At 62.4% G+C, this 110,757-nt stretch carries 116 protein-coding genes, 1 tRNA gene and 2 pseudogenes (1 of these 119 cut by a window edge); 48 read left to right on the top strand and 71 right to left on the bottom strand.

Annotated elements, in window-relative coordinates:
* Both CKW40_RS12870 and mgtE read left to right on the top strand, forming a co-directional pair.
* On the top strand, positions 1–469 hold the 3' end of the coding sequence (locus CKW40_RS12870; RefSeq protein ID WP_179297935.1) for an ABC transporter ATP-binding protein/permease. Its footprint begins 1,424 nt before the window's first position; 469 of the gene's 1,893 nt are visible here — the last part of the coding sequence; its start codon lies off the left edge, out of view; its stop codon occupies positions 467–469.
* 271 nt (positions 470–740) lie between these two features.
* Entirely contained in the window at positions 741–2,105 is a 1,365-nt protein-coding gene (gene mgtE / locus CKW40_RS12865) for a magnesium transporter (RefSeq protein ID WP_095200224.1), read from the top strand.
* A 61-nt stretch (positions 2,106–2,166) separates the two neighbouring features.
* Here the strand turns inward: mgtE and CKW40_RS12860 are convergent, their stop codons facing one another.
* The 4 genes from CKW40_RS12860 to rpiA all read right to left on the bottom strand — a co-directional run bounded on the left by CKW40_RS12860 (position 2,167) and on the right by rpiA (position 6,227).
* Positions 2,167–3,330 (bottom strand): serine hydrolase domain-containing protein, encoded by a 1,164-nt coding sequence (locus CKW40_RS12860; RefSeq protein ID WP_095200223.1) that lies wholly within the window; start codon positions 3,328–3,330, stop codon positions 2,167–2,169.
* A gap of 42 nt (positions 3,331–3,372) precedes the next feature.
* The gene (gene gor, locus CKW40_RS12855) at positions 3,373–4,761 is read right to left on the bottom strand and encodes a glutathione-disulfide reductase (RefSeq protein WP_095200222.1); all 1,389 of its coding nucleotides are present in this window, start codon (positions 4,759–4,761) and stop codon (positions 3,373–3,375) included.
* A gap of 121 nt (positions 4,762–4,882) precedes the next feature.
* On the bottom strand, positions 4,883–5,509 hold the full coding sequence (locus CKW40_RS12850) for a DUF2059 domain-containing protein (protein ID WP_095200221.1): 627 nt from the start codon (positions 5,507–5,509) through the stop codon (positions 4,883–4,885).
* A complete protein-coding gene (gene rpiA / locus CKW40_RS12845) occupies positions 5,496–6,227 on the bottom strand; it encodes a ribose-5-phosphate isomerase RpiA (RefSeq protein WP_095200220.1) in 732 nt (243 codons plus the stop codon). The genes CKW40_RS12850 and rpiA overlap by 14 nt, the downstream gene beginning before the upstream one ends.
* A 240-nt stretch (positions 6,228–6,467) precedes the next feature.
* Here rpiA and CKW40_RS12840 point away from each other — a divergent pair, with 240 nt between their 5' ends.
* The gene (locus CKW40_RS12840) at positions 6,468–7,151 is read left to right on the top strand and encodes a phosphoglycolate phosphatase (protein WP_095200219.1); all 684 of its coding nucleotides are present in this window, start codon (positions 6,468–6,470) and stop codon (positions 7,149–7,151) included.
* Positions 7,152–7,291: 140 nt separating this feature from the next.
* Positions 7,292–7,366: transfer RNA gene (locus CKW40_RS12835), tRNA-Val, on the top strand.
* Between the two features lie 247 nt (positions 7,367–7,613).
* On the opposite strand, the gene CKW40_RS42870 is transcribed toward CKW40_RS12835, so the two are convergent.
* From CKW40_RS42870 to CKW40_RS12820, 4 genes are all read right to left on the bottom strand, one after another.
* Positions 7,614–7,886 carry a hypothetical protein gene (locus CKW40_RS42870; protein WP_179297934.1) on the bottom strand — a complete coding sequence of 91 codons (273 nt, stop codon included), beginning with the start codon at positions 7,884–7,886 and terminating at the stop codon, positions 7,614–7,616.
* 152 nt (positions 7,887–8,038) lie between these two features.
* Positions 8,039–8,710, bottom strand: a complete 672-nt coding sequence (locus tag CKW40_RS12830; RefSeq protein WP_095200218.1) for a hypothetical protein — start codon at positions 8,708–8,710, stop codon at positions 8,039–8,041.
* Positions 8,711–8,765: 55 nt separating this feature from the next.
* Positions 8,766–9,515: a DUF5677 domain-containing protein gene (locus CKW40_RS12825; RefSeq protein WP_095200217.1), complete on the bottom strand. Its 750-nt coding sequence runs from the start codon at positions 9,513–9,515 to the stop codon at positions 8,766–8,768.
* A 178-nt stretch (positions 9,516–9,693) separates the two neighbouring features.
* Positions 9,694–10,152: a hypothetical protein gene (locus CKW40_RS12820; RefSeq protein WP_095200216.1), complete on the bottom strand. Its 459-nt coding sequence runs from the start codon at positions 10,150–10,152 to the stop codon at positions 9,694–9,696.
* Between CKW40_RS12820 and CKW40_RS12815 the strand changes: the two genes are divergently transcribed.
* From CKW40_RS12815 to CKW40_RS12805, 3 genes are all read left to right on the top strand, one after another.
* Entirely contained in the window at positions 10,151–10,408 is a 258-nt protein-coding gene (locus tag CKW40_RS12815) for a PepSY domain-containing protein (protein WP_095200215.1), read from the top strand. The genes CKW40_RS12820 and CKW40_RS12815 overlap by 2 nt on opposite strands.
* 155 nt (positions 10,409–10,563) lie before the next feature.
* Complete coding sequence (locus CKW40_RS12810; RefSeq protein WP_244571169.1) at positions 10,564–11,298, top strand: lysozyme inhibitor LprI family protein; 735 nt, start codon at positions 10,564–10,566, stop codon at positions 11,296–11,298.
* 114 nt (positions 11,299–11,412) lie between these two features.
* Positions 11,413–11,898 (top strand): hypothetical protein, encoded by a 486-nt coding sequence (locus tag CKW40_RS12805; RefSeq protein ID WP_179297946.1) that lies wholly within the window; start codon positions 11,413–11,415, stop codon positions 11,896–11,898.
* Between the two features lie 4 nt (positions 11,899–11,902).
* Here CKW40_RS12805 and CKW40_RS12800 read toward each other — a convergent pair whose 3' ends face one another.
* Both CKW40_RS12800 and CKW40_RS12795 read right to left on the bottom strand, forming a co-directional pair.
* Positions 11,903–13,789, bottom strand: coding sequence for a L,D-transpeptidase family protein (locus CKW40_RS12800; protein ID WP_095200213.1), 1,887 nt, complete (start codon positions 13,787–13,789; stop codon positions 11,903–11,905).
* 209 nt (positions 13,790–13,998) lie between these two features.
* Positions 13,999–14,745 carry a 3-oxoacyl-ACP reductase family protein gene (locus CKW40_RS12795; RefSeq protein ID WP_095200326.1) on the bottom strand — a complete coding sequence of 249 codons (747 nt, stop codon included), beginning with the start codon at positions 14,743–14,745 and terminating at the stop codon, positions 13,999–14,001.
* Between the two features lie 115 nt (positions 14,746–14,860).
* On the opposite strand from CKW40_RS12795, the gene CKW40_RS12790 reads away from it, so the two are divergent.
* Complete coding sequence (locus CKW40_RS12790) at positions 14,861–15,475, top strand: TetR/AcrR family transcriptional regulator (RefSeq protein ID WP_095200212.1); 615 nt, start codon at positions 14,861–14,863, stop codon at positions 15,473–15,475.
* A gap of 58 nt (positions 15,476–15,533) precedes the next feature.
* On the top strand, positions 15,534–15,932 hold the full coding sequence (locus CKW40_RS12785) for a rhodanese-like domain-containing protein (protein ID WP_095200211.1): 399 nt from the start codon (positions 15,534–15,536) through the stop codon (positions 15,930–15,932).
* 7 nt (positions 15,933–15,939) lie between these two features.
* Here CKW40_RS12785 and CKW40_RS12780 read toward each other — a convergent pair whose 3' ends face one another.
* Positions 15,940–16,851 (bottom strand): alpha/beta hydrolase, encoded by a 912-nt coding sequence (locus tag CKW40_RS12780; RefSeq protein ID WP_095200210.1) that lies wholly within the window; start codon positions 16,849–16,851, stop codon positions 15,940–15,942.
* A gap of 47 nt (positions 16,852–16,898) precedes the next feature.
* Between CKW40_RS12780 and CKW40_RS12775 the strand changes: the two genes are divergently transcribed.
* Positions 16,899–17,351, top strand: a complete 453-nt coding sequence (locus CKW40_RS12775; RefSeq protein ID WP_056587725.1) for a MarR family winged helix-turn-helix transcriptional regulator — start codon at positions 16,899–16,901, stop codon at positions 17,349–17,351.
* Between the two features lie 12 nt (positions 17,352–17,363).
* On the opposite strand, the gene CKW40_RS12770 is transcribed toward CKW40_RS12775, so the two are convergent.
* Both CKW40_RS12770 and CKW40_RS12765 read right to left on the bottom strand, forming a co-directional pair.
* Positions 17,364–17,975: a pyridoxamine 5'-phosphate oxidase family protein gene (locus tag CKW40_RS12770; protein WP_095200209.1), complete on the bottom strand. Its 612-nt coding sequence runs from the start codon at positions 17,973–17,975 to the stop codon at positions 17,364–17,366.
* Between the two features lie 66 nt (positions 17,976–18,041).
* The gene (locus tag CKW40_RS12765; RefSeq protein ID WP_095200208.1) at positions 18,042–18,395 is read right to left on the bottom strand and encodes a gamma-butyrobetaine hydroxylase family protein; all 354 of its coding nucleotides are present in this window, start codon (positions 18,393–18,395) and stop codon (positions 18,042–18,044) included.
* Positions 18,396–18,591: 196 nt separating this feature from the next.
* On the opposite strand from CKW40_RS12765, the gene moaA reads away from it, so the two are divergent.
* From moaA to CKW40_RS12700, 13 genes are all read left to right on the top strand, one after another.
* Entirely contained in the window at positions 18,592–19,587 is a 996-nt protein-coding gene (gene moaA / locus CKW40_RS12760) for a GTP 3',8-cyclase MoaA (protein ID WP_095200207.1), read from the top strand.
* A gap of 55 nt (positions 19,588–19,642) precedes the next feature.
* A complete protein-coding gene (locus CKW40_RS12755; RefSeq protein WP_095200206.1) occupies positions 19,643–20,116 on the top strand; it encodes a hypothetical protein in 474 nt (157 codons plus the stop codon).
* Positions 20,117–20,235: 119 nt separating this feature from the next.
* Positions 20,236–20,595: a hypothetical protein gene (locus CKW40_RS12750; protein ID WP_095200205.1), complete on the top strand. Its 360-nt coding sequence runs from the start codon at positions 20,236–20,238 to the stop codon at positions 20,593–20,595.
* A 182-nt stretch (positions 20,596–20,777) separates the two neighbouring features.
* Positions 20,778–21,698, top strand: a complete 921-nt coding sequence (locus tag CKW40_RS12745; RefSeq protein ID WP_095200325.1) for a DMT family transporter — start codon at positions 20,778–20,780, stop codon at positions 21,696–21,698.
* A gap of 43 nt (positions 21,699–21,741) precedes the next feature.
* Positions 21,742–22,368, top strand: coding sequence for a molybdenum cofactor guanylyltransferase MobA (gene mobA / locus CKW40_RS12740; protein ID WP_095200204.1), 627 nt, complete (start codon positions 21,742–21,744; stop codon positions 22,366–22,368).
* Positions 22,365–22,868 carry a molybdopterin-guanine dinucleotide biosynthesis protein B gene (mobB, locus tag CKW40_RS12735; RefSeq protein WP_095200203.1) on the top strand — a complete coding sequence of 168 codons (504 nt, stop codon included), beginning with the start codon at positions 22,365–22,367 and terminating at the stop codon, positions 22,866–22,868. Before mobA ends, mobB begins: the two co-directional genes overlap by 4 nt.
* A 158-nt stretch (positions 22,869–23,026) precedes the next feature.
* On the top strand, positions 23,027–23,812 hold the full coding sequence (locus CKW40_RS12730) for an ABC transporter substrate-binding protein (protein ID WP_095200202.1): 786 nt from the start codon (positions 23,027–23,029) through the stop codon (positions 23,810–23,812).
* 78 nt (positions 23,813–23,890) lie between these two features.
* Entirely contained in the window at positions 23,891–24,610 is a 720-nt protein-coding gene (locus CKW40_RS12725) for an ABC transporter permease (protein ID WP_095200201.1), read from the top strand.
* Positions 24,607–25,428: an ABC transporter permease gene (locus CKW40_RS12720; protein WP_095200200.1), complete on the top strand. Its 822-nt coding sequence runs from the start codon at positions 24,607–24,609 to the stop codon at positions 25,426–25,428. Before CKW40_RS12725 ends, CKW40_RS12720 begins: the two co-directional genes overlap by 4 nt.
* A 107-nt stretch (positions 25,429–25,535) precedes the next feature.
* Positions 25,536–26,405, top strand: a complete 870-nt coding sequence (locus CKW40_RS12715) for an NAD(P)-dependent oxidoreductase (protein WP_095200199.1) — start codon at positions 25,536–25,538, stop codon at positions 26,403–26,405.
* Between the two features lie 6 nt (positions 26,406–26,411).
* Entirely contained in the window at positions 26,412–27,116 is a 705-nt protein-coding gene (locus tag CKW40_RS12710) for a DNA alkylation repair protein (protein ID WP_095200198.1), read from the top strand.
* Complete coding sequence (locus CKW40_RS12705; RefSeq protein ID WP_095200197.1) at positions 27,076–27,654, top strand: GNAT family N-acetyltransferase; 579 nt, start codon at positions 27,076–27,078, stop codon at positions 27,652–27,654. The genes CKW40_RS12710 and CKW40_RS12705 overlap by 41 nt, the downstream gene beginning before the upstream one ends.
* 45 nt (positions 27,655–27,699) lie before the next feature.
* Positions 27,700–28,263, top strand: a complete 564-nt coding sequence (locus CKW40_RS12700; protein WP_095200196.1) for a DUF3299 domain-containing protein — start codon at positions 27,700–27,702, stop codon at positions 28,261–28,263.
* A gap of 15 nt (positions 28,264–28,278) precedes the next feature.
* Here the strand turns inward: CKW40_RS12700 and CKW40_RS12695 are convergent, their stop codons facing one another.
* The 4 genes from CKW40_RS12695 to CKW40_RS12680 all read right to left on the bottom strand — a co-directional run bounded on the left by CKW40_RS12695 (position 28,279) and on the right by CKW40_RS12680 (position 30,761).
* The gene (locus CKW40_RS12695; protein WP_006205209.1) at positions 28,279–28,770 is read right to left on the bottom strand and encodes an Lrp/AsnC family transcriptional regulator; all 492 of its coding nucleotides are present in this window, start codon (positions 28,768–28,770) and stop codon (positions 28,279–28,281) included.
* A 108-nt stretch (positions 28,771–28,878) separates the two neighbouring features.
* Positions 28,879–29,553, bottom strand: a complete 675-nt coding sequence (locus CKW40_RS12690; protein ID WP_095200195.1) for a uracil-DNA glycosylase family protein — start codon at positions 29,551–29,553, stop codon at positions 28,879–28,881.
* Positions 29,493–30,104 (bottom strand): glutathione S-transferase, encoded by a 612-nt coding sequence (locus CKW40_RS12685; protein ID WP_095200194.1) that lies wholly within the window; start codon positions 30,102–30,104, stop codon positions 29,493–29,495. The genes CKW40_RS12690 and CKW40_RS12685 overlap by 61 nt, the downstream gene beginning before the upstream one ends.
* Before the next feature lie 33 nt (positions 30,105–30,137).
* Entirely contained in the window at positions 30,138–30,761 is a 624-nt protein-coding gene (locus tag CKW40_RS12680) for a thermonuclease family protein (protein ID WP_095200193.1), read from the bottom strand.
* A gap of 76 nt (positions 30,762–30,837) precedes the next feature.
* Here CKW40_RS12680 and CKW40_RS12675 point away from each other — a divergent pair, with 76 nt between their 5' ends.
* Entirely contained in the window at positions 30,838–32,358 is a 1,521-nt protein-coding gene (locus CKW40_RS12675) for a sensor histidine kinase (RefSeq protein ID WP_095200192.1), read from the top strand.
* 25 nt (positions 32,359–32,383) lie between these two features.
* Here the strand turns inward: CKW40_RS12675 and CKW40_RS12670 are convergent, their stop codons facing one another.
* A complete protein-coding gene (locus CKW40_RS12670) occupies positions 32,384–33,382 on the bottom strand; it encodes a nicotinate-nucleotide--dimethylbenzimidazole phosphoribosyltransferase (protein WP_095200191.1) in 999 nt (332 codons plus the stop codon).
* A 197-nt stretch (positions 33,383–33,579) separates the two neighbouring features.
* On the opposite strand from CKW40_RS12670, the gene CKW40_RS12665 reads away from it, so the two are divergent.
* Both CKW40_RS12665 and CKW40_RS12660 read left to right on the top strand, forming a co-directional pair.
* On the top strand, positions 33,580–33,810 hold the full coding sequence (locus CKW40_RS12665; protein WP_010909481.1) for a DUF1289 domain-containing protein: 231 nt from the start codon (positions 33,580–33,582) through the stop codon (positions 33,808–33,810).
* 8 nt (positions 33,811–33,818) lie between these two features.
* Positions 33,819–34,526, top strand: coding sequence for a TIGR02281 family clan AA aspartic protease (locus CKW40_RS12660; RefSeq protein ID WP_095200190.1), 708 nt, complete (start codon positions 33,819–33,821; stop codon positions 34,524–34,526).
* 2 nt (positions 34,527–34,528) lie between these two features.
* Here the strand turns inward: CKW40_RS12660 and dusA are convergent, their stop codons facing one another.
* The 3 genes and pseudogenes from dusA to CKW40_RS12640 form a co-directional block, all read right to left on the bottom strand.
* On the bottom strand, positions 34,529–35,527 hold the full coding sequence (dusA, locus tag CKW40_RS12655; RefSeq protein ID WP_095200189.1) for a tRNA dihydrouridine(20/20a) synthase DusA: 999 nt from the start codon (positions 35,525–35,527) through the stop codon (positions 34,529–34,531).
* 248 nt (positions 35,528–35,775) lie between these two features.
* Positions 35,776–37,821 carry an SPFH domain-containing protein gene (locus CKW40_RS12645; RefSeq protein ID WP_095200188.1) on the bottom strand — a complete coding sequence of 682 codons (2,046 nt, stop codon included), beginning with the start codon at positions 37,819–37,821 and terminating at the stop codon, positions 35,776–35,778.
* Between the two features lie 350 nt (positions 37,822–38,171).
* Positions 38,172–38,756, bottom strand: a pseudogene (locus CKW40_RS12640) (HlyD family type I secretion periplasmic adaptor subunit); the annotation flags it as partial.
* A 163-nt stretch (positions 38,757–38,919) separates the two neighbouring features.
* Here CKW40_RS12640 and CKW40_RS12635 point away from each other — a divergent pair.
* Positions 38,920–39,285 carry a YybH family protein gene (locus tag CKW40_RS12635; RefSeq protein WP_095200187.1) on the top strand — a complete coding sequence of 122 codons (366 nt, stop codon included), beginning with the start codon at positions 38,920–38,922 and terminating at the stop codon, positions 39,283–39,285.
* Positions 39,286–39,409: 124 nt separating this feature from the next.
* On the opposite strand, the gene CKW40_RS12630 is transcribed toward CKW40_RS12635, so the two are convergent.
* The 8 genes and pseudogenes from CKW40_RS12630 to CKW40_RS12595 form a co-directional block, all read right to left on the bottom strand.
* Positions 39,410–39,712, bottom strand: coding sequence for a DUF982 domain-containing protein (locus CKW40_RS12630; RefSeq protein WP_095200186.1), 303 nt, complete (start codon positions 39,710–39,712; stop codon positions 39,410–39,412).
* A gap of 112 nt (positions 39,713–39,824) precedes the next feature.
* On the bottom strand, positions 39,825–40,805 hold the full coding sequence (locus CKW40_RS12625) for an ABC transporter ATP-binding protein (RefSeq protein WP_095200324.1): 981 nt from the start codon (positions 40,803–40,805) through the stop codon (positions 39,825–39,827).
* 8 nt (positions 40,806–40,813) lie between these two features.
* Positions 40,814–41,773 carry an ABC transporter ATP-binding protein gene (locus CKW40_RS12620; RefSeq protein WP_095200185.1) on the bottom strand — a complete coding sequence of 320 codons (960 nt, stop codon included), beginning with the start codon at positions 41,771–41,773 and terminating at the stop codon, positions 40,814–40,816.
* On the bottom strand, positions 41,770–42,741 hold the full coding sequence (locus CKW40_RS12615; RefSeq protein WP_010909510.1) for an ABC transporter permease: 972 nt from the start codon (positions 42,739–42,741) through the stop codon (positions 41,770–41,772). Before CKW40_RS12615 ends, CKW40_RS12620 begins: the two co-directional genes overlap by 4 nt.
* Positions 42,741–43,757 (bottom strand): ABC transporter permease, encoded by a 1,017-nt coding sequence (locus CKW40_RS12610; protein ID WP_095200184.1) that lies wholly within the window; start codon positions 43,755–43,757, stop codon positions 42,741–42,743. Before CKW40_RS12610 ends, CKW40_RS12615 begins: the two co-directional genes overlap by 1 nt.
* Positions 43,758–43,779: 22 nt before the next feature.
* Positions 43,780–45,441, bottom strand: coding sequence for an ABC transporter substrate-binding protein (locus CKW40_RS12605; protein WP_095200183.1), 1,662 nt, complete (start codon positions 45,439–45,441; stop codon positions 43,780–43,782).
* Between the two features lie 18 nt (positions 45,442–45,459).
* Positions 45,460–46,362, bottom strand: coding sequence for a proline iminopeptidase-family hydrolase (locus tag CKW40_RS12600; RefSeq protein WP_095200182.1), 903 nt, complete (start codon positions 46,360–46,362; stop codon positions 45,460–45,462).
* Positions 46,363–46,416: 54 nt separating this feature from the next.
* A pseudogene (locus CKW40_RS12595) lies at positions 46,417–47,931 on the bottom strand (leucyl aminopeptidase).
* 262 nt (positions 47,932–48,193) lie between these two features.
* On the opposite strand from CKW40_RS12595, the gene CKW40_RS12590 reads away from it, so the two are divergent.
* Both CKW40_RS12590 and CKW40_RS12585 read left to right on the top strand, forming a co-directional pair.
* Entirely contained in the window at positions 48,194–49,096 is a 903-nt protein-coding gene (locus tag CKW40_RS12590; RefSeq protein WP_095200181.1) for a LysR substrate-binding domain-containing protein, read from the top strand.
* Positions 49,097–49,290: 194 nt separating this feature from the next.
* Positions 49,291–50,748, top strand: coding sequence for an NCS1 family nucleobase:cation symporter-1 (locus tag CKW40_RS12585; protein WP_095200180.1), 1,458 nt, complete (start codon positions 49,291–49,293; stop codon positions 50,746–50,748).
* Positions 50,749–50,837: 89 nt separating this feature from the next.
* Here CKW40_RS12585 and CKW40_RS12580 read toward each other — a convergent pair whose 3' ends face one another.
* The 5 genes from CKW40_RS12580 to tpiA all read right to left on the bottom strand — a co-directional run bounded on the left by CKW40_RS12580 (position 50,838) and on the right by tpiA (position 56,013).
* A complete protein-coding gene (locus CKW40_RS12580; protein WP_095200179.1) occupies positions 50,838–51,377 on the bottom strand; it encodes a DUF1697 domain-containing protein in 540 nt (179 codons plus the stop codon).
* Between the two features lie 27 nt (positions 51,378–51,404).
* A complete protein-coding gene (gene pyrG / locus CKW40_RS12575; RefSeq protein WP_095200178.1) occupies positions 51,405–53,042 on the bottom strand; it encodes a CTP synthase in 1,638 nt (545 codons plus the stop codon).
* Between the two features lie 216 nt (positions 53,043–53,258).
* Complete coding sequence (locus CKW40_RS12570) at positions 53,259–54,386, bottom strand: L,D-transpeptidase (RefSeq protein ID WP_095200323.1); 1,128 nt, start codon at positions 54,384–54,386, stop codon at positions 53,259–53,261.
* 212 nt (positions 54,387–54,598) lie between these two features.
* Positions 54,599–55,075, bottom strand: coding sequence for a preprotein translocase subunit SecG (gene secG / locus CKW40_RS12565; RefSeq protein WP_095200177.1), 477 nt, complete (start codon positions 55,073–55,075; stop codon positions 54,599–54,601).
* A gap of 167 nt (positions 55,076–55,242) precedes the next feature.
* Positions 55,243–56,013: a triose-phosphate isomerase gene (gene tpiA / locus CKW40_RS12560; protein ID WP_095200176.1), complete on the bottom strand. Its 771-nt coding sequence runs from the start codon at positions 56,011–56,013 to the stop codon at positions 55,243–55,245.
* Between the two features lie 143 nt (positions 56,014–56,156).
* Here tpiA and CKW40_RS12555 point away from each other — a divergent pair, with 143 nt between their 5' ends.
* From CKW40_RS12555 to CKW40_RS12535, 5 genes are read left to right on the top strand one after another with little or no spacing between them, the layout of a single operon-like run.
* Positions 56,157–58,049, top strand: coding sequence for a SurA N-terminal domain-containing protein (locus CKW40_RS12555; RefSeq protein ID WP_095200175.1), 1,893 nt, complete (start codon positions 56,157–56,159; stop codon positions 58,047–58,049).
* Positions 58,046–59,056: an anthranilate phosphoribosyltransferase gene (gene trpD / locus CKW40_RS12550; RefSeq protein WP_095200174.1), complete on the top strand. Its 1,011-nt coding sequence runs from the start codon at positions 58,046–58,048 to the stop codon at positions 59,054–59,056. The genes CKW40_RS12555 and trpD overlap by 4 nt, the downstream gene beginning before the upstream one ends.
* Before the next feature lie 3 nt (positions 59,057–59,059).
* The gene (gene trpC, locus CKW40_RS12545; protein ID WP_095200173.1) at positions 59,060–59,872 is read left to right on the top strand and encodes an indole-3-glycerol phosphate synthase TrpC; all 813 of its coding nucleotides are present in this window, start codon (positions 59,060–59,062) and stop codon (positions 59,870–59,872) included.
* A 2-nt stretch (positions 59,873–59,874) separates the two neighbouring features.
* Positions 59,875–60,357: a cyclic pyranopterin monophosphate synthase MoaC gene (gene moaC / locus CKW40_RS12540; protein ID WP_095200172.1), complete on the top strand. Its 483-nt coding sequence runs from the start codon at positions 59,875–59,877 to the stop codon at positions 60,355–60,357.
* Positions 60,357–61,562: a molybdopterin molybdotransferase MoeA gene (locus CKW40_RS12535; RefSeq protein ID WP_095200171.1), complete on the top strand. Its 1,206-nt coding sequence runs from the start codon at positions 60,357–60,359 to the stop codon at positions 61,560–61,562. The genes moaC and CKW40_RS12535 overlap by 1 nt, the downstream gene beginning before the upstream one ends.
* Positions 61,563–61,609: 47 nt before the next feature.
* Here the strand turns inward: CKW40_RS12535 and CKW40_RS12530 are convergent, their stop codons facing one another.
* Positions 61,610–62,440 (bottom strand): hormone-sensitive lipase, encoded by an 831-nt coding sequence (locus CKW40_RS12530; RefSeq protein ID WP_095200322.1) that lies wholly within the window; start codon positions 62,438–62,440, stop codon positions 61,610–61,612.
* Positions 62,441–62,748: 308 nt separating this feature from the next.
* Between CKW40_RS12530 and CKW40_RS12525 the strand changes: the two genes are divergently transcribed.
* Complete coding sequence (locus CKW40_RS12525; protein WP_095200321.1) at positions 62,749–64,374, top strand: AMP-binding protein; 1,626 nt, start codon at positions 62,749–62,751, stop codon at positions 64,372–64,374.
* The gene (gene kynA / locus CKW40_RS12520) at positions 64,371–65,207 is read left to right on the top strand and encodes a tryptophan 2,3-dioxygenase (protein ID WP_095200170.1); all 837 of its coding nucleotides are present in this window, start codon (positions 64,371–64,373) and stop codon (positions 65,205–65,207) included. Before CKW40_RS12525 ends, kynA begins: the two co-directional genes overlap by 4 nt.
* Positions 65,208–65,211: 4 nt before the next feature.
* On the opposite strand, the gene kynU is transcribed toward kynA, so the two are convergent.
* Positions 65,212–66,459, bottom strand: a complete 1,248-nt coding sequence (gene kynU / locus CKW40_RS12515; RefSeq protein ID WP_095200169.1) for a kynureninase — start codon at positions 66,457–66,459, stop codon at positions 65,212–65,214.
* 168 nt (positions 66,460–66,627) lie between these two features.
* On the opposite strand from kynU, the gene CKW40_RS12510 reads away from it, so the two are divergent.
* Complete coding sequence (locus CKW40_RS12510; protein WP_095200168.1) at positions 66,628–67,362, top strand: GntR family transcriptional regulator; 735 nt, start codon at positions 66,628–66,630, stop codon at positions 67,360–67,362.
* A gap of 381 nt (positions 67,363–67,743) precedes the next feature.
* Positions 67,744–68,481: a transcriptional repressor LexA gene (gene lexA, locus CKW40_RS12505; protein WP_095200320.1), complete on the top strand. Its 738-nt coding sequence runs from the start codon at positions 67,744–67,746 to the stop codon at positions 68,479–68,481.
* Here the strand turns inward: lexA and CKW40_RS12500 are convergent.
* Positions 68,475–70,931, bottom strand: coding sequence for a ComEC/Rec2 family competence protein (locus CKW40_RS12500; protein ID WP_095200167.1), 2,457 nt, complete (start codon positions 70,929–70,931; stop codon positions 68,475–68,477). The two genes, lexA and CKW40_RS12500, sit on opposite strands and share 7 nt — an antisense overlap.
* A 102-nt stretch (positions 70,932–71,033) precedes the next feature.
* Between CKW40_RS12500 and gltX the strand changes: the two genes are divergently transcribed.
* Positions 71,034–72,458 carry a glutamate--tRNA ligase gene (gltX, locus tag CKW40_RS12495; RefSeq protein WP_095200319.1) on the top strand — a complete coding sequence of 475 codons (1,425 nt, stop codon included), beginning with the start codon at positions 71,034–71,036 and terminating at the stop codon, positions 72,456–72,458.
* A gap of 183 nt (positions 72,459–72,641) precedes the next feature.
* Positions 72,642–73,970, top strand: coding sequence for a citrate synthase (gene gltA / locus CKW40_RS12490; RefSeq protein WP_095200166.1), 1,329 nt, complete (start codon positions 72,642–72,644; stop codon positions 73,968–73,970).
* Between the two features lie 31 nt (positions 73,971–74,001).
* Here gltA and lpxB read toward each other — a convergent pair whose 3' ends face one another.
* The 15 genes from lpxB to CKW40_RS12420 all read right to left on the bottom strand — a co-directional run bounded on the left by lpxB (position 74,002) and on the right by CKW40_RS12420 (position 87,606).
* Complete coding sequence (lpxB, locus tag CKW40_RS12485) at positions 74,002–75,174, bottom strand: lipid-A-disaccharide synthase (protein WP_095200165.1); 1,173 nt, start codon at positions 75,172–75,174, stop codon at positions 74,002–74,004.
* Positions 75,167–76,081: an LpxI family protein gene (locus CKW40_RS12480; RefSeq protein ID WP_095200318.1), complete on the bottom strand. Its 915-nt coding sequence runs from the start codon at positions 76,079–76,081 to the stop codon at positions 75,167–75,169. The genes lpxB and CKW40_RS12480 overlap by 8 nt, the downstream gene beginning before the upstream one ends.
* Positions 76,053–76,886, bottom strand: coding sequence for an acyl-ACP--UDP-N-acetylglucosamine O-acyltransferase (gene lpxA / locus CKW40_RS12475; protein WP_095200164.1), 834 nt, complete (start codon positions 76,884–76,886; stop codon positions 76,053–76,055). Before lpxA ends, CKW40_RS12480 begins: the two co-directional genes overlap by 29 nt.
* Positions 76,887–76,899: 13 nt before the next feature.
* Entirely contained in the window at positions 76,900–77,367 is a 468-nt protein-coding gene (gene fabZ, locus CKW40_RS12470; protein WP_095200163.1) for a 3-hydroxyacyl-ACP dehydratase FabZ, read from the bottom strand.
* A complete protein-coding gene (gene lpxD / locus CKW40_RS12465) occupies positions 77,360–78,415 on the bottom strand; it encodes a UDP-3-O-(3-hydroxymyristoyl)glucosamine N-acyltransferase (RefSeq protein ID WP_095200162.1) in 1,056 nt (351 codons plus the stop codon). Before lpxD ends, fabZ begins: the two co-directional genes overlap by 8 nt.
* Positions 78,416–78,490: 75 nt before the next feature.
* Positions 78,491–80,869 (bottom strand): outer membrane protein assembly factor BamA, encoded by a 2,379-nt coding sequence (bamA, locus tag CKW40_RS12460; RefSeq protein WP_095200161.1) that lies wholly within the window; start codon positions 80,867–80,869, stop codon positions 78,491–78,493.
* 217 nt (positions 80,870–81,086) lie between these two features.
* Positions 81,087–82,229 carry an RIP metalloprotease RseP gene (gene rseP / locus CKW40_RS12455; RefSeq protein ID WP_095200160.1) on the bottom strand — a complete coding sequence of 381 codons (1,143 nt, stop codon included), beginning with the start codon at positions 82,227–82,229 and terminating at the stop codon, positions 81,087–81,089.
* Positions 82,230–82,326: 97 nt separating this feature from the next.
* Positions 82,327–83,142 carry a phosphatidate cytidylyltransferase gene (locus CKW40_RS12450; RefSeq protein WP_095200159.1) on the bottom strand — a complete coding sequence of 272 codons (816 nt, stop codon included), beginning with the start codon at positions 83,140–83,142 and terminating at the stop codon, positions 82,327–82,329.
* Positions 83,139–83,873, bottom strand: coding sequence for an isoprenyl transferase (locus tag CKW40_RS12445; protein WP_095200158.1), 735 nt, complete (start codon positions 83,871–83,873; stop codon positions 83,139–83,141). Before CKW40_RS12445 ends, CKW40_RS12450 begins: the two co-directional genes overlap by 4 nt.
* Before the next feature lie 32 nt (positions 83,874–83,905).
* A complete protein-coding gene (gene frr, locus CKW40_RS12440; protein WP_095200157.1) occupies positions 83,906–84,460 on the bottom strand; it encodes a ribosome recycling factor in 555 nt (184 codons plus the stop codon).
* Between the two features lie 109 nt (positions 84,461–84,569).
* Positions 84,570–85,292, bottom strand: a complete 723-nt coding sequence (gene pyrH, locus CKW40_RS12435; RefSeq protein ID WP_095200317.1) for a UMP kinase — start codon at positions 85,290–85,292, stop codon at positions 84,570–84,572.
* Between the two features lie 144 nt (positions 85,293–85,436).
* Positions 85,437–86,546 carry an aldo/keto reductase gene (locus CKW40_RS12430; protein WP_095200156.1) on the bottom strand — a complete coding sequence of 370 codons (1,110 nt, stop codon included), beginning with the start codon at positions 86,544–86,546 and terminating at the stop codon, positions 85,437–85,439.
* Between the two features lie 37 nt (positions 86,547–86,583).
* Positions 86,584–86,922: a nuclear transport factor 2 family protein gene (locus CKW40_RS44600; RefSeq protein WP_244571167.1), complete on the bottom strand. Its 339-nt coding sequence runs from the start codon at positions 86,920–86,922 to the stop codon at positions 86,584–86,586.
* On the bottom strand, positions 86,919–87,110 hold the full coding sequence (locus CKW40_RS44595; protein WP_244571166.1) for a hypothetical protein: 192 nt from the start codon (positions 87,108–87,110) through the stop codon (positions 86,919–86,921). Before CKW40_RS44595 ends, CKW40_RS44600 begins: the two co-directional genes overlap by 4 nt.
* Before the next feature lie 67 nt (positions 87,111–87,177).
* Complete coding sequence (locus CKW40_RS12420) at positions 87,178–87,606, bottom strand: nuclear transport factor 2 family protein (RefSeq protein WP_179297932.1); 429 nt, start codon at positions 87,604–87,606, stop codon at positions 87,178–87,180.
* A 114-nt stretch (positions 87,607–87,720) separates the two neighbouring features.
* Here CKW40_RS12420 and CKW40_RS12415 point away from each other — a divergent pair, with 114 nt between their 5' ends.
* Positions 87,721–88,656: a LysR family transcriptional regulator gene (locus CKW40_RS12415; RefSeq protein WP_095200154.1), complete on the top strand. Its 936-nt coding sequence runs from the start codon at positions 87,721–87,723 to the stop codon at positions 88,654–88,656.
* Between the two features lie 13 nt (positions 88,657–88,669).
* Here CKW40_RS12415 and tsf read toward each other — a convergent pair whose 3' ends face one another.
* The 6 genes from tsf to CKW40_RS12390 all read right to left on the bottom strand — a co-directional run bounded on the left by tsf (position 88,670) and on the right by CKW40_RS12390 (position 92,404).
* On the bottom strand, positions 88,670–89,590 hold the full coding sequence (gene tsf / locus CKW40_RS12410) for a translation elongation factor Ts (RefSeq protein ID WP_095200153.1): 921 nt from the start codon (positions 89,588–89,590) through the stop codon (positions 88,670–88,672).
* Positions 89,591–89,700: 110 nt separating this feature from the next.
* Entirely contained in the window at positions 89,701–90,483 is a 783-nt protein-coding gene (gene rpsB, locus CKW40_RS12405; RefSeq protein ID WP_095200152.1) for a 30S ribosomal protein S2, read from the bottom strand.
* A gap of 177 nt (positions 90,484–90,660) precedes the next feature.
* Positions 90,661–91,011, bottom strand: a complete 351-nt coding sequence (locus tag CKW40_RS12400; RefSeq protein ID WP_280175384.1) for a LysE family translocator — start codon at positions 91,009–91,011, stop codon at positions 90,661–90,663.
* A gap of 35 nt (positions 91,012–91,046) precedes the next feature.
* Positions 91,047–91,268, bottom strand: a complete 222-nt coding sequence (locus CKW40_RS45350; RefSeq protein ID WP_280175383.1) for a LysE family transporter — start codon at positions 91,266–91,268, stop codon at positions 91,047–91,049.
* Entirely contained in the window at positions 91,265–91,543 is a 279-nt protein-coding gene (locus tag CKW40_RS12395; RefSeq protein ID WP_027044556.1) for a DUF4031 domain-containing protein, read from the bottom strand. The genes CKW40_RS45350 and CKW40_RS12395 overlap by 4 nt, the downstream gene beginning before the upstream one ends.
* 30 nt (positions 91,544–91,573) lie before the next feature.
* Positions 91,574–92,404, bottom strand: coding sequence for a cell envelope integrity EipB family protein (locus CKW40_RS12390; RefSeq protein ID WP_095200151.1), 831 nt, complete (start codon positions 92,402–92,404; stop codon positions 91,574–91,576).
* 138 nt (positions 92,405–92,542) lie between these two features.
* Here CKW40_RS12390 and CKW40_RS12385 point away from each other — a divergent pair, with 138 nt between their 5' ends.
* The 4 genes from CKW40_RS12385 (at position 92,543) to CKW40_RS12370 (ending at position 95,554) form a co-directional block, all read left to right on the top strand.
* Complete coding sequence (locus CKW40_RS12385; protein WP_095200150.1) at positions 92,543–93,007, top strand: RidA family protein; 465 nt, start codon at positions 92,543–92,545, stop codon at positions 93,005–93,007.
* A 13-nt stretch (positions 93,008–93,020) separates the two neighbouring features.
* Complete coding sequence (locus CKW40_RS12380; protein ID WP_095200149.1) at positions 93,021–93,749, top strand: glycerophosphodiester phosphodiesterase; 729 nt, start codon at positions 93,021–93,023, stop codon at positions 93,747–93,749.
* A gap of 55 nt (positions 93,750–93,804) precedes the next feature.
* Positions 93,805–95,019 carry a GNAT family N-acetyltransferase gene (locus CKW40_RS12375; RefSeq protein WP_095200148.1) on the top strand — a complete coding sequence of 405 codons (1,215 nt, stop codon included), beginning with the start codon at positions 93,805–93,807 and terminating at the stop codon, positions 95,017–95,019.
* 106 nt (positions 95,020–95,125) lie between these two features.
* Positions 95,126–95,554, top strand: coding sequence for an HIT family protein (locus tag CKW40_RS12370; protein ID WP_095200147.1), 429 nt, complete (start codon positions 95,126–95,128; stop codon positions 95,552–95,554).
* A gap of 191 nt (positions 95,555–95,745) precedes the next feature.
* Here CKW40_RS12370 and clpA read toward each other — a convergent pair whose 3' ends face one another.
* The 3 genes from clpA to CKW40_RS12355 form a co-directional block, all read right to left on the bottom strand.
* Entirely contained in the window at positions 95,746–98,214 is a 2,469-nt protein-coding gene (gene clpA, locus CKW40_RS12365) for an ATP-dependent Clp protease ATP-binding subunit ClpA (protein ID WP_095200146.1), read from the bottom strand.
* A gap of 6 nt (positions 98,215–98,220) precedes the next feature.
* Complete coding sequence (clpS, locus tag CKW40_RS12360) at positions 98,221–98,550, bottom strand: ATP-dependent Clp protease adapter ClpS (protein WP_027051901.1); 330 nt, start codon at positions 98,548–98,550, stop codon at positions 98,221–98,223.
* Between the two features lie 276 nt (positions 98,551–98,826).
* A complete protein-coding gene (locus CKW40_RS12355) occupies positions 98,827–99,156 on the bottom strand; it encodes a phasin family protein (protein WP_095200145.1) in 330 nt (109 codons plus the stop codon).
* A 286-nt stretch (positions 99,157–99,442) separates the two neighbouring features.
* Between CKW40_RS12355 and CKW40_RS12350 the strand changes: the two genes are divergently transcribed.
* Positions 99,443–100,882 (top strand): D-alanyl-D-alanine carboxypeptidase, encoded by a 1,440-nt coding sequence (locus tag CKW40_RS12350; RefSeq protein WP_095200144.1) that lies wholly within the window; start codon positions 99,443–99,445, stop codon positions 100,880–100,882.
* A gap of 46 nt (positions 100,883–100,928) precedes the next feature.
* Here the strand turns inward: CKW40_RS12350 and CKW40_RS12345 are convergent, their stop codons facing one another.
* The 3 genes from CKW40_RS12345 to CKW40_RS12335 all read right to left on the bottom strand — a co-directional run bounded on the left by CKW40_RS12345 (position 100,929) and on the right by CKW40_RS12335 (position 103,817).
* On the bottom strand, positions 100,929–101,630 hold the full coding sequence (locus CKW40_RS12345) for a DnaJ domain-containing protein (protein ID WP_095200143.1): 702 nt from the start codon (positions 101,628–101,630) through the stop codon (positions 100,929–100,931).
* 275 nt (positions 101,631–101,905) lie between these two features.
* Positions 101,906–102,343 (bottom strand): DUF1489 family protein, encoded by a 438-nt coding sequence (locus CKW40_RS12340; protein ID WP_095200142.1) that lies wholly within the window; start codon positions 102,341–102,343, stop codon positions 101,906–101,908.
* 70 nt (positions 102,344–102,413) lie between these two features.
* Positions 102,414–103,817, bottom strand: a complete 1,404-nt coding sequence (locus CKW40_RS12335) for an L-serine ammonia-lyase (RefSeq protein WP_095200141.1) — start codon at positions 103,815–103,817, stop codon at positions 102,414–102,416.
* A gap of 187 nt (positions 103,818–104,004) precedes the next feature.
* Here CKW40_RS12335 and CKW40_RS12330 point away from each other — a divergent pair, with 187 nt between their 5' ends.
* The gene (locus CKW40_RS12330; protein WP_342202928.1) at positions 104,005–104,703 is read left to right on the top strand and encodes a cysteine hydrolase family protein; all 699 of its coding nucleotides are present in this window, start codon (positions 104,005–104,007) and stop codon (positions 104,701–104,703) included.
* Positions 104,704–104,725: 22 nt separating this feature from the next.
* A complete protein-coding gene (locus CKW40_RS12325) occupies positions 104,726–105,445 on the top strand; it encodes a DUF599 domain-containing protein (protein WP_095200140.1) in 720 nt (239 codons plus the stop codon).
* Here the strand turns inward: CKW40_RS12325 and CKW40_RS12320 are convergent.
* The 7 genes from CKW40_RS12320 to CKW40_RS12290 form a co-directional block, all read right to left on the bottom strand.
* Complete coding sequence (locus tag CKW40_RS12320) at positions 105,418–106,215, bottom strand: YdcF family protein (RefSeq protein WP_095200139.1); 798 nt, start codon at positions 106,213–106,215, stop codon at positions 105,418–105,420. The two genes, CKW40_RS12325 and CKW40_RS12320, sit on opposite strands and share 28 nt — an antisense overlap.
* A 130-nt stretch (positions 106,216–106,345) precedes the next feature.
* Positions 106,346–107,911: an amidase gene (locus CKW40_RS12315; protein WP_095200138.1), complete on the bottom strand. Its 1,566-nt coding sequence runs from the start codon at positions 107,909–107,911 to the stop codon at positions 106,346–106,348.
* Positions 107,911–108,366, bottom strand: coding sequence for a GNAT family N-acetyltransferase (locus CKW40_RS12310; protein ID WP_095200137.1), 456 nt, complete (start codon positions 108,364–108,366; stop codon positions 107,911–107,913). The genes CKW40_RS12315 and CKW40_RS12310 overlap by 1 nt, the downstream gene beginning before the upstream one ends.
* 7 nt (positions 108,367–108,373) lie before the next feature.
* Positions 108,374–108,661, bottom strand: coding sequence for an Asp-tRNA(Asn)/Glu-tRNA(Gln) amidotransferase subunit GatC (gene gatC / locus CKW40_RS12305; protein WP_095200136.1), 288 nt, complete (start codon positions 108,659–108,661; stop codon positions 108,374–108,376).
* 80 nt (positions 108,662–108,741) lie between these two features.
* Positions 108,742–109,599 (bottom strand): radical SAM protein, encoded by an 858-nt coding sequence (locus tag CKW40_RS12300; protein ID WP_244571165.1) that lies wholly within the window; start codon positions 109,597–109,599, stop codon positions 108,742–108,744.
* Positions 109,596–110,012 (bottom strand): hypothetical protein, encoded by a 417-nt coding sequence (locus tag CKW40_RS12295; RefSeq protein ID WP_095200135.1) that lies wholly within the window; start codon positions 110,010–110,012, stop codon positions 109,596–109,598. The genes CKW40_RS12300 and CKW40_RS12295 overlap by 4 nt, the downstream gene beginning before the upstream one ends.
* 24 nt (positions 110,013–110,036) lie before the next feature.
* Positions 110,037–110,744 carry a metal-dependent hydrolase gene (locus CKW40_RS12290; RefSeq protein ID WP_095200134.1) on the bottom strand — a complete coding sequence of 236 codons (708 nt, stop codon included), beginning with the start codon at positions 110,742–110,744 and terminating at the stop codon, positions 110,037–110,039.
* Between the last annotated feature and the right edge of the window lie 13 nt (positions 110,745–110,757).

Here is a 110,757-nt window from a genome sequence, read left to right as displayed (position 1 = left end):
TGACCATGGCGACGCCCAGGTCGCGTCCGCGCTGCACAAGGCTGGGCTCGGCGACTTCATCGAACAAATGGCCAATGAGAGCCGCGAGGGCAAAAGCTGGGATCAGGTTTTGTCGGGCGGCCAGAAGCAGAAGCTGGTGGTGGCCCGCATCATCCTGCAGCAGCCGGGATTGCTGTTCCTCGACGAGGCGACCGGCGCCCTCGACCCGGAGGGCAAGATTGCCTTCCATCAGGCGATCAAGGACAACTGCCCCGATGTCACGGTGATCAGCGTCATGCACGAAGCGGTGGCGCCGAGATCAGCTGCCGGCACCGAGTTTTACCACTCGATCGTCCTAATCGCCGACGGCGTCGCCACCAAGAAACCGCTGACTCCAACCCTGCCCGTCGAACTCACCACGATCCTGGCGCAGCCACGGCCGGTCGAGGACAAATGGCTGCGTTTCTCGCGTCGGCTGAAGCAGAAATAACCGTGATTTCACCGCGACTTGCCGCATCTGGCGGCAGTCGGCGATCACAGTATCGCGATCGGAGCCGTCAGGCGCCGTTTTCCTCACTCACCACGATTGACTCGGCAAGATGCACTCCTATGTTGCGCCGGCTTGCCGATAGTCAAACGCGAACCCGCAAGCGGAAAGGTCACCGCGCCATGCCTGGCGACAGTATTAGTCGAACGCAACCGCCGTCCGCCTAGACGTGACCTGAATGGTTCATGTCCTGCCGGACGGCAAGGAGTGAGCCATGAACGATTTTTCTCCCGTAGCGGACGACGAGGCCGTCGCCATCGCCCGCATCCTTGCAAACGACCATGTCGCCGACGTGGTCGAGGCGCTCAACCGTGAATCGCGCGAAACCGCGACGGATCTGCTTTGCGCGGTCCCCTTCGAGCGGCTGGTCGAGATTTTCGATCAGCCTGAACTCGAAGCTGCACCCGAACTCGCGGAGGCCCTGCCCCGCCCCAAGGCAAGCAAGCTGCTCACCGCCATGTCGGTCGACCGTGCGGCCGACATCCTGCGCGAGCTCGACGAGCCGGCACGCTCCGAATTGCTCGGAGCGCTGGCGCCGCCGTTGCGCGCGACCCTGCTGTCGATCCTGGGTTATCCCGAAGGCAGCGCCGCATCGATCATGACGACGGAGTTCGTCAGCGTTCCCTCGGACTGGACCGTCGGGCGCACGCTCGATTACATCCGCAGGGTCGAGCGGACGCGCGAAACCGTCTACGCGATCTACATCGTCGATCCGCAAACACACCTGCTGGTGCGCTCAACCGGCCTGCGCCGGCTCATCACCGGTGAACCGGACGACCCGATCCTGTCGGTAGCGCCGGACCGCGTTCCGGTCACGGTCACGCCGCTGACCGATCGTGAAACCCTGGCGCAGACGATCTCCAAATACGATCTGCTCGCCGTCCCGGTCGTCGACCACGGCAAGATCCTCGGCATCGTCACCATCGACGACATCATCGATACGATGATCGAGGAGACGACGGAGGACGTGCACCGCTTCGGCGGCATGGAGGCGCTCGACGAGCCCTATATGAAGATGAGCTTCCTCTCGATGATCAAGAAACGAGGCGGCTGGCTGTGCGCGCTGTTCATCAGCGAAATGCTGACCGCCAACGCCATGCAGAGCTACGAGGGCGAGCTGGAGAAGGCCATCGTGCTGACGCTCTTTATCCCGCTGATCATGAGCTCCGGCGGCAATTCCGGCTCACAGGCGACCTCGCTGGTCATCCGTGCGCTGGCACTGCGCGAGATCGGCCTGCGTGACTGGTGGCGGGTGGCGTTGCGCGAACTGCCCACCGGTCTCGTGCTGGGCGCCATGCTCGGCGTGGTCGGCATCTGCCGTATCGCGCTCTGGCAGTATATGGGCTTCTACGACTATGGGCCGCATTGGCCGCTGATCGCCACGACGGTTGGCGCCGCACTGGTCGGCATCGTCACTTTTGGTTCCCTGTCGGGATCGATGCTGCCCTTTGCCCTGAAACGGATCGGTTTCGATCCTGCCAGTGCATCAGCGCCGTTTGTTGCCACCCTGGTCGATGTCACCGGGCTGGTGATCTACTTCTCGGTGGCGCTGGTCATCCTGCGCGGCACGCTGTTGTAGCGCATCACTGTCTCCGCCGCTGGCCATGCCCGCGGCGGGTTCCGTCCTTCGTGGAGTTGCCTCAGGCCTGCCTGCCATAGATGGCGTCGCGCAGTGCATCGGGAAAGGCGCCCATCATGCCGGCGATTGCCGTGTTGGTCAGCGCCACCACCGTCAGGTCCAACGCCGGATCCACGAACCAGGAATGGCCGTAGACGCCGCCCCAGCGCCAGGTGCCGGCGGTCTGCGGCGTCGATGCGGCGAGCGGGTCGCGCAGGACGCTGAAGCCGAGACCCCAGCCCCAGCCGGGCATGGTGGTTTCGAGGCCCGGTATCGCGTCCCCGGTCATGGCCGCTGCCGTTTCGGGGCGGATGACGGGCCCGCCGCCCGAACGCAGCGCCTCAAGCAGCTTGAGGACATCGCCGGCGGTGCCGTTCATACCGGTGCCGCCTGAGGCGAAGGAAGCAGGGTCGAAGACACGGCCGGGCGAGTATGAGATGAAACCGTCGCCAAAGGGCACGCGGTGATGTTCTCCCATCACGATGGCTTCGCCGGGCCCATCGGCGTAGGGCGTCGCCAGCCGGGACCGATCGCGCACGGCAAAGGCCGCGTCATGCATACCGAGCGGCTGGACGACCAGGCGATCGACCAGCTCCGGCAAGGAGGCGCCCGTGGCTCTCGCCATGGCCTCGCCCAGTACATCCATCGCCACCGAATAGCCCCAGCCCGTTCCTGGCACACAGGACAGTGGCACCGAGGCGATACGACGGAGATTCGCGGCCATGGAGAGGCCGGGCTGGTCGAGACCGTCGGAGACATCAGCGCGATGATAGGGCCCGTCTGCCGCCTGACGAAAACGGTAGTCCAGCCCGGCGGTGTGCGTCAGCAGATGACGGATGGTGATAACGGGTTCGCTGCCGTCCGCCAGCTTCGGCCGGAATTCCGGGATGAATTTTGCCAAGGGATCATCCAGGCCGATGTCACCGGCTTCGACAAGGGCAAGTGCTGCAGTCGCGACGACGGGTTTGGTGACCGACGCAAGCCGGAAGATTGCGTCCGGCGTCATCGGCCTCTTCGCTTCGCGGTCGGCCAGGCCGGCGGCGCGGCTGTAAAGGATTTCGCCGCGCCGGGCGACAAGGATCACGGCGCCGACGATGCGCCCTTCTTCGACGGCCCTGTCGATGACCAGGTCGACACGTCCGCCGAAGGCATGATCAAGCGGTGTGGAACTGGCTGTCACGGACATTGATTGCTCCCCTGGCAGCAAGCGCTGGCGGCTTGCGAAAAGTCAGACGCGCTGGCCGTCCTTCACGCGGTAGGTCGGCTTGTACATGGTGACGAGTTCTTCCGCGGCGGTCGGGTGCACGGCCATTGTGCGGTCGAAATCATCCTTGGTCAGGCCGGCCTTCAGCGGAATGCCGAGCAGCTGCGCCATTTCGCCGGCATCCGGCCCCAATATATGGGCGCCGAGCACTTTGCGAGAGGCGCCATCGACCACCAGCTTGATCAGCATCTTCTCGTCGCGGCCGGACAGCGTATGCCGCATCGGCCGGAAGCTGGCGCGGTAGATCTCGATATCGGCGAAACGCTTGACGGCCTCATCTTCCGACAGGCCGACCGTGCCGATTTCCGGTTGCGAGAAGACGGCGGTCGCGATCGTTTCGTGGTCGGGCGCGGTCGGGTTGCTCTTGAATGCCGTCTCGACGAAGCACATCGCTTCGTGGATCGCCACCGGTGTCAGCTGCACGCGGTTGGTGACGTCGCCGATCGCCCAGATGTTGTCGATGTTGGTGCGGGAATAGTCGTCGACCTTGACCGCGCCGGCCGGGGTCATCTCGATGCCGATGCCTTCCAGGCCCATATTCTCGGTGTTGGGAATACGCCCGATGGCCAGCATGACCTGGTCAACCGTCAGCGTTTGGCCGCTGGTCAGAACGGCGTCGAGCCGGCCGTCCGGCCGCTTGCGCACCTCTTCGCTCACCGCATGGCAGAGGATCTTGATTCCCTTCTTTTCCATGGTCTCGTGCAGCGTGCGGCGCAGATCCATGTCGAAACGGCTGAGGATCTCCTTGCCGCGATAGACCAGCGTGGTGTCGACGCCGAGACCGTGGAAGATGTTGGCAAACTCGACGGCGATGTAGCCGCCGCCCTCGATCATGATCGCCTTCGGCAGCTCCTTGAGGTCGAAAGCCTCGTTGGAGAAGATGCAGTGTTCGTGGCCGGGCAGTGCTGGATGCGCCGCCGGACGGCCGCCGGTGGCGATCAGAATCTGGTCGGCGGTGACGGTGCGGTCCTCGCCCAGAAGATGGATCACATGCGGGTCGACGATCATCGCCCGCGAATGGAAAGCCTCGCCGCCGGCGCCCTCGACATTCTTCTTGTAGATCGCCTCCAGCCGGCTGATCTCGCGATCCTTGTTGGCGACCAGTGTGCGCCAGTCGAAACTGGCTTCCGGCACCGTCCAGCCATAGCCCGCTGCGTCGGCAAAATGCTCCGGGAACTGCGAAGCGTAGACATAGAGCTTCTTCGGCACGCAGCCGCGGATGACGCAGGTGCCGCCAAAACGGTATTCCTCGGCGATGCCGACGCGCTTGCCGAGTGCCGCGGCGACGCGCGCCGCCCTCACCCCGCCCGAGCCGCCGCCGATGACGAAGAGATCGTAGTCGTAACCGGCCATGATGGGACTCCTGGAGAGGGAAAGTTCAAGCCAGAGGTAGGATGCAAAACGCCAAAAGAAAAGCCCGGACAAAGCCGGGCTTTCTGGTCCAGAGGCAGCTACGCCGCCTCGAAAAATGAAATCAGTTCTGCGTGCCGTCGGCAGGCGCCGAACCGTCGGCGGGCGCGGCGCCATCCGCCGGAGCCGCATCGTCGGCCGGAGCGGCACCATCAGCGGGCGCTGGCGCGGGCGCAGCCGGTGCCGCGGCCTTGGCAGCCGCTGCCAGCGTTTCGCCGACCTGCTGGGCGAGATCGCGGGCGACGCCGTTCTGCCAGATGTCGGCTGCCTTGACCAAATCACGTGTCACGGTCGGCCCGCTGTCGAGCAGCTTCTTGCCGGCGTCGGAGCTGTAGAAGGCCGCGATGTCGTTGAGGTCCTTTTCGGAAAACACCTTCGCATAGGCAAGGGCGGCTTCCTTCTCGAGATCGGCGCGGCGCGCGGCCAATGCCATCGCCTTCTCGCTGATCGTCTTGCCGATCAGTTCCTGCATGTCCGGGTTCTTCTGGATCAGCTGCGATTCGAGCGCTGCGGCCGCCTGCGGCAGGATGTTGTCGAACGGGTCGGTCGCATGGATCGCCGCGACCGCCGCCCGGGCGGCCTTCAGGTGCGATTCGGTGACGTCCTGCGAAAACGCCGGCGACGACAGGGCGAAAACGGCCGAAGCCGCCAGAACGACGCAAAGGCCGCGAACCCGGTTATGCAACATCATGATCGGTAGAACTCCCTGGTTTTCGGGCGGCATGGACGGTTTGGATGCCGTCGCCGCCGGCGATGATGGCCGCTGACGCCAGCCCGATGAAAAGACCATGCTCGACCACGCCCGGAATGGCATGGAGAGCATTCGAAAGCGCTCTTGTATCCGGAATGCGGCCAAAAGATGCATCGAGGATAAAATGGCCGCCGTCTGTAACAAAAGCCTGGCCTCCCGTCATCCTCAATGTAATCGGACCGGAAAGGCCGAGATTTGCAGCCGCCGCGGCCACCGCGATCTCCGTGGCGCGCAGGCCGAACTGATTGACTTCGATCGGCAGCGGAAACCGGCCGAGCGTCTCGACCATCTTCGAGCGGTCGGCGATGACGATCATGCGCTGCGAGGCCGCGGCCACGATCTTCTCGCGCAGCAGCGCGCCGCCGCCGCCCTTGATCAGGGTCAGTTCCGGGTCGACCTCATCGGCGCCGTCGACGGTGAGATCGAGCTCGGGCGTTTCCTCCAGTGTCGACAATGGCACGCCAAGCTCGCGGCAAAGTGCTGCGGTGCGCTCCGAAGTCGGCACACCGATGACGGTCATGCCGGTGGCGACCTTGTCGGCGAGCAGCCGTACGAATTCCTCCGCCGTGGTGCCGGTGCCGATGCCGAGCCGCATGCCATCGGTGACATGGGCAAGGGCGGCCCGCGCGGCCTCGACCTTCAACTGTCTTGCATCCATGCCGCTTGCTGCCCCCTTATGCATGTCGCCCAAAAGTGACCTCGGTTTTGGGGAAACGACATGCATGAAACTGAGTGTTTCGGGCTCCTAGCATTTTCGCCGGTCGGGTCAAAGCCCTTGACCGTGGTCAAAGCCTTTGACCGTGGTCAAAGCCCTTGGGCGCCTGTCCACCGCTCTGCTTGCCTTGACGAGCCGCAGCCGCTATCGCCTGCCGATGCACAAACCTGCGCAGGATGGATCATGACTCGCCCGATCATCGTGTTCGACCTCGACGGAACGCTGGTTGATACGGCGCCGGACCTGCTCGACAGCCTCAACCACAGCTTGGCCGCCAGCGAACTCGCAGCCGTCGACGAGGCCGGCTTCAGGCGCTTCGTCGGCCATGGCGGACGCGTTATGATCGAGCGGGCGCATGCCGCCCAGCAGCGCTCGCTTGACGTCGCCGAGCACGACCGGCTGCTAAAACTGTTCCTCGATCACTACACCGACAACATTCCCGGCAAATCCCGCCCCTACCCCGGTGTCATTGAAGCGATCGCGCGTTTCGAGAAGGCGGGCTATCTCCTGGCCATCTGCACCAACAAATACGAAGCCAACTCGCTGGCGCTGATCGAAGCGCTCGGCCTGACCAGGCATTTCGCCGCCATCGCCGGCCAGGACACGTTCGCCTTCCGCAAGCCCGACCCGCGCCACCTGACCGAGACCATCAAGCTGGCCGGCGGCGATCCGCACCGCGCTCTGATGGTCGGCGATTCGCAAACCGACATCGACACCGCCAAGGCCGCTGGCATTCCGGTGGTGGCCGTCGATTTTGGCTACACCGACCGGCATGTCCGCGAATTCGAACCCTCGGCGGTGATTTCGCATTTCGACGCGCTGACCGTGGATCTGGCGGATAAGCTGATCAGCGCTGCGGGACACTAAACGGAAAGCGACGAGAAATTCCGTCGGGACGGCCCCGAAATGGCGCAGAATCCGATCTCTACAAGAACGCCAGACAGCGCCTTGACTTAACCGGCCGGCCTCCCTTATATCGCGGCTCGCTTGGCCTTCGGGCAACGAGCGGGCGATTAGCTCAGCGGGAGAGCACACCCTTCACACGGGTGGGGTCGCAGGTTCAATCCCTGCATCGCCCACCATTTTCCTTCCTGATTATGTTGGATGAATTGGCTTCTGCCAAAGCCTTCGAAAACTGGCACTGGGGCGTAACCCGAAACCTCGGCTCCAAATACAGAATCTTGGCCGGATGAACTCGACGCTACCAGGTTTCTCCACTGCGCCCCATTGGGTGGGGCGGAGTGGGGGTCGCGCAGCGACGGGCGCTGACAAATTGTGCCACATTTCCACACCCATCCACACGCGCTTGTCTCAAATAGGATAGAAGATTCAAGCGCTTACGGATGGTCGTCCGTAAATTATTGGTGCGGCGCGATTTCGAACCTGAATATTGGCAGGAGCGAAAGCCGAAAAGAATATAAGATTCAAAGTCTTATCAAAAACCGCTTCGAGACCCCCTTGCAGCAGAGTCACGAAAACCGCCACCAATAAGAAATCGGCAAGCGAATGATTCTCCATGAAATTTTTAATGGAGAACTCTGCCGATGCCCAAGCCCACCACAAAGAAGCCGCCACCATCCATTCCGCCCGAATGGAAGCCAACCGCGTACCTCGCGGCGCTGTATCTCATCGAGCGCATTATCGATCTAGGCATTGACCGTCTCCGCGGTCTCTTTTGATGTCTCGGCAGCGTTCACGGCCCTCGGGTTGCCGGGGCTGGGCCGGAAAGGCGTCGTCGCCTCCTTGGCTACCCGTTAAGAGGCTTCGACCTGGAGACCATAGCGAACCAATATCTGTCCATACTCATTAAGATGATAAGTGGTCCCACTTCGATCGGTATCGTCACCCTCGAACATGGCCAAACCATTGCCTGTCAGCAGGCCGACGGAAAAGAGGGCATCGGCCACAAGTCGATTTGTCGGGGACCCGGCCTGAAACCTAGGCAGGGTCTTAAGGTCTTCAACAAACGCCCTATCGACGATCTTGGCCACACGGAGTGCTTTGCCGAGAGGTAGATGTCCCATCGCGGCGGCTGCTATCAAACGGGCTACGATCGCAGGCTTTTCCACATCTTCCATTCGGTCAACTAGCAGCAGAATTTGCTCGCCAAACTCGGCTTTCTTACCATTTTTCTCTAAGTCAGCGACGAATGCTCTTCGTTTCTCAAGTGGGGTCTTATCAAACGTTTCGAGGAAGGCCGCTACCTTCTTTAGAAAGAGGTAGTCGCGAATAGCGATCCCAGCTCGCGCTATGCCGGTGATGGCACCAAAGAACGGAACACCGTCCAGAGCACCCGATGTAATGGCTGCATCAAGGCCGATATCGGCGGATGCTGACGCTATATCGACTAGCCTCTCGCTGGCAGCTGAATCCGAAAACGCAACGGGCACACTATTAGACCCTTCGCTCACGACATTCGCAGACATTGCAAATCCTCTAACGGATGTTCTCGATACCGAAAGGCTACCTATTGGACGGAAGCTAAGCTTCGGGAGGGCCTTTCGCCACTGTCTGCTCCTCTTTTGGTGACATAGCGGCACGGCGCTCGGCAAATATCTCGAGTCGGTCAAGTTGGCCGGAATTGAGGTAGTGGTGAATTGTACGATTGGACCCCGTCAAAATGGATAGGAAGCCATCAATGGCGGCATCAAAGTCAACCTTCTCCATGTCGTTGAAGATTGCGATCTGGAACACAGGCGTCTCCTCGGTTCCGTTGTTAATGAAATGACGGTCCATGAGAGAGCGCATGTTGTTATGAGCTTCGCAGCAAAGGCTATTGTATATGGAATAATAGAGGTCGTTCAAACCAGCCATCTCGAACCGTGTTTGAATGGTCAGTGGTCTACCTAGGCGCTCGAGCTCCCTCTTATGTTCCTCGTATCGAGCGGGTGCATCGCTTTCGATACTCGCCAAGAAGGGATTGGTGCCCTTCATGGCTTCCTGACAGACCAATTTGAATTGGTAATGATAGTGAGCCTGCATCTGATCTACGTAGACGGGATCGGATGCTAAGTTCAACAGGTCGACATGAGCCTCCAGGCATGTGCGCAAAATGGCCTCAACGCCTGCGGTGCGGCCAGAGTCTATGAGCGTCACGGCGCTGTCGATCTGCTCGATGATAGTGGCGTAAAGCGCCATAATCAGGCGCTGAATCGCATTGCCGCGATTGAATTCGGTTACCTTGAGCGCTTCAATTGTTGCGGCAAGCTGTTCTTTTAACAGCTGATACATGTACTTCGCCCCCCGATAGCGGCGCCCTATCAGCGGCGCCTCCTCTAAAAATGCTTTCCGTTCAGTCGCAGTAATTCACTGCTCTCGCGGCTTCGCTGTACCAATCTTGGTTAGCTTGGAGGTGCCGTGGGACAAGCCGAGGACGTCGATCTGAACGCCGCACACCAAGCCGGCACAACTAACAACTACAGCTCGCCCCTTCCCCACCAAAATTCTTCTGGGCGAAATTCAAGGCGCTGCTGTAGCTCGTGTAGCTCTGGAACTGGCAGACGTTGGAGCCATTCCGCACCTTCATCTGCTCGAGGTCCCAGAACGACACTTCGATGCGGTCATCGGCGCAGTAGACCGTGTAGCGTTCGGGTTCCAGCGCCCTGGCTTTCGGCACGGGCATGGAAACGGCCGGGATGGAAAGTACTGACAATGCAACCATGACGACGTGACGCGTGCGCATATGGACCCCCAAATGAACCGCCAGCACTATGGCCACGATATTGAAGCGGTGCATCGTGGTTTTTTGGCGGATGTTTTTCCTTCCGGGTGACTGCAAATCGATGGACTGAATGGTCCCGCATTCCAGCTGCGGAACAAACCAGAGCGCCAGCGAGTTTCTGTCGACCGAAACTTGAGGGAAAGCCATGTCCAGATTGCTGCTGGTGACCAGCGTCGCCGTTCTTCTCGCCGCCGGGCCGGCCTTTGCCGCGGATGAAGCGCCTCTGCCGCCGCCCAATGCCAAGAAGCTGTCGGAAATCCTCGCCAAGGTCGAGCAGCGCGACGGCTTTCGCTACGTGAAAGAGGTCGACTGGGACAAGGACGCCTATGTCGTCACCTACTACACGTCGGACAAGGCAAAGGTCGAAATCACCTATGATCCGGTGACGGCCGAGCCCAAGTAAAAGCCGCAGGCAGACGATTCGACGGGCCTGCCCGTTTTCACCACGTGCCTCGATGGCCAATCTGATTGCCGTAAATTGTCCATCCTTGGCGTGTGATATGCACGTCATGGCGCGGGGCAGCGCCTTGGGCAATCCTGTGGGCTTGGGGGGCAGTCATGCGATTTTCCGTTCGAACCGTGCTTGTGCTTGCCATCATTCTGGCCGGCAGCATGCTTGCGGCACCTTCGGCACGCGCAGACGGGCCATCCTTCGACTGCGCCAAGGCAAGCCTGCCGGCGGAGAAGGCGATCTGCGCCGACCCGCAGTTGTCGGCCATCGATCAGCTGGTGGCCAAGGCCTACAAGGGGTTCGAGCCGGCCTTCGGCGGCGACAAGCGCAAGATCGCCCGCGGGCTGATCGCTGACCGCAATGCCTGCAAGAGCGATACCGCCTGCATCGTCAGCGCGCTGAACAACGCATTGCAGACCTATGGCAATGCGCCGTCCTGGGTGCAGGACTACAACATCGCGCTGATCGGCAAGAAGGCGCTGGATGCCGCCGCGAAGAACCCCGGCAACAAGGATCAGCCCCTGCCCTCCGCGGTCGGGCAATGCGCGTCCACCCACATCAAGACGCTGACCACGCGGCTTGGCGACGACCCGCTGGAAACCGCCCCGCCCGATGCCGGCAGCGCCGCCACCTTCACCAATGGCGGCGGGGCGGTCTCCTATGATCGCGAGCCTGGCCTGGCCGCCTCGAAGGTCGGCGAGCCGGTCGTCATGTGTCTGATCGCGATTCCCAGGGACTGCCCTAGGGATGACGACCGTGGCCGGGTCTATTATTCGCTGGACCTCGTCGCCAAGGGCAGCTGGGCCCTGCCGGACTCCGAGCATCTGTGCGGCGGCGCCTGATCGATCCTGCGTCGCGATCCACGAAGCCTGCCAAAGCGGCCGGCTCTATGCCTGCCCTTGCGCCGGATCGTCTTTGATGGCTGATTGGAACGGTTGACTGCGCCGCATGGGGGGATGGGCATGGCGACGGCGAAGTATGTAATGAAGCGCATCCTGATGATGCTGGCCGGCTATCTGGTCGCCGTATTGGTCGGCCTGGTCGCTGTCGTGGCGATCTATGCCGCGCTCAGTTCCCTGCCCAACGCGCCGGCCTATTTCGACATCATGGGCGTCAGCCCGATCGCGGCCTTGGTGGTGCCGCCGCTCGGCATGTTCGTCTATTTCCTGACGATTATCGTGACCGGGCTGCAGACGCTGATCTTCGCGCTGATCGCCGAGTTCTTCTCATTGCGCAATTTTTTGATGCATATGGTGTTCGGCGCCGCTGCCGCCGCCGGCGGCTTCTTCCTGATCTGGCCGGTTCCGGCGGAGGACATGGATCCGGAGCGATGGGCCGACATCGGCATCATTGCTGCCGCAGGCCTCGTCGCCGGATTGATCTACTGGCTGATCGCCGGCCGGGAGGCGGGTTTCCGCCGCCCGTTGTCGCAGCAATTCTAAACGATCAGCTCGACGGCGAACGCACCGCCTCGGTCGCATCCAGGGCCTGCTTCAGCCGCGAGTCACGGTCGTAGACGTCGCTGAAATACTCGACCTTGCCGGACATGTCGGGCCATGCGGTGAAGTAAGCGACATAGACCGGGATCTTGCGCGTCACATCTTCGGTCGAATGTCCGTGCTTCAGCTTCTCGGCGATGTAGTCGACCGAGGTGCCGAGCACCGCCGCTGCCATGCCGCGCGGATCCTGCAGGCGCACACAGCCATGGCTGAGCGCACGCATATCCTGCTTGAAGAATGATTTCTGCGGCGTGTCGTGCATGTAGATCGCGTGCTTGTTGGGGAACAGGATCTTCAGTTCGCCCAGCGCATTGGCCTCGCTCGGCTGCTGGCGCACGCTGTAGGGAATGTTGGCGCCATAAGCGCCCCAATTGACCGCCGACGACGGAATGCGCTTGCCGCGCGAATCCGTCACCTCGTAACCGGCGCGATCGAGATAGCCGGGATCGCTGCGCAATCTGGGCAGCATCTCGTTGACGATGATCGACTGCGGCACGCCCCAATAGGGGTGGAAGTCGACCTGCTTGATCTGGTCGTAGAAGAAAGCCGTCTGGTTGGTGACCCGGCCGACGACGACGCGCGTCTTCAGCTTCTCCTCGCCATTGTCGATGTAGCTGGCGGTGAACGCCGGCTGGTTGATGAAGACACGTGGGCTGCCGAGATCGGAGGGCAGCCAGCGCAGTTCCTCCAGCGCCACCTGCACCTTGAGCAGCTTGTCGGCCTTCGACGTGCCGGCCAGCAAGGCGACGGTGCGCGGACCGATGACGCCGTCGCCCTTCATGCCTTCCTTCACCTGCACCGCCTTGATGAGCGGCACCAGCTCGGGGACATAAACCTCGCTGGTCGCCAGCCGCGACAGCAGCTCGCCATAGGTGCCGCCCACGTCGTCATCGAGATTGCGCGCGATCAGCGACAGCAGTTTCGGCAGTTCGGGGCTGGTCTCGCCCGGCTTCAGCAGCAGCTTGGGATCGACGACGATTTCGTTCTCGGCACTGGCCTGCAGCGCTTCCAGCTCGACGCGCAGCGCCTGATATTCCGCATTCTGCGGATGCCGCGATTCGAGGTAAGTGCGCACTTCCTGCGTATGGGCCAGCGTCTTCAGCACGCCGACCATGTCGAGCGGCTTGGCCGGGAAATCATAGTAGCCGGTCATCCGGTTGGGCTCGACGCGGCCGTTCTGGGCATCATGGGCGTAGCGCAAGACGCGCGCCGACAGCGCCATCTCGAAGCGCACGAGTTCCCTGAGCTTGGCCGCGTCGTCCGTTGAGGCTGAATTGGCGGCCGGCACATCGACCGTGTAGTCGGCGGGCGTGAGCCCATAGCTTGCGGCCTCGCCCAGCACCCGCACCGCATCCTGGGCGCGGCTGTTGAGGCTGGTGCCGTTCAACCAGATGAAGTCCGGATTGGCCGAATAGTAGGCGATCAGCGCCTTGGCGATATCGGGTTCGGCATAGAGCTCGTAGTCGCTCAAGCTGGCAATTGCGTCGTGGAAAGCGGCTCCGGTGGCCGATGGAACGAACGCGGCGTCCTGCGCCGCCGCGGGCTGCGGTGCCGCGGTCAACGCCGAGAAGTCGACGCGCACAAGTTTGTCGGCCTTGTAGGTGTAGTAGGATGGGCCGCTGATCTTCACGCCACCACCACCGCCACCGGCCGGGGCCTTGGGTCTGTGCTTTGGGGGCGGAGGCGGAAACTCGCCCTGCGGCTCATGCCTGATGCCGCCGCCAAACAGCATGTCGAACAGCCCTTGGGCGCCGGCCTGAGGCGCACCCAGGGCGAGCGTTACCGCGATCGCCACAAGCGGCATCGCGGTTGCTTTTTTACCGAGAAATTTCATGGATCACCCGCTCCGGCCGCAACCGGTTCCCGTTCCGCACGCAAGACCGTCTCGCCCACCGCATGGCGGATGTAAGGCGCGACTATACCGATTCATACCGATTTCGTTAAGCTTTCATAAATTTCGGAAAGCCTGTTGCAGAACGGTTTCACAACATCGTGACGGCTGGAGCGCGGGTGTTTCGCTCCAGCCCAAGCACTCCATGAAAATCAGGCGTTGGCACCACCATCGATGGTCAATGCGGCGCCGGTGACAAAACGTCCCTCCGGGCCGGCAAGCCAGGCAACCATGCCGGCGATGTCGTCGGCCTTGCCGAATCGCGGCGTTGCCATCTTCTGGCGTTGGTGTTCGGCATGCGGTCCGTCCGCCGGGTTCATGTCGGTGTCGGTCGAGCCGGGATGGACGACATTGGCGGTGATGCCGCGCGGACCGAGGTCACGTGCGAGAGCCTTGGTCAAACCGACCAGCGCCGCCTTGCTGGTGGAATAGGCGCCGAGGCTGGCGTCGGTGACGCGTTCGGCGAGATTGCTGCCGATCGAGATGATCCTGCCGCCCTCGCCCAAGTGCCTTGCCGCCGCCTTCGAGGCGATGAACGGGGCTCTCAGATTGACCGACATGGTCTCGTCGAAGTCGGCTAACGACAATGTGTCGATGGGTGCCGCGCGCCAGATGCCGGCACTGTTGACCAGGATATCGAGCCGTCCGAATGCCGCGACGGCGTCATCGACGGCCTTGTCTATCGCCTCGGCATCGCGGTTGTCGGCTTTGATCGCGACGGCGCGGCCGCCCTTGGTCTCTATCTCGGCCACGACCGAGCGGGCCTGCTCCTCGCCATGCACATAGGTCAGGGCGACATCGGCGCCGTCAGTCGCGAGCCTTCGCGCGATCGCCGCTCCGATGCCGCGGCTGCCACCGGTGACGAGCGCCACTTTGCCGTTCAAATTTCTGGAAGACATTGGTTTCTCCATTTATGGTTTCTCCATTTATGTAGTGATTGATACATAAATACCTGTCAGGCTTGTCCAGCCGCGTCAACTCATTTATGTATCGATCAACACAGAAAAGAAGAACATGTCGGAAAGAGGCCGTCCCCGCACCTTCGATCGAACCGCGGCTTTGCGGCGCGCGATGGAGCTGTTCTGGGCCAAGGGCTATGAGGGCACGTCGGTCGCCGAGCTGACCGCGGCGATGGCTATCAATTCGCCCAGCCTCTACGCCGCCTTCGGCAGCAAGGAGGCGCTGTTCCTGGAAGCGACCGAATACTATACGCAAGCCGAAGGGACCGAGATCTGGGCCGCCTTGGACAAGGCATCGACAGCATGCCTGGCGATGGAGAACTTCCTGCGGCAGACAGCCAGGGCCTATTCGCAAACCGATCGCCCGCAAGGCTGCCTGATTGCGCTGGGCGCACTGCATGAGGACTCAAGCAGCGGTGCCATCTGCACGGATTTGCGCCGCCGCCGCGCCGAAAACCTCACGGCCTTGCGCAAGCGCCTGGAGCGCGGCGTGGCCGAGGGTGAATTGCCTGCCGACTTCGACTGCGGTGCCGTGGCGACCTTCTACGCCACGGTGCAGCACGGCATGTCCATCCAGGCGCGCGACGGCGCTTCGTGCACCGCGCTGATGGCGACCGTCACCGGCGCGATGGCTGCCTGGCAAACGCTGGCAGGCCCGGACAGAGCGTGACAAACGCTGGCCGTTGTGGTGGAAATTCAGATATGCGCGGTTGGGAGGAAACAGGCCTGTGAAGAAGGGGTATCGCGAACTGCTGGATGAGGCCAACGCCGAGATCGAAGTGGTTTCGCCTGAAGAAGCGGCAGGACTGCTCGAGGACGAGGACACCATCTTCGTCGACCTGCGTGATCCGCGCGAAGTAGAGCGCGATGGGAAAATACCCGGCGCAAAGCATGTCACTCGCGGCATGCTGGAGTTCTGGATCGATCCCGAAAGCCCCTATCACAAGCCGTTCTTCGCCTCGGGCAAGAGCTTCGTTTTCTTCTGCGCCGGCGGCTGGCGCTCGGCGCTCGCCACCAAGACGGCGCAGGACATGGGACTTGCCCCGGTCAAGCACATCCTTGGCGGCTACACCGCCTGGAAGGCGGCCGGACTGCCCGTCGAGCCCGGCGAGAAGAAGAAAGCCTGACTGCGGCTCAATGCAGCAAGGATGGCTCGCGGTGCTCCGCGACGAAGGCTACGGCGCGTTCGACAACGCCCTTGTCTGCCAGAATGCGGCGATGGCCGAGCCCGTCGGCCCAGTGCAGCCGCACATGGCCGCCGGCGCCGGCATAGCGCTTTGCATGCTCGGCCGGCACTTCGCGGTCGTCAGGCGCGTGGATGACCAGGGTCGGCACGGGCGCCTGGGCGAGCTGTCGGTCGCCGGTGAATTCATGCAGCGGCCGGCCGGACAAATGTTGGACACGGTCCGCCATCGCGACCTGTGAACGCGGCCCGACATTAAGCATGCGGCTGAAATCGGCGAAGATCGCCGGCAAGGAGCTCGGCGCTGCGATCAGCACGAGACGTCCGGCCGTCAGCGGCGGAATGTTCTTGACCGAACCGGCAACGGCATTGGCGGCAACGGCGCCGCCGAAGGAATGCCCCACCGCTGCGACAAACGGGCCGAACCATTCGCCGGCGACCCGTACGGCCTCGACCGCATTGACCATGTTCAGGTGCCGGCCCTGCGAATGGCCATGGCCCGGCAGGTCAAGGGAAACGACCCTGTAGCCGGCCGCCCGATAGCCCTCGATCAAGGCGCGCATATATTCGGTACGCGAACGCCAGCCATGAACGACAAGCACGGTGCCGGCAGCCGCCCTGCCCGGTTCCGGCCGGAATTCGTGCACCATGACGCAGCCGGTTGCCGTCTTCAACCGATGATGGCGCGCCTCGGTCATGAACTCTGCGGCACGGCCGATGGCGCGGCGCTCGCCCTCGGTCAGCGCCTTGGTGCTCGGTGTGCGGCAGAACAACTCGAAAGCCGCGCGCCCGGTGATGCGTGGCGCGATATGTTCGGCCGCACCAAATACGCTGCGGATGACCTTCAGCCCGATTGATGCCATAGTGAGAATCCATCCATACGTTCAAGCATGAACATAATAGTTCAAAGATGAACAATAAACAAGAGCTACCCTGGGACAACCCGCGTTTTCGCAACTGGGTCGCGGTGGCGCGCGCCTGCCATGTGCTGGAGCGCACGCTGGCGGTGAAACTCGCGCCGCTGGATCTCAAGCCGGCGCAGCTCGACGTGCTGATGAACCTCTACCGCCATCCCGGCATGTCGCAGCACGACCTCGCGCGCAAGCTGCTCGTCGGCCGTTCCAACATCACCATGCTGCTCCCGCAGCTGGAGGCGCGCGGCCTGCTGCGCCGCGAAGGCGACGAAAAGGACAAGCGCATCTTGCGGCTCGCCTTGACCGAGGCTGGCGAGGCGCTGCTGATGCAGGCGCTGAAAGTGCATATGGCGCTGATCGAAAAGGCGATGAGCCAGTCGACACCTGAACAATGCGACATGATCGGCGAACAGATGCGCAAGATCTATGAGGTGCTGAAGGAAGCCTGACGGCCCGGTCACTCACCACATCGTCTTCTTCGCCCGCTCCGGCCATTCCTTGTCGTAGGCCTCGCCGTCGATGTTCTTGCGGCTGGTGACTTCCAGGATTTTTCCGGGCGTCGGCAGCGATTTCGGATCGACATGTTTGGCCGGATTCCAAAGCTCGGACCGCACGATGGCGCGGGCGCACTGGAAGTAGACCGAATCGACGTCGATGACGGTCACCGAGCGCGCCGCTTTGCCGTCGACCATGAAGGACGCGCACAGTGCGGCGTCCGTGGTGATATGCGCCCGGCCGTTGATGCGCAGCGTCGTGCCGGAGCCCGGCACCAGGAACAGCAGCCCGACACGCGAATCCCGGATGATGTTTTTCAGCGAATCGGCGCGATTATTGCCGCGCCGGTCCGGCATCATCAGCGTCCTGGGATCAACGATGCGCACGAAGCCGGCGAGATCGCCTCGCGGCGAACAGTCCAGTCCCTCCGGGCCGCTGGTGGCAAGCGCGACAAAGGGCGAGGCTTCGATGAAGGCGGCATAATCGGGAATGACGTGGTCGAGTTCCTTGACCAGTGAAGCTTCGCCAGGAAAGCCATAGAGCGCTTCGAGCTGTTCGACCGTGGTGATGAGCGACATCTTTTCGTCTCCGAACCTTTGCCGGCGCTACTCCACATCGATGACGTTTTGACGACAGCGATTGGATCAGCGATCGCGGCTCAAGCCTTTTTCCGCAAGCTCCGCGAGATAGGCATTCCAGCGCTCATCCTTCTCGTGGCCGAGCGTATGCAGATAGTTCCAGGTGAAAATGCCGGTGTCGTGGAAATCGTCGAAGGTGATGCGCACCGCATAGTTGCCGACCGGCTCGATCTTCAGGATGGCCACATTGCGCTTGCCGGGAACCGTCACCCGCTGCTCCGGCGAATGGCCCTGCACCTCGGCCGATGGCGAGGCAACGCGCAACAGTTCCGCCGGCAATTCGAATGGCTGGTGATTGGGAAAGGTGACCGACAGCAGCTTGCGGTCCTTGGAGACCCTGAGTTCTTTTGGCGCGGTCATGCTGTTTGATCCCGTGTCGATTGCCCTTCCCTACGCCGCTTCGCGCAAGGGGAAAAGTCCTCATAGGCCGACCGACACACCGTGTCGGCTCCGGGATGTTACCAAAGATCGAGAAGCGGTATCTTGAATGATGAGCTGGATCGTATCACATAGCTGTATATAACGACGCCGGTAACGGCCACGGAAACGCTCGAACATGAACATGATCGACCCCTTCGGTCGCACGATCAGCTATCTCAGAGTGTCGGTCACCGACCGCTGCGATTTCCGTTGCACCTATTGCATGGCCGAGGACATGACCTTCCTGCCGAAGAAGGACTTGTTGTCGCTGGAAGAGCTGGACCGGCTCTGCACCGTCTTCATCGAAAAGGGCGTCAGGCGACTGCGCCTCACCGGCGGTGAGCCGCTGGTGCGTAAGAACATCATGCATCTGGTGCGCCAGCTGTCGCGCCATCTCGACAGCGGCGCGCTCGAAGAACTGACGCTGACCACCAACGGCTCGCAACTGTCGCGCTTTGCCGCCGAGCTCGCTGATTGCGGTGTCAAGCGCATCAACGTCTCGCTCGACACGCTCGACGCCGACAAGTTCCACCAGATCACCCGCTGGGGCCATCTCGGCAAGGTCATGGATGGCATCGACGCCGCGCAGGCGGCCGGGTTGAAGGTCAAGCTCAACGCGGTGGCGCTGAAGGATTTCAACGACGCCGAACTGCCCGACATGATGCGCTGGGCGCATGGCCGCGGCATGGACCTGACCGTCATCGAAACCATGCCGATGGGCGAGATCGACGCCGACCGCACCGACCAGTATCTGCCGCTGTCGCTGCTGCGCGCTTCACTGGAGCGCCAGTTCACGCTGACCGACATTCCCTTTAAGACCGGCGGCCCTGCCCGCTACGTCCACGTCGCCGAGACCGGCGGCAAGCTTGGCTTCATCACCCCGATGACGCATAATTTCTGCGAAAGCTGCAACCGCGTCAGGCTGACCTGCACCGGCACGCTCTATATGTGCCTTGGCCAGGAAGATGCCGCCGACCTGCGCGCGCCCTTGCGCGCATCCGAAGGCAACGAACTGGTCGCCGAAGCGATCGACGAGGCCATCGGTCGCAAGCCGAAAGGCCATGATTTCATCATCGACCGCCGCACCAGCCGCCCCTCGGTGTCACGGCATATGAGCGTCACTGGCGGCTGATTTTTTCGAAAATTCATGCAACATCGCTTCTGGCTCTATTGGCTTCGAGGCGAGCATGCGGCGACGTTCTTCGTTCCTGGCGACTGTCATTATCATCGCGGCGACCAGCGCGATCGCCGCGCCTTCCACCTATGTGAACGAGCGCTTCGGCACCGTCTGCACCTTTCCCGATGAGATATTTGCCGATCGTCAGCCCGAGCCGGAAAATGGCGACGGACAGGTGTGGCTGAGCGCGGATGGCGCCAGCCTGACCTGCTCCGGCATCCTCAACGTCGATGATGACACGCCGAAAGGCTTTGTCGCCGATGAAAAGGCAAGCAAGGAACCTGGCTACACCGTCACCTACAGCAAGGTCGGCAAGAACTGGGCGGTGCTGTCGGGGATGAAGGATGGAAAGATCTTCTACGAGCGGCGTCTGTTCGGCAGGGATGGCGTCATCCGCACGGTCTGGATCGATTACCCGCCGGCCCTGAAATCGAAATACGACCCTCTGGTCGGGCCGATCGCCGGCAGCCTCAAGGGGCCGTGAGCATTTTCGGTCACATCCCAGAAAAAGTCCGATCCGCAAACGGTTGCCCGATTTACCGCCAGCATGTTCCGGCCTAGCTTTCCCCGCAGCGGAATCGTCGCTCACAGGGGGAATAAATCATGCGCAAACTCATTCTTTCTCTTGCATTGCTTGGCCTCACGGCCCTGCCCGCGGCAGCTCAGTCGATCGGCGGCACCTATACCGTCGCCGGCACCAATTTCGACGGATCGAAATATGATGGCGAAGCCACCATCACGCTGACCAGCGGGACGACCTGCGCGATCCACTGGGAGACGGGCGGCTCTTCCTCGGATGGCATCTGCATGCGCAATGACGACGCGTTCTCCGCCGGCTATGTCATGGGTAAGGATATCGGCCTCGTCGTCTACAAGGTCGAGGATGACGGCTCGCTGCATGGCCTGTGGACCATCGCCGGCAAGGAAGGCAACGGCACCGAAATACTGACGCCGAAGAAATAGGCATCGCGGAGACCAGACAGTTTTCGGGAGGCGGAGCCGTCTCCCGACCAGATTTGTGCCGAATCCAGGGCGTGATTTCGCGCCGGCTATGACGAATGCCCCGGTCCTGGCCCAGCCCTTTGCCATTGCGGTTTCGTGGCGGGCTGTTACAGGCTTGCTTGCCCAAGCAACCGGTGGATGTCTTGCCCCTTTCTCCAAATCTTCGCGGCGCGTTGTTCATGATGGTGGCGATGGTTGGCTTCACGCTCAACGACGCCATCACCAAATACTCTTCGCTATCGATGAACATGGCGCAGGTCATGCTGATCAGAGGGGCCTTTGCCTCGCTCTTCGTCGGCCTGCTGGCCTGGCAACGTGGCGCGCTTTCGCGGCCGCGCCTGATGCTGCAGCCTATGGTGGCAATCCGTGTCCTGGGAGAAGCGGGCGCCACCGTGTCATTCCTCGTGGCGCTTGCCCATTTGCCGATCGGCAGTGTTTCGGCCGTTCTTCAGGCGCTGCCGCTGGCGGTGACCATGGGTGCCGCGCTGTTTTTCGGCGAAGCGGTCGGCTGGCGACGCTGGCTGGCGATCGCCGTCGGCTATGCCGGTGTGATGGTCATCGTCCGGCCGGGCTTCGACGGCTTCACCATCTATTCCCTTTGGGCGTTGGCCAGCGTCGCCTGCTGCACCGTGCGCGATCTCTCCACCAAGCGCATCCCCCAAACCATACCGACGATGCTGGTCTCGACCGCGACCGCACTGGCAATGACCGTCGTCGGCGCGGTGCTGTTGTCGCCGATGGGGGGCTGGACGCCGATGAGCGGCAAGAGCACGGCGCTCTTGGCGCTGGCGGCGGTGCTCGTGGTCATCGGCTACCAATCCATCATCATGGCGATGCGCTCGGGCGAGATCTCCTTCATCGCGCCCTTCCGCTACACGGCGCTCCTCTGGTCCATCTTGCTTGGCCTGATCGTCTTCGGCGACATACCGGACATGCCGATGATCGTCGGTGCGACAATCGTCGTCGGCTCGGGTCTCTATGCGCTTTATCGCGAACGCGTTGTCGGCCGGCGGAGAATCGTCGCCGAAACCACCGGGCCGGCCATGGCGCCGGATGGAATCTAGCCGGGTCTTGTGATTTCCGGCGGCTGGCGTACAGGCTCGATGCATGGAGCGAGATATTGCAGGGATCGTCCTGGCCGGAGGCCAATCAAGGCGCATGGGAGGCGGCGACAAGAGCCTGTTGCCGCTTGGCAGCGGCAGCGTGCTTGACCAGCTCCTGTCGCGCTTTGGTCCGCAGGTTGAAATCCTGGCGCTGAGCGCCAATGGCGATCCCGACCGCTTTTCCCGTTTCGGACTGCCTGTGCTCGCCGACACGATCGAAGGCTTTGCCGGGCCGCTTGCCGGAATCCTCACCGGCCTCGAATGGGCCGCGGCCAGCACGCCTTGCAAGGCGGTCGTCACCGCCGCCGCCGACACACCTTTTCTGCCGCTTGATCTCGTCGAGCGCCTGGCGGCGGCAGCCGGCGAACATCCAGGTTCGGTCGCCGTCGCCGCCTCGGCCGGCCGGCGGCACCCGACCTTCGCACTGTGGCCGACCGAATGCCGCGATGCCTTGCGGCATTTCCTGGTCGATGAGGACAACAGGCGGGTTTCGGCCTTCATCGAGCGCCATGGTCACGTCGAGGTGGAATTCCCGGTCCTGCAATCCACAGGGCTCGATCCTTTCTTCAACATCAATGTGCCGGACGATCTTGCCGAGGCCGCGCGGCTGTTGCAGAGCATGACATCATGAAAATCTTCGGCATTACCGGCTGGAAAAACTCCGGCAAGACCACACTGACCGAAAAGCTGGTCACCGAGCTTGTGCGTCGCGGCTGGAAGGTCTCGACGGTCAAACATGCCCATCATGATTTCGACATCGACAAGCCGGGCGCCGACAGCTTCCGCCATCGGCAGGCAGGCGCCACCGAGGTCGCGATCGTGTCCGGCAATCGCTGGGCGCTGATGCACGAATTGCGCGGCGAAGACGAGCCGCCGCTGGAGAGCATCCTCTCACGGCTCGCCCCGTGCGATATCGTGCTGGTGGAAGGCTACAAGCGCGAGACCCACCGCAAGATCGAAACGCGGCGCCTGGAAGCGAAGGACCGGACGCCGCTTTCAGCAGGTGATCCCAATATTGTCGCCGTCGCCGCGGATTTCGCCGTCACGGACAAGAGCCTGCCGGTATTCGACCTCGACGACGTAAAATCCATAGTCGACTTCATCGAGCGCACCACCGGCCTCGTTGCTTGAGAACTAACCTAACGGCAGAACCCCATTACCGATTTCGGTGGTTTTGCAGTTGCTTTTTTCTTGGAAAGAGTGGGAGTATCGCGCCAGCGGGCGGTCAAAAGCACCGCCCCACAGAGCCGTTTCGGAACGACGGCCGGGACCATAAAGAGAGGACTATCATGCGTATTGCACTGCGTATCGCGCTCGCCGCATCGGCTGCGCTGCTGACGCTCGGCGTCGCCCAGGCCCAGGAGAAGACCCTGCGGATCGGCACCGAAGGCGCCTATCCCCCTTTCAACAACCTGACCTCCGACGGCAAGCTCGTCGGCTTCGACATCGACATCGCCCAGGCGCTTTGCGACCAGATGAAGGTCAAGTGCACCTTTGTCGCCCAGGACTGGGACGGCATCATCCCCGCACTTCAGGCCGGCAAGTTCGACGCCATCGTCGCCTCGATGTCGATCACGCCGGAGCGCAAGGAGAAGGTCGACTTCTCGCACAAATACTACAACACGCCTTCTGCGCTTGCCGTGCCGAAAGACTCGACCCTGAAGGGCGTGACCAAGGCGGATCTCGCCGGCAAGACCATCGGTGTCGCCACGACGACCACCCATTTCAACTATGCCTCGAAGACCTACACCGACAGCACCGTGAAGGGCTACCCGAGCAGCCCCGAGGAGCAGGCAGATCTTGCCAATGGTCGTCTCGACGCTATCGAGGACGATATCGTCGTGCTGCAGCAGTGGCTGGATTCGCCTGATGGCGCCTGCTGCAAGATTCTCGGCCAGCCATCGCCGCAACCGGTCGAGATCTTCGGGCCGGGCGCCGGCATTGCCGTGCGCAAGGGCGAGACCGACCTGGTCAACAAGCTCAATGAGGCCATCGACGCCATCCGCGCCAATGGAAAATACAAGGAAATCAACGACAAGTACTTCAAGTTCGACGTCTTCGGCGCCGAGTCCTGATAGACAGGATCAAGACGGCGGGAAATTCCCGCCGTCTTTCTATTCATCCTAGGAACGCCGTGGGGATAAGACCTGTCGATGCCAGCCCAGAGCATATGGACACTTCTCAGTTGGGGACCCGATGGCTGGAGTGATGATATTGTTTATGGCGCACTGATCACCGTTGCGCTTGCGCTCGCCACCCTGCCGATCGGATTGACGATCGGCTTTTTCATTGCACTGGCCAAGCAGTCCGAAGAACCTTCGCTACGCCTGGCCGCCAACATCTACACCACGGTCTTTCGCGGCCTGCCGGAACTGGTGACGCTCTTCCTGTTCTTCTTCGGCGTGCCGATCCTGCTGCAGCATCTCATCCGGTATTTTCGACCCGAAGCGACCATCGACGTCAACAGCTTCGTCGCCGGCATGATCGTGCTTGCCCTGATCTTCTCGTCCTATGCCAGCGAGGTTTTCCTGTCGGCCTTCCGTGCCATACCCAAAGGCCAGTATGAGGGGGGTTATGCCATTGGTCTTTCCTACGGGCAGACAATGCGCCTGGTGATCGTGCCACAGCTGCTGCGCATTGCGTTTCCCGGCCTCGAGAATTGCTGGCTTAGCCTTTTGAAGGACACCTCACTGGTGTCTGTCGTCGGTCTTGCGGAGACGTTGCGCAACGCCGGCGTGGCCGCTCGTGTCACCAAGCATTCCTTCCTGTTTTACGGCGTAGCGGCTCTGGTCTTTCTTGCTCTGGCCGTCGTGTCGTCCTTCGCCACCAGCGCCATCTTGCGCTCGCTCGGCAAAAGGGAGGCACAACGATGAGCGCGACAGCCACCATGATCGAACGGCCACCACCGCGGGCCCGCGGTTGGCCGCGAAGGCGCGTCGTCGGCTACGGGCTGGTCTGCCTGTGGATCGCCTTTGGCCTCGGCATCGTCAGCTATCTCTTTTTTGCCTGGAACGCGGCCTTCTTCGCCAAATATGCGCCGGCCTATCTGCAAGGGCTTGGGGTAACGCTCGCGCTGGTTTCCATATCGATGGTGCTTGGTGCGATCCTGTCGGTGCCTGTCGCCTATGGGCGCATGTCCAGGAATCGCATCCTGTCCGGCCTTGCCTATTGCTACGTTTATTTCTTCCGGGGCACGCCGCTGCTGGTTCAGACGTTTCTGGTCTACTACGGGTTGGGGTCGTTCAGGCCTCAACTCCAGATGATCGGGCTCTGGGATTTCTTCAAGGACGCCTTCAACTGCGGCGTCTTCGCCTTTGCGCTCAACACCGCCGCCTACCAGGCCGAGATTCTGCGCGGCGCCATCGAGAGTGTGCCGAAGGGCCAATGGGAGGGCGCTGCCTCGCTCGGCCTGCACAAACTGCAGACGCTGCGCAAGATCATCCTGCCGCAAGCGCTGGTTGTTGCCTTGCGGCCTTACGGCAATGAACTGATCCTGATGGTCAAGGCTTCGGCGATCGTCGCCATCATCACCGTCTACGACCTGATGGGCAATGCAAAACTCGCCTTCGCCAACTCCTTCGACATCCAGTCCTATATCTGGGTCGCCTTGGTATACCTCGTGATGGTCGAGCTGTTGCGCCATGCCATCGAATGGATCGAGCGCCGGATCACCATCCATCTGAAACGCTGACGGGTTCCCATACTGTACCAGTCGATCGTGCCACAGGCGTCTTGACGAATTGAGCGCAGAGCCTAGAGCTTTCGCAACAATTTCGTTTTCGTCTGAAGGGCAAGCTCATGGCATCTGTGGCATTTCTCGGTCTTGGCGTTATGGGCTACCCCATGGCGGCACACCTCAGGAACAAGGGCGGCCACGACGTCACCGTCTACAACCGCACCAGGGCCAAGGCCGAGCAGTGGGTCGGCCAACATGGCGGCAGCCTGGCAGTGACGCCGGCGGAGGCAGCCAAGGACAAGGACTTCGTCTTTTCCTGCGTCGGCAATGACGACGATTTGCGCTCCGTAACGACAGGCCCGGACGGCGCCTTCAAATCAATGAAGAAAGGTTCGGTCTTCATCGACAACACCACGGCATCGGCGGAAGTCGCGCGCGAATTGGCGGCAGCCGCGCAAGCCGGCGGGTTCTCGTTTCTCGATGCGCCGGTTTCCGGTGGCCAGGCCGGCGCCGAGAACGGCGTGCTGACCGTCATGGTCGGCGGCGACCAGGCTGCCTTCGACAGGGCCAGGCCGGTCATCGACGCCTATGCCCGCATGGTCGGGCTGATGGGTTCGGCGGGCGCCGGCCAGCTGACCAAGATGATCAACCAGATCTGCATCGCCGGACTGGTTCAGGGACTGTCGGAAGGCATCCATTTCGGCAAGAAGGCCGGGCTCGACATCGAAAAGGTGATCGAGGTGATTTCCAAGGGTGCCGCTGGCTCCTGGCAGATGGAAAACCGGCACAAGACCATGAATGCCAGCAAATATGATTTCGGCTTCGCCGTCGACTGGATGCGCAAGGACCTCGGCATCTGCCTGGCTGAAGCCGACCGTAACGGCGCCAAGCTGCCGGTGACCGCGCTTGTCGATCAGTTCTACAAGGATGTGCAGGCAATGGGCGGCAAGCGCTGGGACACGTCTTCGCTGCTGGCGCGCCTGGAGAAGTAGGCGACCATGTCCCTGCCCGCTCCAGACTGGACCGCGCAGGATATCGTCGCGCACCTGCGCTCAATCGGCACCGAGGAAAACCGCGCCGGCATGGCACGGTTCGGCATCAACACGGCGACCGCGCTTGGCGTCGGCAATACGGATTTGCGGCCATTGGCGCGCAAGCTCGAGCGCAACCACGGACGGTCCCTGGCGCTGTGGGCCAGCGGCATTCGCGAAGCGCGGCTGCTGGCGGCTTTCACCGGCGAGCCGAAGAAGATCGCCATCGAAGAATGTCGCCGCTGGGCCGGCGATTTCGATTCCTGGGAAATCGTCGATACCGTCTCTGACCTGTTCGTTGACACACCGTTCTGGCGCGATCTGGTCGACGAATTCGCCTCCGACGAGCGCGAGTTCGTCCGCCGCACGGCCTTTGCCATGCTGGCCTGGGCGGCCGTGCATCTGAAAAAGGAACCGGACGCGACGTTCCTGTCCTATCTGCCTTTGATCGAAGTGCATGCCGGCGACGAGCGCAACTTCGTCAGGAAAGCCGTCAACTGGGCGCTGCGGCAGATCGGCAAGCGCTCGACGAGCCTGCACGCCCCTGCCCTTGCGCTGGCCCAGAAGCTTGCCGGCTCCCCGGACAAGACCGCGCGCTGGAACGGCAAGAATGCCGTGAAGGAACTGACCGATGCCAAAACGCTCGCGCGGATCGCCGCCAGAAAAATCTGACCTTGCCAATATCCGCTTCACCGAGGTGACGCCGGCAACACGCGGCAGCTTTGAGACTTTGTTCGAGCAGCCGGGTGCGCCAAAATACTGCTGGTGCATGGCCTGGCGGCACTCCGGCCGCGAGCACATCCAGAACGATGAGAAGAAGCGTCAGATGATGGCGCTCATCGATGCCGGAACCCCGGTCGGCATCCTCGCCGAGGTCGACGGCAAGACGGTTGGCTGGTGCTCGGTAGCGCCGCGCGAGACCTATCGCAGGCTTTCAAAGCAGCAGGACGACAGCGAGACCGGCGTATGGTCGATCGTCTGCTTCTATGTGCCAAGGGTTTTGCGCGGCGGCGGCCTTGCATCGGCCTTGCTCGATGCAGCCATTGACCATGCCTTCGCCAAGGGAGCGCGCATCATTGAGGCCTATCCGGTGGCCGAGGCGTCACCGAGCTACCGTTTCATGGGCTTTCGCGACATGTTTGCGGCGCGCGGCTTCCACGAGGCCGGCATGGCCGGTTCTCGCCGACATGTGATGCGTATCGAGCATTGACGTCATGGGCCTCGGCGTCTTTACTCGCCCGCAAAGGAAGCGGCCATGAACCATGTCAGATCAAGCTTGGCGCTCGCGGCCGCGCTGTCTCTTTCCGCTGTCGGCGCCTCGGCCGAGACCATGCACATCTTGTGGAAGGATCTGCGGCCGGCGAGCCAGGCGGTTGCCGAAGACGCTGGCCTGCCGATGATCGCGGCAAAATTGCCCGATCATGGCGAGACGCTGTCCGTCGGTTTGCAGGATAAGACCATACAATTAGCCGGCTATGCATTGCCGGTCGATCGTGACGGCGATCTCGTCTATCAGTTCCTGCTGGTGCCGTGGACGGGCGCGTGCAGCCACATGCCGACGCCGCCACCCAACCAGATCGTGCTGGTCACGCCGGCCCATCCCTACAAGATGTCGCAAGCCTACCAGTCGGTCGCCGTCACCGGTGCCCTGAAGCCGGACATGGAGAAAAGCCAGCTGTTCATCCTCGACGGCGTCAGCGTCATCCAGTCGGGCTACAGCGTGCGCAAGGCCGAAGTGGTCGGCGTCGACAGCGTGCCGGACACCATCACCTTGCCGGTGAATTCGCCCTGGAGTTTCCTCAACAAGAAGAAGAACTGAGTGGGTGCCGCCGGCTCAGGCGGCGTTGGCACCCGATTCCTTGTCCAGCACCATGTAGTCGAGCGGTATTTCGGTCGTGTATTTGATCTGCTCCATGGCGAAGGACGACGACACGTCACGGATCTCGATCTTGGCGATCAGCCGCTTGTAGAAGGCGTCGTAGGCGGCGATGTCAGGCACCACGACGCGCAAGAGATAATCGACGTCGCCGCTCATGCGGTAGAACTCGACCACCTCGGGAAACTCCTGGATAACCTCGGAAAACCGCCGCAGCCACTCATGGCTGTGCGAATTGGTGCGGATCGAGACGAAGACCGTAACCCGCACATTGACCTTTTCGTGGTCGAGAATGGCGACGCGCCGCTTGATGACGCCCTCTTCCTCAAGCTTCTGGATGCGGCGCCAGCAGGGCGTGGTCGACAGGCCGACTTTCTTGGCGACATCGGCCACCGCGAGCGTCGCGTCCTCCTGCAGGAGGCGGAGAATTTTTCGGTCAAGGCGGTCCATTAGAGGCTCCTGGAGGAATAGTTTATCTATACTCCCTCTTATTCCAGGCTTTCACAAGAAAGAAATTCTGCCGATCACCACAAAAGCGAGTGATTTCTTGCTGAATGCCTAGCCGATGCGATAGCGGATTTCCGAGCGCAGGAAAGGCAGCAAATCCATTTCAAACCACGGATTCTGCTTCAACCAGCCGCTGTTGCGCCAGGACGGATGCGGCAGCGGCAGCACTTTCGCACCGACGGAATTCTCCCAGATGGCGCGCCAGTCCATCACCGTTTCCGTCAGCGAGGGGCGACGCGCGGCGCCCATGTGCCAGGACTGTGCGTAAATGCCGATCGTCAGCACCAGGTCGATCCGCGGCATCAAGGCCATCAACGGCGCACGCCAGGCCGGAGCGCATTCGCGCCTTGGCGGCAGGTCGCCGCCCTTCGCATCCTGGCCGGGAAAGCAGAAGCCCATCGGCACGATGGCGAATTTCTCGATGTCGTAGAATTCGTCGCTGGTCACATCAAGCCAGCTGCGCAGGCGGTCGCCGGAGGCATCGGTGAACGGCATGCCCGATAGGTGCACCTTGGTTCCCGGCGCCTGGCTGGCGATGAGAATGCGCGCGTTGGACGAGGGCCGCAGCACCGGCCGCGGCTCATGCGGCAGCGGCTTGCCGACAGGATTTTCGACGCAGATGCGGCAGGCCCGGACCTTTGCGGCAAAACTATCCAGTTCCACGCTCAAGCGGCGGCACTCGGCCGGCTGGAGATCGCCTGATGCCAACGCAGCACATTGGTGCATTCCTCCGGCACCCTGATGCGCGCTGGCTTCATGAAGTCGATCGCGATCAGGCCGGTGATATCGGCGATCGAATAGCTGTCGCCGGCGGCGAATTCCCGGTTTGCAAGCTCGCCGTCGAGGAGTTTCAGGAATGCGACCGCCTTCGGCTTGTTGGCCTCGCCCCATTCGGGGATCTGCGGAATTTCCCATTCCTTCATCGCTGGATGGATATGGCGAAAGGCCTGCGCGACGCAACTGAGGAAATTGAACTCCATCCGTCTCTGCCACATCTCGACCTGCGCCTTGCCGAGCGCGCCACGTCCAAACAGGGCCGGCTCCGGACGCAACTCCTCGAAATAACGGCAGATGGCGACGGATTCGGTGATGACGGTGCCATCATCAAGCTCCAGCACCGGCAGGCGCTGCAAAGGGTTGCGCGAGCTCACCGTTTGGCCCTTATGCTCCAGCGCCCCCATGTCGACGGACACCAGCGGAACCGTGATCCCCTTCTCGGCGAGGAAAACGCGAACCCGCCGCGGGTTGGGCGCCCGGCCACCGTCGAAGAGCTTCATTCGATCCTCCCTTTCTGTCCAAGCCGATACGCTTCACCAGAAGCGAAAAATCTCCCGCACGGCGTCGCCGATCGACGCCAGCGTGCCGTGCTTTCGCTCCACGACCTCGCCGTGATGGCTGTCGCGCCAGTCCTGCGGCTGGTCGAACGTACCTGCCCAGATCCCGACCTTGGCCGCGCGGGCAGTCGCTTCCTCATTTTCGAAGTCGCCAAAGGCTACAGCCCAGCCCGCTTCGACCTGGGCACGGTTGAGGTCGGTGCCACCGGCCTTGCAGTCGCCAAGCAGCCGGCCGTAGCGATCCCGCTGCCAGCCGCTGCAGGTGACCGGCCTGCCCGCGATCAGGCGCACCAGCGACTGGCGCGCAAGCGTGCCGCAGGCATAGTCGGCGCCGTTCCTGCGGCAGGTCTGGGTGTATTCAGGCGCATCGATGCCACGCATGCGGATGCGCTCGGTGCCGAGTGTGATCGAATCGCCGTCATTGATGATGGCAGCACCTTGCGTCTGGCGCGTCTCCACCCGGTCGAGGCGCGCCGCCAGCAGGATCAGCAAGCCCAGAATGATGATGGCCAGCCCGTAGTCCAGCACCTTGTGCCAGAGGCTTCTCGGGCGAGGCGCCGCGTACCGCCGGCGCGATCTCGGCGACCAGGAACGGCTCATATGGCAAACGGTTGGTTAATCATTCGAACGTAGCTTAACACCTTGAAATCGCTGCGCGCATAAATTGAAGCTTTTGATGCCCTTGCAACGCTCGAACACAGCGGACAAGTTCATTGTGGACCGCAGGAAACCCCATCGCAACAGCGATGTGGCGCGCGCGGTGCGCAAGACGCGCGACCGTCTTTCGCAGCAGGCCGGCAATCTCGATTTCGACCGCGAACTGCTGAAACTCCACGCGCGCGCCATGACAAGCGGCGCCGTGGTCATCCCGCTGCTCGTCCTGGCGATCGCCGCGGCCGGCCGGCTCGCCGGCGTCGGCAACGAGATCGGCCTCTGGGCGCTGTTCACGCTCACCTCCTATACGATCGTCGTCTTCATGGCGCGGCGCATTGAGCGCACGGAAGCAGCCGAGCTCAACCCTTTGCAAGCGCAACGGGAATTCCTGGTCGGCCATTTCCTTTGCGGTCTCGGCTGGGCCTGGTTCGTCCTGCTCGGCTGCAACGCCTGCGCCGTCGACCAATTCCAGGTGGTCAAGGCGGTGGTGCTGCTGTTCGCCATGGCCGGGACCGCGGTCATGGCCTCATCCCTGAGCGGGGCGTTGCTGGCTACTTTTGCCGTTCCGGTCGCGCTCTACGCCTATGCCGGAGTCAAATTGTGGATGCCGGTCGAGGCGATCATGGCCGGACTGCTCGTCGTGTCGTTGCCTTTCTTCGCCTATATCGCCCGTCACCTCAACCGCTCCTCCCTGATGCTGTTGTCGTTCCGCTCCGAAACGGATGCGCTGATTGCCGAAGTCGAGACGGCGAAATCGATGTCGGACGAGGCGCGGCGGCGTGCCGAGGATGCCAATCTGGCGAAGTCGCGGTTCCTCGCTTCGATGAGCCATGAATTGCGCACGCCGCTCAACGCCATTCTCGGCTTTTCCGAGGTGATGGCGAATGAGGTGCTGGGGCCGATGAGCAATCCCACCTATCGCGACTACGCCCATGACGTGCATGATTCCGGCCAGCACCTGCTCGACCTGATCAACGAGATCCTCGACCTGTCGCGCATCGAGGCCGGCCGCTATCAACTCAACGAAGAGCCGGTGATGTTGCTGCACATTGTCGAGGATTGCTGCCACATGATGGAGCTGAAGGCGCGCAACAAGGATATCCGCGTCGTCCAGGATTTCGAACAGACATTGCCGCGGCTGTTCGCCGACGAGCGCGCCGTGCGCCAGATCACGCTCAACCTTCTGTCCAACGCCATAAAATTCACCGCCACCGGCGGCGAGATCCGCGTCCGCGTCGGCTGGACGGCGGGCGGTGGCCAATACATTTCGATCAAGGACAATGGCCCCGGCATTCCCGAGGACGAGATCCCGATTGTGCTCTCGGCCTTCGGCCAGGGTTCGATCGCCATCAAGAGCGCCGAACAGGGCACCGGGCTTGGCCTGCCGATCGTGCAAGGGCTGCTCGCCATGCATGGCGGCGAGTTCGAACTTCATTCCAAGCTGCGTGAAGGCACGGAGGCGATTGCCATCTTCCCGCTGAGCCGGGTGATGGAAGAACTGCCGGCGCTGCCGACCGCGGCGGTGGCGGCGCGACGTCGGTAGCAGCCCTCGTCAGCGCCCGGCGTGCCTAGCCGCGAACAGCCGCCGCCATGCCCGAACTGGTCATCGCCGCCGCCTTGACCAGGCCTGCGCCAAGGGCAGCCCCCGCCCCTTCGCCATGGCTTATGCCGAGGTCAAGCAGCGGGCGCAAAGCGAGCAACTCGGCGGCCCTGGCGTGCGCAGGCTCCGGCGACAGGCTGGCGAGAAGACAATGGTCCAGCGCTGCGGGATTCGCGGCATAAAGCACCGCTGCGGCAGCCGTTGCGGCAAAGCCGTCGAGCAGCACGGGAATCTTCTGCATCCGCGCGGCAAGGATGGCGCCAGCGATCGCCGCGAACTCGCGGCCGCCGACCCTGCGCAGCACCTCCAACGGGTCGTCGAGATGGCCGTGGTGAAAGGCCAGCGCCGCATCGACCACATCAGCCTTGCTCGCCTGCATCGCCGCGTCGGCGCCAGATCCCGGGCCAACCCAGTCGGCACCCCTGCCCCCGAACAGCGCCGCAAATAGTGCTGCGGCGACGGTGGAATTGCCGACGCCGAGATCGCCGAGGCAAAGCAGGTCGGTGCCGCCGGCGATCGCTTCCATGCCGAAGGCCATGGTGGCCGCGCAACCGCGCTCGTCAAGTGCTGCGTCATCGGTTATGTCGCCGGTCGGGATGTGCAGAGCAAGATCGAACACCTTCAGCCCAAGATCATTGGCGATGCAGATCTGGTTGATCGCCGCACCGCCGGCCGCGCAAAGTTCCACCGCATTGGCGGTCGCCGCCACCGGGCGTGGCGAAATACCGTGCCTGACTACACCATGATTGCCGGCAAAGACCGCCATCAGCGGCCTTGTCAGCGCGGGCGGCGCCCGGCCGCTCCAGGCGGCAAGCCACGCGGCGATGTCCTCGATGCGGCCGAGCGAATGCGCTGGCTTGTCGGCCTTGGCAAACAGCGCGCGCACCCGCGCTTCGGCTTTGAGGTCGGCTGACGGCAGTCTGTCGAGCAGATTGCGGAAATCGTCGAAAGGCAGTGCACTGGTCATGTCGTGAGCAATCATTCCTGGAGTTGGGGAGCGGCATAGCCGCGTTGCGTGATCGACACAACCTCTCCCAAACATCCGCCTTGATTGCCGCAAAGATGGCCTGGGAAGGCGCGATCGCGAGGGCTTGCATTGGCTTTGCCGTTGCACCATGTGGAGATGGAACTCGGGATTCCGAATAGAATCCTCAAGAGAAAGTCATGACGGCCATCGAATCCCCCTGCATCCTGGTCTGTTCGATCGACATGAAAACCGGCTTCTGCTTCGGTTGCGGCCGCACGCGCGAGGAAATCGGCGCCTGGATGGGGATGACGCCCGAAACACGCCGCAATGTGATGGCCGAATTGCCGGCCCGGCTGGAAACGGTCGAGCGTCGGCCGCGCCGTGAAACGCGGCGCACCCGCATGGCGCGTGAACGCGACGCACTTTAGAGGAACTAATGAGTAGCCGGCTGTTCTGGATTTTGATGGCGGTGATCGGCGTGGGAGCGGTCCTGCTCATGCTCAACGATTCAGCCGGCAGCACGCTCGGCGTCGAGAACTACGATTTCGGCCGGCTGATCTGGCTTTGCGCCTTCGGCGCCCTGATCGGCGCCGGCCTGCTGCGGTCAGGCCGCCCGGTGGGTGCGATGGCCCGCAATCTCGGCGCCTGGGTGGCAATTGTGCTGGCACTGGTGGCCGGTTACCAGTATCGCTACGAACTGCAGGACGTCGCCAGCCGCGTGACCGCCGGGCTTGTTCCCGGCAGCCCGCTGGCGCTCGGCGTCGAAGACGGCCACGCTACGGTGACCCTCGACAAAGCCGACAACGGTCATTTCGAAGCGCGCATCCTGGTCAATGGCAATCCGGTGCGGGCCGTTGTCGACACCGGCGCGACCAGCACGGTGCTGACGTCGGAAGATGCGCAAGCCGCCGGCTTCAACCCGGCCGCGCTCAACTATACGATACCGGTTTCGACAGCCAACGGCATGGCGCGCGCCGCGGCGGTCAGGACCGACGCGGTGGCGATAGGCGGCATCGTGCGCAAGGACATGTCGGTGATGGTCGCAGCCCCCGGCATGCTGAGCCAAAGCCTGCTCGGCATGAACTTCATCGGCTCGCTGTCAGGCTTCGACGTGCGCGGCGACCGTATGATCCTGCGGGATTGAGCTCAGGCCGCTTCTGCCGCCCCGCTACTGAATTCAACCGCCGCAAACGCTTTCTTCAGCACGTCAGGCCTCGCGCCCGGCCGGTTTGCGTCGGTCGACAGGATCTGGCGATAGCGGCGCGCACCCGGCAGTCCATGAAACAGTCCGACCATATGGCGGGTGACATGGCCGAGCCGCCCGCCCTGTTCGATGTGACGCGCTGCGTAGTCCGCCATCGCGTCGATCAGCGCAGCGAAATCGAAGGCCTCGGGCTTCGCACCGTAGAAGGCGGCGTCGACGCCAGCCAGAATGCCTGGTGTGTGGTAGGCGGCGCGGCCAAGCATGGCGCCGTCGACATGATCGAGATGCGCCCGCGCCTCTTCAAGCGACTGAATTCCACCGTTGATACCAATGAATTCGTTCGGCTTTTTGGTCTTCAGCCGATAGACCCTGTTGTAGTCGAGCGGCGGGATGTCGCGATTTTCCTTGGGACTCAGCCCCTCCAGCCAGGCCTTGCGCGCATGCACCCACAAGGCGTCGGCGCCGGCTGCGAAAACCCCGTTCGCCAACGCGTCCAGCGCCGGCCCCGGATCCTGCTCGTCGACGCCGATGCGGCATTTGACGGTGACGGGAATTGCCACCACAGCCTTCATCGCCGTGACACAGTCGGCGACGAGGTCGGGCACTTTCATCAGGCAGGCGCCGAACGTGCCCGACTGGACGCGATCTGACGGGCAACCGACATTGAGGTTGATCTCGTCATAACCGAAGGCCTCGCCAATGCGCGCCGCTTCGGCAAGTTTCGCCGGATCCGAGCCGCCGAGCTGCAGCGCGACCGGATGTTCCGCCACATCGAAGCCGAGCAGCCTCTCGCGCGCACCGTGGATGACGGCGTCGGCCACCACCATCTCGGTATAAAGCAGCGCACGGCGCGTCAGCTGGCGATGGAAGAACCGGCAGTGCCGGTCCGTCCAGTCCATCATGGGCGCGATGGCTATCCTATGCTCTTGATTTTTAACCATTTTTTATTTAACATCAAACCGTTAGAGCCTGCCGAGCGCACACGGATTTACGCCAGAATACGACCCTTTTCACCACGAGTGCGGTGAGAGCCAACCAAGTCCCGTATAGCTCACCTGAAAACTTTCGGCGAACTCATCGCCCTTCATATCGACGACATGTGCGATGTAGGCAAGTCTCCTCGCCGCTCCAAGGCCGCCCTCGTTTCGGCGGAGCGTAAAATGGGCCGGTACAACCGGCCCATTTTCAATCATTCCTCCTCAGCGGGTGCCGGGATCTCATCCGGCAGGGTTTGCGGTCCAACCCGGTCGGCAACGAGCATCGAAAGCATCATCTCGACAAGGCCATTGGCGGCCCCCTTCTCGCCGCCGGTAGCGCCGATCTGGATCTGCGGCACGATCGGTAGCCTGCCATTCTCGATCGCCTCGGCGAAGCGCATGAGAACCTGCGAGTTGAGCTGATAGTCCGGGCCGCCGAAGGCCGCGACCTTCTTCTCGGTGGCTTCGGCCTCCGCCAGACCGATGGCGCGAACCCTCTCGGCATCCGCAAAACCGGTCGCCTTGATGCGTTCGGCATCGGCAAGCGCGATAGCCTTGATCATGTCGGCCTCGCCCTGGCCGCCGAGGCGCACCTTCTCGGCTTCTGCCTTGGCAGTGACCTGGATGGTTTCTGCCTGCTGGCGGGTGCGGGCGAGTTGCGCCTTGCCCTCGTTCTCACTGATCTCGATGGTAAGTGCCGACGTCGTGATCTTGGCTTGCTGTTCGGCGAGCGCCTCCTTCTCGCGCAACGTGCGTTCCTGAATGGCTGCCTTCTCCTGCAACTTATAAGTCTCGACCTTTTCGACGGCGATCTGGCGCTCGCGCAACTGGATCAGGATCTGCTCTATGCTGTTCTGGCCATTGCCGGCACGGGGCGTACCAATCAACACTTCCTGCAGCTCGAGGCTGTAGGTATTGAATTTTTCGCGCATCTCCTCGCCCGATTTGCGCTGGATGTCGCTGCGCTCCTGCAAAAGCTGGATCAGCGTCTTTGTCTGGGCGATATTCTTGAAGTAAGCGGAAACCATCGGGTCGAGCGTTTGTTCGACCAGCCGCTTGATGTCGCCGAAACGCTGCACCACGAGCGGCGCCTTCATATAGTCGATATGCACGACGACGGAGAGCGGCAGCACAGGCTCGAACGCATCCTTGGTGATCAGCGACACTTCAGACAGGTTCTCGTCCAGCCTGTGTTCGCCAAACTGCTCTTTCGTCCATTTGAGCACAAAGTTGGTGGTCGGCACGATGATGATGTTGCCGGCATAGGTATTGAACGCGTACTTGCCTGGCAGCAGCGGCGTTGACCAGACACCGCGTGCGCCGATTTCGACCAGCTCGCCGTGACGGTATGCCTGCCCGGATATATCCGCGCCGTGGCGGCCATTGTAGGAGACGACGACACCCACGGTGCCAACGTCGATGATCGTCTTCTTGACCAGTTCGACGGTCGCGAAAATGCGATTGAGGAAGTAGCTACCGTCGGCCAGCACCTGCAGCTGCCGGCCACGGTAACCACCGGCATTGAGAAACTTCTCCGGGTCCTGAAAATTGTTGTGGAAGTTCAGGTCGTTCGGATCGTTGGCGACGGTCGGTGCGATGATCTCGCCGTCCGGCAGGGCCGGACCGTCATGGATGGTGACGATACCGATCATATCCTCGGCATTATGGATGACGATTGGCTCAAAGCCGCCCCGCTCCGAGATCATGCTGGACATATTGGTAAAAAGGTTTTGTTCCGACGAGCTCAGATTAACGGCATAAATCGACTGGGCGGTCAGCACGATGAATTGTGCGAGATTGATAGCATAGATGCCTTCACGCAAGATCTTGCGTTGCGGTCCTTTCTGTCCGCCTTTTTCGAGAAAGCCGCGCACATCCTGGAAATCATCGGCGTCGGTGTTGGAAGCAAGTGTCTGCGTCGAAGGCAGCGGCTTGCCGTCACGGGCAAAGACATAGCCGATCTGACCCTGCGGGATGGTGACAAGATTGGCGCGATGCATCGAATATTGGAATGGCATGAAGAAATGCAGGCCACCGCGCACGACTTCCGGCTGGTAGCCGGCCTCACGGTTGAGCGCAATGAAGCCATTACTGACGGAGCCGCGAAAACTCCATAGTTTTTCCAAGATGCCGAGCCTGTCGTTTGGGATGTAGCGGACCACGCCGCTCCACCAGAACAGGATTGCCACCACGATGACCAGCACGGCGACCTCGATCGCCGTCCATTCCATCGGGCCGAGATATTGTAGGGCTTCCATCTCTTCTCTCCTATGGGCGCGCGGGTTCGTTCACCCGACGGCCACCCGGTTGGTGTTGCTTGATTAAGCGGGGAGATTGCGCACCGACACGCCCGACGCACTAAGAGCGTGTCGACCGTTTGGGCTGCTCATTGTCTAGGAAAATGACCGCGCGTCCCGAGTCCCCAGTGAGGGGAGGCGTGGCCTGGGCGATGTCACATCGGTGTTGCCTTGATAGACATAACGGCAAATGACGTAGGGATCGCGCCAACAGGTTTAAAGATATTCCGCGCGGAAATCGTATAAGTATTTTCCAATCAAAGGCGAGGACACAACTCGACGAAGGCTTGACTGATCCCAAAACGTTCATGTCACTCTTCCCGGAATGCACGCGCTATCTGATCGGCCAGAGGCTTCACGAGGTAGGACAGCATGGTTCGGCTGCCGGTGGAGAAGAACGCTTCGACGGGCATGCCCGGCGCCAGGGTCAGGCCTTTCAGTTTCTTCAGCTCCGTGCGCGGCAGGCTGACGCGAACCGTGTAGAAGCCCGCGCCGCTGCGCGAGTCGACGCTGAGATCGGCGGAGATCTCGTTGACCATGCCGTTCAGTTCCGGCGTCACGCGCTGATTGAACGCCGAGAGTTTTAGCGCCACGTCCTGCCCCAGCGAGAGCTGATCGATGTCCTGTGGGGCAATGCGGGCCTCGACGGTCAGATCGTCCGCCACCGGCACCACGAGCATGATCACCTCGCCCGGCGAAATGACGCCGCCGATCGTATGAACGGCGAGCTGGTGGACCACGCCATCCTGCGGGCTGCGGATGTCGATGCGTTTGAGCTGGTCCTCGGCCGAAACCTTGCGTTCGACGAATTCGGATATTTTTCCCTGAACGTCGCGCAGTTCCGTCGCAACCTCGCTGCGCAGATCCTGGTCGACCTGGATGATCTGCAACCGGGAATTACGGTGACAGGATTACGGTGACAGTGCACTTTTTGTCCGGAGTTACGGTGACAGTGCACTTTTTCTCCGGCTGCTCACTGAACCAAACGATGCCTCGACCTGCTCCGGACATGCCGGAGCCAGTTGCGGTAGGCTGCGTCCCAACAAGGGAGCTGCCACCATGAACGATCCCAGTGCGGGAAAGCCCGCCTACGACCCGCAGCAGTTGGAGCCCATGCTGGTAGCGAGACAGCATGCGGGCGATGTCGATGGCATGGTCGTGCTGTTCGAGGTGGATGCGGCGATCGACTGCGGCGACGGACGTTTTCTGCGCGGCCACGCTGCTATTCGTGACTACTATGCCGAGATTGTCGCGTCTGGACGGAAGTTTGCCGTCGGAGAACAGCGCCCTGCTCTGATTTGCGGCGACCTCGCGCTAACCTCGACCCGGCTCCCCGACGGCGACATCACCAGCGAGGTTGCCCGGCGGCAGGCCGACGGCTCATGGCTTTGGGTGATCGATCGCTATTCCGTCGCTTGGGATTGAGGCTTTGGCTGGGCCAACTGGTTACGCCGTCCGGGAAGTCCGGCCGTCCGTGCACAGTAAACGCACGGAAATCCTACTGCGGCCGTCATGGCCGCAGTCCTTGCATTCAGCTATCCGGCGCGGGCTACCGCCGCAACGCGTAAACGCTCGCCATGGTTTCGCCGGGGACGGGCAGCGCCATGTCGTCGTCCAGAAGCCGCGTGATCCGGGCAAAGCCGGTGAATGCCTTCCTGGCCTCCTCCGCCGACATCTGTCCCGACAAAGCCGCCGAGCAGCAATTCAGCGCGCACTGATACACTGGCCCACGTCGTCCCGTCGGCCATTTACGCAAGAAAACCATCGCCTCGGCGACACTATCCACTTCTTCTATAGGATGTCCCTGCCCGCGCGAGATCCGCACGGGCGCAAAGAAATGCAGGTAGTCCATCGTTTCCTCCCGGTCGATCGCGATGCCGCCCGATCGAACCCTATGAAACGCACCTTCTTGCGGTTGGTTCCATCCAGAAAACAGAATCTTTGAAAATTCTTTTGGCCGCCGGCTAAACCGTCGGGAAATGGCAGGCCACTTTGCGGCCGGGTCGATATTCCCTCAGCTCCGGCCGCTCGGTGCGGCAGCGCTCGACCGCGATCGGGCATCTCGGATGGAAACGGCAGCCGGATGGTGGCTTGAGCGGGCTCGGCACGTCGCCGGTCAAGATGATGCGCTTGCGCGTCCCGCTCGGCGTCGTCTCGACGACGGGAACCGCCGAGATCAGCGCCTGGCTATAGGGGTGGGCCGGGGCTGCAAACACCTCTTCAGCCGGCCCTTCCTCGACGATCGAGCCGAGATACATGACAGCGATGCGGGTCGACACCTGACGCACCACCGACAGGTCATGGGCGATGAAGATGTAGGTGAGGTTCAGCTTCTCCTGCAGATCGGCCAGCAGGTTGACGATCTGCGCCTGCACCGACACGTCGAGCGCCGAGACCGGTTCGTCCAGCACGACGAGATCGGGATTGAGCGCGATCGCCCGCGCAATGCCGACGCGCTGGCGCTGGCCACCGGAGAATTCATGCGGATAGCGCATGACATGGTCGGGCAGCAGTCCGACGAGATCGAACAGTTCCGCGACCCGCGTGGTGATCTCGCGCGACGAGAGCTTGCCATGGATGCGAAGCGGCTCGGCCACCAAATCGCCGACGCGCCGGCGCGGATTGAGCGAGGCCGACGGGTCCTGGAAGACCATTTGCAGGCGCCGCCGCAGCGGCCTGAGTTCCGACAGCGACTTCGAAGTGATGTCCTCGCCTTCGAACAGCAGCTCACCATCTGTGATCTCGTAGAGCCTGACCAGGCAGCGCGCCAGCGTGGACTTGCCGCATCCGGATTCGCCGACCAGCCCGACCGTCTCGCCGCGCCGCACGGTGAGCGAGACATTGTCGACCGCATGGACGGTTCGCTTGCCTTCGGCGGAAAAACGGGTGCCGATTGAAAAACGCTTTCCCAGCGAACGCGTCTCGAGAATTGGGCTGTCGGTCATCGTTTCGCTCATGCCTGCGCCACCCGGAAGCATGCCGCGGCGTGGGTTCCGCCGCCAAGGCCGGGCTTGCCGGTCACACAGGGCTCGTAATGCACCGGGCAACGCGGACCGAAAGCGCAGCCTTGCGGCAAGCGCAGCAGCGACGGCGGTGAGCCCGGGATGGCCGGCAGGCGGCGCGGTTTTTCGCCGGTCAGCGGCGGGATCGAACCGAGCAGAGCACGCGTATAGGGATGTTGAGGAGCGGAGAACAGCTCCATGCGGCTGCCACGCTCGACCACACGACCCGCATACATGACCATCACCCGGTCGGCGAGTTCGGAGACAACGCCCATGTCATGGGTGATGAACACGACAGCCGATTTGTGCGTCGCGCGCAGCTTGCGCACGAGGTCGAGAATGCCGGCTTGCACGGTGACGTCGAGCGCCGTGGTCGGTTCGTCCGCCACCAGCAGCGCCGGATTGCAGGACAGGGCCATTGCGATCACCGCGCGCTGGCGCATGCCGCCGGAAAGCTGGTGCGGATAGCGTGACATCGCCTCGTGCGGGTTGGGAAAATTCACCTCGGCCAGCAGTTCCTCGACGCGTTCCATCGCCTTGGCCTTGCTGATATTCTGGTGCGCCCGGATCTGCTCGGCGATCTGCCAGCCGATCGTGTAGACCGGCGTCAGCGCCGTCATCGGATCCTGGAAGATCATTGCAATCTCATTGCCGCGCAGGCGTCTGAGCTCACGCGCAGGCAGTCCCACCAGCTCGCGGCCCTTGTAGCGGATCGAACCTTCGATGCTGGCGTTGGGATCGGTGATGAGGCCCATCACCGCCAGCAGCGACACCGTCTTGCCGGAACCGGATTCGCCGACGACACCGAGGATCTCGCTTTCCTCGAGGTCGAAGGACACGCCGTCGATCGCCCGCACTAGGCCGTCATTGGTGCGGAAGGATACTTTGAGGTCGCGCACCGACAGTATCATGATGTCCTCAGGCGCGGATCGAGCAGGATGTAGACGAAATCGACGACCGCATTGGCGATGACCACGAACATCGACGCGTACATCACCGTTGCCATGATCATCGGCAGATCGAGGTTCTGCAGCGCGTCATAGGTCAGCTTGCCGATGCCGTGCAGCCCGAACACCACTTCGGTCAAAAGCGCTGAGCCGCCCACCAGCGCGCCGAAATCCAGGCCGAACAGAGTGACGAACGCAATGAGCGATGTGCGCAGGGCATGGCGCAGCAGGATGCGCGTCTCCGACAGGCCCTTGGCCCTGGCCGTACGGATAAAGTCTTCCTGCAGGGATTCGATAATGGCCGCGCGCAACACGCGCCCGTAGATGCCGATATAGAGAATGGCGAGCGTAATCCACGGTATGACCAGCGTCAGGAACCAGCCTTTGGGATCGTCGGAGAAATTCTTGTAGCCGAGCGGCGGCACCCAGGAGAACGCCCAGCTGTCGTGGTAGCGGCTCTGGGTGATCAGGTTCATCACCTCGCCCAGCCAGTAGACTGGCATGGAGATGCCGAGCAGCCCGAGAGCCATCAAAAGCTTGTCCAGCCAGCTGTCGCGGGTGGCGGCGGCGACGATGCCGATGATGATGGAGACAACCACCCACAGGATCGCCGCTCCGAACACCAGCGACAGCGTGACCGGGATTGAATCCATCACCGCCGGCACCACCTTCCAGCCGCGATTGACGAAGGAGGTCAGGTCGCCGGTGACGAAGATCTTCTCCATCATCTTCACATATTGCACGTAGAGCGGCCGGTCGAAGCCGAAACTGTGGCGCACCGCTTCCAGCACTTCGGGCGATGCATTGCGGCCAGCGATGCGCGCCGCCGGATCGGCGCCCGGCGTCGCGAAGAAGATCAGGAAGACGATGACCGAGATGCCGAACATGACGAACAGCATCTGACCGAAACGGCGCAGGATGGCGTAAAACATCAGTCGCGCCCCAGCCGAACCTTGGAGCGCGGGTCGAGCGCGTCGCGCAGGCCGTCGCCGAAGACATTGAGCGCCATGACGGAGACCGCGATGGCCAGGCCCGGCACCAGCGCCACCAGCGGCCTGGTGTAAAGCAGCGCCTGTCCGTCCTGGATGATGGTGCCCCAGCTCGCAGCCGGCGGCTGCACGCCGATCGACAAGAAGGAAAGCGCGGATTCCGTCAGCATGTTCAGCGCCATCATCAGCGGCACGAAGACGATGAGCGTGGTGGTGATGTTGGGCAGGATATCGCGCCACAGGATGCGCCATCCCGGCACGCCGAGATTGATTGCTGCGAACACGAATTCACTGTGGCGCAGCGACAGCACCTGTCCGCGTATCGGGCGCGCCACATAGGGCACGTAGACGATGCCGATGATGATGACCGGCAGCCACAGGCTGCCCGACTCGATCTCGATCGGCCCGATCGAGATGCCTTGCGCGATGGTGACGATGGAAAGCGAAATCGCCAGCAGATAGATCGGGAACGCCCACAGCACATCCAGCAGGCGCGACAGCACCGTATCGGTGATGCCGCCGAAATAGCCGGCGATCAACCCCGCCGCCGTGCCGATGATCAGGGTGAAGATGGTGGCTGCCCCGGAGATCAACAGCGAGCTCAACCCGCCATAGAGCATCCTGGCCATGACATCGCGCCCCTGACTGTCGGCGCCAAGGAAATAATTGCCGAGCCGCCAGGTCGGGCCGAGCGGCGTGTAGCCGAGCCCGAGCCCCTCCGTCGACTGTTCCATCACCGGAACGTCGGCACCGTCGATCTGGATGACGGCGTCGAGCGTCGAGGCGAACGGGTCCGTGCCTGCCCATTGCGCGTAGAGAGGCGCGCTGAGGCAGGCCAGCACGATGAGGAGGAACACGGCCAGGGATGCCATGGCAGCCCTGTCCCTTGCCAGCTTGGCAAACGCGACGGCCCAGGGCCCTCGCGTCTTGCGCGGCATGGCGACGGCTTGGTTCGACACGGACGTGTCCCTCCGCAGCTCGTTACTGCACCCAGGACTGGGTGATCATCCAGTTGAACTGCCGGTTGAACTTGAAATTGCCAACCCGTTTGCTGACGAAGTCAAGCCGCTTCGGCGTGAAGAGACCGACGGCTGGCGCCTTGTCCGTGATCTGCCTGTCGATTTCGGCCCACATTTTGTCTGCGGCTTTCTGGTCGGTCACGCCGAGATCCAGCGCCTTCTGCATCTTGGCGTCGATGTCCTTGTCGCAGAAGCCGGCGATGTTGATCGAGGCATCCGAACCCTCACGGAAAGAGGCGCAGCTGAACAGGATGTTCAGGAAGTCCGAAGCCGCGGGATAATCCTTGTACCACTGGGTGATCGACATCTGCACTTTGTTGTTGGTGTTCTGGATGTAGGTGAACTGGATGTTGGACGAGATCGGCTTGACGTCGGCGACATAACCGATGCTGGTCAGCACGCTCTGCAGGTAGACGCCGATGGAGCGAGAGATGGCAGTGTCCTCGGCGATGATGGTCACCTTCTGGCCCTTGGTGCCGGATTCCTCGACGAGCTGCTTTGCCTTGTCGAGATCGGGCGCCGACCATTTGGTGCCGGGGTTCTTGGTGAAGGGACAGTAGTCCTCATGGCCGGGGAAATCCGGCGGCAGGACCTGGCAGACCGGCGAAGCCAGCACCTTGCCGCCGAAGAGCTTGACCAGCGTGTTGCGGTCGATCGCATAGGCGACGGCCTGGCGCGCCTTTTCATTGTCGAAAGGTGCCAGGCGGTTGTTCAGCGGCGCATACCACCAGGCCGAAAGCGGCGAGATGTGCAGCTGGTCCATGGACTTGCTGCCAAGTTCGCCCAGGCGATCGCTCGGCAGCGCGTCGAACATCCAGTCGGCCTCGCCGTTCTGGATCGCCGTGACGGCTGCTTCCTCGGACAGGCCGAAATCATATTGTACGACATCCGGGTAACCGTCCGGCTGCGCCTCCTCGCTCCACTGCTTGAAGTTCGGGTTGCGGGAAACCGTCATGCCCTTGTTGGGGTCGAAGGCGGAGATCATGTAGGCGCCGGTGCTGGGAATGGGCTTGGAGCCCATGTCTTCGGCGGGTGTGTCCGCCGGCAGGACCACGGCATGCGGCAAGGCAAGCTTGTAGAGGATTTCGGCGTCCGGCTTGGTGAGATTGAGGGTGATGGTGCCGGCCGCTTCGTCGCCGACGACGCCGCCTTCGAGCGTGCAGCTCTTGGCGTCGGCCAGGCATTTGTCGGCGCCGACAATGCCGGCATAGAAGGTGCCGGAGGTCGGCCCGGAAACCTTGAAGATGCGCTGGAAGGAGGCGACGACGTCCTTCACGCCCATATCCTGGCCGTTGGAGAACTTGATGCCCTTGCGCAGCTTGAAGGTGAAGGTCTTGCCGTCGTTGGTGACCGTAGGCAGCGCCTCGGCCAGATCGGGGACGATGGTGAAGCCGTCCATGCCCTCGGCCTTGCGGAAAGCCACCAGGCCGTCATAGATCGGCTGGTACATCTGCCAGCCCTGGTCGGTGTAGTTGATGTGCGGATCGAGCGTTCCCGCCGCCGAGCGAGCCAGAAGGCGGATGGTGCCGCCTCGGTGCTCCTTGAGATATTCGGCCTGTGCCGGAGCCAGCCATGAGCCGGCCAGCAATGCCGCGACTGACGCCGCAAAAAGCAGTTTCTTCATGTCTTAGTTCCCCTTTTCTCAGTTGTCGTTGTCGTCCAGGAAGTCTCCCACCACCCGCATGCACGCCTCTTGCTCCTCGACATGCGGCATGTGGCTGGAATGCTCGAATATCTCCCAGTGCGATCCTTTGATGCCGTCCTTGAACGGCTGCACGGTCGCTGGCGTGGCCTCGTCGTAGCGCCCGGAGATGATAAGCGTCGGAACATCGACCGCCGGCAGGCGATCGATGATGCTCCAATTCTTCAGGGTTCCAATGACATGGAACTCGTTCGGCCCATTCATCAGATGATAGACGGTCGGATTGCGCGCGATCTGGGCGAAGGTTTCCGTCACTTCGGGCGGGAAGGGCACGCGGCAGACATGCCGTTCGTAGAACCGCATCGTGGCATCCTGGTAGGCCGGATCGTCCGTCGTGCCGGCCTGTTCGTGCCGGGTCAGTGTTTCCTGCACATCCCCAGGCAGATCGGCACGCAACCGGTTGGCTTCTTCGACCCACAGCTTCATGGAAGCGGGCGAGTTGGCGATGGTCAGCGATTTCAGACCTTTCGGCCGCGTGACTCCATATTCGGCGCCCAGCATGCCGCCCCAGCTTTGGCCCAGCACGTGGAAACCCGCGCGGATGCCGAGATGATCGACGAGGTTTTCAAGCTCGTCGATGAAGAGTTTGGGCGTCCAGAAATCGGCACGCATCTGCGGCAACAAAGTGGAATTGCCGCATCCCAGTTGATCGTAGTGGATGACGGTGCGGCCTCGTCGGGCAAGCAGTTTGTAGGCATCGACGTAATTGTGGGCGGCGCCCGGCCCGCCATGCAGGATCACCACAGGAGCCTTTTCGCCACCGAGTTCGCCACTGACCCGATACCAGGTCTGGTAGCCGCCGAAGGTGGCCCGCCCTTCCCTGCCAATGATCTCAGACGACATTCCAGTTTCCCATCCCGTTTGAACGCATCTCGTGTTGTCCGTAGCAGCAGCTGACTAGTTGACCCTGCGGCTGGCCTGCACCCACTCTTCCAGCATCTGCACGCCGAAGGCCGTGGCGCCTTGCCTGCCGAGCGGCCGATCGGCGTCGGCCAGCTCCTTGCTGGCGATGTCGAGATGCACCCAGGGACGGTCTTCGGTGAAATGGCGCAGGAAGGCCGCCGCATACGGGGCGTCGCCATCCTCCATGTCCTTGGCATGGTGCCGCAGATCGGCGAATGGCGATTGCAGCCCCTCATCCTAGGCCCGGTCGAGCGGCAATCGCCAGAACCGCTCGCCGACCGTTTCGCCGGCCGCGATCATCTGCGACGCGATGGCATCGTCGGTGCTGAACAGGCCGGCGAATATCGATCCGAGGCCACGCGTCACCGAATAGGTCAGCGTCGCCAGGTCGACGATCACCGACGGGTTGAAGCGCGTGGCGGCATAATGCAGGCAGTCGGCCAGAAGCAGGCGTCCTTCGGCATCCGTGTCGAACACTTCCACGGTCTGACCCGAGGCGGTCGTGATGATGTCGCGCGGCTTGAGCGCGGTGCCGGACGGCATGTTCTCGGCAATACCGAGAACACCAATGGCGTGCACCGGGCTGCTTTGCCGCGCGAGTGCGATCAGCAGGCCGACGACAGCCGCCGCGCCGCCCATATCGGCCTTCATGTCGAACATCTGCTCGCCGCGCTTGATGCAGAGGCCGCCCGAATCGAAACAGACGCCCTTGCCGACGAAGGCCAGCGGTTGGGAGGGAGAACCTTTGCCGCGATAGCGCAGGACTGCGACGCGTGGCGGTCGCACCGAGCCTGCGCCGACGGCCAGCAGCGCGTTCATGCCGAGCTCTTTCAGTTGCGCGGCATCGAGCATTTCGATGTCGATGCCGGCTTCGCGCAGCGGCTCCAGATGATCGTGGAAATTGTCGGGATGGAGATGGTTCGGCGGCAAATTGACCAGCGTGCGCGCATATTCGACGCCATCGGCGATGGCATTGATCCGCGCCAGCGCCGAGGTCAGTTCCGCACCGGTTGCTCCGACCAGTTGCACCCGCAAGGTCCGATCCGAGCCCGCGCCCTGGCGCCGGTTGCGCATGTCGAAACGATAGCGCCGCAGCCGCATGCCAAGGGCGACGCGCGCCAGGATTTCCGCTCCCGGCAGGTCAACGCCGGTCATAGGGTCGAGGACAAGCGTCGCCGCGCATTCGCATTTGCTTTCTAGATGCGCGGCAAGCAAACCACCGGGGCGTGCCAGTGACAGCGCGCTGACGGCTTCGGCTTTGCCCAGGGCCAGGACGATCACGCGCCGGGCCGATACGCCCTGGGGGGCGATGAGATCGATGCAGGTGCCGGATTCGGCCAAGGCGGTCGGGTCGGAGCAGGCACGCGACAGTATCCCGCCCATTTCAGCGTCCAGTACCGCTGCCCTGGGGCCAAAGCCTGCCTGGGCAGTTTGCAAGATCACGACGACAGAGGTTTCCGCGGAAATCTCGTCCGCCGTTTCAAAGACCGGCGCTGGCGATTGAGGCATAGACTGGCATTCTCCCATTTGCGGGTGACCTCCAGCCTTGGCGCAGCGTGCATCACGCGCAAAGCTTCGCCCGCCAATGGCGGAAACCGGTCTGGCCGGTCTCTGCCGCTGGTGGAATAGTGCCGGAGGCCCCAAATAATCGTTTTCAGATGGCGAGTTAGTCGCTCTTACCTTTGGGTAGCGCCGAACGGCCCAGGCGATCAAACGCCAATTTTGCCCAAGTCGATTGACAAAAACTCAATCGACAATTCATGATCGGCCAATGGCCCTACCCTCACTCAACGGCATGCGCGCATTCGAGGCCGCCGCACGTCTCGGCAGCGTCAAGGATGCAGCCGAGGAATTGCACCTGACGCCCTCTGCCATCAGCCGCCACATCCGTGCGCTTGAAAGAAATCTCGGCCAGGATTTGTTCGAGCGCGGCTTTCGCCAGATAACGCCGACCATCCGGGGCTCTTACTATGCGCGTAGCCTCTCCGAAGCGTTCGAGGCGATCTGGCGCGCCACCGACGATGTCAGCCTCGCCGATGGTCCGAGCCACAGCAGGACACAACGTGTCCGGGTCCTTTGCGTGCCGGCAGTCCTGAACCTTTGGCTGGCGGACCGGTTGCCGAACTTTCGCAAGCTGCATCCAGCCGTGGAGTTGGAGATCTCGACGTCGGGCAAGCGCGCCAACTTCGATTTGGCCATTGTCGACGAGTTCGTCTACAAGGCCGGCCCGGCTCTGACGCTGCTGATCCCGCTGGTTCTGACGCCGGTCTGTGCGCCCTCATTGCTCGATGGGCCGGTGCCGCTACGGTCACCCGCTGATCTGGTCAACCATCATCTGATCCATGAATGCGAGTCCATGAGATGGAGGCGTTGGCTGGAGCAGGAAGGCGTTTTGGACACGACGCCAAAATCCAGCACGACGCTGGATGACTCCACGTTGATCATGCGCGAGGCGATCAATGGCGCTGGAATTGCGCTTGCCGACACGATGATGGCGCAGGATTTCCTGCAGCAAGGCAAACTTGTCGCGCCGTTTGACGCCCGTCACACCTACCCGGCCGGCATCTATCTGCACCAGCGCCGCAGCATCGGCAACAAGCCGGGCACCGGCCTGTTTCAGGACTGGCTGTTGTCCGAAGTCGAGGACCACAAGCGGGTGATGGCCATCGCTTAGCCAAAATTCGAATCACTCGCCTCATGGAATTCAACAGCGGCCCACCATTGCGACCCCTCGATAATCGCGGTTCGCATTGAATATCTTTAAGGCCAAAGCCGGCAAATGGATCGGTTGCCGGTTCCCCTGCGGCAGGCTTAACCTGCACGGCCATCGCGTGGAGGCGCGTGGCCAATCAAGGGGAGGACATTGCAGTGACCATAGAAGGCGCATCGCCTGACCTGTACAACGAGGATCTCGCTCCGGCCAAGGTTCGAAACTGGGGACCGTTTTCGATCTTCAACGTCTGGACATCGGACGTCCACAGCCTGTGGGGCTACTATCTCGCCGCCAGCCTGTTCCTGTTTTGCGGCGGCTTCGTCAATTTCATCATCGCCATCGGCATCGGCTCGCTGATCATCTACGCGTTGATGAACATGGTCGGCTATGCCGGGGTCAAGACCGGCGTACCCTACCCTGTGCTTGCCCGCGCCTCCTTCGGCATCTGGGGCGCCAACATACCGGCCTTGGTGCGCGCCATCGTCGCCTGCTTCTGGTATGGGGCACAAACGGCCGCCGCCTCTGGCGCCATCGTGGCATTGCTGATCCGCTCGCAATGGTTCGCCGATTTCAACGCCAACACGCATTTCCTCGGCCATTCCGGCCTGGAAGTGATCTGCTTCGTCGTCATCTGGGCGCTGCAATTGTTGATCATCCAGAAGGGCATGGAAACGGTGCGCCGCTTCCAGGACTGGGCGGGGCCGGCTGTATGGGTGATGATGCTGCTCCTGGCGGTCTATCTCTGCGTCAAATCCGGGACCTTCGCCTTCACCAGCGACATTCCGATGGACGTGCTCCTGGATAAGACCAAGGATGCCGGCGTGCCGGGCACGCCGGGCTCGTGGACCGCGCTGTTTGCGGTGGCCGCGATCTGGGTGACCTATTTCTCGGCGCTCTATCTCAACTTCTGTGATTTCGCCCGCTATGCGCCCGACCAGGCGTCGCTGCGCAAAGGCAACATCTGGGGCCTGCCGGTCAACCTCATCCTGTTTTCGATGGTCGCCGGCGTCACCACCATTGCCGCCTACGACGTCTACCATGAGGTGCTGCTGCACCCCGACCAGATCTCGGCCAAATTCGACAGCTGGTTCCTGGCTGCGCTTGCCGCCCTGACCTTCGCGGTTGCGACCCTGGGTATCAATGTCGTCGCCAACTTTGTCTCGCCGGCCTTCGATTTCTCCAACGTCTTCCCACGTCAGATCGACTTCAAGAAGGGTGGTTATATCGCGGCCGTGATCGCGCTTCTGCTCTACCCCTTCGCGCCGTGGGATGGCGGCGCCGCGCATTTCGTCAACATCATCGGCGCGACGATGGGACCGATCTTCGGCGTCATGATGGTCGACTACTATCTGATCCGCAAAAGCGAGGTCGATGTCGAGGCGCTGTATCGCGAGGATGGCGAGTTCCGCTTCCAGGGCGGCTGGCACGTCAATGCCTTCATCGCCGCCGGCATAGGCGCCATCTTCTCGTCGATCCTGCCGAACTTCACCAACTGGCTGCCGTCCTGGTGGGGCGTCTATGGCTGGTTCTTCGGCGTGGCGATTGCCGGCCTCATCTACTATGTGCTGCGCACCGCCGCCGTGGGTGCCGGAGCGAAGACGGCAAAGGCCTAAACAAGGGAATAAGGCAGTAGGGCAGTAAGTGAGTAGGGAAACAGGGACCCTACTGCCCTACTGCCCTACTGCCCTACTGCCCTACTGCCCTACTGCCCTACCATTTCGGCCAGCTTGCGAACCGTGTTCCAGTTGCGCGAGGTGCCGATGCCCAGGCGTTTGTGGTTCATTGCCGCGAGCAGCCGTGACGTTGGTCTCTCTCGTGAAAAGACAACCCAGATGTCGCCGGCGCAAGGCAATACCTTCTCGTCCTCGGCGGCATAGGTTTGCAGCGCCGCGACGCTCTCCATGGGCGCAGGTTTGCGCATCACCCGCACAGCCACCTGGTCACCTGCTTCAGCCGAATCGGCCGGAAACGGGTTGCCGGCGGCAAGTTTCAGCCATTCCTCGGCAGTGCGCACGATGATGTCGACATGGCGGCCGAAGGTTTTTTCGAAGGCCGTTTCCAGCCGCTGTTCCAGCGTGCCGCTATCGATCGCCCGCGCTTCGAAGACCAGATTGCCGGTCGCAACCAGCGTGCGAACATTCTTCAGACCAAGGCCTTCGGCCATCGCCTTGAGGTCAGACATGACGACCCGGCGCCCCTCACCCAGGATGATGCTGTAGAGGAGCGCGACATAGGTCTGCATGGAGGTGAGGCTCCGCCCGGCGGGTGCCTAGACCAGGCGCGACTGCTCCACCGCCGCCTCGATGAAGCTGGCGAACAGCGGATGCGGCTCGAGCGGCCGGCTCTTCAGCTCGGGATGATACTGCACGCCGATGAACCAGGGGTGGTCGGGATATTCGACCGTTTCCGGCAGCACGCCGTCTGGTGACATGCCGGCGAACACCAAGCCGCAGTCCTCGAGCCGCTCCTTGTAGTCGATATTGACCTCGTAGCGGTGGCGATGGCGCTCGGAAATCTGGGTGTCGCCATAGATGTCGGCGATCTTGGACCCCTTGGCGAGGTCTGCCTGATAGGCGCCGAGCCGCATCGTGCCGCCGAGATCGCCGGTCTCACGCCGCTTCTCCAGCATGTTGCCTTTCAGCCATTCGGTCATCAGGCCGACGACGGGCTCGTTGGTCGGACCGAACTCGGTCGAAGACGCGTGCTCGACGCCGGCCAGCGACCGCGCAGCCTCGATGCAGGCCATCTGCATGCCGAAGCAGATGCCGAAATACGGCACCTTGCGTTCGCGCGCGAACTTCGCCGCCAGGATCTTGCCTTCGGAACCGCGCTCGCCAAAGCCGCCGGGAACCAGGATGCCATGCACCTTTTCCAGCCACGGCGTCGGATCCTCCTTTTCGAAGATCTCCGATTCGATCCAGTCGAGCTTGACCTTGACGTGGTTGGCCAGCCCGCCATGCGAGAGCGCCTCGATCAGCGATTTATAGGCATCCTTGAGGCCGGTATATTTGCCGACGATGGCGATGGTCACCTCGCCTTCCGGATTGTGGATGCGATCGGAGACCTTCTGCCAGGGCTCCATGCGCGGCTTCGGCGCCGGGTCGATGCCGAAGGCGGCCAGCACTTCCGAATCGAGCCCTTCCTTGTGGTAGGCCATCGGCACGTCGTAGATGTGCGGCACGTCGAGCGCCTGGATGACGGCGCTTTCCCTGACATTGCAGAACAGCGAAAGCTTTCTGCGCTCTTCCTTGGGAATGGCGCGGTCTGCACGGACCAGCAGGATGTCGGGAGCAATGCCGATGCCGCGCAGTTCCTTGACCGAATGCTGAGTCGGTTTGGTCTTCAGTTCGCCCGCCGTCGGGATGTAGGGCATCAAGGTCAGATGCACATAGACGGCATTGTTGCGCGGCAGATCGTTGCCAAGTTGGCGGATCGCCTCGAGGAACGGCATCGCCTCGATATCGCCGACCGTGCCGCCGATCTCGCACAGCACGAAATCATAGTCGTCATTGCCGTTGAGGACGAAGTTCTTGATCTCGTCGGTGACGTGCGGGATGACCTGGACGGTGGCGCCGAGATAGTCGCCGCGCCGCTCGCGCTCGATGATGTTCTTGTAGATGCGGCCGGTGGTGATGTTGTCCTGCTGATTGGCCGAGCGGCCGGTGAAGCGCTCGTAGTGGCCAAGATCGAGGTCGGTTTCGGCACCATCATCGGTGACGAACACCTCGCCATGCTGGTACGGCGACATCGTGCCGGGATCAACATTGAGGTAAGGGTCGAGTTTTTTGATGCGTGCGCGATAGCCTCGCGCCTGCAAGAGAGCCCCAAGGGCCGCTGCAGCAATGCCTTTTCCAAGTGAGGAAACCACGCCGCCTGTGATGAATACATATCGCGCCATGGGAGTCATCGCTTAACGCGGCCGGATTGATTCCGCCAGAGAAAAAACCACCGCGAAGGTTTTTTCCCAAGAAGGCGCTCGGACCATGGTCCCGAAAATGGAACCGGTGTTCTCGGACAAACGGTTTCCGTTTGTCCAGCGATCATGGCCGAACAGGCTTGATCGTGAACGAGGCAAAACAAAAGGGCCGGCTGGGCCGGCCCTTTCGGCAGGATGGTGGAAACGTCAGATGATGACGACCTTGGTGCCGACTTTGACGCGGCTGTAGAGATCCATGACGTGCTCGTTGATCATGCGGAAGCAGCCATTGGAGGCGCTGGTTCCGATCGACTGCGGCGCGATGGTCCCGTGGATGCGCAGATGCGTGTCCTTCTTGCCGTCATAGAGGTAGATGGCGCGGGCGCCGAGCGGGTTCTGGCCGCCTCCGGGCATGCCGTCCTTGTACTGGCCGTAATGCTTGGGCTCGCGCTTTTGCATGTCGAGCGTCGGGATCCAGCGCGGCCATTCCTGCTTGTCGCCGACCGCGACCGTGCCCTTGAACTGCAGGCCTTCACGACCGACCGCGATCGCGTAGCGACGCGCGGTCGAAAACGATTCGACGAGATAGAGCCGGCGCGCGCTGGTGTCGATGACGATGGTGCCCGGCTCATAGCCGGTGAACTCCACGTCCTGCGGCACAAACTCAGGCTTCACCTTGAACGGCTTCTTGGAGTCCTTCTTGGCGAGAGCCTGGTCGAGAGCCCGCGTCTCGGGCAGATAGCTGATCGACGACCCGGACGAGGTACCACCGAACAGGCCGGCGAACAGGCCGCCGCTTGGCTGATTCTGGCCGACGACCTCGCTGCGCAGTTCGCTATTGTTGCCGGTCAGGGCGACATTCATCGCCTCGGCCGGGAGCGGTTCGGCCGACTGAATCGGCGCCACCGGCGTCAGCGGTTCAATGATCTTGGTGGTCTTCTTGGCCGGCTTTGCGTCAGCCACTTCGGTTGTTGCGGAAGCGCTCTGGCCCTTCTTGGCCAGGAAGGCCTGCCGTTCCGCGTCGGCCTTGGCCTTGGCCGCTTCACGCATCGCCAGCTTCCTGGCTTCGAGCGCCTTGGCCTTGGCGTCTTCCTTGTCGGCGACGATCTTGGCCTCGATCTTCTTGATCTGGGCGAGATCGTCCGGTGTCGGGTTTTTCTTCTTCTTGAGAAGCTTCAGTTGCGCCGCATCGCTTTTCACTGCTGCGACGGGGATGGCGTCGGTTTTGTCGACCGACTGATTGGCGGCCAAATTGGCCGGCACGCCGGCGAGAGCCGGGGAACTCAGGCCGATAACGGCGCAAAGTCCCAGGAAAATGAAGCTGCGAAGCTGCATGGCGAAGATCCGATCGTTCAATGCTTGTTGCCCACGGCGTCGCCCGGCGTCCCCCAAGGACACCGAAAATGCCGCGTGCAATCTATAGTCGAATAAGCGCGGGTGCCTCAAGCGCGAGACCCCGCCGCTGCCCGTCGAATCTTCGTGAACGCGCAGCATTTGCCGCGACTGTGTTCAAACGATCACAGGTCGCGGTTTGGACCAGATGGAGCTTACTGGTTCGGGACCTGCGGTGCCGCCGGCGCTGTGTTGGTGGTGCCGTTGCTTGCCGGCGGGGTCGAACCAGAGGCCGGCGCGGTGGCCGGAGCTGCTGGTGCAGGCGTCGTCGCGGCGCCATTGCCCGACGGCGGTGTCGGGGTGGTGCTGCCGGCGGGCGCCGGGGTCGTCGTGCCGGGCAATTGGTTGAGCACGCCCTTGCCGGCGCCGTCCGACGTTCCGGGAACGCGGTCGAGAATATCGATCGGCTTCTCGCCATAGCGGGCAATGATCGACAAGGTGAGCGACGTGACAAAGAAAGCCGCCGCCAGGATCGCCGTCGCCCGCGTCAATGCATTTGCAGCGCCACGCGCCGTCATGAAACCCGATCCGCCACCAATGCCAAGGCCGCCGCCTTCTGAGCGTTGCAGCAGCACCACGCCGACGAGGGCGAGCACGACCATGAGATGGATGACGATCAGTACGGTTTGCATAGTTTATCCTGGCAAGGCCTTGCCCGGCCGCGGACACGACCGGTGAATTGGAGGCGGCTCAATACAATGCTTTCACGGCATTTCCAAGCCCGTGGCCGGAATATGGGAAGCAACGCGCCCTTTGCAACGAATTTGGACGGGATGCGCCCCGTCCATCGTCGTGAATATCAGCCTGAAATGCTGCGATAGGCTTCGGCGATACCCAGGAAATCAGCCGCTTTCAGGCTGGCGCCGCCGACCAGCGCGCCATCGACATTCCTGACGCCCAGCAGCTCCACCGCATTGGACGGCTTGACCGAGCCGCCATAGAGGATGCGCATCCTGGCAGCGGCGGCGCCGAGCTTTTCCGACAGTTTTTCGCGGATATGCGCATGCGCTTCGGCCACATCAGCGGCGGTTGGGGTCAGGCCGGTGCCGATCGCCCATACCGGCTCATAGGCAATGACGGTGTTGGATGGCGTGGCACTCGGCGGCACCGAACCGTCGACCTGGCGCGCCAGCACGTCGAGCGTGGCGCCGGCCTCGCGCTGCTGCTGCGTCTCGCCGATGCAGACGATGGCCACAAGCCCGGCGCGCCACGCGGCGGAGGCCTTGGCCTGGACCGTCGCATCGTCCTCGCCGCGTTGTTCGCGGCATTCGGAATGGCCGACAATGACATGGCTCGCGCCGGCGTCCTTCAGCATCTCGGCCGAGATGCAGCCGGTGAAGGCGCCGCTTTCCTTGGTGTGGCAATCCTCACCGCCTGCATGGACCGGCGTGCGCGACAGAATCTCCGCGGCATGCGAAAGCAGCGTCGCGGGAACGCAGACCAGTGCCTCGGTCTCCGCGTCGAGCCCGCTCATGAACCCGTTGCCGATCATCCTGAGCTCGTTCAGCGAGGCGCTGGTGCCGTTCATTTTCCAGTTGCCGGCGACAAGCGGGCGAATTCCTGGCGTCATGGTCTGCTTCTCCGGGCAATATCAAGCTCTGGCCCTCACTACCAAAATCAGGCCACAAAGCAATCGACAGTGGGCCGGAAGGGCGCTATTGCGCTTGTTTCAAACTCGGCGCATGCGAAAATGCGCATAAATCGGAAGTAACGATGCTTGGTATATTGAGAAGCGCGGCGGGTACCTGGGTCGCGAAGACATTGCTTTCGCTGCTGGTGGTCAGTTTTGCCGCCTGGGGCATCTCCGGGAAGCTGATGGGCGGCTTTGCCGGCCACGATTCGGTGATAACGGCAGGTGGCACCAAGGTATCGATCAACGAGTATCGCCTCGCCTATGATCGCCAGCTTGCCGTCATGTCGCAGCAGTTCGGTCAGCGCCTCACCCACGAACAGGCAAAGGCGCTCGGCATCGACAATCAGGTTCTGGCTCAACTCGTTTCCGGCGCCGTTCTCGACGAACAGGCTCGCAAGCTGGGGCTCGGCTTCTCCAAGGATCGCCTGGCCGAACTGACGCGCCAGGAGCCCGCTTTCCAGGGCCCGGGCGGCCAGTTCGACCGCAGGGTGTTCGAATCTCGGCTTCGCGACCTCGGCATGCGGCCCGAAGACTACCTCAAGAACCGTGCCCAGGTGGCGGTGCGCCAGCAGATCGTCGAGGCGGTCTCGGACGGGCTCAAGGCGCCGGACACTTTCTTCAAGGCGGTGGCGCTCTATCGCGGCGAGGACCGCACCGTCGACTATCTGGTCTTGCCGAAGACGCTCGTCCAGCCGATCGAGGCACCGAGCGACAGCGCGCTTCAGGCCTATTTCGAGGCCAACAAGAAAACCTACGCGGCACCTGAATATCGCAAATTCTCCTATGTCCGCCTCGAGCCGGTGGACATCATGGACCCGACAGCTGTCACCGACCAACAGGTCAGCGACGACTACAACAAGAACAAGGCGCGCTACACCACGCCCGAAATGCGCACCATCGAGCAGCTTGTGTTCAAGACCCCGGATGCGGCCAAGGCCGCGCTCGATTCGCTCAAGGCCGGAGCCACCTTCGAAAAGCTGGTAACCGCCGAAGGCAAGACCCCGGCCGACACCCTGCTTGGCACACTGGCCAAGGACAAGATCGCCGACAAGGCGGTTGCCGATACCGCTTTCGCGCTCAACGCCAATGAAGTCAGCCAGGTCGTTCAGGGCACCTTCGGCCCGGTGCTGCTGCGCGTCACCGAGATCAAGCCCGAGGTGGTGAAGCCGCTCGCCGAAGTGTCCGACCAGATCCGCAAGGACCTGGCGCTCGGTGAGGCAAGCCGCATCCTGCTGGACGTGCACGACAATTACGAAGACACCCGGGCCTCCGGCAGTTCGCTGGCCGACGCGGCCGCCAAGCTGAAGCTGAAGGACATCACCCTCGACGCCATCGACCGCAGTGGCCTCCGGCCGGACGGCTCCATCGTCAAGGACCTGCCGGAATCGCCGGAACTGATCAAGGCGGTCTTCGACGCCGAACCCAACACCGAAAACGAAGCCCTGACCACGGCCGACAACGGCTTCATCTTCTACGAAGTTGCTTCGATCACGCCGGCGCGCGACCGCACGCTGGACGAGGTCCGCAAGAAAGTTGTCGCCGACTGGACGGCGGCGGAGACCACCAAGCGGCTCGCCGCCAAGGCCGGCGAGCTCGACAAGCGGCTCAAGGCCGGCGCCACGCTCGACGTCATCGCCAGTGAGCTCAAGCTGGAGAAGCAGACCAAGCGCGGCCTGAAGCGCGAAGCCGACGATGCCGATTTCGGCAAGGAGGGCGCTGCCGTTATGTTCGGCGTCGGCGAAGGCGGCACCGGCTTGATCCCCTCGCCCACCGGCGACGGACAGATCCTGTTCAAGGTCGCCGAAGTGTTCGAGCCCGCCGGGGCCGATGCCAGTTCGGTGCCGGAGGACGCACAGAAATCCTTCACCTCCGGCATGTCGGACGATCTGCTCGACCAATTGGTGGCGCAGTTGCAGACGCAGTACGACGTCCGCATCGACCAGGCCGCCGTTGCCCAAGCCGCGACAAGATGAGCGCCCTGAAAACCCATATCGCCAAGGTGGCGGCCGGCACCGCGCTTTCCTTCGAGGAAGCGCGCGAGGCCTTCGACATCATCATGTCGGGCGACGCGACCCCTGGGCAGATCGGCGGCTTCCTGATGGCGCTGCGCGTACGCGGTGAAACGGTGAGCGAGATTTCCGGCGCTGTCGCCACCATGCGGGCCAAGATGCTCCGCGTCGAGGCGCCTGCCGGCGCGATCGATATCGTTGGCACGGGCGGCGACAATTCCCACAGCGTCAACATTTCCACGGCATCGGCGTTCGTCATCGCCGGCAGCGGCGTTCCGGTGGCCAAGCACGGCAATCGCGGCCTGTCCTCGCTGACCGGTGCCGCAGATGTCCTGATCGCCCTTGGACTCAAGATTGACATCTCACCGGAAACGATCGGCGGCTGCATCCGGGAGACCGGTCTCGGCTTCATGTTCGCCCCCGCGCACCATCCGGCAATGAAGCATGTCGGCCCGACCCGCGTCGAGCTCGGCACCCGCACCATCTTCAACCTGCTCGGCCCCCTCTCCAATCCGGCTGGCGTAAAGCGGCAGATGGTCGGTGTGTTCCTGCCGGAATGGATCCTGCCGATCGCCGAGACGTTGAAGGCGCTGGGCACCGAGCATGCTTGGGTCGTTCATGGCGACGGCTATGACGAAATCACCACCACCGGCGAGACGCAGGTGGCGGAACTGATCGGCGGCGAGATCCGCAGCTTCACGCTGACCCCGGAAGAATTTGGGCTGAAGCGCCATACCAAGGACGAGCTGCGTGGCGGCGACGCCGCCTACAATGCCAAGGCCTTGCGCGATATGCTGGGCGGGGCTGCCGGCGCCTATCGCGACACCGTGCTGATGAATGCCGGCGCCGGACTGGTGATTGCCGGCAAGGCGACGACACTCGGCGACGGCATCGCGCTCGCCGCCCAGGCCATCGACAGCGGCCGGGCGCTGCAGGTGCTCGACCGTTTGGTCGAAATTTCGAACGGGTGAACCGTGTCTGACATTCTGCGCAAGATCGAGGCTTACAAGCGCGACGAGATCGCCGCGGCCAAGGCACGCGTGCCGCTGGCCGAGATCAAGGCGCGGGCGAAGGATGCCGACGCACCGCGTGGCTTTCTCGCCGCACTCGAGGCGAAGCGCAGATCGGGCAACTTCGCCCTGATCGCCGAAATCAAGAAGGCGAGCCCCTCCAAAGGACTGATCCGGGCTGACTTCGATCCGCCGGCACTGGCGCAGGCCTATGAAAAGGGCGGCGCCGCCTGCCTTTCAGTCTTGACAGATGCGCCGTCCTTCCAGGGCGCGCCGGAGTTTCTCACCAAGGCACGGGCAGCCGTTGCCCTGCCCGCGCTGCGCAAGGATTTCCTGTTCGATCCCTACCAGGTCTATGAGGCGCGCGCCTGGGGCGCTGATGCCATCCTGATCATCATGGCCAGCGTCGATGACGCCCTGGCGAGCGAACTGGAGGCGACCGCGTTCGAACTCGGCATGGATGCGGTCATCGAGGTGCATGACGAGGCCGAGACGCTGCGCGCTGTAAAACTGTCGTCGCAGCTGATCGGCATCAACAACCGCAATCTGAGAACGTTCGAAACCAGCCTCAAAACCTCGGAGCGGCTGGCGCCGATGGTGCCGAGCGGCCGCCTGCTGGTCAGCGAGAGCGGCATCTTCACCCATAACGACTGCCTCAGGATGCAGAAGACCGGCATCGGCACCTTCCTCGTCGGCGAGAGCCTGATGCGGCAACAGGATGTCACCGCGGCCACGCGCCTGCTTTTGACGGGCAAGGCGCTGGCCGAGGCCGTCTGACGATGACATCGGCCCTCACCCATCTCGGCGCGCAGGGCGAGGCCAACATGGTCGATGTCGGCGACAAGGAAGAGACGACGCGCACCGCGATCGCCGAGGGTTTCGTCTCGATGCAGCCCGAGACGCTGAAGACCATCCTCGCCGGCAACGCCAAGAAGGGCGATGTGCTCGGCACCGCGCGCATCGCCGGCATCATGGCGGCGAAGAAGACGCATGAGCTGATCCCGCTCTGCCATCCACTGCTTCTGACCAAGGTTTCCGTCGACATCGAGCCTGATCATGCGCTGCCCGGCCTGAAGGTCACAGCACTGGCCCGCGTCACCGGCAAGACGGGCGTCGAGATGGAGGCGCTGACCGCAGCATCGGTCGCCTGCCTGACCATTTACGACATGGCCAAGGCCGTGGACCGCGCCATGGTCATCTCCGGCATCCGCCTGGTTGAAAAGACCGGTGGCAAGTCCGGCGACTACAAGGTCAATGCCTGATGGCGCTGGTTCCGGTGGCGGAGGCGCTTGAGCGCCTGCTGGATGGTGCAGCACCCCTGGCCGGCGAAAGCGTCCCTCTGTTCGAGGCTGTCGATCGTGTGCTGGCGGAACCGGTCGCAGCACTTCGCACCCAGCCGCCCTTCAACGCCTCGGCCATGGATGGTTACGCGGTCCGCGCCGCCGATGTTGCTTCGGTGCCGTCGAAACTCTCGGTGATCGGCATGGCGCCGGCAGGGCGCGGTTTTGACGGCTCCGTCGGCAAGCGCCAGGCGGTGCGCATCTTCACCGGCGCGCCGCTGCCCGACGGCGCCGACACCATCGTCATCCAGGAAAACGTCCGGGATCTCGGAAGCGGTGATATCGAAGTGGTCGAGCCGACGGCGGAGTGGCGTAACATCAGACGTGTCGGCCTCGACTTTTCCAAAGGCGACGTGCTGTTGGAAAACGGCCGCTTGCTCGACCCGGCGGCGCTTTCGCTGACGGCATCGGCCAACCATCCCTGGGTGAACGTCGTCAAACGGCCGCTGGTCGCCATCATCGCCACCGGCGACGAGCTGTTGCCGCCCGGCAGCGAACTCGGGCCCGACCAGATCATCTCGTCCAATGCCTATGGCGTTGCTGCGGCGGCGCAATCGGTCGGCGCCCGCGCACTCGATCTCGGCATTGCCGCCGACCGCAAGGACGCCATCGCAGCGCTGGTGCAAAAAGCGGTCGCGGCCGGTGCGGATGTCATCGTTACCCTTGGCGGTGCCTCGGTCGGCGACCATGACCTGATCCATGACGTGCTGACCGGCGAAGGCATGACGCTCGGCTTCTGGAAGATCGCCATGCGCCCCGGCAAGCCGCTGATGTTCGGCCGCCTCGGCGATATCAGGTGCATCGGCCTGCCCGGCAATCCGGTGGCAAGCCTGGTCTGCTCGCAACTGTTCCTGAAGCCGCTCCTGGCAAGGCTCGGCGGCCGCAATCATCGCCAGGACATACGTCCGGCGCGGCTTGGCGCCGCAATGCCGGCCAATGATCTGCGCCAGGATTATGTGCGGGCGGTGGTCAGGGAAGACGAGGACGGGCTGGTTGCAACGCCGTTCAGCATCCAGGATTCCTCGATGCTGAGGATGCTGGCCGACGCCAACGGGCTGATCGTGCGGGCACCGTATGCCCCCGCATCCGCCGCCGGCGACACTTGCAGCGTGCTGATGCTGCGCTGAAGTGACGCCATATAACTAGCTGGCAGAATTATAGAAAATGATCTCGGCTATTCCGAGATCAAGGTCCGCGTCAGCGCGTGCGCCGGATCGGCAAGCCCATCGACAATGTCGTAATGATGCCGGTCGGGCTCGACTATCGCGCTGGTGGTGGCGCCAAGGCCGGTCCAGATGTTGGCCAGCAACGCATTCTGGCGCAGGAACTCCGAGCGCTCGCCGCCACCGGCCCAGCAGGTGATGCGGACGCCATCCATCGGGCGCAGCAGCGCCGGGCTTTCCGCCAGCGCTTCTGGCTCATCAATCGCCAGTGCCGCATTGTGCCCGGTGAACATGAGCGGTCGCAGATCATGCAGGCCTGAAATCGAGACGACGTGGCGTATGCGCTTTGCCACATCGGCGGCCAGCGGCGTCGACGTGGTCACCATGCGGCTGGCGAGATGTCCGCCGGCCGAATGTCCGGTCAGCATCAGCGGTCCCTCGACCATTGCCGCCGCCTTGTCGATCGCCGCGCCGATTTCGCGGACGATGCTTGCGATGCGTATGTCCGGGCACAGCGTGTAGGACGGCATCGCCACGGCAAAGCCGTTGCCGACCGCGCCCTTGGCGAGGTGCGACCAGTCGCTCTTGTCGGACTCCATCCAGTAGCCGCCATGGATGAACACGACGAGCCCCTTGGGCATGGCCTTGGGAAGGAAAAGATCGAAGCGATTGCGCGGTCGCTCGCCATAGGCGATGTCCAGCCGTGCCCGGCCCTCTGCCGCCAGCGCGTCACGAAAGGCTTGCGCCGGCTCCGTCCATGCGGCCGGCCAACGGTCGCTGCCGGCGATGTTGGCGCCGTTGGCATAGGCGTTGTTCCAATCGGCAATGCGATGTCTTGGCATCGGCACCCTCCCCCAAAGCGCATCCGTTTCAACACTGGCGACGGCCATCACCATGCCATGCTTCAATACCCCAGGCAAAAACATTTTAGGCTTGAAACAAATTTCAACTGGTGCGATCCTGCCTGACGAAACAGCCGACAATGGGAGGTCTGCTGTGCTGTCCAAACCTGCGGATGTTCATCCCTTCCGGTGACGTCGTCGAACAGCTGGCTGCACAAAGCCTCTCGCCAAAAGACGGGAACTTCATATCCACCACCTCGGACAGGTGCTTCGCGCATCTGACCAGGCAGCAATGGGATGGCGGCGACATGCTTGGGCCTTCAGCGCATATCGACACGTTCACGCGCGATCATCTGCCGCCGCCGGATCAATGGCCGGACTTCCTGCTCGACGGCTTCGACTACCCTGAACGCCTCAACGCCGGCGTCGAATTGACCGACAGGCTGGTCGAGAAAGGCCTCGGCGATCATACCGCCCTGATCGGCAATGGCCGCCGCCGCACCTACAAGGAACTGTCCGACTGGACCAACAGGCTGGCCCACGCGCTGGTCGAGAATTACGGCGTCAAGCCGGGCAACCGGGTGCTGATCCGCTCCGCCAACAACCCCGCAATGGTCGCCTGCTGGCTGGCCGCCACCAAGGTCGGCGCCGTCGTCGTCAACACCATGCCGATGCTGCGCGCCGGCGAACTCACCAAGATCGTCGACAAGGCGGAGATAACCATCGCGCTCTGCGACACCAGGCTGATGGACGAGATGACCGCCTGTGCCAAGGACAGCGCCTTCCTGAAGCAGGTGATCGGCTTTGACGGCACCGCCAACCATGACGCCGAGCTCGACCGCATCGCGCTCGACAAGCCGGTCACATTCACCGCCGTCAACACCGGCCGCGACGACGTCGCCCTGCTCGGCTTCACTTCGGGCACGACAGGCGTGCCGAAGGCGACCATGCATTTCCACCGTGACCTCCTCATCATCGCCGACGCCTATGCCCGTGAAATCCTCCAGGTGACGCCGGACGATATCTTCGTCGGCTCGCCGCCGCTGGCCTTCACCTTCGGCCTTGGCGGGCTCGCCATCTTTCCCCTGCGCTTCGGTGCCGCGGCAACGTTGCTGGAACAGGCGACGCCGCCCAACATGATCCACATCATCGAGACCTACAAAGCGACGATTTCCTTCACCGCGCCGACCGCCTACCGCGCCATGTTGAAGGCCATGGATGAAGGTGCCGATTTGTCGTCGCTGCGCGTTGCCGTTTCGGCCGGCGAGACCTTGCCCGCTCCAGTTTTCGAAGAATGGACTGAGAAGACCGGCAAGCCTATCCTCGACGGCATCGGCGCCACCGAAATGCTGCACATCTTCATCTCCAACCGCTTTGACGACAGGAAGCCGGCGTCGACCGGCAAGCCGGTGGGCGGCTATGAGGCGCGCATCGTCGATGACGCGATGCGCGAGGTGCCGCGCGGCGAGACCGGGCGGCTGGCGGTGCGCGGCCCGACCGGCTGCCGCTACATGGCCGACGACAGGCAGAAGGAGTATGTGCGCGACGGCTGGAACCTGACCGGCGACACGTTTAGCCAGGACGAGGACGGCTTCTTCCATTTCGCCGCGCGTTCTGACGACATGATCGTCAGCGCCGGCTACAACATTGCCGGCCCCGAGGTCGAGGCAGCGCTGCTGTCGCATCCCGATGTCGCCGAATGCGCTGTCATCGGTGCCGAGGATGGCGAACGCGGCCAGATCGTCGAGGCGCATGTCGTGCTTGTGCAAGGCGTCTCGCCGGACGCGTTGACCGTCAAGCGCCTGCAGGACCACGTCAAGGCAACGATCGCGCCCTACAAATATCCGCGCTCGGTCAAATTCATCGCCGCTTTGCCCAAGACCCAGACCGGCAAGATCCAGCGCTTCCGGCTGCGCACGGAGAAAATCAATTGAGGGAGCCCTACGATCCGGCGTCCGAAGGCGCACAGATGTCGTTCAAGGAGCGCATGTCCTACAGCGACTATCTGCATCTGGAGAAAGTGCTGGAGGCACAGACGCCGCTGTCGTCGGCGCATGACGAGATGCTGTTCATCATCCAGCACCAGACATCTGAACTCTGGATGAAGCTCGCTCTGCACGAAATCGGTGCCGCGATCCGCTCCATCCGTGCCGACCGGCTTGAGCCGAGCTTCAAGATGCTGTCGCGCGTCGCCCGCATTTTCGAGCAGTTGAACAATGCCTGGGACGTGCTGCGCACCATGACCCCAAGCGAATACACCGAGTTCCGCGACGCGCTCGGCCAGTCCTCGGGCTTCCAGTCCTGGCAGTACCGCGCCATCGAGTTCATGGCCGGCAACCGCAACCTTGCCATGCTCGGGCCGCACAAGCACCGGCCGGACCTCACCGGCAAGCTGGAGGCGATCCTGGCCCAGCCGTCCCTCTACGATGAAGCGCTGCTGCTTCTGGCGCGCAACGGGTTCGACATCGGCGCCGATGCCAGGCGCACGGACTGGCGGGAGACGCGCACCGAAAATGAAGAAGTCCTGGTCGCCTGGCAGACCGTCTACCGCGACCCGCAGCGCTACTGGATGTTCTATGAGCTGGCCGAAAAGCTGGTCGATTTCGAGGACTATTTCCGCCGCTGGCGCTTCAACCATGTCACCACGGTCGAGCGCATCATCGGCCTGAAGCGCGGCACCGGCGGCACATCAGGGGCGTCGTACCTGAAGAAGATGCTCGAGGTCGTCCTGTTTCCCGAATTGTGGACAGTCCGGACCCGGCTTTGACGTCTTATGTCACTGCCGTCTTGACCGCAAAACGCGCTTCCTGCCAGGTGCTGCTGCGCAGGATGTCCTCAAGCACCTCGACCGCCTGCCAGACGTCCTTGTAGCCGACATAGAGCGGCGTGAAGCCGAAGCGGATGGTTGACGGCGCGCGGAAGTCGCCGATCACGCCGCGCTCGATCAGGGCCCGCATCACCTGGTAGCCATGCGGATGGAGGAACGACACCTGGCTGCCGCGCGCATTGCCGTCGCGCGGACCTTCGAGTTCGAGGCCGTAGGCGCCGCATCTGGCTTCGACGAGCTGGATGAACAGGTCGGTGAGCGCGATGCTCTTCTTGCGCACCGCCGCCATGTCGACATCGTCCCAGATATCCAGCGCCCCTTTCAGCGCCCGCATCGACAGCACTGGCTGCGTGCCGCACAGGAATCGGCGGATGCCGCTGCCGGCCGTATAGCTTTGCTCAAAAGCGAAGGGCCGCGCATGGCCCCACCAGCCGCTCAGCGGCTGGTGGACATCGTCGTGATGGCGTTTCGCGGCATAGATGAAGGCCGGCGCGCCTGGACCGCCATTGAGATATTTGTAGGTGCAGCCGATGGCGAAATCGGCATTCGCCGCATCGAGCTCGACCGGCAAGGCGCCGGCGGTGTGGCAGAGATCCCAGACGATCAGAGCGCCGACCTGGTGAGCCTTGCACGTCAGCGCGGCCATGTCGCGCAATTGTCCGGTTTTGTAATTGACGTGGTTGACCAGGATGACCGCGACGCGCTCATCGATCAGTTCCTCAATGTTGGGCGCATCGACGCCTTCGAGCCGCAGCACCGTGCCCGGCCGCGTCGAGGCCACGCCTTCGGCCATGTAGAGGTCGGTTGGGAAACTGTCGCCCTCGGCGACGATGACCGATCGGTTCGGCCGCATGCCAAGGGCCGCATGCAGCACCTTGTAGATGTTGATCGAGGTCGTGTCGCAGACCACCGTCTGGCCCGAAGCGGCGCCGATCAGCCGCCCAAGCTGGTCGCCAAGCGCGACCGGCATATCGAACCAGCCGGCGGTGTTCCAGGCGCGGATGAGGTCCTGCGCCCACTCCTGCGTCGCCGCCTTCTCCAGCTCGTTGAAGACGGCGGGGGCCGCAGCACCCAGCGAATTGCCGTCGAGATAGATCACACCTTCCGGCAGAATGAACCGATCGCGCATGGCGCGTAGCGGATCCGCAGCATCCATGGCTTCGACTGCTGCGAGATCGAGCGGTGCACGCATGATCGATTGTCCTTCGCGTATAGGCGCGCCCAGATGAACACGTCAGGTGAAAATCGGCTGGCCGATCATGGGCAGTCTGCCAGACCCTGTCAAACATTATATATAATTTACGCCATAGAAGGCTTTCATATATAATCTTTGGCGTGGCAGTCTAAGGCTGGGACAACGATGCTGGACGAAGGACTCTCGAAGACGGAAGCGGCCTACAGGCTGCTGCGTCGCGATATCCTCACGACCCGTCTGCGGCCCGGCGCGCCGCTCAAGCTCAGCGCGTTGCGCAACAGTTATGGCATTGGCTGGACGCCGTTGCGCGAAGCGCTGTCGCGACTGGAGGCGGAGCGCCTGGTGACTTCCATCAGCAATCGCGGCTTTGCCGTTGCTCCGGTTTCGCGCACCGAATTGGAAGACCTGTCGCGCGCCAGGTGCGTCGTCGAACTGCCACTGCTTCAGGAATCGATCGAGAAAGGTGGCCACGATTGGGAAAACGCGGTCGTCGCCGCCCATTACCGGCTGTCGCGTTGCAAGACCGCTGTCGACGATCCATCCGACGAAGTGGTCGACGAATGGGATGAAAAGCACGAGGCTTTCCACGCGGCACTGCTCAGTGCGGCAGCATCCCCCTGGCTGCTGACCTTCCATTCCACGATCGCGGATCAATTGCGTCGCCATCACCGTTTTCTCGGCTTGGCGCCAACGCTGCGGGCGGCGGCCGGCCTGCAGCATGGTTACGAGGAGGCCGTGGAGGCGTTGCGCCAGGCGGTCGCAATCGAACATCACACCGCGCTCATGGAGGCGGCACTGGATCGTAACATCGAGCGCGCGAAAACCCTGATGATCGCCCATATCGGCTATACGCTGCATGTCTATGTCCATGCCGGCGACGGCAGCATAAATAAGCGGTAGCGCAACGGGATCACGGACCAAAGCCGGCATGGCAATTTCGCGGCTAAGTTGGCATTTTGGCTTCGTTTCGTTCACGGCAGGCCAAGGATTGGTGAAAGGAGAAAACCTCTCATCGAGCTTTATCGGCTACTGATGCCAGACCTCGGGACAGGATAGGGCCACAGGCCATTAACCAAAACAATTTCAAAGCCGGCAAGCGCATCGCGCGACGGCAGGCAGGCATCGAACACCGCCTGTTGCCGGGCCAAATAATTTCAGACGCCTTAACGAATTCACTAAACTTTAAACAGTTGCAGAACACAACTGGAACAGATAGGGTTTGTTCTGGGTTTGTTTTTCGATTCTGGTTCACACCCTTCGTTCAATGCCTTGGGGGCCGCCATGCTGACACGCAAGCAACATGAACTGCTGATGTTCATTCATGAACGGCTGAAGGAAAGCGGCATTCCGCCTTCCTTCGACGAGATGAAGGAAGCGCTCGATCTCGCCTCCAAGTCAGGCATCCATCGCCTGATCACGGCACTGGAGGAACGCGGCTTCATTCGCCGGCTGCCCAATCGGGCGCGAGCGCTGGAAGTGCTGCGGTTGCCGGATTCGATCGCGCCGGGCCTCAACGCGGCAAAGAAATTCTCGCCAAGCGTCATTCAGGGCAGTCTCGGTCAGGGCGGCCTTGGCCGCCAGATCAAGCCGGCGCCATCACGCTTGCCCGCGGCCGGCAATGATGACGACGCGGTTTCCGCCGTGTCGATCCCGGTGATGGGCCGCATCGCCGCCGGTGTGCCGATCGATGCCATCCAGCATCAGACGCATTCCATCTCGGTGCCGCCGGACATGATCACGGGTGGCGAGCACTATGCGCTGGAGGTCAAGGGCGACTCGATGATCGAGGCTGGCATCTTCGATGGCGACACGGTCATTATCCGCAACGCCGATACGGCGAGCCCGGGCGAGATCGTCGTAGCGCTGGTCGACGAAGAGGAAGCGACATTGAAGCGGTTCCGCCGCAAGGGCGCCTCGATTGCGCTTGAAGCCGCCAACCCGGCCTACGAGACGCGCATTTTCGGGCCGGACAGGGTCAAGGTGCAAGGCAAGCTGGTCGGGCTGATCCGGCGCTACTGAGCGGGAACGGCAGCCGGCTCTTCGGGTTTGCGCCATGGCGGCAGCCCCCTCGCCTCACGTGAATATTTTCGCTGTGCGTGCCAGGGCCGATACGGCCCGTCCACCGCGAAGCTGACAATTGGCGGACCGGTCGCCGATTGGCGGTCAAAGAAGACGGCGGCACTGCCTTTGCGGGCCAGTTGCCGTTTGGTGACGACAAGAACCAGCGGATTGTGGCAGGCATCATAGCCCGTCGCGTCATTGACGACGATCAGATCGGCAAAACCGCAGGCCTTCCAGGTGTCCTTGCGGTCTTCGACATGCGCGATGATCGCGCCGGACGGGTGCCGGGCAAGACAGACGCCATCCGTGCAATAGAATGGCGCTCCCGGCGGCAGGTTGACCGCATCGGCAATGTCGAATTGCCCATCCGCCTTGCTGAACATCTCCGGCACGACGATGGTTTCGGATGTCAGCGCGCGTTTCCAATTGTCGACGGTGAACTCGTTCGGACGAGCCCGGCTGACCGCGAGTTCGCCGCCGCCGATCGGCAGCGCGACCAGCCGCGCATCTTCCGAGATCAGCACATCCGGCGTGCGCGTATCCGCCACCGTCAGCAGGCCGGCAAGCGCGAATGGCACTGCTGCGAGCCGCAGCCAGGTCGTCGCCATCGTGGCGATGACCAGGGCGATGGTCACCAGCAGTACGGATTGCTGCGAGATCAGCCCGACCGCATCGACCGGGGAGCGTTCCGATATCCACGCGGATATGGCGATCATCGCCGTCAGACCTTTGCCCATCAGGTAAAGCGTCGGCGCATCCAATCCGAACGGCATCAGCAACGCGCTGGCAACGGCCAGGAACATCACGACTGACACGATCGGCATGACAGCCAGATTGGCGAACAGGCTGAGCGGCGACACACGCTGGAAATGCCAGATGGCAAACAGCGCCGTGGCGCTGCCGGCTATGACGGAGGTCATCGCCAATCCGCCCGTCGCCAGCAGGAATTTTCGCGTCAGGAATCCGGGCAAGGATCGCTTTGGAGGAGGCGGTCTTACCTTTCCCGCGTGGTGATCCGCCCAGCCGGCATAGGCACCGACCAGCGCCGCGGTCGCCGCGAACGACATCTGGAAGCTTGGGCCGACGACTTCGTGCGGCGAGACCACGATGACGGCGATCGCCGAGATCGCCAAATTGCGCATCGTCAGCGCCGCGCGATCAAACAGCACGGCAATCAGCATCACCGCCAGCATGATGAAGCTGCGTTCGGCGGCGACGACGACACCCGAAATGACGAGATAGGCGGCGATCGAGAACAGGGCCGCGGCGGCCGCGTATTTCTTCACCGGCCGACGCGCGGAAAAATCCGGCAACAGCGCGAAAGCGCCGCGCAGCAAACCCATGATGGTGCCGGCAACCAGCGCCATATGCAGTCCGGAAATCGAGATGATGTGATAGATGCCGGTACGCCGCATCGCCTCATTGATTTCATCGGGAATGCCGGCACGCACGCCGACAATCAGTGCAGCCGCGATCTCGCCTTCAGCACCACCGACGGTGGCCCGGATATGGTCGGCTATGGCTTCACGGGCATTTTCTATCCCGGAGAAAAGGCGGACCGTGAGCGGCATCTCACCATCATCGGCTGCGACAAGCTTTGGATTGCCGAGAAAGAAGCCGCTGCCGCCAATGCCTGCGAAATAGCTGTCGAAGGAGAAATCGTAGCTGTCCGGCCGCACCGGACCGGTCGGCGGCAACAGTTTGGCATAGCCGGTGACAAGGGAGCCAGCAGTCATTTCCGCCGGAATATTTCGCGCCGAAAGCCGCACCCTTTCCGGCGCATAGCGCAATGTCGGTCGCGCGGTCGACGTCACGTCGATGGTCAGCCGGATGCGCCCAGTCTCCATCCGGTCGAGCGAAACGACGCGGCCGGTCACCTGCGTCGAGATTTCCGAACCCAGCATCTGGGTGTCCGCCCGCCATGTCTCGACCTTTGCGGCAAGCAGGCCAAGCGCGCACAGCAATGCCGCCATGAAGCCCAGATGGGTTTTCGGCCAGGAGCGCGAAACAAGCGCGCAGATTGCCAACAGCATGACGACCGCGACAGGCTTTGCAAAATCAGGCTCCGCCGCCAGCGAATAGTAGCCGATCGCGCCAGTGGCCAGGCAGACCGGCACCAGCAGGAAGGCGACGCCTCGGTCAAGCTCGAGCTCCGCTGCCGTCGCCACACCGCGGCGCAGGCGAGGTAAGGAAACCTGGCCGAGTTGCCGCCGGACGCGCACAATCCGGCCCGAGACAGGGGACGGAAGTGGCGCTGGGATATCCGCCTGCAGCGGCTGGCTGCCGGGCGCAGGCACGAGAGGTGATGGCGGCAGTGAGGTTGGCGGCGGAATCGCAAACAGGGACCGTTCGCTGACGCCAACACTGGCGTCCTCGCCCTGTTCCGAGCCCCGGCCTCGTCCAGCCATCGGGTCTGCCCCTTGCACCCCTGACGCCCTATGCTACATGAACGCCGGGCGCGCGAAAGTCCGCGCAGCCGCACCCCGCTTCAGATGGTTTCCGAGAGTTCCATGTCCGACAAGGTCGTCACCCGTTTTGCCCCCTCGCCCACCGGCTATCTGCATATCGGTGGCGCGCGCACGGCGCTGTTCAACTGGCTGTACGCCAAGCACACCGGCGGCACGATGGTACTGCGCATCGAGGATACCGACCGCGAACGCTTCAACGAGGCGGCTACCCAAGCCATTCTGGACGGGCTGACCTGGCTTGGGCTTTCCTGGGACGGCGAGGCCATCTCGCAGTTTGAGCGTGCGCCGCGCCATCGCGAGGTGGCGGAGGAACTCGTGCGTCTGGGCAAGGCCTACCACAGCTACGAGACGCCGGCCGAGCTGGAGGCGATGCGTGAGGCCGCGCGTGCCAAGGGCCTGCCGCCGCGCTATAACGGCCAGTGGCGCGATCGCGACCCCTCTGAGGCGCCTGCAGGCGTCAAGGGCGCCATCCGCATCAAGGCGCCAACCGAGGGCGAGACGGTCGTGCACGACCGCGTCCAGGGCGAGGTGCGCTTCCCCAACAAGGATCTCGACGACTTCATCATCCTGCGCTCGGACGGCAACCCGACCTACATGCATGCCGTCGTCGTCGACGACCATGACATGGACGTCACCCACATCATTCGTGGCGACGACCATCTGACCAACGCCGCCCGCCAGACCGTGATCTACAACGCCATGGGCTGGGATGTGCCGTCGATGTCGCACATCCCGCTGATCCATGGCGCCGACGGCTCCAAGCTGTCGAAGCGCCACGGCGCACTCGGCGTCGAAGCCTATCGCGCCATGGGCTACCTGCCGGAGGCGCTGCTCAATTACTTGGCGCGGCTGGGCTGGAGCCATGGCGACGACGAGATCATGTCGATCAAGGACATGATCTCATGGTTCGACATCGGCGACGTCAACAAGGGAGCGGCCCGCTTCGACTTCGCCAAGCTGGAGGCGATCAACGGCGCGCATATGCGCCGCATGGCCGACCCCGAGCTGTTCGATATCTTCATCGCCACTCTGCCCTATCTCGAAGGTGGCCCGGCGATAGCCGCGCGTCTCAACGACAGGAACAAGGCCCAGTTGCTGGCGGCCCTTCCAGGCCTGAAGGAGCGCGCCAAGACGCTGGTCGAGCTCGTCGACGGCGCCGCCTTCCTGTTTGCCACGCGGCCGCTGTCGGTCGACGACAAGGCCGCGCTCCTGCTCAATGACGATGCCCGCAAGATCCTGCGTGGCGCTCACGAAGCTTTGAACGCGGTTTCGGACGACTGGACGGCTGCCGCGGCGGAAGCCGCGATCCGCGACTATGCGCTGGCCGGTGGCCATAAGCTGGGCGCCGTGGCCCAGCCCCTGCGGGCCGCGCTGACCGGGAAAAGCACCTCGCCGGGCGTGTTCGACGTGCTTGCCGTGCTTGGGCGCGAGGAAAGCCTGGCGCGCATAGCGGATCAAATCGATTAGGAGCAAACTGGCCCAAGAAGATTGGCATTGAAAGGCGCGTTTCGCAGTGCAACATTAGGTTCTGGCCCAATCTGGCACGCACCTCCTAAAATGCGGTGGCGAATACGCGCATTGCGGTGATTTCGACGTGTCGCTCTGCAGAATTTGCCTTTGCCGGCATGAGGAAACAAGAAGGAGTTTGCAATGACCGAAGCTGCGAAAAAACTGGATGTGGGCGGCGCGAACCAAGAGGCTATCGCAACGCTTGAATTCGCCGGCAAGACCCATGAATTCAAGGTGCGAAGCGGCTCCGTCGGGCCTGATGTCATCGACATCGCCTCGCTCTACAGCACGACCGGTGCCTTCACCTACGATCCCGGCTTCACCTCGACCGCGAGTTGCGAGTCCGAGATCACCTTCATCGACGGCGATGCCGGTATTCTTCTCCATCGTGGCTATCCGATCGACCAGCTGGCCGAACACGGCGACTTCCTCGAAGTCTGCTATCTCCTGCTCTACGGCGAACTGCCGACCAAGGCGCAGAAGGACGATTTCGATTACCGTGTGACGCGCCACACAATGGTGCACGAGCAGATGTCGCGCTTCTTCACCGGCTTCCGCCGCGACGCGCACCCGATGGCGGTGATGTGCGGCGTGGTCGGCGCGCTGTCGGCCTTCTATCACGACTCCACCGACATCTCCGATCCCTACCAGCGCATGGTCGCTTCCATGCGGCTGATCGCCAAGATGCCGACGATCGCGGCAATGGCCTACAAGTACCACATCGGCCAGCCCTTTATTTACCCGAAGAACGATCTCGGTTTCGCGGCAAACTTCCTGCATATGTGCTTTGCCGTGCCGTGCGAAGAGTACAAGATCAACCCGGTGCTGGCGCGCGCCATGGAGCGCATCTTCATCCTGCACGCCGATCACGAGCAGAATGCCTCGACCTCGACGGTTCGCCTCGCCGGCTCGTCGGGCGCCAACCCATTCGCCTGCATCGCCGCCGGCATCGCTTGCCTATGGGGCCCGGCCCATGGCGGCGCCAATGAAGCGGCGCTCAACATGCTGGGCGAGATCGGCCATGTCGATCACATCCCGGAATTCATCGCCCGCGCCAAGGACAAGAACGACCCGTTCCGGCTGATGGGCTTTGGCCACCGCGTCTACAAGAACTACGATCCGCGTGCGAAAATCATGCAGAAGACGGCGCACGAAGTGCTGGGCGAACTCGGCATCAAGGACGATCCGCTGCTCGACATCGCCATGGAACTGGAAAAGATCGCGCTGACCGATCCCTATTTCATCGAGAAGAAGCTCTATCCGAATGTCGACTTCTATTCCGGCATCACGCTGAAGGCGCTGGGCTTCCCCACCACCATGTTCACCGTGCTGTTCGCGGTCGCCCGCACCGTCGGCTGGATCGCGCAGTGGAAGGAAATGATCGAGGACCCGCGCCAGAAGATCGGCCGCCCGCGCCAGCTCTACACCGGAGCGCCGGAGCGCGACTACGTGCCGATCGCCAAGCGCTGACCGAAACGGCTTGGATCGAAAAAGGCGCCTCTCAGGGCGCCTTTTTTATATGACGCAACACGACGCCCGCCGCGATCTCACCCGACGGCTTGTCCGTCGCCATGCGCCTGGTGATCTCTGCAAAGCCGTCCTTCTGCCAGGCGCGCATGCCGCTGTCGGCGAACAATGCTTCCAGTTGGCGAGCCAGATTGTTCGCCTTGACGTACTCGTTGTAGAACTCCGGAATAAGCGCACGATCCGCGATCAAATTGGGCAGAAGCGCCGACCAGACGGAAACGAAATAAGGCGCCACGGCGCGGGCGATGGGATCGAGCCTGTAGGACGAGACCATCGGCACACCGGCCAAAGCCAGTTCCAGCGATACGGTGCCCGACGCGATCAGCGCGGCATCAGCCTTGCCGAAAGCCTGCCATTTGCGCCCGAGATCGACGATGATTTCGGGTTCTTCATCCCAACGATTGACCGAGGATTTGACGAGGTCGGCGACATGCGGAACCGTCGGCAGCAACAGCCGCAGACGATGTCCGCGCGCGCGCAGCATAGACACAGTTTCACCGAACGTATCGACCAGCCGCCGCACCTCGCCGCGCCGCGAGCCCGGCAGGACGAGCAATGTCTTGATGCGGTCCTGGGCAAGATCGCGCGGCAACGCCTGCGCCTTCTGGGCGGCGAGCACGCCTGCATCATGCGTCAGGCGATGCCCGACATAGGTTCCAGGCGGGCCGCCCAGCCGTTCCAGTTCCTTCACCTCGAACGGCAGGATGCAGAGGATATGGTCGACATAGGGCTTCATCGCCACCGCCCTGCCCGGCCGCCAGGCCCAGACGCTCGGGCAGACATAGTGGATGATCGGTATCGACGGATTGGCCGCACGCACCTTCCTGGCGACGCGCAAGGAAAAGTCGGGGCTGTCGATGGTGACCAGGCAATCCGGCTTTTCCTCGCCGATGGTTTTGGCCAGTTGGCCGATCCGTCTGAAAAGGCGCGGCAGATCACGCAGGACGGCACTGAAACCCATCAGCGCGATCTCGCCGGCATCGAAGGGCGACACCAGGCCCAATTCTCCGAGATGTCGGCCGCCAAGGCCGACGAGTTGCACTTCGCGGCCTGTTGCCTGGCGAAGCGAACGCACAATATCGGCGCCAAGCAAATCGCCCGATTCCTCACCCGCAACGATCGCGATCTTCAGTGCCCTGTCAACCATGCGCGGGCTCCGCTAGGGCCAGGCCGACGATAAACAGACCAAGTTCATTGGCGCGCGACAGGGTTGCGGGACCTTCGAGGATCAGCGAGCGCCCCGCCTCGACGGCAATGCCGGCGAGCCCCGCCGCATGAGCTGCATCGACCGTCTGTGGTCCTATGGATGGAAGATCAGCGCGCAGTTCCTGACCGGGCTTGGCGCATTTGACCAGGACGCCGCGCGTCTTGCCGGCGATGCGGCCATGGCCGCGCAGCAGCCTTGTACGGTCGAGCAATCCGGCCGTGCCCTCGATACCCTCGAGCGCAATGGCCCGGCCGCCGACCGCGATAGCCGCCTGGCCGATATCCAGCGCCCCGATGGCCTTCGCCGCCGCAAAGCCTGCCTCTATGTCGCGCCAGTCCGACTTCTGCGGTACCGCCTTGGTTAAGATCCCTTCGGCGGCGACCAGGTTCGGCACGATTTCGTGGGCGCCCATGACCTTTATCCCTCGGGCCTCGAGACCCCGCGCCACCACCTTCAACAGGCCATCGTCGCCGCGCGCCAGAGCCATGACGACTATCGGGATCACAGCGAGCAGGCTGACGCTTGGGCGCAGATGCGTCAGCCTTGGCCGGCGCTTGATCTCGCCGGCAAGCACCAGATGGGTAATCCGGTGGCGTTTGAGCAGTGGAACAAGCGAGCCGATCGCCTCCAGGGCAAGCGTCTCATGCTCATAGCGGCACAATTCCGACAGACGGTCGGCCTCGCCTTCCATGAGGATGATGAAGGGCGGATAACCCTGCCCGGCCGAGCCGGCCGCGACTTCGACGGGAAGACTGCCGCCGCCGGCGATGATGCCGACCCTGGCATCTGGCGGGAGATCAAGACCGGCAGAAGCGGTCTCAGTCTTCATCATCGGTATCGTCGCCATCGCCGCCCTTGAGCGACGGCACCGCATAGTGCCGCTTGCCGCGACTGCTGATGAAGTCGATGATCTTCATGGCGGTCGGCGAAGAGGCGAACTCGGCCTTGGCGAATTCGATGTTTTCGCCGACGGTGCGGGAGCGGTCGAAAATCGTCCTGTAGGCTTTGCGCAACAGATAGATTTCCGAACGCGGCAGACCGGCGCGCTTGAGGCCGATGATGTTCAAGCCGCGCAAGCTGGCGCGGTTGCCGACGGCAATGGCATAGGGAATGACATCGCCAACAAAGGCCGAGCATCCGCCGAGAAAGGCGTTGTCGCCGACACGCACGAATTGATGAACGGCGCTGAGGCCGCCGATATACACGTTGTCACCGATCTCGCAGTGTCCGCCCAACGTCGCGCCATTGGCGAAGGTGGCGTTCTTGCCGACAACGCAATCATGGGCGATGTGGGCATAGGCAAGGAAATTGCCGTTATCACCCACTGTCGTCTCGCCACGGCTGGTGTCGGTGCCGACATGCATGGTGACACCTTCGCGGATGGTGCAGTTGGCGCCAATGACCAGCGTCGTGCGGCCGCCTTTGTGCTTGGTGTTCTGCGGCGGTGCGCCCAATGTCGCCATCGGATAGACCTTGGTCGAGGCTCCTATGGTGGTCGCGCCCATGACGGAGACATGGCTGACCAGTTCGACACCATCGCCGATCACGGCATCGGCGCTGATATGGCAGAACGGCCCTATACGCACGCCCTGCCCGATTTGAGCGCCTTCTTCCACGATGGAGGAAGGATGGATTGAAGTCTTGATTTTCATAGGCACTCGATCGTCAGTCGCCGGTGACCATCATGGCTGAAATCTCGGCCTCGGCCGCCTTGGTGCCATCGACCAGGGCTTCGCAGGCGAATTTGAGCAGGTTGCCGCGCTTCTTGATTTTCTTGACGTGAATCTTCAACTGGTCGCCGGGAACGACCGGCTTGCGGAATTTGGCGTTGTCGATGGTCAGGAAATAGACCAGCGACGGCTTCGATGCCCCAAGGCTGCGGATGCAGATGGCGCCTGCCGTCTGCGCCATGGCCTCGACGATCAGCACGCCCGGCATCACCGGCTGCTCCGGGAAATGCCCCTGAAAATGCGGCTCATTGATGGTGACGTTCTTGATGCCGACGGCGGAATCGTCACCATCGATATCGACGATGCGGTCGATCATCAGGAAGGGATAGCGGTGCGGCAGGAGCTTCATCAGCCCCATTATGTCAACCGCTTCCAGCGTCGCCGCCGCCACCATATCAGCCATTGTCCTTGCCCTGCTTGCGTGCCCTGGCCATCGTGCGCAACATGGCTATCTCTCGCATGGCTTCCGCCATCGGCTGTGCCGGATAACCGCCCCAGATCTCGCCGGCGGGAACATTGCTCATAAACCCACTTCTGGCGGCAAGCTTTGCTCCTGAGCCTATGGTCAAGTGATCGGCAAGCCCGACACCGCCGCCCATGGTGACATTGTCGCCGACGACCACGGAACCGGAAATACCCGAAAGCCCGGCTACTATGCAATTGCGACCGATGCGAACGTTATGGGCGATCTGCACGAGGTTGTCGATCTTGGTGCCCTGACCGATGATCGTATCCGACATGGCGCCGCGATCGACGGTGGAATTCGAGCCGATCTCGACATCGTCCTGGATGACGACCCGTCCGATCTGAGGAACACGTTCCGGCCCTTTGGCGCCGCCCACAAAGCCGAAACCGTCCTGGCCGATCCTGGCGCCGCCATGGATGATGACCCGATTGCCGATCAGCGCATACTGGATACTGACACCCGGGCCGACATAGCCGTCACGACCGATCTGGCAGAACTGTCCAATGACCGCGTTTGGCGCGATGACGGTGCCGCTGCCGATCGAGACGCCTGGCCCGATGACCACGCCGGCCTCGATGATGGCGCCGGCTTCGACATGCGCGGTCGGATCGACATGGGCATGCGGCGAAACACCGGTTTCGCCAGTCATTGGCCCAGGCGTGGCGGCTGCGGGAAACAGCAGTCGACCGACCAGCGCGAATGCCTGTTGCGGACGCGGATGGATCAAAACGGCAATTTCGGCCGGTGCCTTGTTGGCGAATTCCGCCGGGCACAGCACCGCAGCCGCCCGCAGTGACGGCATCAGCGCGGAATTACGCCTGCCGTCGACGAAAACGAGTGCATTGGCACCGCCTTCGTTGGCCGGGGCCAGCGCCTCGATCGAAACGTCGGAGTGGCCGGAATCGACAAGCACCGAGCCGGTCAGATTCGCGACTTCGGCCGCCGTATACCGGCGTGATGGCGCGAAGAACACCGGATCGGTCATTCCAGAAGCTATATCCAGCTAGGTCGGAACATTTCTCCCGGATCCAAAAAATCCGGGAGCATCGTTTGCCGCCGATCAGAAGCGGGTCGATATGCCGAAGTTGAATTCCTGCACGTCGTCGCTCGCTTCCTTCTTGACCGGGATCGCATAGTCGATACGGATCGGACCGAACGGCGAGGCCCACATCAGGCCGAGACCGACCGAGGCACGCAATTTCATGCCAACCGAAGATTGATCGACCAAGGACTGATCGGAAATCTTGTTGCCATAGAGCGTCGCCGCGTCGGCAAACACCGCGCCACGCAGACCGAAGCTCTCGGGAACAACCGGCAGCGGGAACTGTGCCTCTGCCGAAGCGTTGAAATAGGTCGTGCCGCCCAGATGGTCGCCTACACCAGCGGAGTCGACCGGGCCAATGCCGCCATATGCAAAGCCGCGGATCATACGGTCTGTGCTCTGGAACTGATCGAAGATACGCAGACCATCACTGCCGTAGCCCTCGACATGACCGGCACCACCCGAAAGGAGACCGACAAGGTCAAGCTGCTCGGACAGTGTCTGATAGATGCTGCCGCGCCCCGTGATCTTCACGAACTTGGCATCGCCACCGACCCCCGCAACCTCAACGGTCGTGTTGGCATAAATGCCTTCATGTGGGTTCTTCATGTCGTCGATGGTGTTGTAGACCAGCCCCAAGCTGATCGACGACTTGATCCAAGGGCTCTGGGCTATACCGTCCAAGATAGCCGGAGAAATGGTACAAGTGCCGTCGGGGTCTAGAACAGTGGTCGTCCCGCAACTGTCGTCGACCTTATACTTCTCCTGAGCGATATTATACGCGAGCTGGGTCGTGATGCTGTTGGTGATCGGCAGCCCAAAGCGGATCGTCGCGCCTGTGGTGTCGCTGTCGTAGTTGTTGTTGTACTCCCGCGTCGACTTGTAGATGTCGAAGCCGGCGGAGATGCGCCGCCCGAGGAAATACGGCTCTGTGAAGGACAGGCTGTAGTCGCGCGAGTTCTTGCCGCCACCGGCCGACAGCTTGATGTACTGGCCACGGCCGAGGAAGTTGCGCTCGGTGATCGATCCTTCGACGGACGGACCCGCCGAATCGCCACCGGTCGAATAACCGGCACCAACCGAGAATTCACCGGTCGACTTTTCAACCACGTCGACGACCAGAACGACCTGGTCGGGCTGCGAGCCGGGTACAGTCGAGATGTCGACTTTGTCAAAATAATTCAGGTCTTCCAGGCGCTTCTTCGCGCGCTGGACGAGCACCTGATTGAACGCGTCGCCTTCGCTGACATCGAATTCGCGGCGAATGACATAATCACGCGTACGATCGTTGCCGCGGATCTCGATGCGTTCGATGTAGGCCTTGGTGCCCTGGTCGACGGTGTAGACGACCGAGATCGTATGGTTCTCGAAGTTGCGGTCGCCGCGCGGTGTCACCTGCGCGAAGGCATAGCCGGAACCGGCCACCTTCTCAGTCAGGGCGATGATGGAGTCCTCGACATTCTTGGCATTGTAGACGTCGCCCTTGCGGGTCTCGACCACGGATTCCAGTGACTTGGAGTCGACTTCCGGGATCGTGCTTTCGACGCTGATATCGCCGAAATTATAACGCTCACCCTCCTGCACGGTGATTGTGACCGTGTATTTGTTCGTCGCGCTGTCGAGTTCGCCGACGGCCGACACGACCTGGAAATCGGCGTAGCCGTGATTGTAATAGAAGCGGCGCAGCAATTCCTGGTCGGCGCGCAGCTTGTCCTCGTCATAGACGTCATCGCGCAGGATGAACGACACCCAAGACGAACGCTTGGTGTTGATGACGTCCGACAGACGACGGCTCGAATAGGCGCTGTTGCCGACGAAATTGATCGCCGCGATCTGCGTGCGATCGCCTTCGGTGATCTTGAAAACCACATTAACGCGGTTGTCGCCGAGTTCCATGACCTGCGTGGTCACACCGGCATCATCGCGGCCGATACGCCTGTAGGCGGCCTTGACCGCCTCGACGTCGGAATCGAGCGTCGCCTGCGAGAACGCGCTGCGCGGCTTCAGCTGAACCGCCATCTGCAGCGCGTTGTCCTTGAGCTTCTTGTTGCCCTGGAACAGCACCTGGTTGACGACCTTGTACTCGGCAACCTTGACAACCAGTGTCGAGCCGACCTGGTTGATCTGGACATCCGAGAACAGGCCAGTGCCGAACAGCGCTTTGACGGCCGCGTCGATATCGGCACTGGAGAAGGCCTTGCCTGGCTTGATGGTGATGTAGTTGCGTATGGTTTCGGCGTCGACACGCTGGTTGCCGGTCACCTCCACCCTGCTGACGACAGCGGCTTCGGCCGCCGATGTGGCAACGAACTGCACTGCGAGCGCACCTGGCACGACCAGAGCGGCGGACAGTGCCGCCGCGGACGCGGCGCTCAGAAACTTGGATGCTGCCTTCATCGGGCTTAATAACCTTTTCTCGTAGTCCCCACGGCGAGAAAACCGGACGTGCGGTAATTTCCCCTACCGTATTAACCGGATTTTCCCTACACGCAAGGCTTCTGGTTAATTTGTATTTACTTAACCCTGGTGCGTGGCTTTCGCGTCACTCATATCCCCGTGCATGGTAAACGGCGTCTCAACATCGACCATGCCCAGGCCGAATTTCTTCATGATTTCAGCATCCAAACAGATCGTTCCAGAACACGAAACCCATGAAGCACAAGACCAGAAGCAGACCGGCCCGATAGGCCATTTCCATCATCCGTTCCGACACCGGCCGGCGGATGACGGCCTCCACCCCGTAGAACAAGAGATGACCGCCGTCGAGGGGGGGAATCGGCAAAAGGTTTAGAAAACCGATGCCGACAGACAGCAGCGCGACGAGTTGCACCAGCCATTCGAAACCGAGTTTCGCCGCCTTGCCGGCCATGTCGGCGATCTTGACGGGGCCGCCCAACTGGCACTTGTCCTCGCGCCCGACGGCGAAACGCTGCAAGAACTGGCCAGTACGCGAGATGACGTGGCCTGTTTCCTCAACCGCCGCAGCAACGGCCCCGACCGGTGTGTAGGTGACGAGACGAGGCTGGCCGAGTTCCTTGTTGTTGACGACGCCGATCACGGCGACCTTGACCTTGTTGCCGAGCGCGTCTTGCTGCTCCATCAGCTGCGGGCTCGCGGTCACCGTGACTTCCTTGCCATCGCGCAGCATGACAAAGGTGATCATATCGCCGGCGCGGCCCGAAACCAGCCGCTGTACATCGCCAAAGGTTTCCACCTTGGCGCCGTCGACGCTGACGAATCGGTCGCCGGGCAGGATGCCCGCCTTCGCCGCCGGACTGTCCGCAGTAACTTCGGCCACCATGGGCTCTGCGACATAACGCCCGTAGGAGGCAAACAGCACGGAAAAGACGACGATCGCTAGCAGGAAATTGAACAGAGGCCCGGCCGCCACCGTCGCCGCGCGCTTCCAGATCGCCTGGGCGTGGAAGGCAACCTTGCGCTCATCGTCGGTCAGCGTTTCCAGCTCATCCGACGTCGGCTGGCTGGAGGTGGCGTTCATATCGCCGACGAATTTGACATAACCGCCAAGCGGGATGGCGCAGAGCTTCCAACGCGTACCATGGCTGTCGTTGAAGCCGATGAGTTCGGGACCGAAACCGATCGAGAAGGCCTTGACCCCGATGCCGCACCAGCGGCCGACGAGGTAGTGGCCCATTTCGTGGACGAACACCACCACGGTCAGGACGAAGAGGAACGGCACGAGTGTGCCGAGAAGCAGGCCGTCCGTGCTGAAAATCGCGTGAAGAATCCCGTTCAACTCAAGCCCTCAAATTCTTCCGCAGTCGCGCCGTGACTGTGACAGCAATCCAGGCGAATCCAAGGCGCGCCCACATCAGATCGTGGAACGACATCATTCAAATCGGAAACAGCCCCTGTGCCGGATGATCGGCGCCCGCCGAAATCCAGCCAATGACGTATAGGGCAAGAGCCGCCGCGACAAGCCCGTCGACACGGTCCATCACACCGCCATGGCCTGGAATGAGCACGCCCGAATCCTTGCGGCCATGCCGTCGCTTGACCCAGGATTCGAACAGGTCGCCGGCCTGGGCGACAATCGAAAGCACAAGTGCCACAAGGCCGAGCAAGGCCAGGTTGCTGGCACCGGCCGCGGCGGCCAGCAGAACCCCGGCGACAACACCGCCGACAGCGCCGCCGAGCGCACCGCTGCGCGTCTTGCCGGGCGAAATCGACGGCGCCAGTTTGGGACCGCCGACGGCGCACCCGACGAAATAGGCAAAGATGTCGGTCGCCCAGACGACGGCGAACAGGAACAGGATGGCGATAAGGCCGGAATGGTCGCCATCGCGCAGCAGGGCAAGCGACAGGCCGGACACGTTGGCATAGGCAAGACCGCTCGCCTCCCACTGCCCGGTCTTGCGAACGAAGGCGGCAATCGCTGTTGCGGCAATCAGAATCACCACAAGCAGCAGCAGCCAGGATGCGGCAAGCCCGGCAATCAAGGCGCCGATGAAAACGATGACCAGCGCCTCGGGCAGGAAGCCCAGCCCATTGGTCGCGGCTGGCCGCGACATGCGTGTCCACTCGTAAAAGATCATCGCCGACATGGCTGCGCACAGCAGTCGGAAAGGCAGGCCGCCAAGCCAGGTCAGGCCAAGGGCGATGACGGCAAGCACGACCGCTGAAATGACGCGGAGCTGAAGGTTGCTCATCCCGCGGCCGGTCGCGAAGCGACGTCTTGCGGGCCCAATCCGCCGAAACGGCGCTCGCGGCTGGCAAATTCGCGCAACGCCTCGGCGAGGTGCTCGCGGCTGAAGTCGGGCCAATAGCAAGGCAGGAAGACGAGCTCGCTGTAGGCGGCCTGCCACAACAGGAAGTTGGACAGCCTAAGCTCGCCGCTGGTGCGTATGACCAGTTCCGGATCGGGAATGCCTTGCGTGTCGAGACAGCCGGCAAAGCTTTCGGCTGATATCGCTTCGGCGTCGATTTCGCCGCGCGCCACGGCCGCGGCAAGCTTGCGCGCCGTGCGAACGATCTCGTCGCGCCCGCCATAGTTGAAGGCGATCACCAGCGTCAGCGCTTCGTTGCCGGCGGTCAGCGATTCGGCTTCGTCGAGCAGCCCTCTGATGTCGGGCTGCAGCCCTGCCCTGTCGCCGATGATCCTGACCCGCACACCGCTCTGGTGCAGTTCGGCGAGGTCGCGGCGGATGAACAGCTTCAACAACCCCATCAGGTCGCTGACTTCGGACTTCGGCCGTGACCAGTTCTCCGACGAGAAAGCGTAGACGGTCAGGAAGGAGATGCCGAGATCAGGCGCCGCGCGCACCGCCTTGCGCAACGCCTCGACGCCGGCGCGATGACCGGCGAGCCTCGGCATACCGCGCGCCTTGGCCCAGCGTCCATTTCCATCCATGATGATCGCGACATGCGCGGGCGTAGTCATGATCTCGCTTTCGGGTCAGCCGGCAGCCAACCCTAAACCTGCATGATTTCAGCTTCCTTGTCGGAAAGCAGATGATCGATGGTGCTGATCGTTTCGTCGGTAAGCTTCTGGACCTGGTCGGAACGCTTGCGCTGATCGTCCTCGCTGATCGCGCCGTCCTTCTCCGCCTTCTTCAGGAAGTCCATGCCGTCGCGGCGCACATGGCGCGCGGCGACGCGGGCGTTCTCGGCATAGCCATGCGAGATCTTGACCAGTTCCTTGCGGCGCTGTTCGTTGAGCTCCGGCAGTGGAATCCTGAGATTGGTGCCGTCGACGATCGGGTTGAAGCCCAGATTGGATTCGCGGATGGCGCGGTCGACGGCACCGACCATCGACTTGTCCCAGATCGACACCGAGATCATGCGCGGCTCCGGCACCGTGACGTTGGCAACCTGATTGATCGGCATGGTGGTGCCATAGGCCTGCACCTGGATGGCATCGAGCAGATTGCTGGACGCGCGACCGGTCCGCAGCGAAGCCAGGTCATGCTTGAACGCGGCGATTGCCCCATCCATGCGCCGCTTGAGATCGTCGTACTCACCACTCATCTTAGTCTCCTCGACCCGTCTGCCGCGGGTTCACTGCTTCGGGGCAAGGCCCCGTTCGAGCCTGATTTTCGAAAAGCCGGTTTCCCTTTTTGAGGGATCAGGCCCCGGATCATTCGTCCGCGACGACCGTGCAGCGGCCGCCGCCCCTCAGAATATCGCCGAAACCACCTTTTTCGTGGATCGAATAGACGATTATCGGAATGTTGTTTTCGCGCGCAAGTGCAATCGCTGCCGTATCCATGATGGAAAGGCCACGATTTATGACTTCGGCATGGCTGATACGCTCGAAACGTGTCGCATTCGGGTCCTTTTTTGGGTCGGCTGAATAGACGCCGTCGACCTGCGTGCCCTTGAACAGCGCATCCGCGCCGATCTCGGCCGCGCGCAGGGCCGCTGCCGAATCAGTGGTGAAGAACGGGTTGCCGGTGCCGCCGGCAAAGATCACCACCCTGCCCTGGTTCATGTAAGCATCTGCCTGGCGTTGCGAAAAACTCTCGCAGAGTTCGGGCATGGCGATCGCTGACAGCACCACGGCATCGACGCCGATTTTGTGCAGCGAGGTGCGCAGCGCCAGTGAGTTGATGACCGTGGCAAGCATGCCCATGTGGTCGCCGGTGACGCGGTCTCCGCCCTTGGAGGCGACGGCCACGCCGCGAAAGATATTGCCGCCGCCGATGACGACGCCGACCTCGATGCCGAGCGCGCGGGCCTCGGCGATGTCGGCGGCGATGCGATCCACAACCGAGACATCGATGCCGAAATGCTGTTCGCCCATCAACGCTTCGCCCGACGCTTTCAGCAAGACACGTCGGTAGAGGGGCTTCACCGTCATCTGGTCCTCATCATTTTGCATGTGGTATCCGGGGCAGGCATTCGCGCAGGCGCCATCCCAAAACACTGGGTTCCGATACACGAAGGGCGCCGCGATGTCACGCGGCGCCCGACCGGCAAATTTGTGGCAATCATGCCTGATGGATCAGTTGGTGGACACGCTGGCCGGTAGGCCCTCAATAAGCACCGGCGACGCGTAGCCGGAGGGCTTGTCGCCGGTTGCAGCACCACCGGTGACGCGCGCTTGTATCAGCGACCCGAAATAGGAATAGGGGAATGGCGCAGGGGTTCCGCTGACCAAATCCAGCCGGTCGCGAAGCCCTGCCGGAATCTCGAAGTCCAGCGCGCCGAGATTGTCCTTGATCTGGCTGAGCGTCGTCGCACCGAGGATCACCGCGGCAATCCCCGGCTGCGTCGCCACCCAGTTGATCGCGACCTGCGGCATGCTGCGGCCGAGTTCGGACGCAACCTTCTCGAGTTCGGCCACGATGGCCCAGTTGCGCTCGGTGAATTTCTGGAAGCCCGGATGCGTCGAGTTGCGGAATCCGTCGAGCCGGCCTGCATTTCCGGCCTGGGCCGGCCGGTACTTGCCGCTGAGCAGCCCGCTGGCCAGCGGGCTCCAGACCATGATGCCGGCGCCATGGCGCGTGCCGAACGGCACGAACTCGTTCTCGATCGCGCGTTCGGCCAGGGAATATTCGAGCTGCAAGGCCGAGACCGGTTCATATCCACGCAGCTCGGCGATCGCCTGTGCCCGCCCCGCATACCAGGCCGGTACATCGGACAGGCCGACATGGCGCACCTTGCCCATCCGCACCAGGTCATCCAGCGTACGCATGACCTCTTCGGCCGGCGTCAGCCTGTCCCATATATGCATGAGATAGAGATCGATATAGTCGGTGCCCAACCGCTTCAGCGAGGCATCGACAGCCCGCATGATGTTCTTGCGGCCGTTGCCGCCGGCATTCGGATTGCCGGGCTGCATGTTCATGGCGAATTTGGTGGCGATCACCGCGCTATCGCGCAAGCCCCGCTCGGCGATGAATTCCCCAAGCCAAGTTTCAGCGGTGCCACCGGTGTAGAGATCGGCCGTATCGAAGAAATTACCGCCGGCCTCGACATAGGCGTCGAACATGGCGCGGGCCGTATCCCTGTCGGCTCCCCAACCCCATTCCTTGCCAAAGGTCATCGTGCCCAGCGCCAGCCGGCTCACCCTGAGGCCGCTGTTGCCGAGAGTGTAATAGGTCATGGTCATGATCGTCTTCCAATGCTTGTTGATGGATGCCGTTGCGTCACTGGCCCGGCGTCGTCTTGACCCAAAAATTGCCGCGCTCATGCGTCATGCGGAACGCGAAGCCGTCGACCTTCCAGCCGGCAGCGGAGCGCGTCAGGCGGTGCTCATAGGTGCCCCAGACTTCCCAGAGCGGGTCGCCATTGCCATCCATCCGGTTCCAGGCATAGCCGTTGGACAGGACAGTCGCCGTGTCCGCCTCGAGAGCGACCTGGTGATTTGTGCGCAGATGCAGGCTCGTCTTGCTGCCCTTGAGGTTGCCAGCCCAGGCGCCGATCAGATCATCGAAGGCAATGTTGGCCGCAGGCTGCCCGGACAGGCTGCTGAAATCGGCGGTCACCGATCCGCGAAATAGCTGCGCGCCAGTTTCCAGTCCTGTGCGTCGACAGCGCGGTCGATGGCATCGGCAATACGGATGACCGCGCGTTCGTCCGCGAGCGCCTGCCAGCCGGATGGCTCCGCCCCGCCGGCATCGACCGGGGCCAGCCCGATGCCTGCCGCGAATGTCACATGTCTCAATGCGTTCATTTTGGTTCTCCTTGTGTGGTTAGGTCCGCAAACGGAGGGATGATTGGGCGGCTTGGAAGCGTTGCCTTCAGACCTTCGACAGCGCGTCGACCACCACCTGGAACCGACGCGGATCGAAATAGTCGTGGTAGGCGCTGATCAGGCCGTCCTCAAACCGGAAGACGGCAATGTTGCTGTTGGTGTATTCGGAGCCACCCACAATGACGGCGCGATTTTTGTATTCGACGACCACGGCGTCTGAATCGAGCGCCGGATAGACTGCCGTGATTTCGGACTCAAAGGATTCGAAATTGCCGAAAAGTCCCTTGAAGGCAGACAGGATCGCGGCCTTGCCGTCGATGCTGTTTCCAAAACCTGCCGGTGGATAGAAGACCAGGATGCGGCCATTCTCGGCCCAAAGTTCGCCCCAGCTGTCGATGTCCTTGCGGTGCATCAGGTCGAAGAAACTCTGCACAGCCTCGAGATTGCGCGCTTGCCTGGAATGAAAGTCGGTCATCGGAAGGCCTCTCTTGCTGGCTGATGTCAGCCGTTTGGTGCCCCTTAGATGCGCCTTCTTTGCCGCCCCGATAAGATTGCATGATCTGCATGGACTATGCGATATCATGCATGAATGGACCGGGATCTGCTTGCCCATCTGCCTGTTGTCATAGCCGTTGCCCGGCGCGGCGGCTTTGCGCTTGCCGCAGCCGAACTTGGTATGAGTCCGTCCGCCGTCAGCCATGCAGTGCGCCTTGTCGAAGGGCGCATTGGTCAGCCGCTGTTTGCGCGCACGACGCGCAGCGTTTCGCTGACGGAAGCCGGCAAGGTGCTGGTGGAGACGGCGGCCCCTGCCCTTCAGGACATTGGCGAACGGGTGGATCGCATCCGCGCCATCAAAGGCCGGCCATCGGGCCTGCTCAGGCTCAACGTTCCCAACATCGCCATTCCTCTCAGCGTGACGGCCGTGGTTGCGGCGATGGCCGAGCGCTATCCGGATGTGACCGTTGAATTGCTCACGGACCAGGGGCTAGTCGACATTGTCGGCGAGGGATTCGACGCCGGCATCCGGTTGGGCGAGATGATCGCTCAGGACATGATCACGGTACGGCTGACGCCGCCCTTCCGCGCCGTGATCGTCGCCTCCCCAGCCTATATCGGACGGCATGGCCGTCCGCGCAGCGTGGCCGATCTCGCCAACCACAATTGCATCGGTTACCGGCTGGTTCGCTCCGGTGCGCTCTACCGCTGGGATCTGACCGAAGACGGCAAGGACGTCGTTGTTGAGACGAAGGGCACGGTCATCGTCACGGACTCGCTGGCCGCGATTGACCTGGCGCTTGCAGGCGTCGGTCTTGCCTATGTCTTCGAACCGCTGGTGCACGCGGATCTTGCCGCTGGCCGGCTGGTGCAGGTTCTGCCGCAAACAGCGATCGAGGAGCCTGGCCTGTTCCTCTACTTCCCACGCCGGGCGGCGATGGCGCCGAAGCTGCGGGCGTTTATCGACACCGCACAAGAAATCGGCCGGACATCCCTGCGGACATCCGGCCGAAAAACCCTGTCGGAATAAAGCGGTAGGAAGCTTACTTCTTGACCGCGGCCGCGACTTCCGCCGCGAAATCGGTCTCTTCCTTCTCGATGCCTTCGCCAAGCGCGAAGCGCAGGTAGGCGGTGATCTTGGCCGGTGCGCCGATGTCCTTCTCGGCATCCTTCAGCGCCTTCTCGACGGTGATGTCGGGATTGAGCACGAAGGCCTGCTTCAAGAGCACGACTTCCTCGTAGAACTTGCGCAGGCGCCCTTCGACCATCTTTTCGATGATCGCTTCCGGCTTGCCCGACTGACGTGCCTGATCGGAGAAGATCGCCTTCTCGCGCTCGACCGCCGCCGGATCGATCTGCTCCGCGGTCAGCGCCATCGGGTTGGTGGCGGCGACATGCATGGCGACCTGGCGGCCAAAGGCGTTGGCGGCATGTTCATTGCCCGTGGTCTCGATCGCGACCAGCACGCCGAGCTTGCCAAGACCGTCGGCAACCGCGTTGTGGACGTAGGTCGCCACCGCACCATGCGGAACGGTCAGCTTGGCCGAGCGGCGGAAGCCCAAATTCTCGCCGATGGTGCCGACAGCGTCCTTGATGGTGTCGGTGACCGACTTGTCCGAACCCGGATACTTCGCGGCAGCCACAGCTTCCGTCGTGCCATAGGCAAGAGCAACCTTGGCAACGTTGGCGACGATTTCCTGGAACGCGGCATTGCGGGCGACGAAGTCGGTCTCGGAATTGACCTCGACGACAGCCGCCTCGCGCACGCCGGCATCGACGCCGATCAGGCCTTCCGCCGCGGTGCGGCCGGCCTTCTTGTCAGCCTTGGAGATGCCCTTCTTGCGCAGCCAGTCGACGGCCTCTTCCATGTTGCCGTTGGTCTCGTTCAACGCCGCCTTGCAGTCCATCATGCCCGCGCCGGTCAAGTCGCGGAGTTCTTTGACCTGTGCAGCCGAAATGCTCATTGTCGCCTCTTTGTTTTAAATGCACCGACGCACCATCGAATCTCGACAGTGCGTCTGTTTAGCGTGCCAAAATATGAGAAAGATGAAGGCCGTGAACCGGCCTTCGATTATCAAGCCTCGGGGGCTTCCGAAGCCGGAGCCGGATCGAGCGCCGGTTCGATCGGAGCTTCGACCGAAGCGCCGATATCGACGCCGAGCGCGCCCTGCTGACGGGCGATGCCGTCGATCGCAGCCTTGGCGATCAGGTCGCAATAGAGCTGGATGGCGCGGGCCGCGTCGTCATTGCCGGGGATCGGGAAGTCGATCTTGTCCGGGTCGCAGTTCGAATCGATGATGGCAACGACCGGGATGCCGAGACGCTTGGCCTCGAGGATGGCGATCGCTTCCTTGTTGGTGTCGATCACGAACATCAGGTCCGGGGTCGAGCCCATGTCCTTGATGCCGCCGAGCGCCTTGTCGAGCTTCTCGCGCTCGCGGTCGAGGTTCAGGCGTTCCTTCTTGGTGAGGCCCTGAGCCTCGCCGGCCAGCATCTCGTCGAGCTTGCGCAGGCGCTGGATCGAATTCGAGATCGTCTTCCAGTTGGTCAGCATGCCGCCGAGCCAACGCGAATTGACATAATACTGGGCCGAACGCTGCGCTGCATCAGCGACGATGTCGGACGCCTGGCGCTTGGTGCCGACGAACAGCACGCGGCCGCCCTTGGCGACGGTGTCGGAAACCTGCTTCAGCGCCTGGTGCAGCAAAGGCACCGTCTGCGAGAGGTCGATGATGTGGATGTTGTTGCGGGCGCCATAGATGTAGGGCGCCATCTTCGGGTTCCAGCGGTGGGTCTGGTGGCCGAAGTGAATGCCAGCTTCCAAAAGCTGGCGCATGCTGAAATCAGGCAGAGCCATTCTCATTTTCCTTTCCGGTTAGCCTCCACGGACACAGGCATTTTTGGACGAAGTCCTCGAACGCCACCGGAGGTTTCAGCCGGATTTCTCCCGGGCAGACACCAAAGTCCGTGTGTGGAATGAGCGCGCATATAGAGGGGAAGTGCGACAAACGCAAGCGGGGCAGCGTTTTACTGCTCAGCGTGCGGCAATCAGCGCTCCGGTGCCGATCATTGCGCTGCCGGCGAACCGGTTCATCAGCCGCATGCGCTTGGGAGTCCTGAACCAGCCCGACGCCCGGCCGGCAAGGGCTGCATAGACACCCATGGTGAGGATATTGACGCTGATGACGGTGGCCACCACCAGCAGGCCGTCGACAAATGTCAGCGTGTCGAGATTGAGGATCAGCGGCATGATCGAGGCGTGGAACAGGATCGCCTTGGGGTTGCCCAGTGCAATCGACGCGCCAAGGAAGAAGGACCGGGACAATCTCGCCTCAGCCGTCCGCGACTCATTCGATTGCGCGGTCGAGGCGCGCCACATCCTGATGCCGAGAAAGATCAGATATGCGGCGCCGGCATATTTCAGCAGTAGAAAGATCCATTCGAAGGGGCCAAGGCCACCAGCCCGAGCAGTGCCAGCGTGACCAGCACGGCATCGCCCGTGGCGACCCCGACGCCGGCCATGAAGGCACGAAGGAAACCGCGCGACACGCCATTGGTGATGACCGCGAACATCGCTGGCCCCGGTGTGGCGGCAGCAAGCGTGACGGCGACGCAATAGGCGAGAAATGCCGTTGGTGTCATCGCTTGGCCTTTCCATTGGGCACCCGCACGCGCCGGAAGATCGCGACGATCTCCTCGCGGCTGCATTCGATGGCGCCGAGCCGCACCGCGCGGTCGCGCTCGAAGCCGGTTATGTCATAATGTGGAGCGGATGTCTTGGGCGGTCCCTGGTAGGATGAACGCTTGACGCCAAGTGCTGCGGCGAAACGATGCAACTCGTCGGTGTCGTCGGCCATCAGATGGCACCAGCGATGGCCGGCCCACTTCCAGATCGCCGCATCGACGTAGACTGCCATCAAGCCCGCCGCGGCAATTGCACAACCCTGCTATTTCGATACCGGGCAAGGCTTTGTCTGGTCGAACAGCGACAGGTTGACCAGCTTGCCGGTCATCGAGAAGTCGCCATAGTCCATGACCAGATCGCGGGTGATGCCGTTCTCGTGCAACTTGAAGCTGATCCGGTATTCCGGCACTTCTTCTCCGTTCTTGGCGCTGTCGTCGAAATAGGCGATTTCGACCGGCCAGTATTTGTCGGTGGCGAGCTTGGCCAGCGCCGGAGCCTCCGGATCGGCCTTGTCGGCTTCGGTCCTCTTGCCGACGACGACGGTGGTCGCCATCACCTTGTTGGCGTCCTCCGAGCCGTCGAACAGGTTCGTCTGGTAGAAATTCTCGCCTTTCTCGGCCTTACCGATCAGCTCGACCAGATGCTGGGTCGGAAACTGGGTGGCGGCGAGTTCCAGGCTGTTCTTCTCGGGCTTGTCGATATCGACCTTGAGCCCTTTCGCGTCTTTCGTGGCCATACCCTTGACCTCCTTGTCGAGGTTCTGGTCGACAAAGGATTTGGTCACGAACGAAAACGTCTTGCCTTCGGCGTCCTCGAAAGTCGTCGTCTGCTGGTCGGTCAGCCGCGTATTGTCGTTGGTGACGATCTGGGTCACGAAACGGAATTTCACCGTGTAGCCTTCGCAGGCCGAGCCGTTGAATTCGTACACCATGCGACCGGATATGCCTGTTATGCCGGAGCGGTCGGAGGCCTTGTTGAGGGTGAGGTCATACACGGCGCGATGCGCCTGCAGTGCCGGTACGGCGAAAGCGGGGACTATCGGGAGAGCCGCCAATAACAGGACGGCGTGGAATGCAAGGCGCGCTGCGCGCATGAGGTACTCCGATCGTCGCGGCTGATGGCAGGCCGCAGGGAAAGATGGTCCAGCTTAAAAAAAGTCGTGGCGGAAGCGAGGCAAAAATAGCAATTTCGGCCCCGCCAGCGCGGCGCCTTCCAGCAATAGGGAAAAGCAATGAGTGAAACAATCGAAAAGCGGCTAAGTGATCTCGGCGTGACGCTTCCCGTCGCCGCCGCACCCGCCGCCAATTACGTGCCCTATTGCAGGACCGGCAATTTGCTGTTCACCGCCGGGCAATTGCCGCTCAAGGACGGCAAACTGCAGGCGAGCGGCCTGCTTGGCCGCGACGTCGACACGGCAAGCGGCAAGGAGGCGGCAAAATACTGCGCGATCAACATTCTGGCGCAGGCCAAGGCGGCACTGGGCGACCTCGAGAAGATTAGCAGGCTTGTGAAGATCACCGTCTTCGTCGCCTCCGCGGCCGACTTTGTCGAGCAGCATCTCGTTGCCAACGGCGCCTCGGATTTCCTGGTCGCTGCCCTCGGCGAGCGCGGCAAGCACGCCCGCTCCGCCGTCGGCACCGCCTCGCTGCCGCTTAATGCCGCAGTGGAAATCGAAGCGATCTTCGAAGTCGAATGAGCGAAGGCCTGACATGACCGACCTCTCCTGGCTGACCGCCCGGCCCGTTGCCCATCGCGGCTTCCACGACATGAACAAGACGCGCTGGGAAAACACGCTTTCCGCCTTCGCTGCGGCGGCCGAACGCGGCTACGCCATCGAATGCGACGTGCATCTGTCGTCGGATGGCGTTCCCATAATCATCCATGATGACGATCTGAAACGGCTGACCGGACAGGACGGTTTCGTCTGGCAGCGCAGCGCGGCCGAATTGACCGCACTCAAGGTTGGCGGCACATCCGACCAGCTGCCGACGCTGCAGGAAGCGCTCGATCTCGTCGATGGCCGCGTGCCCATGGTTGTCGAATTGAAAGGGATTCCCGGCCGTGACGAAGGCCTGGTGGCGCGCGTCGGCAAGATGCTCAAGCGCTACAAGGGCAAAGCGGCGATCATGTCGTTCGATCACTGGCTCATCCGCGATTTCCCGAAACATGCGCCCGGCATTCCCGCTGGCTTGACCGCCTACGGCAAGGACCTCAAGCTGATCGAAGCGCATTTTTCCATGCTGGCGCACGAACTCTCCTTCACCTCCTACGCGGCCGGCGACTTGCCGAACCCGTTCGTCAGCTTCGTGCGTGAAAAGCTCAAAATGCCTGTCATCACCTGGACGGTGCATGATCAGCCGGCGATCGACCTGACCATCAAATATGCCGATCAGATGACATTCGAGGGCTTCGAACCCGACTTGGTCAAAGTCGCCTGAGCGGAGTGTCTGAAACGTGACTTGTAGCGGCCCGGATGGAGCTTAAATAAGCCTCATGGATCAGGGCGACGATGGCGACGGGCAAACAGCAAATGCGGACTATTCGATCCACATCGCCGCGGGCATCGGCGCGTTCACCTGCGATGAATGGAACGGCTTTGCCGGCACCACGCGCGGCGATGCGGAAAATGGCTATAACCCGCTCGTTTCATTCGCTTTTTTGAGTGCCTTGGAAGATTCCGGATGCGCCGTGCGACGCACCGGCTGGCAGGGACATCATTTGCGGCTGGAGACCGCGGACGGCAGGCTTCTGGGTGCCGTCCCCTGCTATCTCAAGTCGCACAGCCAGGGCGAATATGTGTTCGACCACGGCTGGTCGGATGCCTTCGAGCGCGCCGGCGGTCGCTATTACCCGAAACTGCAATGCGCCGTGCCGTTCACGCCCGTCACCGGCCCTCGCCTGCTGGTCGGCAAGGGCGAGGATCCGGATGCGGTGAAAGCCGGGCTTGCTGCCGGCCTCAAAGTGGTGACCGACAAGCTTGGCGTGTCCTCGGCGCATGTCACCTTCGCCAGGGAAAGCGACGTTGCGACGCTGGAGGCCGCGGGCTTCCTGCATCGCACTGACCAGCAATTCCACTTCTTCAACGAAGGCTTTTCAACCTATGACGACTTCCTCGCCACGCTTGCCTCGCGCAAGCGCAAGGCGATGAAGAAGGAACGGCGCGAGGCGCTTGCCGATGGCATCACCATCGATTGGCTGACCGGCAACGACCTGACCGAAAAGGCCTGGGACGACTTCTTCGCCTTCTACATGGACACCGGCAGCCGCAAATGGGGCCGCCCCTATCTGAACCGCAAGTTCTTCTCGCTGATCGGCGAGCGCATGGCGGACGATATCCTGCTGGTGATGGCCAAACGCAACGGGCGCTACATTGCCGGTGCCATCAATTTCATCGGCTCCGACGCGCTCTACGGCCGCAACTGGGGCTGCATCGAGGATCACCCCTTCCTGCATTTCGAGGTCTGCTACCATCAGGCCATCGACTTCGCCATCGAACGTAAGCTGAAGGTGGTCGAGGCGGGCGCGCAGGGCGAGCACAAGCTGGCACGCGGCTACCGGCCGGTGACCATGCATTCCGCCCACTACATTTCGCACCCCGGCCTGCGCAATGCCGTGGCCGATTACCTCAAGCGCGAGCGGCACGAGGTAGAGCGAATGGGGGAATATCTGGAAGAACATACCCCGTTTCGCAAGGATCTCGAGGAATAGCAGGTCTTTGGCATGGCCGATCTCGCCAGATCGCCCGCCACATCGTCTTGCCGCTCCGGAAGAGCTTCGCTACACGAGACGCGAGGCACAATCCGGAGCGTTCGCCATGACTGCCGCCTATGACACCGACAACATCTTCGCGAAAATCCTGCGTGGAGAAATTCCTTCGCACCGCGTTTATGAAGACGACGCCGTCGTGGCTTTCATGGATGTGATGCCGCAAGGGCCGGGCCATACGCTGGTGGTGCCTAAAGCCCCGTCGCGCAATCTGCTCGACGCCAACCCGTCGACCTTCGGCCCGCTTTTCACGGTTGTCCAGAAAGTGGCTCTGGCAGTGAAGAAGGCGCTCAATGCCGACGGCGTCACCGTCCTGCAGTTCAACGAGCCGGCCTCCGGGCAGACGGTCTATCACCTGCATGTCCATGTCATCCCACGCTTCGACGGCATTCCGTTGAAGCCACACACGGGCGCGATGGAAAAGCCTGAAGTGTTGACCGAGAACGCCGGGAAAATTCGGGCAGCACTCGGAAGCTGACCCGCACCTCGTTTCGCGGACTGGAAGAAAGGCTGCGCCTTGAGCAAGCAGCTCTGCTGGGTGCCACCTCGCATCAGCCGCTGGCGGATCACATGCGCGCACTGTTCAGGGCTGAGGATCGACTGGCCATAGCCACCCTGTTGCCCAAATGAAAAAGCCCCGTTTCCGGGGCTTTTTCGAGTGAGTGCCGATCAGCCCTTGCGGGGCAGTTGCGGGACCAGGCTGCGCTTGCCGCCGTCCTTGCCCTTGGGCTCGGGCTTCTGCGCCACGATCTTCTTCGCGGCAGGCTTCTTGGCCACGGCCTTGGGCGGCTTCGGCGCGTCTTCCGGCTCTTCCTTCTTCGGCTTCACCGGCGCCTCGTCGGCCAGCGATTCGAGTTTCAGGCCGGTCTCGCCGGTTTCCTTCTTCTCGACGGTGACGCGCACCGTGCCGCCCTTCTTGAGCTTGCCGAACAGCACCTCGTCGGCCAACGGCTTCTTGATGTGCTCCTGGATCACACGGCCGAGCGGCCGCGCGCCCATGCGCTCGTCATAGCCCTTGTCGGCGAGCCAAGCGATCGCATCCGGCGACAGGTCGAAGGTGACGCCACGCTCGGAGAGCTGCGCCTCGAGCTGCATGACGAACTTCTGCACCACCTGATGGATGACCGGCACCGGCAGCGAGCCGAACGGGATGATCGCATCGAGACGGTTGCGGAACTCCGGCGTGAACAGCCGGTTGATCGCCTCGACATCGTCGCCTTCGCGCTTGGTCGAACCGAAACCGATCGCCGCGCGCTGCGCATCGGATGCGCCCGCATTGGTGGTCATGATCAGGATGACATTGCGGAAGTCGATCTGCTTGCCGTTGTGGTCGGTCAGCTTGCCGTGGTCCATCACCTGCAACAGGATGTTGAACAGGTCCGGATGTGCCTTCTCGACCTCGTCCAGCAACAGCACGCAGTGCGGATGCTGGTCGACACCGTCGGTCAACAGGCCGCCCTGGTCGAATCCGACATAGCCGGGAGGCGCGCCGATCAGCCGCGAAACGGTGTGGCGTTCCATATACTCCGACATGTCGAAGCGGATCAGCTCGACGCCAAGCGAGGCGGCGAGTTGCTTGGCGACTTCGGTCTTGCCGACGCCGGTCGGACCCGAGAACAGATACGAGCCGATCGGCTTTTCCGGTTCGCGCAGGCCGGCACGGGCCAGCTTGATCGCCGAGGTCAGCGCGGTGATCGCGGTGTCCTGACCATAGACGACGCGCTTCAGCTCGATGTCGAGGCCCTGCAGCACCTTCTCGTCATCGGCCGAAACCGTCTTCGGCGGAATGCGCGCCATGGTGGCGATCGTTGCCTCGATCTCCTTGATACCAATGGTCTTCTTGCGCTTGGCTTCCGGCACGAGCATCTGCGAGGCGCCGGTCTCGTCGATCACGTCGATCGCCTTGTCCGGCAGCTTGCGGTCGTTGATGTAGCGCGCCGACAGTTCCACCGAAGCCTTGATCGCCTCGTTGGTGAACTTCACCTTGTGGAATTCCTCATAATAGGGCTTGAGGCCCTTCATGATCTCGATGGCGTCCTCGATGGTCGGCTCGTTGACGTCGATCTTCTGGAAGCGCCGCACCAGAGCGCGATCCTTCTCGAAGAACTGGCGGAATTCCTTGTAGGTGGTCGAGCCGATGCAGCGGATCGCACCCGACGACAAGGCCGGCTTCAACAGGTTCGACGCGTCCATGGCGCCGCCTGATGTCGCACCCGCACCGATCACCGTGTGGATCTCATCGATGAACAGAACCGCGCCGGGATAGTCCTCGAGTTCCTTGACGACCTGCTTCAGCCGTTCCTCGAAATCGCCGCGGTAGCGCGTGCCGGCCAGCAACGTGCCCATGTCGAGCGCGAAGATGGTGGCGTTGTGCAGCACCTCGGGAACGTCGCCCTCGACAATGCGCTTGGCCAAGCCTTCAGCGATCGCCGTCTTGCCGACGCCGGGATCACCCACATAGAGCGGGTTGTTCTTGGAGCGGCGACACAGCACCTGGATGGTGCGGTTGATCTCCGACTCGCGGCCGATCAGCGGATCGATCTTGCCGGCCTTGGCCTTGTTGTTGAGGTTGACGCAATAAGCCGTCAGCGCATCCTGCTGCTGCTTTTTCTTGCCGCCTTCCTCTTGCGGCTCGGCGCCGTTCTGGCCGCCCTGCTCGTCATCGGCGCCGCGCGGCGAACGCGTCTCCGACGCACCGGGGCGCTTGGCGATGCCGTGCGAGATGTAGTTGACCGCGTCGTAGCGGGTCATCTGCTGTTCCTGCAGGAAATAGGCGGCGTGGCTCTCGCGCTCGGCGAAGATCGCGACGAGCACATTGGCGCCCGAGACTTCCTCACGGCCAGACGACTGCACATGGATCACCGCGCGCTGGATGACGCGCTGGAAGCCGGCGGTCGGCTTGGAATCCTCATCGTAGCCGGTGACGAGATTGTCGAGCTCGGTGTCGATATAGGTGAGAACAGTGTGCTTGAGCTCATCGAGATCGACATTGCAGGCGCGCATGACGGCGGCCGCCTCAGTGTCGTCGATCAACGCGAGCAGCAGGTGTTCAAGGGTTGCGTATTCGTGGTGCCGCTCATTGGCGAGCGTCAGCGCCTGGTGAAGCGCCTTTTCCAGGCCTTGGGAGAAAGCCGGCATGTTACCTCACTTCTTCTCCATCACGCATTGCAGCGGATGCTGATTCTGTCGGGCGAAATCCATGACCTGAGACACTTTGGTCTCGGCCACCTCGAATGTATAGACCCCGCACTCGCCCACTCCATGATTGTGAACATGAAGCATGATGCGTGTGGCGGCTTCGCGGTCCTTCTGGAAAAAACGCTCCAGCACGTGAACCACGAACTCCATCGGAGTGTAGTCGTCGTTGAGGATGAGGACCCGGTAAAGGCTGGGCTTCTTGGTTTTGGTTTTGGTGCGCGTGATGACGGCCGTCCCGCGGCCGGCTTCATTGCCGTCGCCGCTGCCGTTTTGCATCCGCGCCACTTGTCTCGTGGCAGTCAAACCGATCGTCACGTAATCCTGCCTCTTTCGAATCCTCATGCGAGTTCGACATGTAGGTGTTCGATGGACGATTTTAAGCCCTTCTGGTTAGCTGACAATATGGCTAGGTGACCAACTTGGCGGATTTTCGCAATCGTGAAGCGCAACGCGGCTCCAGATCGGAAATTGGCATGAAAAAACCCGGCCGCGTTTCCGCGACCGGGTTCTGTCCCGGGCCCAAAGGGCCGAATCTGAAACTGTCGGGCGAAATTACTTCGCCTTGGCAACGATCGATTCGAACGGCTTATAGGCTTCCTTGGCGAGTTCGGCATAGAGGTCGCCGATCTTGGTGGCCTCGGCGACGAACGCCTCGTAGGACTGCTTGGCATAATCGGACTGAATCTCGATCGCCTTGTCCAGCGACTTGGCCGAAAACAGCTTCTCGACGGCGGCGCTGCCAGCCTCAAAGCTCTTCTTGGTGTATTCACCGGCCTCAGTGGCGATCGCCTGGGCGCCCTTGGAGAGCGAAGCGAAGCTCTTCAATCCGGTGTCGGCGAATTCCTTGCCGTATTTGCTGAAGTCCTCATAGGTCTGGGTCATTTCGCGATTCCCTTGACGGTTGAGGCGTCCTTCTTCGGGGCGCCCTTGTGCAATGCACTAGAGTATATTGTGCGCCGCACAAAAGTCAACATTTCGCCGGCGTGCGGAGCCCCGCCTGCGCAGGCAATGGCTAAAAATCAAATAAAGTGCGTTTCAAGCCCGAAGAAAATGGTGAACGCGGCGGTTACCATAAACGGATTGGTAACGCTGCCCCGCTAGTTTGGCTGGAAGTGAGGCAGGACCCTTTGCCGCCTCCAACGCAACGAAGAATTCAAGGGAAATATCAGTGCGTAAGGCGTTGTTGGGCATCGTTTCCAAATCCACCTCCCCTCTCAAAGCGATCATGGTCTTCGCCCTGGCGTTGACGTTCGTTTGCGCCGACGTTGCCTCCTCACTGGCAGCGCGGCAGGCAGCTATTGTCGTGGACGCCAAGACGGGCAAGGTGCTGTATTCCGTGGATGCCAATGGCAGGCGCTATCCGGCGTCGCTGACCAAGATGATGACGCTTTATCTGACCTTCGAAGCCATGGCGAAGGGCAAGATCAGCAGGAATTCGCCGGTCGTGTTTTCGGCTCACGCCTCCGCCGAGGCGCCGACGAAACTCGGCGTGAAGCCGGGCGGTTCGGTCACGGTCGAAACCGCGATCCTGTCGATCGTCACCAAGTCTGCGAACGACTCGGCCACCGCGCTCGGCGAAATGCTTGGCGGCGATGAAACGACTTTTGCCCGCATGATGACCGCCAAGGCGCGGCAGCTCGGCATGAACGGCACCGTCTTCCGCAATGCCAACGGCCTGCCCGACCCCGGCCAGTTCACCACCGCGCGCGATATGGCGACGCTCGGCATCGCGCTCAGAGAGCATTTTCCCCAGTACTATGGTTATTTCTCGCAGCGCTCCTTTCTCTACGGACGCCAGCGCATCAACGGCCACAACCGTCTGCTCGGCCGCATCAAGGGCGTCGACGGCATCAAGACCGGCTATACCCGCGCCTCCGGCTTCAACCTTGTTTCGTCCGTATCCGACGGCAACCGCCGCCTTGTTGCCGTTGTCATGGGCGGCACGTCGGGTGGCAGCCGCGACAACCAGATGGCATCGCTGATCAACACCTACATGCCGAGGGCCTCGACCCGCGGCGGCGGCGATCTGGTTGCCAAGGCCGACAGCAGCAACCCGATCAAGGCCCTTGCCAAGGTTCTCCTGCCCAAGCACGACGCGCCGACCCCGGACGACAAGCCGGTGGCGGTGGCCAGCGCCGACGACACATCCGTTGCCGAAGACGCGACTGTTGCGCAGGGTGATGACGAAGAGAGCGCCGAGGCCGAAGCACCCAAACTGGTTGTCCCGGCAAAGAAGGTGAAGACGGTCATTGTCGCCGCGCCCAAGGTCGCCACGGCACAGGTCGTGGCCGCCTATGCCGAGCCGGCACCGGCTGCTGAGCCGACGCCGACCGTCGATCCGGTCAACACCGCTTCGGTGCCGTCGGGCTGGGCGATCCAGGTTGCGTCCTCGCCAAAACAGTCGGAAGCCCAGGCATTCCTCGACAAGACCACCAAGCAGGCGCCGAAGGTGCTGGCGGCTGCCGCCGGCTTCACCGTCGCCTTCGACAAGGACGGCGTCACCTATTACCGCGCCCGCTTCGGCGGCTTTGGTTCGAAGGACGCCGCCTGGAAGGCCTGCACCGCTTTGAAGAAGAAGAAAATCGAGTGCTTCGCCGTCCAGCAGTAGGACGGCGTGGAAGCGATCTCCCGGAAAAATTCTGCGTCGAAGGAGACTAGTTGTGATTGGAGAGCAAGACGTCCTTGGCTTCGTTGATTCGCGCCGCCAGGAAAGACGTGCCGCCGATATCGGGGTGCAGGCGCTGCATCAAGCGGCGGTGCGCCTTGCGGACATCCGCCGCGGCGGCCCCCGCTTCAAGACCAAGGACCTTGTAGGCCTCCTCCTTAGTCATGGCGCCCGAACCTGGCGCAACACCCAGCCCTTCGCCACCGTTCGTCTCAGTGTTTTTGCGCCAGACGGGAAATCTGCCGTCAAGATACGTCTCTAGCAACTGGCGGCTCTCCGCGTCGCCGGAGAGTTCGCGGTAGAGATGCTGCAGCTCCGCAAGGCCCATCGCGCCAAGCATCTTGCCATCATGGCGACCGGCCAGGACCAGTCCTTCGAGGCCGCCCGTATTGTGATCCAGCTCCATTTCGAGCGCTGCCGTCCGCACCGTTGAGCGTTTTCCCGGCGCCGGCCTGACATCGGGCCGGTTCGCGCGCGTTGCGGCGTACCAGCCGATCGCCACGAACAGCATGATGCCGCCGATTCCGCTTCGACCAACCAGAAGCACGGCGCCGCCCACCAGCGCCAGCAAGATCGGCCCGAGTGTTCTCATCCCGCTTGCAAGCCGGGCCGGATCAGCCCGCAAAAAGGCCGAGGCTACGCCCATGAGCACCAGCAGCAATGCGACCAGACCGATAATTGCGCCTAACATTTCCCACCGCCCCGCAGATACCCTGTCCGTTTGGACAGCCGCGTGATGCCAACAAACACTTTTTCTGCGCCGGAATGATGGCCTTCACCCGGACAGGAAGAGGATCGCCGTGGGGGATGGCTCTCCAACCCCGCTGTCCTTGTCGGCTTCGACAGCTTTTCATTGCGCATGGATTTCAAGATGTGGCGTTGTCGAGCCGCTTGCAAGTCCAGCGCGGAGCAAGATGGAGGGCCAGAAAGCCCACGTCAAAACAGGCAACGCGTCCGCGCGATGGCCTACAGCAAGCCGAGATCGGCAAGCTCGCGCCTGAGTTTCGGCGGCATCTCGACCAGCCCGGCCTTGCCCTTGCCGAGATCGGTCGGCGCATCCGACGGTTTCAGATAGCGCCAGCCCTGGAAAGCCCGGCGCGGCTGCCAGTCGGTGCGCACGACTTGCGGATCGAGCATCAGGTGGCAGCGGCCGATGCCCTCGTCGTCGGTGAACGGCCGGATCTCGGTGATCAGCTGGCGGCATTGCACATTGCCCTTGATCACCCAGTAGAGCGACCCGCCATCGGTGATTTCGGCACCGCGCGTCGGCACCATGCGGGTGGTGTGCCAGTGTTCGGCAGGTTCCCCGGCGCGGCGCCGTTCGTCGAGACGGAACTCGATCCATTCCTCGAGATCCTCGACGCTGTCGCAGCCGACGCACAGTTTTAGGAGATTGAGAGCCATTCGCTAAGGTTAGTCCGGAGCGCCGGGACGTCAACGGCCTGAAGGACTTCTCCACAGTGCCAAGCGTTGCTCAGCACTCTACGACATTAACGGCGAGCCCACCAAGGCTGGTTTCCTTGTACTTCTCGTTCATATCGAGGCCGGTCTGGCGCATGGTCTCGATCGCCGCGTCGAGAGGCACGAAGTGGACGCCGTCGCCCTTGATCGCCAGTGAGGCGGCCGTTACCGCCTTGACCGCGCCGAGTGCATTGCGCTCGATGCACGGCACCTGGACCAGCCCGCCGACCGGATCGCAGGTCATGCCGAGATGGTGTTCGAGGGCGATCTCGGCGGCATTCTCGACCTGCATGGGTGTGCCGCCCATAACGGCGCACAGGCCGGCCGCGGCCATCGCCGAGGCGGAACCGACCTCGCCCTGGCAGCCGACCTCGGCGCCCGAGATCGAGGCATTGGTCTTGATGATGCCGCCGACGGCGGCGGCCGTTAGCAGGAAGTCGCGGATGCTCGGCTGGTCGGCCTCGGGGTGGAAATGCAGCCAGTAGCGCAGCACCGCAGGCAGCGTGCCGGCGGCGCCATTGGTCGGTGCGGTGACAACGCGGCCGCCGGCGGCATTCTCCTCATTGACCGCCATGGCATAGATCGACAGCCAGTCATTGGCGAGCAGCGGATTTGGCCGGTTCTGCTGCCACTGTTCCTGCAGCTTGTCGTGGAGTTGCCGTGCCCGGCGCCGCACCTTCAACCCGCCCGGCATGATGCCGTCCTGCGACAGGCCGCGGTCGATGCAGCTTTTCATCGCACCCCAGATGGCGTCAAGGCCGGCGTCGAGCTCCTCGCGCGACATCTGGGTTTCCTCGTTGACGCGCTTCATCTCGGCAATGGAAAGGCCGCTCTTGTCCGCCATCTTCAGCATCTCAACGGCGTTCTTGAAGGGATACGGCACCTTCTTGCCTTCGGTCGTGACCGAGCCCTTGGCCTTCATCCGCTGCAGCTCTTCTTCCGAAACCACGAAGCCGCCGCCGATCGAATAGTAGATGCGCTTGAGCAGCAGGCGGTCACCGGCATCGTAGGCATAGAACGCCATGCCGTTGGCGTGGCCGGTGAGCGGTGTCTTGCGGTCGAGCACCAGATCGGCGGCCGGGTCAAAGCGATAGGATGGATGGCCCGGCGGCGTGAGCCGCTTTTCCAAGGCAATGCGCGCGGCGACGCCATCGGCCTGATCCGGGTCGACGGTCTGCGGCGTCAAGCCGGCAAGACCAAGCACCACTGCGCGATCCGAGCCATGGCCAATGCCGGTATAGGCGAGCGACCCGTGCAGGCTGGCGCCGACGCGATCCACCGCGACACCGGCCGGTCGCGGCCAGTCGCCATTGAGGACTTCGTCGAGGAAACGGGCAGCCGCCGTCATTGGCCCCATCGTGTGCGAGCTGGAGGGGCCGATACCGATCTTGAACAGGTCGAAAACCGGAAGGAACACGCTGTCTCCTGGAGTCACGTCGAGGACTACATATAGGAATTCCCGCGATGTTTCCGCTCTTTTGACAATCGCGGCGCAGCACCTGCCGACCTTGTTTGCTCCGGCAGCGACATTGATTGCCGGACCGTCGGGGCGCGGCTATTCTTTGCGTGACGCACCAGCGCGGTTTGCGGTTGCGGAGGGGGACATGATGCTCGTGTTGAATGCCAGGCCGAAACCAGTGCATATCGACCCTAAGAAGACCGCCGTGGTCGTCGTCGACATGCAGAACGCCTTTGTCTCGGCGGGCGGCATGTTCGACCTCGCGGGCATCGACATTTCGGGCGCGGCGCCGGCCATCGAGGCCAACAAGCGCCTGCTTGGCGTGGCCCGCGAAAACGGTGTGCCGGTGGTCTACCTCCAGATGTCCTACCGGCCTGACCTCAGTGACGCTGGAGACCCCTCCTCGCCGAACTATCAAAAGGAATTGGGCATGGTGCTGATGCGTGAGCGCCCGGAGCTGCGCGGCAGGCTGTCGGTCGACGACAGCTGGGATTGGCGGATCGTCGACGCACTGAAGCCCGAACCGGGCGACCAGGTCATCCGCAAGTCGCGCTACAGCGGCTTTTGCAACACTGGCCTGGAAGCCTATCTGCGCGCCCGGGAAATCCGCTATCTCCTGTTCACCGGGGTCGCCACCAACATCTGCGTCGATGCGACCGCGCGCGACGCCTACATGCTGGAATTCTGGCCCATCCTGATCGAGGACGCGATCAACCATTCCGGTCCGGACTTCAATCGCCAATCGACATTGTGGAATTTCGAGAACGCCCTGGGATGGGTCACCAGGACAGACATGGTCGTCGAAGCCTTGCAAATGCAAGCCGCCGAACCCTTGCTGACATAAGAAGCCAGGGTAAGAACAGAGCATGGGCAATTCCTCCTATTTGTCGACGGCCGATCTCGCGGCGCTGGGCCTTTTCCTCCTCGCCTGGGTTCTGCACACCCTCGCTTCCGACGGCAGGCTGGTCAGCCGGGTGTCGCTGACGACGGCGATGAATGCGCAGCGCGAAGCCTGGATGCGCACCATGGCCGAGCGCGAGATCCGCATCGTCGACACCGCCATCATGAGCGGCCTGCAGCAGGGAACCGCCTTCTTCGCCTCGAGTTCGCTGATCGCGCTCGGCGGCTGCTTTGCCTTGCTCGGTGCGTCCGACCGGGTGCTTGAAGTGCTGAGCAACCTGCCGCTCGGCGGCGCGCCGTCGCGCCCGGCCTTTCAGATCAAGGTGCTGGGGCTGGTGCTGATCCTGGCCTTTTCCTTCTTCAAATTCGGCTGGGCCTACCGGCTGTTCAACTATTGCTCGATCCTGATCGGCGCCGTGCCGATCCCGCACGGCGAAGCCTCGCGCAATCCGGTCACGCAAACGGCGGTCTGGCGCGCGACGCAGATGAACATGCTGGCCGGCAAGCATTTCAACTCCGGCCTGCGCGGCGTGTTCTTCTCGATCGGTTATCTCGGCTGGTTCGTCGATCCGATGGTGTTCGTGCTGTCGACGCTTCTGCTGCTGGCCGTGCTGGTGCGGCGCCAGTTCTTTTCGGCGGCGCGGCGCGCCGTCATCGGTCAGCCGCCAGGTGCTGGAAACGGCTGATCGATGCGGCCGGAAAGCCAATAGGCGAAAAGCCCGATCCATTCGCGGAGCGCCATAGTGGTGTTTTGCACGGAATCGATCGCATTGTCGCGAAACAAACCGACACCTTCCTTGCCAGACGTGTGATAGTCGACCGGCCATGGAACGGTTGGAAAACCAGCCTTATCGAAAAGCGCCTTGGCTCGTGGCATGTGGAAGGCGGAGGTCACCAGAAGCCAGGTCTCGCCCGGCTTCGGTTCGACAAGCTCACGGCTGAAAACCGCATTTTCGTAGGTGTTGCGTGACTTGTCCTCGAGCACAAGACGATCGGCCGATACACCAAGCGGAACGAGCAGGCGGGACGCGGTGTCGGCGTCCCCCTCGGCGTCGATGAAAAACGCGCCGTGTCCGCCTGATATAACCACCTTGGCCTGTGGAAAGCGCCGGGCGAGGATTGCGGTCTCGACCATGCGGTCGCCGCTGCTGCCCAATTCGTAGCCGCCACGCGCTAAGTTGATGGCACCCTCGAAGCCGCCGCCGAGCACGACGATGCCGTCGACCTTTTGTGGCAGTGGCGGGCGCGGAAAGCGCTCCTCGAGCGGGTTGAGCATCATCGCGCCAAGCGACGTCCAGGTCGAAAGCGCCAGAATCAGGAAGGCGAGAACGCTGCCGGTGACGGCCAGCCGCCGCCGGCCGATCAGCCCGGCAATCAGCCCCGCCAGGAGCAGAAAGATCGTCAGGTTGAGTGGCTGGAGGAAGAACCAGAAGACCTTGGAAAGAAGGAAGAACATCGCCTCACCCCATTACAGCGCCACGCGGGCCTTTGGTGCACCAAGGACGCTGTAACACTTTGATTTTGCGTATAATCCCCCTCGAAAATCGATTTCGATTTTCGAGGTCATACGCTGGACGAGCGACCTCTTACCACCACTTTTCCGGCTGAAATGTGCCGGCCGCCTGCTCGATGATGGCAGCCGTCTGGAACAGCGTTTCTTCCTCGAACGGCCTGCCGATAAGCTGCAGCCCAAGCGGCAGGCCCTTGGGATCGAGGCCGGCGGGCACGGCGATGCCCGGCAGGCCGGCCATGTTCACGGTGACCGTGAAAATGTCGTTGAGGTACATCTTGACCGGATCGGCGGCCATGTCCTCGTCGGCGATGCCGAAGGCGGCGGACGGCGTCGCCGGGGTCAGGATAACGTCGACGCCGGCGGCGAAGACGTTCTCGAAGTCGCGCTTGATCAAATTGCGCACCTTCTGCGCCTGCAGATAGTAGGCGTCGTAATAGCCGGCCGACAGAACATAAGTGCCGATCATGATGCGGCGCTTGACTTCGCGGCCAAAGCCGGCGGCGCGGGTCTTCTCATACATCTCGACAATGTCCTTGCCCGGCACGCGCAGGCCGTAGCGGACGCCGTCATAGCGCGCCAGGTTGGACGATGCCTCCGCAGGCGCCACGATGTAATAGGCCGGCAGCGCGTATTTCGTATGCGGCAAGGAGATATCGACGATCTCGGCGCCGGCATCCCTGAGCCAGGCAATGCCCTTCTGCCACAGCGCCTCGATCTCTTCGGGCATGCCGTCGACACGATACTCCTTCGGGATGCCTACCTTCATGCCCTTGATCGGCTTGCCGATCGCCGCCTCATAGTCCGGCACCGGCCGGTCGACCGAAGTCGTGTCCTTCGGATCGACCGAGGCCATGGATTTGAGCAGGATAGCGGCATCGCGCACGTCGCGCGCAATCGGCCCGGCCTGGTCGAGCGACGAAGCGAAGGCGACGATGCCCCAACGCGAACAGCGGCCATAGGTCGGCTTGATGCCGACCGTGCCGGTGAAGGCGGCCGGCTGGCGGATCGAGCCGCCGGTGTCGGTGGCTGTCGCGCCGGCGCACAGGAATGCCGAGACGGCGGTCGCCGAACCGCCGGAAGAGCCCCCCGGCACCAGCTGTGCGTTGTCCAGACTGCGCTGGGTTCTCGTGCCGCCAGCCGAGACGAAGCCGCCGTCGCCCTGATGCGTCGTCGGCATCACCACCGTGTCGAGGCGCGAACGCCGCCACGGGTTGATGACCGGGCCGTAATAGGAGGTCTCATTGGACGAGCCCATGGCGAACTCATCCATGTTGAGCTTGCCGAGCATCACCGCGCCATCAGCCCACAGATTGGCGGTAACGGTCGATTCGTAGCGCGGCTTGAAGCCGTCAAGCACGTGGCTGCAGGCCTGGGTGTGGACGCCTTCGGTGCCGAACAGATCCTTGATCCCCAGCGGAATGCCTTCCAGCGCACCGCCCTCGCCCTTGACCAGCCTGGCGTCGGACGCCTTGGCCATGTCGCGTGCCTTGTCGCCGGTCACCGCGACATAGGCATTGAGCGCCGGATTGGCGCGATCGATCGCCGAGAGATAGGCCTCGGTGATCTCTGTCGCGGTGATTTCCTTGCCGCGCAGCTTGGCGCGGGCCTGCGAAATCGTCAGTCGGGTCAGGTCGCTCATCAAAGGCTCTTTTCGTAAAACACCGACCACTCGGAATCGGGATAATCCAGCACCGGGCCGCAGCGCGAGAAGCCGGCACGTTCGTAGACAGTCCAGGCGGCAGGATGACGGTCGCCCGTCTCCAGCACCAACCGCGTCAGTCCTTCCTGCCTCGCCAACGCTTCGACCCGCTCGACGATTTGAGCGCCGATCTTGCGGCCGCGATGCGAAGGCCGCGTATACATGCGCTTGACCTCGCCAATGGCGTCACCATGACGCTTCAGCGCGCCACAGCCAATGGCGATGCCGTTGTCGCGGGCGATGAAAACGGTGGTGTCCTGGCCGGCCATCTGCTCGACCGTCAGATGGTAGCAATGTTCCGGCGGAGTCAGTTCGAGCAAGGTCTCGTTGAGTTCGTGGACCAGGCCACGCACATCGTCCTGCAGCGGCGTCTCGATGGCAATCTCGATGGCCATCGGCGCCTTACTCCACAACCTTCGGCACGAGGAAGAAATTCTCTTCGGTCGCCGGCGCATTGGCGACGATGTCGGCCGCCTTGTTGCCGTCGGTGACGACATCCCTGCGCTTCTTCATGTCCATCGGCGTCACCGAAGTCATCGGCTCGACGCCGGATACATCGACCTCGTTCAACTGCTCGACAAAGCCCAGTATGGCGTTCAGTTCGCCGGTCATGCGTTCGGCATCCTCTTCGCTCACCGCAATGCGGGCGAGACGCGCGACGCGCTTCACAGTCTTGACATCAACGGACATACTTTTTGCCTCGGGAAAACCAGTTCGGGCTATAGCGGCGCGGCGCGCGGTGCGCAACATGCATCGTACCGGGCATCGCACTAGGCTGCCGTGCCGACCTGGTCCTTGGGGCGGCGCAGCGGGTTGGGCAACTCGAACAATCGCCTCTTTGACGAACACATGCCGCATGCGTCCTCGTCTTCCAGCGCGGCGAAGGCTCGCAATTGCGCATTGGAACAGCCCGGCTCAAGCGGCCGATATGCCAGATAGGGATCCCACTTGTCGGAAAGGCGGTATTTTGCCTTCTGCATCGGCAGATAGGCGAGAGGCGCGCACTTCCAGATCTGTCCGGCGTGGAGTTGCTTGCATTGGCGAGCCGGGCAGATTTCCCAACTGGCGCGAGGATCGCCATCCTCGAACGGCGACATGGTGTCACCGAAGCCTTCGTAGCGACGGGTCCAGTTCTTGTCTGATGGGCGGATCTCGATATGCAGCTCGTGTTCCCGGCGCCATGCCTCCAGGAGATCGAAGACCGGTTTCAATCTCTCCTGGTACTCCTCGGAAGCGTGATGAACCGAGACGCACAATTGGGTGTTGCCATCGGCTGCGAGAATCGCCGGCAATGTCGGATGACGGTGCAGGAAAAAGCCGTTGCTGACGATCTCTATGCGGGCACTCGGCCAGTGCCGACGGACCAGTCCGACGAAGGCGGGCAGTTCCGGATGGATGGTGGGCTCTCCGCCCAGGATGGAGAACCAGACAACGTCTATGCGCCGGCTCCACAGCCCCATCCAGCGGTCCGCCTCCTCAAGCGAGACGGTGCCGGAATGGCCGTGGTTGGAGTAGTGCGAACAGCTTTCGCAAGACAGATTGCAGCCATGCGCGACGTGCAGTTCCAGTTTCGGGAACACCAGCCGCTCACGGCGAAAAAGCGACTTGATGCGCTGCATCATCGTCATGGCAGGGCAACGCCCTCGCACAGATAGTAGCTGCCGCTGTTGCCGCTTGCCTCGCTTTCGTCATCGATCGGCCGAACCGACACGAGATCGACCTGCGTTGGATTCATCTGCGTCACCGAGAGGACATCCGGAAAGACATAGCCCGGCTCCTGGCAGATGGCCGTCACCGCCCAGCTCGGCGAGCGTGTCGCCTTGCTGACCTGAACGAACTCGCAATTGTACTCGACGCCTTGCAGGCCGTGCGCCGACAACACGATGTTGCCGGCGTCGATCAGCGTCTGCAACGTATCCTTTTTGGCCTGCGCACAAAGCTCTTCGGATTGCAGGTAGACGCCTTCGATGAAGTCATCCGCGGCGAGCGCGGGCGACGCCGCGACGAACATCGACACGCAAAGAGATCGCCCCAACGCCATGGATTTGTTCCGCTTTCGCTATTTCTAGATCGTAATTGTTTCACCGATTTTCGGCAATGCGACCTTCACACCGGATCCCTCCAGGCCGGCCTGGAATTTCTCAGGCGTCGGATCGATCATCGGAAATGTGCCGAAGTGGCAGGGGATGACCGTGTCGAACTTGAAGAAGCGGCGGCAGGCAAGTGCGGCCACGGCACCACCCATCGTGAAGCGGTCGCCGATCGGCACGATGCCGATCTTCGGCTCATGCAATTCATTGATCAGCGCCATATCGGAAAAGATGTCGGTATCGCCCATGTGGTAGAGCGTGCGGTCATCCGGGAAATGCAGGACCAGCCCGCCCGGATTGCCGAGATAGACATTCGTGCCGCCCTCTTCGCCAAACGAGGAGGAGTGCAGCGCCTGGACGAAAGTGGTGGTGAAGCCGCCGCAATCGACCGTGCCGCCGATATTGCCGGGATTGATCTTGCTGCCGTCGGCGCCCTTGCCAACCAGATACATGCAGATCTCGAAATTGGCGACCAGCTGGGCGCCGCTTTTGCCGAGCACCCCCAGCGCGCCGCTGATGTGGTCGTTGTGGCCATGCGTCAGCAGCACATGCGTGATCCCCTCCGCCGGCCCTTCCCAGCCGCCCGTCCAGGACGGATTGCCGATCAGATAGGGGTCGATGAGGATCTTGGCGTCGCCGGTTTCGATACGGAAAGCCGAATGGCCGTACCAGGTAAGTTTCATGAAATGCATTCCT

Source organism: Mesorhizobium carmichaelinearum, from assembly GCF_900199455.1.
GTDB lineage: Bacteria > Pseudomonadota > Alphaproteobacteria > Rhizobiales > Rhizobiaceae > Mesorhizobium > Mesorhizobium carmichaelinearum.
This window is presented reverse-complemented; position numbering and strand designations above follow the sequence as displayed.

Bases quoted from the DNA above. Each gene is read 5' to 3' on its own strand.
- mgtE (WP_095200224.1), top strand. From the start codon at position 741: ATGAACGATTTTTCTCCCGTAGCGGACGACGAGGCCGTCGCCATCGCC.
- CKW40_RS12860 (WP_095200223.1), bottom strand. From the start codon at position 3,330: ATGTCCGTGACAGCCAGTTCCACACCGCTTGATCATGCCTTCGGCGGA.
- gor (WP_095200222.1), bottom strand. From the start codon at position 4,761: ATGGCCGGTTACGACTACGATCTCTTCGTCATCGGCGGCGGCTCGGGC.
- CKW40_RS12850 (WP_095200221.1), bottom strand. From the start codon at position 5,509: ATGATGTTGCATAACCGGGTTCGCGGCCTTTGCGTCGTTCTGGCGGCT.
- rpiA (WP_095200220.1), bottom strand. From the start codon at position 6,227: ATGGATGCAAGACAGTTGAAGGTCGAGGCCGCGCGGGCCGCCCTTGCC.
- CKW40_RS12840 (WP_095200219.1), top strand. From the start codon at position 6,468: ATGACTCGCCCGATCATCGTGTTCGACCTCGACGGAACGCTGGTTGAT.
- CKW40_RS12830 (WP_095200218.1), bottom strand. From the start codon at position 8,710: ATGTCTGCGAATGTCGTGAGCGAAGGGTCTAATAGTGTGCCCGTTGCG.
- CKW40_RS12825 (WP_095200217.1), bottom strand. From the start codon at position 9,515: ATGTATCAGCTGTTAAAAGAACAGCTTGCCGCAACAATTGAAGCGCTC.
- CKW40_RS12815 (WP_095200215.1), top strand. From the start codon at position 10,151: ATGTCCAGATTGCTGCTGGTGACCAGCGTCGCCGTTCTTCTCGCCGCC.
- CKW40_RS12820 (WP_095200216.1), bottom strand. From the start codon at position 10,152: ATGGCTTTCCCTCAAGTTTCGGTCGACAGAAACTCGCTGGCGCTCTGG.
- CKW40_RS12810 (WP_244571169.1), top strand. From the start codon at position 10,564: ATGCGATTTTCCGTTCGAACCGTGCTTGTGCTTGCCATCATTCTGGCC.
- CKW40_RS12805 (WP_179297946.1), top strand. From the start codon at position 11,413: ATGGGCATGGCGACGGCGAAGTATGTAATGAAGCGCATCCTGATGATG.
- CKW40_RS12800 (WP_095200213.1), bottom strand. From the start codon at position 13,789: ATGAAATTTCTCGGTAAAAAAGCAACCGCGATGCCGCTTGTGGCGATC.
- CKW40_RS12795 (WP_095200326.1), bottom strand. From the start codon at position 14,745: ATGTCTTCCAGAAATTTGAACGGCAAAGTGGCGCTCGTCACCGGTGGC.
- CKW40_RS12790 (WP_095200212.1), top strand. From the start codon at position 14,861: ATGTCGGAAAGAGGCCGTCCCCGCACCTTCGATCGAACCGCGGCTTTG.
- CKW40_RS12780 (WP_095200210.1), bottom strand. From the start codon at position 16,851: ATGGCATCAATCGGGCTGAAGGTCATCCGCAGCGTATTTGGTGCGGCC.
- CKW40_RS12775 (WP_056587725.1), top strand. From the start codon at position 16,899: ATGAACAATAAACAAGAGCTACCCTGGGACAACCCGCGTTTTCGCAAC.
- CKW40_RS12770 (WP_095200209.1), bottom strand. From the start codon at position 17,975: ATGTCGCTCATCACCACGGTCGAACAGCTCGAAGCGCTCTATGGCTTT.
- CKW40_RS12765 (WP_095200208.1), bottom strand. From the start codon at position 18,395: ATGACCGCGCCAAAAGAACTCAGGGTCTCCAAGGACCGCAAGCTGCTG.
- moaA (WP_095200207.1), top strand. From the start codon at position 18,592: ATGAACATGATCGACCCCTTCGGTCGCACGATCAGCTATCTCAGAGTG.
- CKW40_RS12755 (WP_095200206.1), top strand. From the start codon at position 19,643: ATGCGGCGACGTTCTTCGTTCCTGGCGACTGTCATTATCATCGCGGCG.
- CKW40_RS12750 (WP_095200205.1), top strand. From the start codon at position 20,236: ATGCGCAAACTCATTCTTTCTCTTGCATTGCTTGGCCTCACGGCCCTG.
- mobA (WP_095200204.1), top strand. From the start codon at position 21,742: ATGGAGCGAGATATTGCAGGGATCGTCCTGGCCGGAGGCCAATCAAGG.
- mobB (WP_095200203.1), top strand. From the start codon at position 22,365: ATGAAAATCTTCGGCATTACCGGCTGGAAAAACTCCGGCAAGACCACA.
- CKW40_RS12730 (WP_095200202.1), top strand. From the start codon at position 23,027: ATGCGTATTGCACTGCGTATCGCGCTCGCCGCATCGGCTGCGCTGCTG.
- CKW40_RS12725 (WP_095200201.1), top strand. From the start codon at position 23,891: ATGCCAGCCCAGAGCATATGGACACTTCTCAGTTGGGGACCCGATGGC.
- CKW40_RS12720 (WP_095200200.1), top strand. From the start codon at position 24,607: ATGAGCGCGACAGCCACCATGATCGAACGGCCACCACCGCGGGCCCGC.
- CKW40_RS12715 (WP_095200199.1), top strand. From the start codon at position 25,536: ATGGCATCTGTGGCATTTCTCGGTCTTGGCGTTATGGGCTACCCCATG.
- CKW40_RS12710 (WP_095200198.1), top strand. From the start codon at position 26,412: ATGTCCCTGCCCGCTCCAGACTGGACCGCGCAGGATATCGTCGCGCAC.
- CKW40_RS12705 (WP_095200197.1), top strand. From the start codon at position 27,076: ATGCCAAAACGCTCGCGCGGATCGCCGCCAGAAAAATCTGACCTTGCC.
- CKW40_RS12700 (WP_095200196.1), top strand. From the start codon at position 27,700: ATGAACCATGTCAGATCAAGCTTGGCGCTCGCGGCCGCGCTGTCTCTT.
- CKW40_RS12695 (WP_006205209.1), bottom strand. From the start codon at position 28,770: ATGGACCGCCTTGACCGAAAAATTCTCCGCCTCCTGCAGGAGGACGCG.
- CKW40_RS12690 (WP_095200195.1), bottom strand. From the start codon at position 29,553: ATGCACCAATGTGCTGCGTTGGCATCAGGCGATCTCCAGCCGGCCGAG.
- CKW40_RS12685 (WP_095200194.1), bottom strand. From the start codon at position 30,104: ATGAAGCTCTTCGACGGTGGCCGGGCGCCCAACCCGCGGCGGGTTCGC.
- CKW40_RS12680 (WP_095200193.1), bottom strand. From the start codon at position 30,761: ATGAGCCGTTCCTGGTCGCCGAGATCGCGCCGGCGGTACGCGGCGCCT.
- CKW40_RS12675 (WP_095200192.1), top strand. From the start codon at position 30,838: ATGCCCTTGCAACGCTCGAACACAGCGGACAAGTTCATTGTGGACCGC.
- CKW40_RS12670 (WP_095200191.1), bottom strand. From the start codon at position 33,382: ATGACCAGTGCACTGCCTTTCGACGATTTCCGCAATCTGCTCGACAGA.
- CKW40_RS12665 (WP_010909481.1), top strand. From the start codon at position 33,580: ATGACGGCCATCGAATCCCCCTGCATCCTGGTCTGTTCGATCGACATG.
- CKW40_RS12660 (WP_095200190.1), top strand. From the start codon at position 33,819: ATGAGTAGCCGGCTGTTCTGGATTTTGATGGCGGTGATCGGCGTGGGA.
- dusA (WP_095200189.1), bottom strand. From the start codon at position 35,527: ATGGTTAAAAATCAAGAGCATAGGATAGCCATCGCGCCCATGATGGAC.
- CKW40_RS12645 (WP_095200188.1), bottom strand. From the start codon at position 37,821: ATGGAAGCCCTACAATATCTCGGCCCGATGGAATGGACGGCGATCGAG.
- CKW40_RS12635 (WP_095200187.1), top strand. From the start codon at position 38,920: ATGAACGATCCCAGTGCGGGAAAGCCCGCCTACGACCCGCAGCAGTTG.
- CKW40_RS12630 (WP_095200186.1), bottom strand. From the start codon at position 39,712: ATGGACTACCTGCATTTCTTTGCGCCCGTGCGGATCTCGCGCGGGCAG.
- CKW40_RS12625 (WP_095200324.1), bottom strand. From the start codon at position 40,805: ATGACCGACAGCCCAATTCTCGAGACGCGTTCGCTGGGAAAGCGTTTT.
- CKW40_RS12620 (WP_095200185.1), bottom strand. From the start codon at position 41,773: ATGATACTGTCGGTGCGCGACCTCAAAGTATCCTTCCGCACCAATGAC.
- CKW40_RS12615 (WP_010909510.1), bottom strand. From the start codon at position 42,741: ATGTTTTACGCCATCCTGCGCCGTTTCGGTCAGATGCTGTTCGTCATG.
- CKW40_RS12605 (WP_095200183.1), bottom strand. From the start codon at position 45,441: ATGAAGAAACTGCTTTTTGCGGCGTCAGTCGCGGCATTGCTGGCCGGC.
- CKW40_RS12600 (WP_095200182.1), bottom strand. From the start codon at position 46,362: ATGTCGTCTGAGATCATTGGCAGGGAAGGGCGGGCCACCTTCGGCGGC.
- CKW40_RS12590 (WP_095200181.1), top strand. From the start codon at position 48,194: ATGGCCCTACCCTCACTCAACGGCATGCGCGCATTCGAGGCCGCCGCA.
- CKW40_RS12580 (WP_095200179.1), bottom strand. From the start codon at position 51,377: ATGCAGACCTATGTCGCGCTCCTCTACAGCATCATCCTGGGTGAGGGG.
- pyrG (WP_095200178.1), bottom strand. From the start codon at position 53,042: ATGACTCCCATGGCGCGATATGTATTCATCACAGGCGGCGTGGTTTCC.
- CKW40_RS12570 (WP_095200323.1), bottom strand. From the start codon at position 54,386: ATGCAGCTTCGCAGCTTCATTTTCCTGGGACTTTGCGCCGTTATCGGC.
- secG (WP_095200177.1), bottom strand. From the start codon at position 55,075: ATGCAAACCGTACTGATCGTCATCCATCTCATGGTCGTGCTCGCCCTC.
- tpiA (WP_095200176.1), bottom strand. From the start codon at position 56,013: ATGACGCCAGGAATTCGCCCGCTTGTCGCCGGCAACTGGAAAATGAAC.
- CKW40_RS12555 (WP_095200175.1), top strand. From the start codon at position 56,157: ATGCTTGGTATATTGAGAAGCGCGGCGGGTACCTGGGTCGCGAAGACA.
- trpD (WP_095200174.1), top strand. From the start codon at position 58,046: ATGAGCGCCCTGAAAACCCATATCGCCAAGGTGGCGGCCGGCACCGCG.
- moaC (WP_095200172.1), top strand. From the start codon at position 59,875: ATGACATCGGCCCTCACCCATCTCGGCGCGCAGGGCGAGGCCAACATG.
- CKW40_RS12535 (WP_095200171.1), top strand. From the start codon at position 60,357: ATGGCGCTGGTTCCGGTGGCGGAGGCGCTTGAGCGCCTGCTGGATGGT.
- CKW40_RS12530 (WP_095200322.1), bottom strand. From the start codon at position 62,440: ATGCCAAGACATCGCATTGCCGATTGGAACAACGCCTATGCCAACGGC.
- CKW40_RS12525 (WP_095200321.1), top strand. From the start codon at position 62,749: ATGCTTGGGCCTTCAGCGCATATCGACACGTTCACGCGCGATCATCTG.
- kynU (WP_095200169.1), bottom strand. From the start codon at position 66,459: ATGCGTGCACCGCTCGATCTCGCAGCAGTCGAAGCCATGGATGCTGCG.
- CKW40_RS12510 (WP_095200168.1), top strand. From the start codon at position 66,628: ATGCTGGACGAAGGACTCTCGAAGACGGAAGCGGCCTACAGGCTGCTG.
- lexA (WP_095200320.1), top strand. From the start codon at position 67,744: ATGCTGACACGCAAGCAACATGAACTGCTGATGTTCATTCATGAACGG.
- CKW40_RS12500 (WP_095200167.1), bottom strand. From the start codon at position 70,931: ATGGCTGGACGAGGCCGGGGCTCGGAACAGGGCGAGGACGCCAGTGTT.
- gltX (WP_095200319.1), top strand. From the start codon at position 71,034: ATGTCCGACAAGGTCGTCACCCGTTTTGCCCCCTCGCCCACCGGCTAT.
- gltA (WP_095200166.1), top strand. From the start codon at position 72,642: ATGACCGAAGCTGCGAAAAAACTGGATGTGGGCGGCGCGAACCAAGAG.
- lpxB (WP_095200165.1), bottom strand. From the start codon at position 75,174: ATGGTTGACAGGGCACTGAAGATCGCGATCGTTGCGGGTGAGGAATCG.
- CKW40_RS12480 (WP_095200318.1), bottom strand. From the start codon at position 76,081: ATGGCGACGATACCGATGATGAAGACTGAGACCGCTTCTGCCGGTCTT.
- lpxA (WP_095200164.1), bottom strand. From the start codon at position 76,886: ATGAAAATCAAGACTTCAATCCATCCTTCCTCCATCGTGGAAGAAGGC.
- fabZ (WP_095200163.1), bottom strand. From the start codon at position 77,367: ATGGCTGATATGGTGGCGGCGGCGACGCTGGAAGCGGTTGACATAATG.
- lpxD (WP_095200162.1), bottom strand. From the start codon at position 78,415: ATGACCGATCCGGTGTTCTTCGCGCCATCACGCCGGTATACGGCGGCC.
- bamA (WP_095200161.1), bottom strand. From the start codon at position 80,869: ATGAAGGCAGCATCCAAGTTTCTGAGCGCCGCGTCCGCGGCGGCACTG.
- CKW40_RS12450 (WP_095200159.1), bottom strand. From the start codon at position 83,142: ATGAGCAACCTTCAGCTCCGCGTCATTTCAGCGGTCGTGCTTGCCGTC.
- CKW40_RS12445 (WP_095200158.1), bottom strand. From the start codon at position 83,873: ATGACTACGCCCGCGCATGTCGCGATCATCATGGATGGAAATGGACGC.
- frr (WP_095200157.1), bottom strand. From the start codon at position 84,460: ATGAGTGGTGAGTACGACGATCTCAAGCGGCGCATGGATGGGGCAATC.
- pyrH (WP_095200317.1), bottom strand. From the start codon at position 85,292: ATGACGGTGAAGCCCCTCTACCGACGTGTCTTGCTGAAAGCGTCGGGC.
- CKW40_RS12430 (WP_095200156.1), bottom strand. From the start codon at position 86,546: ATGACCATGACCTATTACACTCTCGGCAACAGCGGCCTCAGGGTGAGC.
- CKW40_RS44595 (WP_244571166.1), bottom strand. From the start codon at position 87,110: ATGAACGCATTGAGACATGTGACATTCGCGGCAGGCATCGGGCTGGCC.
- CKW40_RS12420 (WP_179297932.1), bottom strand. From the start codon at position 87,606: ATGACCGACTTTCATTCCAGGCAAGCGCGCAATCTCGAGGCTGTGCAG.
- CKW40_RS12415 (WP_095200154.1), top strand. From the start codon at position 87,721: ATGGACCGGGATCTGCTTGCCCATCTGCCTGTTGTCATAGCCGTTGCC.
- tsf (WP_095200153.1), bottom strand. From the start codon at position 89,590: ATGAGCATTTCGGCTGCACAGGTCAAAGAACTCCGCGACTTGACCGGC.
- rpsB (WP_095200152.1), bottom strand. From the start codon at position 90,483: ATGGCTCTGCCTGATTTCAGCATGCGCCAGCTTTTGGAAGCTGGCATT.
- CKW40_RS45350 (WP_280175383.1), bottom strand. From the start codon at position 91,268: ATGACACCAACGGCATTTCTCGCCTATTGCGTCGCCGTCACGCTTGCT.
- CKW40_RS12395 (WP_027044556.1), bottom strand. From the start codon at position 91,543: ATGGCAGTCTACGTCGATGCGGCGATCTGGAAGTGGGCCGGCCATCGC.
- CKW40_RS12390 (WP_095200151.1), bottom strand. From the start codon at position 92,404: ATGCGCGCAGCGCGCCTTGCATTCCACGCCGTCCTGTTATTGGCGGCT.
- CKW40_RS12385 (WP_095200150.1), top strand. From the start codon at position 92,543: ATGAGTGAAACAATCGAAAAGCGGCTAAGTGATCTCGGCGTGACGCTT.
- CKW40_RS12380 (WP_095200149.1), top strand. From the start codon at position 93,021: ATGACCGACCTCTCCTGGCTGACCGCCCGGCCCGTTGCCCATCGCGGC.
- CKW40_RS12375 (WP_095200148.1), top strand. From the start codon at position 93,805: ATGGATCAGGGCGACGATGGCGACGGGCAAACAGCAAATGCGGACTAT.
- CKW40_RS12370 (WP_095200147.1), top strand. From the start codon at position 95,126: ATGACTGCCGCCTATGACACCGACAACATCTTCGCGAAAATCCTGCGT.
- clpA (WP_095200146.1), bottom strand. From the start codon at position 98,214: ATGCCGGCTTTCTCCCAAGGCCTGGAAAAGGCGCTTCACCAGGCGCTG.
- clpS (WP_027051901.1), bottom strand. From the start codon at position 98,550: ATGCAAAACGGCAGCGGCGACGGCAATGAAGCCGGCCGCGGGACGGCC.
- CKW40_RS12355 (WP_095200145.1), bottom strand. From the start codon at position 99,156: ATGACCCAGACCTATGAGGACTTCAGCAAATACGGCAAGGAATTCGCC.
- CKW40_RS12345 (WP_095200143.1), bottom strand. From the start codon at position 101,630: ATGTTAGGCGCAATTATCGGTCTGGTCGCATTGCTGCTGGTGCTCATG.
- CKW40_RS12340 (WP_095200142.1), bottom strand. From the start codon at position 102,343: ATGGCTCTCAATCTCCTAAAACTGTGCGTCGGCTGCGACAGCGTCGAG.
- CKW40_RS12330 (WP_342202928.1), top strand. From the start codon at position 104,005: ATGATGCTCGTGTTGAATGCCAGGCCGAAACCAGTGCATATCGACCCT.
- CKW40_RS12325 (WP_095200140.1), top strand. From the start codon at position 104,726: ATGGGCAATTCCTCCTATTTGTCGACGGCCGATCTCGCGGCGCTGGGC.
- CKW40_RS12320 (WP_095200139.1), bottom strand. From the start codon at position 106,215: ATGTTCTTCCTTCTTTCCAAGGTCTTCTGGTTCTTCCTCCAGCCACTC.
- CKW40_RS12315 (WP_095200138.1), bottom strand. From the start codon at position 107,911: ATGAGCGACCTGACCCGACTGACGATTTCGCAGGCCCGCGCCAAGCTG.
- CKW40_RS12310 (WP_095200137.1), bottom strand. From the start codon at position 108,366: ATGGCCATCGAGATTGCCATCGAGACGCCGCTGCAGGACGATGTGCGT.
- gatC (WP_095200136.1), bottom strand. From the start codon at position 108,661: ATGTCCGTTGATGTCAAGACTGTGAAGCGCGTCGCGCGTCTCGCCCGC.
- CKW40_RS12300 (WP_244571165.1), bottom strand. From the start codon at position 109,599: ATGACGATGATGCAGCGCATCAAGTCGCTTTTTCGCCGTGAGCGGCTG.
- CKW40_RS12295 (WP_095200135.1), bottom strand. From the start codon at position 110,012: ATGGCGTTGGGGCGATCTCTTTGCGTGTCGATGTTCGTCGCGGCGTCG.
- CKW40_RS12290 (WP_095200134.1), bottom strand. From the start codon at position 110,744: ATGAAACTTACCTGGTACGGCCATTCGGCTTTCCGTATCGAAACCGGC.